Below are 96239 nucleotides of genomic sequence, written 5' to 3'. Positions count from 1 at the left end.
TCGTCTCAGGGCTCGGAAGACAGCTAATCAATACGTAATGCGAACAGCGCCACATGCTGGCAGTGCGCATGCAGATAAGCCAGGATGGCGTCGCTTTCCGCTGGGGCCAGGCCGTCGATGTGCGTCGTGTAGGTCGGGCTGATGTAGAGTGCCTTGCGGCCCGTGACCGGGTGCGTGGTGACCACCGGGTGCAGTTGGCGCTTGTTCATCTTGATGACTTCAAGACAGCGCTCGTGCGTCACAACGTTCTGGCGCAGGGCCGTCGTCATCGGGCCGTTCATGTCGTGCCAGGCCTCAAGCCCGTCGAGGTACTGTTTCATGCGGTCGGACAGCGCGTCGTAGGCGGTCGTCATGCTGATCCAGCAGGTGTCGCCGCCGCAAGGCGGCAGGATTTTGGCCTGTGTCATGGTGACGATGGGCGCGCTGGGCAGAAAGCTCTCGTCGTGGTGCCACATGTCGGCGCGGTCGCCGAGCTTGGAGTCGATCAAGGTGATTTGCTCGAAACCCGGACCCAGGTTGGGGTAGAACATGTGAACTTCGGCTTCGCCGAAATGCTTTGCAATCGCCAGATGCTGCTCTGGCGTCAGCGCTGGAACATGCAGGACAAGTGCCTCGTGCTTGACCAGCGCGGCCTCGATGGCCTGCAGCGTTTCCGGCAAAAATACGTTGGCAAGATCAAGATCAAGCACTTCGGCGCCAATAGCGGGGCCAAGCGGGCGGACAGTAAAGGGTGACGACACAACAGTCTCCTGATGGATTTGGAATCTTTAGAATCAACAGGCCAAGCGACTCAGAGATGACCCGCTGGATGTATTCACATACGGGAAAAATCAACGTCGATGCCACTTGCATTTGCCGATCGGGTTCTCATGCCCTTGATGGCGAATTGTTTACACGCCAGGCTATTTTTCGATCGACACAGCAAAGTGTATGAAGGTCGCGCACCTTGCGATAGTCGCTTTCCCGAACAGCGAATCAACAACGCAACTTGTTGATTTTATTGAATAATTCGAATAATTGGCGACTCAGGAACAACCCCACTCGCATTTCCATGGACAAGAAACGCCATCCGCCCTCTTCTGGCACCTCGCCATCGCCGGGGCAGCTTCCCACGCCACGCAAGCGTCCCAACCAGTCGCGCTCGCGCGCGTTGGTCGACGCTGTGGCACAGGCCTGCCTGCGCATCCTGGACGAAGAGGGAGACGAGGCCCTGACCGTGGCCCGCATCGCGGAGGTGTCAGGCGCCGCCGTCGGCTCCATCTATCAATACTTTCCCAACAAGGACGCCATCGTTGCCATGCTGTACGAGCGCGTTCTCGACCAGGAGTCCGAGGAGTTGCTGTTGATGCGCGAAAGGTTGGCCGGCGTGCCGCTGACCACTGCCCTGCGCGAGATCCTGGCCAACATCATTCGTGTCGAGCTGCGGCTCTTCAAATTGAACCAGGCGTTTCACTTGCGCTACCACACGGCCCTGCATCTGGGGATGTGGCGCGGCCCGTACCGGACCGCCGGCGAATTCATCGAAGGCACCTGGCTGCCGCTGCTGCAGATGTATGCGCATGAAATCAACACCCCCCATCCCGCATTGGCGGCCTATTTGCTCGGGCAGGGATTGCGCAGCGTGATCCGGTCGGTGCTTGAAGACATTCCGGCGCAACTGGAATCTCCGGCCATGCTCGACAGCCTGGTTGGAATGGCTGTGGGTTGCCTGCAGCCGACGCCACCACACCGCACGGAGGCGGACGCGTGAAATGTCCCAAAGGAGGTGAGGATGCGGGAAAGTGACGCCGCGTTTTTCCGGCACGGGCGCATTGGCGTGCATCTTGTCTGAAAGCCGTGCGGGCGCATCCGGGGAACAGCGTTGAACCGCTACGCTGCGAGGGTGCGGCGGCTTGAAATTCCAAGCCGCCACACCGGGTGGTGAATGGATTGGGGTGGTCTAGACCGTGCGTCCGGCCCGGTTGCCGTCGTGCATCGCACCCTCGATGTAGCTGACGCTGGCGCAGTCGCCAATGCGCTGCACCGGCACGCCGCAGCCAGCCAGCGCGCTGGCCACGCTGTCGTCGGCCTCGGCGCCAATGGCGAGCACCACCGAGTCGGCGGGCGTGCGCTGCGCGGCGCCGTCGGCGTCAGTCCACAGCACGGCGTCGCGGGTGATTTCCTGCACCGTCGCCTTGAGGTGCAGCGTGCCGTGCGAGGTGACGGCATCGAGCACGCGCCAGCGCCGCACGATGGACAGCTCGCGGCCAGCGCGGTTGCCAGGCTCCAGCACCGTGACCTGGCGGCCGCGCGCCAGCAGAAATTCGGCCAGCTCCAGCCCGACCAGCCCGCCACCAACGATGACGACTTTCTTGCCCAGCGGCATCCACAACTTGGAGAGCTGCTGTAGCGCCTGCGTGCTGTCGGTCACGCGCAGCATGCCACCGGCCTTGAACATGGCGCGCTCGGCCAAGCCGAGCTTGGCCTTGGCAATCTCGTCGGCGCGGTCGCCGGTCATCAGGCGGCGCAGTTCGTCGCCGCTCCAGACATGCTTTTGCTCGGCACCCTTGATGGCTGGCGCAGCGCGCCGTGCGCCGGTGGCCACGACGATGGTGTCGGGCTTGAGCTGGGCAACCAGGGCTGGAGTCGCTTGGGTTGACAGTTTCACGTCAATCGGCGACTGCTTGACCTGCTCGACCAGGTAGTCCAGCAGCTTGCCGTTTTCCGGGTAGGCCAGCGCGGCAAAAAACAAGGTGCCGCCCAATCGGTCGCTGCGCTCGACCAATGTCACGCGGTGGCCGCGCAGGGCGGCAACGCGCGCCGCCTCCATGCCGCCGGGGCCGCCGCCGACCACCAGCACATGGCCGGGATTGGCTGCAGGAAGGATGGGCGCCTCGAACTCGTGGCCGGTCTGCGCGTTGACGGCGCACTTGACGCGCTTGTTGATGAAAATCTCGCTGACGCAGGCGTAGCAGTAGATGCAGGGCCGGATGTCCTGCGGGCGGTTGCGTTCCAGCTTGATCGGAATCTCGGGGTCGGCCAGCATCTTGCGCGCCATGGCGACAAAGTCGAACTGGCCCTCGGCAATCGCTTTGGCGGCCACGTCCGGCTCGATGCGGCCGGCGGTGATGACGGGAATGGTCAAGGCCTGCTTGATGGCTGCGGCATTCGAGACATAGGCCGCAGGTTTTTGCGGAATCGGCGCATCGGTAAAGTCCGCGCCCTTGGTCATGGTGGCGTAGGCCGAGACGCTGATGGCGTCGGCCCCGGCCGCCTCGCACAGCTTGGCCGTAGCAATGGCGTCCGGCAGCGTGATGCCGCCGGGCGTGTGCATCTCTTCGCTGTCCAGCCGCACCCAGACCGGAAAGTCGGCCCCCACGCGCGCCTTGACGGCGCGCAGTGTCTCGATCAACAGGCGGGCGCGGTTTTCCAGCGGGCCGCCGTACTCGTCGTCGCGCTGGTTGGAATAGGCCGACAGGAAGCCGGCCAGGATGTAGGTGTGCGCGCCGTGCAGCTCGACGGCATCAAAACCCGCCTGCTTGGCGCGCAGCGCGGCGGCGGCAAACCATTCGACCATCTGCGCAATGTCGGCCTTGTCCATCACGCGCATGCGTATCGGGTGCGGGCCGATGCCGATGAAGGTCGCCAGCTCTTCGGGCGTGATGGCCGACATGATGTCGTTCTTGACCATCTTCGGCATCGACGGCACCCACAGCTCGCGGCCCTGCGCCCGGTCCAGCGCGGCAGTCTTGCTTGCATGCTGCAGCTGCATGGCAATCTTGGCGCCATGGCGGTGCACGCGCTCGGCCACGGCGGCCAGGCCGGGAATGAAGTCGTCGCGCGAGACACCGACCTGGAACGGCTCACCCGTGCCATGCGGATAGGCGATGGAGCACACGCCCATCGTCAACAGGCCGGCGCCGCCTTTGGCGCGCGCCTCGTAATAGGCCTGGATGCGTTCCCCGCAGGTGCCGTCGGTTTCGGCGAAGTTCGACCCCATGGGCGCCATGACGATGCGGTTGCGGATGTCCAGCGTGCCGATGCGGCCCGGCTGAAGCAGCGGAGAAAAAGGATTGCTCATGGGTGTCTTGATGCCTCGCAGTAAAAACTGTTGCCATTGTGAAAGAGCCAAGGCGGCCAACATCGTCCATTCGGACGCTGACCTGCGTTCGACGTTACGCCACAGTAGGGAAGATTGATCACTGGCCTTTTATTTTTCGCTTCAAAAGACATTCACAGGAACCCTGCCCCATGAAAATTCTGGTCCCCGTCAAGCGCGTCGTCGATTACAACGTCAAGGTGCGCGTCAAGAGCGACGGCAGCGGCGTTGACATCGCCAACGTCAAGATGAGCATGAACCCCTTTGACGAAATCGCCATCGAGGAAGCCGTTCGGCTCAAGGAAAAAGGCGTGGCCACCGAGGTCATCGCCGTTTCCTGCGGCGTACTGCAGTGCCAGGAAACGCTGCGCACGGCCATGGCCATTGGCGCCGACCGCGCCATCCTGGTTGAAACCGCCGAGGAACTGCAGCCGCTGGCCGTGGCCAAGCTGCTCAAGGCGCTGGTAGAAAAAGAGCAACCCCAACTGGTGATCCTGGGCAAGCAGGCCATCGACGACGACTGCAACCAGACCGGCCAGATGCTGGCTGCGCTGCTGGGCTGGGGCCAAGCCACCTTCGCCTCCAAGGTCGAAGTCGCTGGCAGCCAGGTCAGTGTCACGCGCGAGGTCGACGGCGGCGCCGAGACCCTGAGCTTGAGCCTGCCGGCCGTCATCACGACCGACCTGCGCCTCAACGAGCCGCGTTACGTCACGCTGCCCAACATCATGAAGGCCAAGAAAAAGCCGCTTGAAAACCTCAAGCCCGAAGAACTCGGCGTCGATGTCAAGCCGCGCATCAAGACCCTCAAGGTCAGCGAGCCGCCCAAGCGCAGCGCCGGCGTCAAAGTGGCCGACGTGGCCACGCTGGTCGACAAACTCAGAAACGAAGCGAAGGTGATCTAAATGACTGCACTTGTAATTGCCGAACACGACAACGCCAGCATCAAGCCCGCCACCCTCAACACCGTGACCGCCGCCAGCCAGATCAGCCTGTTTGCCGACGGCCAGGTCCACCTGCTGGTGATGGGCCATGGCGCGCAGCAGGCGGCCGAAGCGGCCACGCACATTGCCGGCATTGCCAAGGTCATCCATGCCGATGGCCAGGCCCTTGCCCACGGCCTGGCCGAAAACATGGCCGCGCAGGTGCTGGCCCTGGCGCTGTCGGGCGGCTACAGCCACATCCTGTTCGCCGCCACCGCCAGCGGCAAGAACGTGGCGCCCCGGGTGGCGGCACTGCTGGATGTCGCGCAGATCAGCGACATCACCCGCGTCGATGCGCAGGACACCTTCGAGCGTCCAATCTATGCCGGTAACGCGATGGCGACCGTGCAGAGCCTGGACGCGACCAAGGTCATCACCGTGCGCACGACCGGATTTGACGCGACGGCGGCCAGCGGCGGCAGCGCCTTGGTGGAAATGGCCGGCGCCACGCCCGACACGGGCAAAACCCGCTTCGTAAGCAGCGAGATCGCCAAAAATGACCGGCCGGAACTGACGGCCGCCAAAATCATCGTCTCGGGCGGCCGCGCCCTGGGTTCGAGCGAAAAGTTTGCCGAAGTGATGACACCGTTGGCCGACAAGCTCGGCGCCGCGCTGGGTGCCAGCCGCGCGGCGGTCGATGCCGGTTACGCCCCCAACGACTGGCAGGTCGGGCAGACCGGCAAGATTGTCGCGCCGCAGCTGTATGTGGCCGTTGGCATTTCAGGCGCCATTCAGCACCTGGCCGGCATGAAGGACTCCAAGGTCATCGTCGCCATCAACAAGGACGCCGATGCGCCGATTTTTGGTGTGGCCGATTACGGCCTGGAGGCCGACCTGTTCACGGCGGTGCCCGAACTGGCGGCGGCGCTGTAGCGCCTGACTGCGCAGCCGCACAGGGCCAGGACCGCATGACCCTCCACCCCACAACGCATGCTTGAATTTGCCTTGCCGTCTCTGGCCGTTCTGCTCGGCTATATTGTGCTCGGCATCACGGGCTTTGGCTCGGCCCTGATCATCGTGCCACTGCTGAGCTGGATCTGGCCGCTGCCCGAAGTGGTGGCCTTGACCTTGTTGCTTGATCTGCCCGCCTGCGTGATGCACGGCGGATTGAACCTGCGCCAGGTGCGCTGGGACGAAGTGCGCAGGATGGTGCCGGGCATGCTGTTCGGCAGCCTGCTGGGCCTGTGGCTGGTTCGCATCCTGGAGCCGCGTTGGCCGCTGTTCTTTTTGGGGCTGTACATTGCCGCAGTGGGCGTCAAGCTCCTGCGCCGCCCCGCCCTGGTGCATGCCGGCCTGCCCGACAAGGCCTCGACGGCAGCCGGTGCGGCGGCTGGAATGGTCGAAACAATGTTTGGCTGCGCCGGACCGGTGCTTGTCACCTGGTTGCGCTGGCGTCTGCCCGACGTACGGCAAATGCGCGCCACCGCACCTGCCCTGATCGCGTGCAGCGCGTCCATTGTGATCGCCGGCCTGGGCGCAACCGGTCGCCTGTCGAGCAGCGAACTCTGGTGGCGCTGGCTCCTGATGGCAGGCTTTGCGCTGGCCGGTGTGGTGCTGGGTGACCGCCTTGCGCGCCATGTGCCTGCGCCTGTCCTGATGCGCTGGGTCGCCCTCCTGCTTATCGTGAGCGGCCTGCTGCTGACCAAACATGTGCTCGTAGCCTGAACGGTGGCCATCGTCCGTTTGGGTGTGGCCTGCCAGTGATGATTGCGGTCTGATGCCTGGCATCCCGTTTGTCATTGAACTTATGAAAAGGACTGTTCCCATGCCTCTTACCCTCGTTACCGGCTCGGCCTCCGGCATTGGCGCTGCCACCGTTGCCGCCTTGCAGGCCGCCGGCCACACCGTCATTGGCGTGGACCTGCGCAATGCCGACATCACCGGCGACCTGTCCACCGCCGAAGGCCGCCAGGCCATCCTTGCGCAGGCGCTGGAGCGTTCTGGCGGCACGCTCGACGGCCTGGTGCTGTGCGCCGGCCTGGGCGCGCAAGTGCAGCCGGCATCGCTGGTTACATCGGTCAACTACTTTGGCGCGGTCGAGCTGCTCGACGCCCTGCTGCCGGCGCTGCAAAAAGGCAAAAATCCTTCGGCCGTGGTGATTTCGTCGGTCGCTTCGGCCATGCTGCCGTGGGACAAGAACCCGCTGGCCGCCGCCTGCGAGGCCGGCGACGAAGCTGCCGTCGCCGCCATCGTCATGGGCGCGGGCGCGCAGGGTGGCAACCTGGCCTACGCCGGCTCGAAAAACGCCCTTACGGTGGCCGTGCGCAAGCGCGCTGCCGCCTGGGGCCAGGCCGGCGTGCGCCTGAACACGCTGGCGCCTGGCGCGACCGAAACCCCGCTGCTGCAGGCCGGCTTGCAAGACGCGCGCTACGGCGAAGCCATCAGGAATTTTGTCGCGCCCATCGCGCGCCGCGCCGAACCGAGCGAGATGGCCTCGGTGGTGGCCTTCCTGATGAGCCCGGCCGCCAGCTTCGTGCATGGCGCGCAGTTTTATGTGGACGGCGGCATCGACGCGGTCACTCGGCCCACACAGTTCTGAGCCAGGAACAACGAAACATGCCCACGCCCGAACACATGCAGGCCACTGTCGAGGCCTATGTCCGCGCACTCAACGCCTCTGACCTGGACGCCATCGTCGCGCTGTACGCCGACGATGCGGTGGTCGAAGACCCGGTGGGTACAGCGCCAAAGCGCGGCCTTGCCGAGATTCGCGCTTTCTATGCCGGCTCGCTGAAGCTCAAGCTGCGGGTTGAACTCGAAGGCCAGATCCGCGCCGTGGCCAGCGAGGCCGCCTTTGCCTTCAGCGTCTCTTTTGAGGTGAAAGGCCAGCGCACCACCATCCGGCCCATCGACCTGTTCCGCTTTGACGACGCCGGACGCATCGTGCAGATGCGCGCCTTCTTCGGGCCGGCCAACATCAGCGCGGACTGAGCCACCCGGCCGATCCGCCTGTCAACGCCGTCGCTGAAACAGCGTCGGAATTCAAGCCTTTTCAACGGTTTGCGCAGGCAGCGCGGGCGCTTTCAGCTCCTGAATGCATAGCATTTAAAATCTGCATGGTGGCCCCGCATCCTCACTGCGAGCGCAGCGCGGCAATCGAGCTGTGCGCTTCATGCATGACAGATCGCCACGCTGCGCACCGATGACGGTGCCGAACCACCGCATTGAAATGAACATGAATCGGCCATGAAAAAACCCGGGGAAGCCCGGGTTTTTTTACAAGTTTCTGGCCGACCTCAGAACGAATATTTCATGTTCAGCGCCAGCTGGTCGCGATCGGCAAGCAGACGATTCTCTGTCGCATCCAGAGACGCACCACCGGCATAACCCAAATAGGTCACGCCGATGGAGAGGTTCCCCTGGCGGACGAAAGAGGCGCCGATGCTGTAGCGCTTGTCGCCCTTGCCGCCGACGCTGCCCAACAAGGTACGGCCACTCAGCTGCTGCGAATAGCTGATGGGAACCGTGAGGTCCCAGCCTTCGAAAATGCCGGGATAGCCCAGCACCAGGGTGCCCGAAAATGCCAGGCCAGAGTCCGTCTTGAAAGTCAGGCCGCTCTCGGGGCCGTTGTACCCACGGTATTTCACGGCCGAGATTTCGCCCAGCAGGTTGACCGACTCGGCAAACGGCGTACGACCGAAGTTGGTAAAGGTACCGAGGTTGAGCTGCATGGCCTTGGCACGCACTGGCGTGCCGAGCGCACCCATGAGCACCGGTACACCATCGCGATAAGTCAGTTCACCGTAGCCGGAGGTATTGTTCAGCACCTTGGTGCTGACGGTTCCGCCGATCAGCTTGACTTTGTCAAAGTAGCGTACCTGGTACGAACTCGTGGCTGCGTTGATGATCGGCAGCGGCGTGCGGTCGTTGTAATTGAGGTAATACAGGCCCGCCTCGGTCTGGTCAGTGACGCGGTAGCGCGTGCCAATGCCCCACTGGCCGGTTTTGCTGGGCAGGATGTCGTTCCCGCGCAGGCCAAAGGTGCACCTGTTGCCCACATAGGGTTGCAGGCACGTGCCGCCCGGCCCCACGCCATCAGAGCTGTTCAGGAATGAACCTGGCGCCGGCGCGATGGTCTCATGAAACCCGAACTGATACTGACCCAGCAAGGTCAGGCGCGGCGTCACCTCGATGGAGGCGACGAGCTGGTCCTCGGGCAGGATCACGTCCTTGGTTTCAGTGCCCGGTACCCCGGTTTTGGTGCCGTCAAACGGTCCTTGCGCCTGCGCGATGTTGGGAAAGTACACCGACTCTCCCCAGTTGACCGCCTGGCGGCCCAGACGCACCGTGGCGCGGCTGGACTCGCCCAGCTCAAACGAGGTGTAGCCATAGGCATCCAGGATGCGGCTGTAGCCGCCGTGGTAGCGCCTGGTTGCATCGGTGAACTCGTTCACCCGGCCCGGCTTGTTCACCAGGCCGGTGTTGTCGTTGGTGCGATGGTAAACGTCGTCATAAAACGTGCTGCCGGACAGCACGAAGCCGCTCTCGCCCTTGGAGACCTTGCCCTCGAACAGCCCCGAAATACGGTTGGCCGTCAGGGCGTTCTTGGCAAAGTTGTTGTCTCCGTCGTTGGCGCCGGCATTGCGGGCCAGCACCGGGTCGGCACTCTTGGTGCGCTGCGACAGCGTGTAGTTCGTTGTAAAGCGCCAGTCCAGATTCACGCCATTCTCAAAAGTAATGGTTTCACCGGCCTGTGCAATGCCAGACGCGACCAGCACCAAAATGGCCATGGCAACGGGCTTGAGTGTCTTGTTTTTTTTCATCATTAGGTCTCCTTGTTTTTCTGTGAAAGCACTTAGTTGCCAGCGTTGCGTGCTGCTTCCGGCGTGAACATGGACGGGGTCAGGTTGCCCTTGTTCAGGATTGGCCCGTTGGGGCGTTCCTGGAACAGGTTGTAGGCAATGTAGCCGCCCGAGTTCAGGTCGAAATAAAAGGCCGTGCCCGCCTGCCACGCGTTGATGTCAAAGCCGTAGTAGTAGTTCAGGAAGGCGTACTGCCACAGCGAGCCACGTGCGTCATACATGTCGGCCATCACGGCCTGGCCGGTATCCTCGTCCAAGAACAGCACGCGCTTGCCGTACAGGTGGCGATAACCCTCTTTCAACGTTCCCTCGACGGCCCAGACGCGGCGCAGCTCCCAGCGGATGAATTCGGGGTTGGGCACGCCCGGCTTGAGCAGGTCAGCATACTTGACGGTCTTGGCGTGCAGCTTGTAGGCGTTGGCGGGGACGTACATCTCGCGCTTTCCCAGCAGTTTCCAGTTGTAGCGCTCGGGCGAGCCGTTGAACAGGCGGTCGGAGTCAATCGTCATCTTGCCGCCGGAGCCGCCCAGGGGCTGGTCAAAGCCGTACTCGGGCAGCTGGCGCACGCGGCGCGTACCGGGGTCGTAGCTCCAGGCCAGGCGTTTGTCCTTGGCGAAATTGACGGGCTCGGACGAGACGCTGACGCTGCCCTTTTCGCGCTCGGGCAACAAGGTACCCGTGCTGCTGTAAGCCATCACACCTTCAAGCGGCTTGCCCACCTCGTCCGGCTTGCCGACGATACCCAAGTTGCGGTTGCGCTGCCTGCCCCAGGCAATGTTGCCATCGGACAGCACGTTGGCAAAGTCGGTGGTCTTGTCTTCGTTGAAGGCCCGGTTGGGGAACATGTTGTTCATCAACGCTTCCTGGCCGTTCTTCGGGATCGGGAACGGGATGGCACCCTTGAGCGCGCCACTGATGCCCAGGCCGCCGTCGGTGATCTCGGCATTCAGCGCATTTTTCTTGGCCACTTCGCAGGCCGAGTCGGGCAGGCGGAAATCACGGTGGCCCGGATAGACCTCCATGCGGAAGGTCTTGGGAAACTTGGCAAACAGGGCTTTTTGACCATCGGACAGCTTGGATGCGTACTGCGCCTGGTTGTCGGCGGTGATGCTCAGCACCGGCTTTTCTCCGGCATACGGGTCCACCGGGTGCTGGCCGACGTGCGGGGTGTACTCAACGCCGGGTGGTGTGCCCAGCCACTTGCCGGTGAACTCGGGAACGCCGTCCTTGGTGCCGGCTTTCTCGGCGCCGACGCAGGTCAGCTCCTTGCCCAGTTTGTCGGCCTCGGCGGCGGGCACTTTGGCCAGCGCGCTGCCGGCCATGAGCAAGCTCACGGCAACAGGTATCAGGGTCATCGTTACTTTCATCAAAGTCTCCTTTTCCCTTGTTCAAGGGAGTAGTAATCCAGGTCGCCACGCAAGCGCGTGAGGGGCAATACAGACGAGTGGGAAAATAATTTCAATGCCCAGCCATCTCGACTGGAATTGTTGGTTCAGGCCACATTCTCTCCATCGTCTAATAAGACTAGGTTATGACCCGCAGGGCCGCAACCGGCAACTGGCGGCCGTCACACGCCGGTGAACCGGTCACGTCCCGCACACATGGGTGGCCGCCAATTGCTATTTAATCAATAGCTGCAAGCGCACTACGGCTAAGCGAAACGGGCATTTTTTCCTGATTAGCGACTTACCTCAGATTCGCAACACCTTCAACGGCAGCGGCCTTGTGGTGGCCAGTGCCCGCAGCAGCCTGGGCAGCCTGGGCAGCATGGCGGGCAGGTCAAAGCGGCGGTTGAAGCGATAGCAAAACTCGGCCAGATAGCGCGCGGCATATTTGGCATGGTCAAACGAATGGTAGGTGCCCGCCATGCTGGTCTTGAGATTGCTCAGCAGGGTATTGACCCAGTGCAGCTGAGGCGTTTGCACGCCCTGGCGCCCACCGCCGGTGACATGGCGCTCGTGCGTAGCGCCCGCTTGGCACACATGGGCAAAAGCGGCCGTGCCATCGCTCACCACATGGCAGCCGGGCGCTAAGTGGCGCCCGGCCCATTGCTTGACGTCCTCGATCGTGAAATCGGCCACGGGCGTCAGGCGCATGTACAGGGGCCTGCCGTCCGAGTGGGTCTGCACCGCAGCGATAAAGGCCGTCTTGTTGGCCGCCTTGCGCCCGCCGTTGATGTGGCCCGCACGCTCGCCCCCGAGGTAGGCATCGTCGATCTCCACGCGCCCGTGCAAGCGGTAGCGCGCATCGCGCTGGCTCATGGTCTGCATCAGCTTGTGCTTGAGTAGCCATGCTGTTTTGTAGGACACGCCGAGCTGGCGCTTGAGTGCCAGGGCGCTGATAGCGTTTTTGTACTGCGTCAGCAGGTACATGGCCAAAAACCACAGATTCAAGGGCAGATGGGTGTGCTCCATCACCGTGCCCACGATGCTGGAGGACTGGTAGCCACAGACAAAGCACTCCCACAGCTGGCGGCCCGGGCCATTGCGGGTGAGAAAAAAGCGCTTGCAGCCGCAGTGCGTACATCGCCAGCCGTGGGGCCATCGTGCGGCAATGAGGGCGCGCTCGCATTGCGCCTCGCTGCCGTAAAGCGCCTGGAACTGGGGCAGCGAGAGCCCGCGCTGGAACTGGATGGCATTCATTGACATGACCTGCTCCTTGGCCGATGACTCGGCATCGCCTGTTGGACAACAGACATGCCTGAAGGTTCAACGTGTCTGAGGTAAGTCGCTAATCAGGCATTTTTTCTTGAAATTTTGAGGCATTCCCAGTGGCGGCATGAACGCCGTCCTCGTGCCGGGTTTACACATTTTTTTCTGCTGTGCCAAGGCCGCGATGGAGCACGGCCGCAAAAAGTTACGCTTTATTTATGTCTCTGGCAGGAAGCGACTGCCTGGTGAGCGTGCAGGCTGGCGTGCGCACCGAAAAAATTCCTGGCCCACCTTTCTTCGCCAGCGAATGAAGGGGCACGCCGTCATGCGACGGCAAGACGGCCTGGATCATTGAGAGAAACCGATGCGGCGGGTGTTGCACCACGCATGATTCGGCCCGCGCCGCGCCAGTGCGATACAGCGGCTGGCGCGGCCGCGTGGTCGCAGCGCGATCAGGCTGGCGCGTACTCGCGCTTGAGCGCGGTCTTGAGCATCTTGCCGGCCGGGTTGCGCGGCAGGCTGTCCTGGCGCACGTAAACCAGTTTGGGCACCTTGTACGCGGCCAGGCGGGCAGCGACATGCGCCTGTACGTCTTCGGCGCTCAAGTGGGCGCCGGGCGTGAGCACGACCACGGCGACGACGGCCTCGCCGGTCTGATCGTCGGGCTGGGCAAACACCGCCGCCTCGACCAGCAAGGGGTGCTGCAGCAGGCAGGACTCGATCTCGGCGGCAGCGATTTTCTCGCCGGCGCGGTTGATCACGTCCTTGATGCGGTCCACCACGCGCAAGAAGCCGTCGGCGTCCAGAATGCCGATATCGCCGGTGCGAAACCAGCCGCCTTCCATCGCCTTGGCGCTGGCTTCGGGCTGGCCGCAGTAGCCCTGCATCACGGTGACGCCGCGCAGCCACACCTCACCCGGCTGGCCCGTCGGCATGGGCGTGCCGTCAAAGTCGGCCACGCGCAGCTCGATGATGGGCGCGATCATTCCCGACGCCTGCGGCCGCAGCTGGAACAGCAGCCCCGAAGCGGCCGCGCCCACGCCGTTGGTCTCGGTCAGGCCAAAGCCGACCCCCGACATGGCGTCGCCGCGCCGACTCAGTACGTCGTCGATCAGCCGCTGCGGCAGGCCGGCGCCGCCAAAGCCGACGCCGCCCAGGCTACCGGTGATGGCCGGGTCGTCAAAGCCGGGCTCGGCCAGCAACTGCATCACCATCGACGGCGCGCCGTTGAACTGGGTGATTTTTTCGCTCTGGATCAATTTCAGCGCCTGCGCCGGCGCCCAGCGGTGCATGAACACCAGCCGGCGTCCGTGGCGCAGCGAGGCCAGCAGCTGCGCATGCAGGCCGCTGACGTGAAACAGCGGCACGGCGGTCAGCGTGGTCGGCTGCAGGCCGCGCGCCATCATGACCTTGACCATGTCGGGCGAGGTCATGGCGGTGATGGCGCCGATGTAGTCGATGTTGTGCAGCGCCTGGCAGACCGAGCGCTGGCAAGAGAGCACGCCCTTGGCCTGGCTGCTGGCGCCCGAGGTGAACAAAATCAGTGCGTCGTCGTCTGGTGCCGGCACGGGCGGCTGCAGCGCTTGCGCGCCGGGCGCGATCAGTGCGGCCCAGGCCACGTCGCCCTGCCCCGGCTCGCCCTCGACCACGGTCGCGCGGCAATCGAGCGCGGCCAGGTCGGCGCCCACGCGGGCAAAGCGTTCGGCGTCGCAGATCAGCCAGCGCGGCCCGAGGTCGCGCAGGTTGGCCAGCAGTTCACCCTGCAGGCCAAAGCTGTTGAGCGGCGCGGGCACGGCGCCCAGCAGCGCCACCGCGGCAAATGCCACCGCCCACTCGGGCCGGTTGCGCATGGCAATGGCAATGCGGTCGCCGGCCTTGACGCCGTGCCCGGACTGCAGGCGCCCGGCCAGCGCGTCCACCGCCTGGTAAAAGCGGTCAAACGTCCAGCGGTCGCCTTCGTAGACCATGAATTCGCGCGCGCCATGCACGCGGCCGGCGTCAATCACCGCCGGCAGCGAGGCCAAGGCGTTGCGGTAGGCGGGCAGCGTCTGGCCATTGACGCTGATCTGGGTCAGCTCGAAAGGCGCGCCGGGCGCGATGAGCTGCGCGTGGCAGCGGGCGAACTCGCTGAGTAAATCCGGCTCTGGAGGCGACGCAATGGCGGTGGTGGTTGCAGCAGAAGTCATGGCGTTCAAAACCCTTTCAGTCGTGCATAGCGCTCGCGGTGAAACACCGCGTCGCCCAGGCTGTGTTGCAGCACGCGGGCGCGCTTGACCATCAGCCCCAAATCAAATTCGTCGGTCACGCCGATGCCGCCGTGCAGCTGCACCGCCTCGTTCATCAGCTTTTCGCACAGGTCGGAGGCACGCGCCTTGGCCAGGCTGGCCAGCAGCGCCAGTTCGGCATCATTCGCGTCAATGGCCGACAAGGCGGCGCGCACGCAGCTTTCCAGCATTTCCAGCTCGACGTAGAGCCGCGCCATGCGGTGCTGCAGCGCCTGGAAGGAGCCAATCTGCACATCAAACTGCACGCGCTCCTTCAGGTAGGCGTTGGTGCGCTCGAAAGCCTCGCGCAGCAGGCCCAGCCCTTCGGCGGCCAGGCAGATGCGGGCGCGGTCCAGCACGGCGTCCAGCGCCTGCGCGCCATCATCAGCGGCGTTCAGGCGCAGCTCGTCGGCCACTTCCACGCCCGCCAGTTGCAGGCGCGCGTGGTTGCGGCTGTCGGCCAGCAGCGTCGGCTGCAGCGTGAGGCCGGCCTGCGTGGCCTCGACCATGAACAGACCCAGGCTATCGCCCGCGCCCTGCGCATCTTGCACACGCGCCACGACGATCAGCCAGGGCGCGTCTATGCCGTCGATGACAAACCATTTCTCGCCATCGAGCACCCAGCCGTTGCCCTGGGCATTGCGCCGGGCGCGCGTCATGATGCGCTTGGGGTGGTGGCGACCCTGCTCGTCCAGCGCCAGGGCCAGGCGCTGCTGGCCGTCCACCAGGCCGGGCAGCCAGCGCTGGCGCTGCGCCTCGCTGCCGGCAGCGAGCACCAGCTCGCCGCACAGCACCACCGACGATAGCAGCGGCAGCGCTGCCAGCGTGCGGCCCATGGCCTCGAACACCGCGCCCAGGCCGGCGTAGCCCACGCCCAGGCCGTCATACGCCTCGGGAAAGACGGCAGCCGGCCAGCCCAGATCAACCACCTGCTGCCACAGCGCCGGCTCAAAGCCCAGCGGTGCGCGCTCGTCGCGCAGGCGGCGCTGCAGGCTGATGGGCGACTGCGCGTTCAAAAATTCAGTGGCGCTGTCGCCCAGCTGGCGCTGTTCATCGTTCAGCAAAAAACTCATGCCTGTGTCTCCGGTTTTTTTGTCGTGTGCATCGCGGTGTTCTTTCAGCCCGGCAGGCCGAGCACGCGCTTGGCAATGATGTTGAGCTGCACCTCGCTGCTGCCGCCAGAGATGGTGTAGGTCTTGGCCAACAGCCAGAGCCGGCAGATGTCGTGCTCGTCGGCGCTGAACTCGCTCCCTTCCCAGCTCAGGCCGCGCTGGCCCATCAGCTGCGTCAAGAGCTCGTACTTGGCCACTTCCTGCTCGGTCTGCACCAGCTTCATGATGGACGACGGGCCGCTGATGTCCATCCGCGCCATGCCTTCTTCCTTGACGCGCTGGTGCGTCAGCGAAAACGCGTGCGAGTCCATCAGCAGCGCGGCCAGGCGGTCGCGCCATACCGGCTCCAGCAAGGTGCCGTCTTCGTCATACAGATAGGGCCGCGCCACGGCCAGCGCGTCGTGCGACGGCGCGGCGCCCTCGCTGAACTTGGACATGGCGGCGCGCTCGTGCTGCAGCAGCTTCTTGGCCACGGTCCAGCCGCCGTTGAGCGGGCCGATCAGCTGGCGCGCCGGCACCCGCACGTCGTCAAAAAACACCTCGCAAAAGCTCGACTTGCCGCTGATCAGCTCGATGGGCTTGACCGTGACGCCGTGGCTTTTCATGTCGATCAGCACAAAGCTGATGCCTTGCTGCTTCTTCACCGTGGTGTCGGTGCGCACCAGCGCGTACATCCAGTCGGCCGCATCGCCGTAGGACGTCCATATTTTCGAGCCGTTGACGACGAAGTCGCCGTTCTCGTCCACGCGCGCCGAGGTCTTCAGGCTGGCCAGGTCGGAGCCGGCATTGGGCTCGCTGAAACCCTGGCACCAGCGCATGCGCCCCTCCATCATGGGCGGCAAGTGCTCTCGCTTTTGCGCTTCGGTGCCCAGCTCCAGCAGCACCGGACCGAGCATCCACACGCCCAGGTTGAACTGGGGCGGGCGGCAGGCCAGGCGCAGCATTTCCTGCTCGACGATGCGCGCCTGCTTGGGGGCCAGGCCGCCGCCGCCCAGCTCGGCCGGCCAGTCGGGCGCAAACCAGCCCCGGTCGCGCATGCGCTCGAACCAGACGCGCTGGTCGTCGTTGGCAAACTTGACCGTGGAGCCGCTCCAGACGATTTGCTCTTGCGTCAGGGGCTGGCGCATGGCGGGCGGGCAGTTGGCTTCCAGCCAGGCGCGGGTTTCGGCGCGAAAATTTTCAGTGTCTTGCATGGTTTTCCTCTGCGAGTTCGGGGCTGTCGGTAGCGTCGGAAGGAGGAAGTGTCAGCGCAAACGACGGGTCGGCCAGCGCAAAACGGTAAACACCGTCTTCGTCGAGCACGCGCCGCAGCACGCCTTCAAAGCGCAGCCAGGACAGGTGGGCAATCGACTCGCCCAGCGCCAGCATGTCGTCGACCGGGCCGCGCAGGCGCGGAAACAGGCACAGCATGGCTTCAAAGGCGGTGCAGCTGGCGTTGTCGGTCAGGTAGGCGCGCAGCAGCACGAACTGGTGCTCGTGGTGCTCGCGCAGTTCTTGCGTGCGCGCATGCAGGCCGCGAAACACCCGCTCGTGCGAAGGCAGCACCAGCGTGCCGGGCGCCAGTTGCTCCAGCCGCGTCAGCGAGGCCAGCCACAGCTTGAGCGGATTGGCCTCGGGCTCAATGCCGGTGACCAGCACGTTGGAGCTGATGCGCGGCAGCAGCTGGTCGCCGGCAATCAAAATCTCGTCCTGCTCGCAGTACAGGCAGGCATGCTCGGGCGAGTGGCCTTCGCCAATCACCACACGCCAGATGCGCCCACCCAGCTCGATCTCGTCGCCGCCGCGCAGGCGCGTGAACGAATGCGGCTGCGGCGGCAGAAAGGGGTCTTTGCGCATGGCTTTCCACATGCGGTCGACGCGCTCTTGCGGCATGCCGGCGCGCTGGTAAAACTCGACCTGAGCCTGCGGCAAGGGGTCGGGCATGGGATCGGCCAGCGTGCGCATCATGTAGTACTCGCCGTGCGTCATGTACAGCGGGATGCCAAAGCGCTCGCACAGCCAGCTCGCCAGCCCCGCGTGGTCGTAGTGCATGTGGGTGCAGACCAGCCGGACGATGGGCAGGCCCTGCAGGTGGTGGGCGGCAATGTGTTCCCAGCGCTCGCGCGTGAGTTCGGTGTTCAGGCCGGTGTCTATCAGCGTCCAGCCCTCTTCTGCGCGCAGCAAATAGACGTTGATGTGGTCCAGCGCCATCGGCATGGGCATGCGCACCCACAAAATGCCGGGCGCCACCTCGACCACCGAGCCGTCGGTGGCCGGTGCGGTGAAGGGGTAGTCAAGCACCACCCGGGCGTGCAGCCGCGTCATGCCAGGGCCTTTTGCGCCGGCGCCATCGCATTGACGGGCAACAGGGGCACGTAGGTCTGTGCCTTGTCATCGCGCACGAACAACGGGTCCTGGACCAGCGCCGTGTCGTAGCCCTGGCGCTGCAGGTCAACCTTGCGCAGCTTGTAGTTGCCGGTCATGTCGGTGGTCGGCGCAATGCGCAGAAACAGCGGCGCGGCGTAGCGCGGCAGGCGCTCCAGCGCAAAGGCCCAGAACGCCGCGGGATCGAACTCCACGCCTGGATGCAGCACCAGCGCGGCCATGCCGGCGCGGCCGTCGGCGCCCTCCACCTTCACGCCGTAGACGGTGATGGCGTCAAGCCCCGCAAAGTCGCCCAGCGCATCGGCCACCTCGGTGGTCGAGACGTTCTCGCTGTTCCAGCGGAAGGTGTCGCCGATGCGGTCAACGAACCAGCAGTAGCCGTCGGCATCAATGCGCAGCAGGTCGCCCGACGACCACCAGGCGTCGCCTTCCTTGAAGACGTTGCGCAGAACCTTCTTTTCCGTTGCCTCGGCCGAGGTGTAGCCTTCGAAACGGCCGCCCACCACGTCGGGAATGTCGATGATCATGCCGATGGCCTCGCCGACCTCGCCGACCTCGCACAGCTGCAAAAAGCCGTTCTCGTCGCGCGGGTGGCTGTCGCTGTCGATGTCGTAGCGCACCAGGCGCAGGTTGGTCTTTTCCCAGAACGGCACGCGGCCGCACGAGCCGATGCGGTTGTCGACGTTGATGGTGTTGGTGTTGGACTCGGTCGAGCCCCAGCCCTCGTAAATGTCGAAATCGCCAAAACGGCGCACCCACTGGTCCCAGATTTCGGGCGCCATGCCGGCGCCGACCATCTTGCGCAGCGGGTGGTCGCGGTCGTCGGGCTGCGGCGGAACGGTCAGCAAAAAGCGGCAAATCTCGCCCACGTACTGGCAAATCGTCACCTGGTGGCGGCGCACGTCGGGCCAGAACTCGCTGCGGCTGAACTTGCGGCGCAGCAGCAGGCTGGCGCCCGAGACAAACGCCGTGGCGCCGGCCGACAGCGAGGCCGCGCCATGGTAGAGCGGCAAGAAGCAATAAAAGCAGTCGCTGGCCTGCACGTCCATCGTCGCCTGCATGACGTCGCCGGTGATGAGCCAGCGGGCGTGGCTGATCACCGCCGCCTTGGGCAGTCCGGTGGTGCCGGAGGTAAAGATGTACAAGGCCGGGTCGCCCGCCACCAGCCCGGCGCGCCACTCGGCCGGCGGGTTGGTGTCAGGCGCCTGGGCTGCCGCCTGCGCCAGATCCAGCACGCAGCGCTCGCGCAGCGCCGCTGGCGCAGGCCGCTCTGCGTCCGGCCAGAGCCAGTAGCGCATGTCGCCGGGCAGCTCGGTCGCGGCAAACAGCGCCAGGCACTCCTCGCCCACCACGATGTGCCGGGCGCCCGTGGCGTCCAGCGCATGCAGCAGCGGCTTGCCGCTGACGTTGGTGTTGAGAAACGCCACGCGCGCGCCCAGCTTGGCCAGGCCCAGCCAGGCAAACATGAACGCCGGACGGTTCTCCATGCACAGCGCCACCACGTCACCACAGCGCACGCCCTGCGCGTGCGCGGCGTGTGCCACCTGGTTGATGCGGCGGTTGGTCTGGTCGTAGTCGTAATGCTCGCTGCCATACCCAATGCAGGGCCGCGTGGCAAAGCGCACGGCGCTTTCCTCGATACGGTCGGCCATCGTGTAGGTTTGCGAGGCGCGGTGGCGCTGGCCCGCCTGGTTACGGTGGTCGAGTTTGGCCTGCGTCACTTCGCGCGGCACGATGGATGCTGTATTCACGCGGTTTCCCTTTGTGTCGTTGTGTGGGCGATGGGCCGGACGCTTCAGCGCACCGGACGCGGCATGTTCAGGCCGAACTGCGCGATCAGCTCACGCTGTATTTCGTTGGTGCCGCCGCCAAAGGTCAGCAGCGTGCTGGCGCGCACCTCGTACTCCAGCTCGCCCAGCAGCAGCGCGGCGCTGGAGCCGGAACGCACCAGCGCGCTGGCGCCGACGATATCGATGAGCTTGCGCAAAATCTCCAGCACGCTTTCCGAGCCATAGACCTTGGTGGTCGAGGCCAGCGCCACGTCCATGCCGCCCGACTCCAGGTCGGCCGCAATGCGAAAGTTGATCAGGCGCATGGCCTCCATGCGCGCATAGCACTCGGCCAGCGAGCGCCGCACCCAGGGCTGATCGACCGCGCGGCGGCCCTGCTCGTCGCGCGCCTTGGCCCACTGCAGCACCCGGGTAAACGGGCCGAACACCTTGTCCGACCAGGAGCCCAGGCCCAGGCGCTCGTGGTTGAGCTGTGCGGTGATGAGCTTCCAGCCGCCGTGCAGTTGGCCGACCAGCCGGTCGGCCGGCACCTGGACGTTGTCGTAGTAGGTGGCCGCCGTGAAGTTGCCCACGGTCTTGATCAGCGTGTGCGAGAAGCCTGGCGCATCGGTGTCCAGGATCATGATCGAGATGCCCTTGTGGCGCGCCAGATCGGGGCTGGTGCGGGCGGCCAGCCAGACATGGTCGGCCGACTCGATGCCCGAGGTCCACAGCTTGGCGCCGTTGACCACGAAATGGCCGGTCTCCAGGTCGCCTTCCAGGCGTGCCTGCGTCTTGAGCGTGGCCAGGTCGGAGCCGGCCTGCTGCTCGGAGTAGCCGATGGCAAAGATAATTTCGCCAGCGGCAATGCCGGGCAAAAAGCGCTCTTTTTGCGCCTGCGTGCCGTTTTCCATCAGTGCCGGGCCGACGGTGCTGATGGTCACGAAGGGCAGCGGCGCGCCGGCAATGTTGGCCTCTTCAAAGAAAATCAGCTGCTCGGTGGCGCTCAGGCCCTGGCCGCCGTGCGCCTTGGGCCAACCCACGGCCAGCCAGCCGTCGCGGCCCATCTGGCGGATGGTATTGCGGTAGGTGTCGCCGCCTTCGGCGCCGCGCAGCTCCTGGCGCAGCTCGGGCGTCATCAGGTCGTTGAAATAATCGCGCACCTTCAGGCGAAGGGCGTGCTGTTCGGGGGTGAGGTCAATAAACATGGTGTGTGTCTCCTTGCCCGGTTTCAGGCGTCGCCCAGAATCAGGCCGCTGGTGGGAACGCCGGTGCCGGCCGTGACCAGCACGTTGTGAACGTCGCTGACCTGGTTGACCGAGCTGCCGCGCACCTGGCGCACGCCCTCGGCCACGCCGTTCATGCCGTGGATGTAGGCCTCGCCGATCTGGCCGCCATGGGTGTTGATGGGCAGCTTGCCGCCGCGCGCGTGCTCGCCGGCGCGGATGAAGTCCTTGGCCTCACCGCGCTTGACGAAACCGAACTCTTCGAGCTGCGGCAAGACGAAAGGCGTGAAATGGTCATAAATGACCGCCGTCTGGATGTCTTCGGCCGACAGACCGCTTTGCTGCCAAAGCTGCTTGGCAACCAGCCCCATTTCGGGCAGGCCAGTGATGTCTTTGCGAAAGTACGACGTCATGATTTGCTGGCCGTCGCTCAAGCCCTGGGCCGCGCCCTTGATGATGACGGGCTTTTGCTTGAGGTCGCGCGCCCGCTCGCTGGACGTGATGACCATGGCGACGGCGCCGTCGGACTCCTGGCAGCAGTCCAGCAGATGCAGCGGCTCGCAAATCCAGCGCGAGGCCTGGTGCTCTTCGAGCGTGATCGGCTTGCCGTGGAAGAACGCTGCCGGGTTGGTGGCGGCAAAGTCACGCGCTGCCACGGCCACGCGGCCAAAGTCCTCGCTGGTGGCGCCGTAGGTGTGCATGTAGCGCTGGGCGAACATGCCCACCCATGCGGCCGGCGTGTGAAAGCCGTAAGGCATGTACCAGCCGTAGTTGACGTTCTCGACAATTGGCGACGAACCAAAGCCGTAGTTGCCGTTGCCAAAGCGGTACCAGCTGCGCTCGTTCATGGCGCGGTAGACCACCACCGTCTTGGCGATGCCCGTGGCCACGGCCATCGCGGCGTGCAGGATCGGCGCGCAGGCGGCGCCACCGCCATGCGGCACTTGCGAGAAAAACTTGATGTTTTTGGCGCCCAGCAAGCGGGCGATTTCGTACTCGGGCACCTTGTCGATGGAGTAGGACGAAAAGCCGTCGACTTCGCTGGGGTCGATGCCGGCGTCGGCCAGCGCGGCCAGCGTGGCCTCCATGGCCAGCCGTATTTCGGTGCGGCCGGAATTCTTGGAGAACTCGGTGGTGCCCAGGCCGGCAATGGCGGCGCGGCCGGAAATTGAGAGATCGTTCATAAAAATGTGTGCTCCTGGCTGTGCGGCATCAAGGCAGGGAAACGCGCACCGTGCCGGTGACGTGGTTGCCCATGGAATTGGCGCCCTTGAGCGTGACTTCGACGCTGCGGTCGGACGCGCGCTTGTCAGTGACGGCGCCGTTGATCGTCATGGCGTCGCCGGGGTAGTTGGGCGTGCCCAGCTTGATCTTCAGCTCGCGCATGCGGCCTTCAGGGCCGCTCCAGTCGTCGATGAAGCGCTGCACCAGCCCGTTGGTGGTCAGGATGTTCATGAAGATGTGCGGTGAGCCCAGTTCGCGCGCGGCCTGCAGGTCGTGGTGGCCGGGAAAGTAGTCGCGCGTGGCAATCGCCCCGCCGTTGATCAGCGCCACCGTGACCGGAACGATCAAAGAGGGCAGCTCTTCGCCCACTGCAATGTCGTCAAACCGTGGCATGGTCGGCCTCCTGGTGGGTGTTATTGGTGTTGTTGGCGTTGTTGTGGTCTTCGGCAGCGTCATATTTCCATCCCAGGGTGTCGTTGTCGGCCAGCCAGTCGCCCAGCCGGGCCAGGTGGTGCTCGGTGCCGCCCAGCGCCACGCCGAGCGCGCGGCTCCAGAAAAGAAAGCGGTGGGCCGGGTAGGTGATGTCCACACCGATGCCGCCGTGCACGTGCTGCGCCATGTGGCCGGCGCGGTGGCCGGTGTCATTGGCCAGCGCGCGCGTGGCCCAGGCCTGCGGCGCGGCGCCCAGGTTGGCGTCGAGCCGGTAGACCAGTTGCCACACCGAGGTGCGCAGGGCTTCCACGGCAATGTAGCCATCGGCCATCTGGCCGGCGACCAGCTGGAACGTGCCAATGGCGCGGCCAAACTGCTGGCGCTCGCTGACGTATTCCACGGTGCGGCGCAGTTGCTCCTGCGTCACGCCCAGCTGCAATGCAGCCAGGCAGGCAATGGCGCGCTGCTCGACCCAGCCGGTGGCCTCGACCGGCAGCACGTTGGTGGCTGCCACGGGCACGGCGTCAAACGCCAGGTCGGCCACCGACTGGTGGTGCTGGTCCATGCCTTCGGTGCGCTCAACGCCGGCCTGCGTCAAGTCCACCAGCACCAGGCGCATCTGGCCTGCGGCGTCGGCCGCCAGCAGCGCCTGGTTCGCCTGGGCGCCCAGTGGCACCGCGCTGGCCTGGCCCTTCAAGGTCCAGCCGTCACCGGCACGCACCAGCTGCAGCGACGGGCCGCGTGACTGCGACAGCGATTGCAGCGACAGCGCCACCGGCGCCTCGCCCGACAGCGCGTCGTCCAGCACCTGCGGCAAGGCGGCCGGCGCAAATTGGACCAAAGCCGCCACGGTCAGCTGCGGCTCCCACAGCGGCACCATGGCCAGGGCGCGGCCTTGCTGCTCCAGCACGGCCATCAGTTCGGTCATGCCCAGCCCCAGGCCGCCCTGCGCTTCGGGAACCATCACGGTGTTGAGGCCGGCGGTCACGCACTGCTGCCACAAATCCTGCATGAATGGCGCGCCGGAGGCGTCGTAATCACGCAGCTGGTCGTCGCCGCAGTAGTCGGCAAACAGGCCGTTGGCCATTTCGGCAAACGCGCGCTGATCTTCGCTCAGTTGGAAGTTCATGCGGTGACTCCTTCGGTCGCGGCCACGGGCCTGAATTGCGGCAGCACCAGCTCGCCGTCGTTGAAACTGTTGAACTCGACCTGCACCGCCTGGCCAATCTTCACGTCGCCCGGCTTGATGCAGACGATTTGCGAAATCAGCCGCGTGCCCTCTTCCAGCTCGACCAGAACAATCGGGTTGGGATGGTCAAACGGCGCGACCTCGGGGTAATGCATCACCACGAAGGAGTAAACCGTGCCGCGTCCCGAGGACTCGACCGTGTCCCACTCGAACGAATGGCAGCTTGGGCAGACCGGGCCGGGCGGGTGGCGCAACTCGCCGCAGCCCTTGCAGCGCTGGATGAGCAGCTTGCCGGCGCGCGCGCCTTCCCAGAAAAAGCGCGTGTCATCGCTGATGCCAGGCAGGGGGCGCTTGGTGGCGGCTGGCGCTGCGGCCTTGGCCTTGTCAGCGGCGGCATCAGGCTTCTTGACCGGGTTGGCCGGGCGAAACTTGAAGACGCGAAACAGCAACTGGCCGACTTCTTCGTCGCCCTCGGGCTTTTGCGAGAAGAACGTCATCACCAGCGTGACAAAGTGGCCGGTGCCGAGCGCGGTGGTTTTTTCCGGGCTGATGCTGTCGAGCCGGGTCGTGTAGTACAGCCGCTCGCCTTCGCGCACATCGCGCCCGAAGGTCAGCTCGGAGTTCACCGCCACCACCGATGCCAGGCCTTGCGCTTCCAGCAGCCCCAGCGCCTCGTAGGGGTTTTCGGTGGTCGAGCCAGGCGGATAGTTGTTGGGCACCAAGCCCTCCATGCACCAGACCTGCAGCATCGCTGGCGGCGCCACCACGGCGCCCTCGGCGGTGTAGCGCGCCGGGTCCACGCCCATGACTTCGCACCACTGGCGAATCATGGGGGCATTGACCTTGTCCCAGGCGTAGACCCGCCCGTATTCCTTGCCCACCAGGGCGCGGATTTCATTCATCCATTCGTGTTCAGCCAAGGCCATGCTCCTTTGTTGGTTTGATTCAGTGATTCCCGTGGGCGCCGTCGCCATCAGGAAGTGCCCGCTTGCGCCGCTGCCAGAAAGGCCGGCTTTTCGCCGCCGCCGTGCAGCAGCACATTGGTTCCGCTCAGGTAGCTGGCGCGTGGCGACGCCACGAACACACAGGCCTGGGCAATGTCGGAAGGCTCGGCCATGCGGCCGGCCGGAATCGTGGCGCCGACGGCGGCAATGCCGGCCTCGTCACCAAAATGCAGATGCGACTGCTCGGTGCGCACCAGGCCGGGACTGACCGCCACAACGCGCACCTTGGGGCCCCACTCGACCGCCAGCGACGACGCCAGGCTCAGCACCGCCGCCTTGGCCGCGCCGTAGGCAGCCGTGCCCGGCGAAGGACGCAGCGCGCTGACGCTGCCGATAAAGACAATCACGCCGCCCGTGTCCTGCGTTTGCATGGTGGCGTTGGCGGCCTGCGCCATGTGCAGCGCCGCCGTCAGGTTCAGGCGAATCACGCCCTCATGAAAGCGTGGCGAGACCGTGGCCGCATCGACCGGCGGGCTGCCGCCGGCGTTGTGCACCAGCACATCAAGCCGGCCGTGGCGCTGCACGATGGCGTCGACCAGCGCGCGCACCGCATCGGCCTCGCGCACGTCGCAGGGCAGGAATTCGGCGCTGCGTCCGGCTGCGCTCGGCAAGGCTTCGGGCGCGCTGCGGGCGCACACCACCACCGTGGCGCCTTCGGCCAGAAAGCCCTCGGCAATGCCGCGCCCTATGCCCTTGGTGCCGCCGGTGACAAGCACCACGCGTTGGTCAAAATCGTTTTTCTGGTTCATGGGTGCAAATTTACGGATTGCCCCTCAGTACAGATACGTCCAAAAGGACGATATCGACCTGAGCGGACAAGGCAGTAAGGGCTAAACCGGCCGGCGAAGCATGACCACGTTATTGAGAAAACTCACGACCACTTCACCGCGCTGGTTGAGCAACTCGAAGCGCGCCACCAAAAGACCCCGTTCAGGGCGACGGTCGTCCTGGCGCTCCAGTTGCGTGACGCGCGCGCGCAGGATGTCGCCCGCCACCGCAGGCCGGTGAAAGCGAACCTGGTCCCAGCCACGAGCGGCAATCGACGAACTTTCTTCATGCGGCACGGTGTGGCTCAGGCGAATCAGGATGGACAGCAGATGCACGCCCGCAGCGAACAACTCACCGATGGGCGAGCGCGCGGCCACAGCCTCGTCAATGTGCGGGCCAAAGGGGTCCCAGTCGAGGGCAAACGCCTTGATCGCCTGTGCCGTCAGGGAAAACGTCTGGGCCGATTCCCTGGGCTGGCCAAGCACGATGTCTTCCCAGTATTTGATGGGGGCGTCGTTTGATGGTGGGGCAGGCGGGGCAGTTTCATTTTGAAGGTTCATGCCGGCCAATTTAGGCACCGCCCTGCCCGCCAGATACGTCCAAAGGGACGATGTGACGGCGGGCGGGCAAAACGATCATCGTGAAGCTTCATCACTTGCAGGATTTGCGCATGCGTCTCGAACCTTCTTCTCTCGCTTCTTCCGCCCACGCCACCGATGCGGCCGCCAGCGAGCTGCTGATTGACTACCCCGGCGACGGCGTGGCCGTGGTGCGCATGAACCGCCCGCAGGCGACCAACGCGCTCAGCCTGAACCTGCAGGCGCTGCTGTCAAGCGCCTTCACGCAGCTGGCGGCAGACCCGCAAGTGCGCGCCATTGTGCTGACCGGGGGCGAGAAAGTGTTTGCCGCCGGCGGCGACATCAAAGGCCTGGAAGGCGCCGGCCCGATTGAAATCATGCAGCGCCACACCGAGCGCGTCTGGGCGCCCATCGAGCGCTGCCCCAAACCCATCATTGCCGCCGTGTGCGGCTATGCTTTTGGCGGCGGCGCCGAGCTGGCGATGCACTGCGACATCATCCTGGCCGGCGAAGGCGCGAGCTTTTCGCAGCCCGAAATCCGCATCGGCATCATGCCGGGCATTGGCGGCACGCAGCGCCTGGTGCGCGCCGTGGGCAAGTTCAACGCCATGCGCATGCTGCTGACCGGCAAGCCCGTCAGCGCCAGCGAAGCGCAAGCCATGGGCCTGGTCAGCCAGGTGTTTGCCGACGACCAGGTGCTGCCCGAGGCGCTGAAAATGGCCAAGTTGATTGCCGCCATGCCGCCGCTGGCGGTGATGCAGATCAAGGAAGTCGTGCTGGCCGGCGTCGATGCTTCGCTGGAAACCGCGCTGATGCTGGAGCGCAAGGCCAACCAGCTGCTGTTTGCCACGCGCGACCAGAAGGAAGGCATGCAGGCCTTCATTGAAAAGCGCAAGCCGAAGTTCGAGGGACGCTGAAAGCCCGACGCGGGGCGAGCGGCGTGCCGCGCAGCGCAGCGCACGCCCTGTGATTCACGGGCCGTTGTTTCTGTCCGCTTCGGCTTCCGGCCAAAGCTGAGGGAACAAAAAACGCAAGGCGTGCTGCGGCAGGCCAAACCGGACTTTGCCTTGGGGCGAGTCGGACTTGAGCAGTCCGCGCTTGACCAGCGCCCCCAGCGCGTCGGTGGCGCCCCGGTCGCTCATCCCCAGCATGGCCTTGAAATCACCCCGCGCCATCTCCTCGCCGCTCAGAAAAAGGTAGTGCAGCCCGCGCAGCGACTCCTGGCGCACCCCCTGCTTGACCACCGTGGCTTCAAACACCAGGCAGGCTTCGATGCGCGTTTTCAGGGTGTCAAAGTCGAGCATGCCAGTCATGAAAGTGACCTGGTCCAGGCAGGTGTCCAGCACATAGTCAATCCAGGCGATCAGCGCCTGTTCGCTCAGGTTGCCGCGCCCGTCCAGGTCACCCCGGCGCAGGCTGTCGGCGTCGGCCAGCAAGGCGTAGTAGCGCGGCGTGCTGCGCGCAAAGCCGCGCAGCGGCGACCACAGCCCTGCCGTATAGCCCAGGGCGCTGAGCAGCGTATGGGTGTGGAGGCGCATCACCCGCCCGTTGCCGTCGATGAAGGGATGAATCCAGCCTAGGCGCTGATGCGCAGCGGCCAGGGCCACCAGCGCCGCTTCACCGCGCCGCACCTGGCCGTAAAACCCGGCCCAGCGCTTAAGGAAAAGTGGCACGCTGGCATGGGCCGGTGCCACGTGCTGACCCACCTTGACTTCGCGCAGACGCCACTGGCCTGGCACGATGGCTTCGTTTTCCGGGGTGAACAGGTCTGACGCCGGCAGCCGGCCAAACAGCTCTCGATGCATGTCCTGCACCGCGTCCACCGAGTACAGGTCGAGCGCGCCTTGCGGCCCGGTGTAGCGCAGCTCCAGTGCGGCCTCGGCCTCGATGTGGGCCACGGCCAGGCGCTGTTTGGCGGCCAGCGCGGCATCGCTGGAAAAATCCTGGCGCAAGGCCTGCTCAATCTCATGCGGCCGGGTGTGTTGCCCTTCAATGCGGTTGGTGTAGTAGGAATTCATGCTGCGCAACAGGCTGCGCAGTTCCAGCGGGACGCGCGTGCCCGAAAGCAGCGTGGCCAGGCGCGAGAGGTCGTGGGCCTTGGTTAGCAGGGGAGCCATGCGCGCATCGGATGGCAGCAAGGGCTCAAACTGGTAGGGCTCTGTATACATGCCTTGTATTTTGCCAAGTTTTAATTAAGTCTAACTATTTGATTTGGTTAATTTTTTATCTCTTTTTGCCAACTTTTTTGCCAACGTTTAAAACTGACCATACTGCCACTGGCGATGATGCAGATCAAGGAAGTGGTGCTGGCTGGCGTCGATGCCTCGCTGGAAACCGCGCTGATGCTGGAGCGCAAGGCCAACCAGCTGCTGTTTGCTACGCACGAATAGAAGGAAGGCATTGAGGCCTTTATTGAAAAGCGCAAGCCGAAGTTTGAGGGGCGCTGAGGCGGGTTAATTTGCTATTGAAAAAATAGCCTCTTACGCCGGTGGGGCATGGGCGTAAGGCGTTTTTGGGTAAAAAGCAAAGATGTGCAGGCTGTCTGGCGTCCTGCGCTGCGTTATGGGCAAGCGGCGCTGAAAGGGCAAAGTCCTGCCAAAACGGGTGGCGGCAGAAATGCAGAAGAAAAATCGCCGAAGCCAGGAAAAAGCCAGAAGTTGGACGTGTTTCGGTTTCGATAGCGGCCCACGGCCAAGAAGCTAACTTTCGAATTGAAGTTTTCTAAGCCCGGGTCAGGTTGGAAGCCGTCATTCACTCAGAGCACGTCGCTAGCCACTTTCGACCCATTCAGACCTTCAGAACAAAGTTTTTATGGACAGCTAAAGTACGTGTGCGAACCCCCAACTTAGAGGTCCCACACTAAATAAAGGTCAAAATGAACGTCGCTTCTGAAACTGAAAAAAATAAGAACCCTCAATGGGACATCAGATTGACCGAGGAATTGGTCACTGCGGTATTCGGTACGGCGCAGTGGAAGAAAGCGCATCCGAGCGTAAGGTCCATGACAGACAGACCTGAGTTCTGCCGCTACCACTACCACGAAGCCTTGGACATGATGAAAGAGTACATCCAATCGAATCTGGCGGAGTTTGGCCTGTTTGGTGTCTACGAGGACTACGATGAGTTCAGTTATCTGATGCTGAAGATCAGGGCGAATATCGTTGCCTTTGTCCAAAGCCTGCATGCCGTGGCGGACACCTGCTCCCACATGCTCTATTACTCCTTGGCGCTGGACAAGCACCCCAAATCTCTCAAGGAGCGGGGCATTTATGCCAAGGAAGTCCTCAAGCTCTTAGAGCAGCTACGTAATGCAGGATATTCCGAATACGAAAAGCTCTGCAGGTTGTTCCGCGAGGTCACAACTGGCGACGATTACAAGTACCATAATGCCCTGACCAACTCGTCAAAGCACCGAAGTATCGTCCGCCCTGAACTGAACGAGGATTGCACTGGCATGCGGGAAGAAAAGTGGATTCTCTTCTTGGAGTCGTTCTGGTACGAAGGAAAATTTTTTGAAAAAACCAATGCTCGCGAGTTCATGCAAAAGGAGCACGACCGTATCCAACCTCTGACCGTAAACATTGGTGTAGAACTGAACGAGGTCTTGAAGAAGCTCCAACCTTTGAAACCCACGACCCATGCCATTGAAGAAAGTTGGTAAAGAGTCTATACCGCAGCAGTGGTGCGGCCACCACGACTGTATGACCGTAGTCAGCCTAAAACTGTCAGTTGAGCAAATGTGTCAACAGACTGTTTATGGCCGAATCCAGTAGTTCAACAAGATGAATCGAATAACGCCTTTTGATGCAAAGCCGAAGTTTGAAACAACGTCCCTAAAGACAGCATCAGGAGCGTGTCTGCATTCACTCACCATGCAACTTCTGGGTGAACCAAAGACACTCGGTCTCCCTCCCCTCTGAGAAAACTACGAATTCAATAGCAAAGAGTGGCCGTACTGATTGGGCCAGCGCCTTATTCGGCTAAAAACTCGCCTCAGACCTTCGCCTTCACCAGCCGCGCCACCGCCAGCTGCGCCAGCTCGCGCTTGAGCACCTTGTTCGAGGCGTTGACCGGAAAGCTGTCAAACCACAACACATGGCGCGGCACCTTGTAGTTGGCCATGTTGGCGCGCGACCAGGCGACCAGCGCTTCGGGCGTCAGCTCGCTGCCGGCGCGGCGCACGACGCAGGCGCAGCCGACTTCGCCCATGCGCTCGTCGGGCACGCCGACCACGGCGACCTGCGCAATCGCGGGGTGGTCGGCCAGCTGGCGCTCGATTTCGGCCGGGTAGCAGTTGAAGCCGCCGACGATGAACATGTCTTTGAGGCGGTCGGTGATGCGCAGGTAACCGCGCTCGTCGAGCACGCCCACGTCGCCGGTGTGCAGCCAGCCGTCGGCGTCAATCGCTTCGGCCGTCGCTGCCTCGTCGTCGAAATAGCCTTGCATGACGTGGTAGCCGCGCAGCAGCACCTCGCCCGGCTGGCCGGTGGGCACGGGGCGGCCTTCTTCGTCAACGCAGCGCACTTCGGTGCCCGGCAGGGCGCGGCCACAGGTGCCGGCCACGGTTTCGGCGCTGTCGCCGGGGTCGCACAGGGTGGCGCAGCCGCCGCATTCGGTCAGGCCGTAGGCGGTGGTGACGTTGGTGATGCCGAGTTCCTCGCGCATGCGGGTGATCAGCACCGGTGGCACGCTGGCTGCGCCGGTGACGGCCACGCGCAGCGTGGCAATGTCGAAATCCTTCAGGCGCGGATGCGCCAGCATGGTCAGAAACAGCGTGGGTGGGCCGGGCATGAAACTGATGCGGTCGTGTGCGATGCGCGCCAGCACCTTGTCGGCGTCAAACACCTGCTCGGGATAGACGGTGGCGCCCTGGATAAACGCCGCCACCCAGCCTGCCTTGTAGCCAAAGGAATGGAAAAACGGGTTGACGATGAGGTAGCGGTCGCCCGGCTGCAGCCCGACGACGCGGCTCCAGGTGCTGAAGGCGCGAATCGTCGGGCCATGCGCCGACATCACGCCCTTGGGCCGGCCGGTGGTGCCCGAGGTAAACATCAGGTCGGCCGTGCTGTCGGCGCTGAGCATTTGCTCACGCGCCAGCACTTGGGAAGGCGCCAGCAGGCAGCCCTGGCCCATGAAGTAGCGCCAGCCCATGTCGCCGGGCTGGTCGGGGTCGGCCTTGAAGCCGTCGCGCAGCACGACGATGTGCTTGAGCGTGACCGGGCGCTGGCCCGCCAGCAGCGCCGGGTAGTGCTGGCCCAGAAAATCGCCAATGCAAAACAGCACCTTGGTGCCACTGCGCTCCAGGATGTCGGCCGCTTCGCCGCCCTTCATGCGGGTGTTCAGTGGCACCAGCACCGCGCCGGCGGCATGCGTGCCGCAAGCGGCCAGAATCCACTCGTGCAGGTTTGGGGCCCAAACGGCCACGCGGTCGCCCGCCTGCACGCCCAGCGCAATCAGCGAGCGCGCCACCGCCTGGCTGCGCACCAGCAAGTCGGCGTAGCTGATGGTTACCGCACCATCGACGATGGCTGCTTGCTCTGCAAACTTGGTCGCCGCCTGGCGAATCAGCGCCGGCAGCGTCTCGGGCAGGTCGGGCGCCAGCGCCCAGGACGACGACTCGGGAACGGCGCTGACGGGCGCTTCGGAAAGCAGGCTCATGGGGGTTTACTCCGGAAATTTGATACGTAGCCGCTCGCTGGTCGGCACGGCCTGGCAGGCCAGCGTCCAGGCCTTGGCGAGGTCTTTTTTGTCCAGCACGTCGTTGTGGCGCAGGTGCACGCTGCCTTCGACGATCTGGCACATGCACGAGGCGCACATGCCGGCCTGGCACGAATACGGCGCGTTCAGGCCGGCCTTGAGGGCGGCTTCGAGCAGCGTTTCGTTGCCGCTGCAGTGCAGCGTGTGGGTTTCGCCGTTGAGCAGCACTTCGACGATGGCTTCGTCCACCGCGCCCGGCAGCGGCGGCGCGGCCTGCGCAACGGCGTTGGCCGCAGCCAGGGTTTCCTCGTCGGGCAGCGAGGCAAAGCGCTCGACGTGAATGCGCTCGGACGGCATTTCAATGGCCTGCAATGCCGCCACGGCGGCGTCCATGTAGGGGCCGGGGCCGCAGATAAAGGCTTGCGCGCTGCGATGGTGCCGCGCCAGCTCGGCCAGCTGCGCCACCGAGGGCACGCCCTGTACCGAATCCAGCCAGTGAATCACGCTGAATCGTGCCGGATAGGCCTCGGCCAGCGCCTTGAGTTCGTTCTTGAAGATGATCGATTTTTCGTCGCGGTTGGCGTACAGCAGCGTGATGCGGCCATGCCCCTTGGCCAGCACCGAGCGCAAGATGGAAAACACCGGCGTGATGCCGCTTCCACCGGCCAGCAGCAAAAAGTCGCCGTCCAGCGTGCGCGGATGGAACACGCCCGAAGGCGGCATCAGCTCAATCACATCGCCGGCCTTGACATGGTCGCAGACCCAGTTCGAGCCGCGCCCGTCCCTGACGCGCTTGACGGTGACGCGCGGCGCGTCGTCGACGCCGGGCGCGCTCGACATGGAGTAGCAGCGCGGCACATGACGCCCGTCAATGCTTAGCCGCAGCGTGAGGAACTGGCCCGGCTGGTAGGCAAAGGCATTGGCCAGCGCAGGCGGCACCTCGAACACCAGCGACTTGGTGTCGTGCGTCTCGTCAACTACCGCGCTGACGCGCAGCGCATGGTAGCGGCTCATGGGGGGCTCCTTTTCACCAAGCGCTCAGACACTATGAAAATAATAGCTAGATGCGCCCGTGTAGCGTGCGCAAAAGGCCTTTTTGGCATTAAAAATGAAGAAGTCATGGGCAGTTGCAGTAAACAAAGCGCCCGAGCTTAAAGCCCCGTGCCCAGAATGGCGCTGTCGGCGCGAATCTCGGCGCCGCTGATGGCCTGCGAATCGTCCGAGGCCAAAAACAACAGCACCTTGGCGATCTGCTCGGGCAGGGCGGCGCGACCCTTGGGATTCTTTTGGGCGTCGAACAGCAAAAACTTGGCCGGCACGCCGGGTGCGGAGGCCTGCATCATGGGCGTGTAGATACCGTCGGGGTGCAGCGAATTGACGCGCACCGGCAGGCTGTTGTTGCGGCAGTACAGCGCGCTGGCGCGGGTCAGCGCGCCCACGGCCGCCTTGCTGGCGCTGTAGCCGGCGTAGCCCTCGATAGGCAACCATGATGACACCGACGCCATGTTGACGATGCTACCGCCGCGCTCTTTCATGGCTTCAATGCCCTGCTGGCAACCCACAAAGCACGAGTCGGCATTGACCTGCATGAGCTGGCGAAACTGCGCCAGCGTGGCGGTCGCTATGCTGCCCGGAATCAAAATGCCGGCGTTGTTGATCAGGATATCGAGCGGGCCAAAGCGCTGCTGCACGGCAGCGATGGCAGCGCGCCAGTCGTCTTCGCTGGCCACGTCGTGGCGCACAAACAGCGCGCGCTCGCCGCACTCGGCGGCAAAGGCCTGGCCGGCCTCCACGTTGATGTCGCTGATGGCGACGAAGGCGCCCTCCTCCAGCAGCAGCTTGACCGTCTCGCGGCCGACGCCGCTGGCGCCGCCGGTAACCAGCGCCACCTTGTCTTGTACACGTCCCATCTTGATTCCTTTTTTTATGACGCCATGGTGGCGCGCCCGGCACGCCGCCCGGAAAACACACAATCGGCCAGCGACAGCCCGCTGATGTAGCGCGACGACGGCAGGCCAATCGCCGTGCGGCCGGCGGCAAACAGCCCGGCGATGCGCTGGCCGGCGCTGTCAAGCACCTGACCGTTGGATTCGTCGAGCACCAGCCCGCCCAGCGTCAGCGTGGCCAGCGGAAAAGTCGGTGCGCCTATGGAAATGTCCAGCGCGTAATACGGCCCGCGTGCCATGTCGTAGCGCATGTCGGGCGACTTGCCAAAAGCGTCATCGCGCTCGCCGCGCGCCGCCGCGCTGGCCGTGTCCAGGCTGGCGCGCAGCTTGGCCGGGTCGGCCTGGATGCGCGCCGCCAGCGCCTCGGGTGTGGCAGCTTTTTTGGCGCTGAATAGCAGCATGGCCAGCGCCGGCAATGACTGGAACGCCCAGAGTCCGCCAAACAGACACTGGCGCATCGCGTGCGCACGCAGCTTGGCGTCCAGCACCAGCCAGCCGCGCCCGCCCTGGTGATCGACCAGTTCGTGGCCCAGCGTGGCGCCGTAGACCTGTTCATTGCAAAAGCGCTCGCCTTCGGCGTTGACGACCACGCCCTTGGGCCAGACCGACGGCGGCGTGATGAAGCGCCAGGCCGACACATTGTCCAGGGCCTGCGTGGCTGCGCCCGCGCTTTGGCCCAGGCGCAGGCCGCTGCCGTCGCAGCCGGCGCCGCCAATTGGCCAGCCGCGCCGGGTGTGCGGCGCATTCGCCTTGACCAGCTCGGGGTTGTAGATAAAGCCGCCGGTAGACAGCACGACGCCGCGCACAGCGCGAATGAAGCGCGGCTTGGCCGCTTGCTGCTCGATTTTTGCGGCCTCGACCCGGCAGGCGGCGGCCTTGCCCGGCCTGAAGGTGCGCCAGCGCGCCACCTGGCGATTGAGTTCGGCATGGCGCAGCGTGGCGGGGTCGCCGGGCGGCAACTGCCAGATTTCAACGCCCAGCACGGCGCCGCTCTGGCCATCGGCACCGCGCTGGCGCACCAGCCGGCGCACGCTGGCCTGCGTGACGGGAACGGCGCCGGCACGCAGCGTGGCGTCGCGCAACGCGGCATACAGCGTGGCGCCAGACTGGCCCTTGGCCACGGCCCGGTGGCCGCGCGGCGCGGGCGCGCCGCGCTCGCCCCAGCAGGCCGGCACCATCTCGTTGCCGGAGTAATACAAAAACTTGCCCTCGGGCGGGTACGAGGTCTTGTGGTCGGGCATGGTGGCACCAAAGCGCGCACCGTGCGCCTCCAGCCACGCCAGGTTGGCGACGCTGTCGTCGCAGAATTTTTGCAGCGTGGCGTCGCTCACCACGCCATTGACCTCGTGGCGCAGGTAGTCGGCCATGGCCTCGGGCGAGTCTTTAAAGCCCGCCTGCCTTTGGTAAGGCGTGCCGCCGCCGGCATAAACCACGCCGCCCGACAGCGCGCTGGCGCCGCCGCCTTCAAAACGGTCAATCACCAGCACCGAAGCGCCAGCGGCCCGCGCCTCGATGGCCGCGCAGGCGCCGGCGGCGCCCCAGCCGACAACCACCACGTCGGCGCTGTCACTCCAGTTGACGGCGCTGGCGTCATCGACCTCCAGCGCGGGCGCAATCGGGGTGACGGTGGAGGGCCGCTTGCCTTGGCTCACGCCACGGCCTCCAGTGGCTCGGTGTGCGCCAGGAGGTCGGTTCGCTCCAGCGCCATCGGTGCGCCCTTGATGGCGGCAATGGCGCGGTAGGCAAAGGTCATGGCCGGGCCCAGCGTCGAGCCGGCGCCGGGATAGGCGGGGCCCATCACCGAAGCCGAGTTGTTGCCGATGCAGTACAGGCCGTCGATCACGTTGCCGGCGCCGTCCAGCACGCGGGCGTCGCGGTCGGTCAGCAAGCCGCCCTTGGTGCCGATGTCGCCGGGGAACAGCTTCATGGCATAGAACGGGCCCTTGGCAATCGGCGCCAGGTTGGGGTTGGGCGACACGTTCACGTCGCCGTAGTAGCGGTCAAACACGTTACCGCCCCGGTCAAACTCCAGGTCCTTGCCGGTGCGGGAAAATTCTGTCATGCGGGCGGCACTGGCAACCAGTCCGGCAGCGTCCACACCGATATTGGCCGCCAGTTCTTCCAGCGTCTCGCCTTTCCAGTACACCGTGTTCAGCCAGCTTTTTCGCATCCGGCTGTCTGGCACGGCCGAGCCGGGCATGAGCGGGCCAATCGGGTAATTGGCGCGGAAGGTGGCGTCAAACACAATCCAGGCCGGAATGCCGCCGCCGGTCTTGGCGTGGTTCGCGAACATCGCCTGCTGGAATTCGGGGTACGGCCCCGACTCGTTCAAAAAACGTTCGCCGCGCGTATTGACCACCATGCAGCCGGGCAGCGAACGCTCGACAAACAGGGGCCGGAATTTTTCTTCCTTGGGCACTTCCAGCGTCGGCACGCCCCAGGTGTGCGCCATCAGGTGCGTCTGGGCGCCCACGGCAGCGCCCGCGCGTATCGCGTCGCCGGTGTTAGCGCCCGGCGGCGTGGCGGTCCAGGCCTGGTCGGTTGGCTTGGGCAGGTGCTGCTCGCGCATTTGCTGGTTGCGCTCAAAGCCGCCGGCGCCCAGGATCACGCCCTTGCGCGCCTGCAGGCGCAGCGACTGGCCGCCCTGCTTCACCACGACGCCGGTGACGCGGCTGCCTTCGGTGATGAGCGATTCGAGTGGCGTTTCCAGCGCCAGCGTGATGTTGCGCTTGCGCAGCGCCGTCAGCAGCCCGCCGACCAGCGCCTGGCCACCGGTGAGGCGGCGGTCGCGCTTGCTCTTGCGGCGCCATGGGTAGTCGAGAAAATAGCGCGCCATGATGCCCATCAGCATCCACTTGGCCTTTTTCTCGCGGGCCAGCAGGGTGCGCGCCTGGAAGGCGTTGATGTTCATGCGGCCCAGAATCAGCTGGCCGGGGTTGGTCGGTCGCAGCAGCGCCAGGCCGTCCATGCCCAGCTTGACGGCATTGAATTCGATCGGGTCCATGGTGCGGCCACCGGGCAGCGCGCCCTGGATGGCCGGGTAATAATCCGAGTAGAGCGGTATGCAGCGATAGGGCACGCCAATTTCTGCCAGGTAGCGTGCCATGTGGCGCGCCGTCTCGACATAGGCCAGCACCCGGTCGTCGCTGGCCAGTCCCTTGGCGCAGGCCTTGACGTAGCCAAAGGCCACGTCCACGCTGTCGCGCAGGCCGGCCTTGGGCATGTCGTGGTTGTCGGGAATCCAGATGCCGCCGCCCGAGATGGCCGAGGTGCCCCCGACCAGCGCGGTTTTTTCGACCACCAGGGCTTTGAGCCCTTCGTCGCTGGCGCGGATGGCCGCCAGCAGCGCGCCGGCGCCCGAGCCGACGACGATGACGTCGAACGCCTGGTTTTCTGTCAACGTTGCTTGTGGCATGCCGCCTCCTGTTGTCATGCGTTGGGGCCGAATCAGACGAAAGCGTCGGCGTTGGGCAGGCCCAGCATCACGGCGCCGTGGCTGCGGGCGTAAGTGTCGGTGTTGTTGGCGATGTGGCCGCGCGCCACATGCAGGTCACGGAAGGTGCGCTCGATCGGGTTGGTCTTGAACACGCCGCCGGCAGCGCAGGCCCGCATGATCTCGTTGACCACCTCAGCACACAGCTTGGGCACCTGTGCGGACTGGGCGCGCTGCATCAGGCGCTCTTCGACCGGCATCTTCTCGCCGCTCTTGGCGCAATCCACGATGCGCTGGAAATTGCGGTGCAGCACCAGCTTGAGCTGGTCGGTGGTCATCATGGCTTCGCTCACGGCCAGCTGGGCGTTGACGTCCTCTGCGGTCTTGGCGCCGTGCTTGCCGACAAAGCTGGCAGCGCGGTTGCGGAAATTATTGACCGCGCCATCGGTCGCACCAATGCAGGCCGTGGACACGGCGCGCTGGAACACTTGCGTGAACGGAATGCGGTAGAGCCAGCCGGGGTTGACGGCGCGGCCCAGGCAGCCTTCGTCGCTGTGGTCGTTGGTGCGGTGGGTGCGGTGCGTGGGCACAAAGGCATCGGTCACCTGGATGTCATGGCTGCCGGTGGCGCGCAGGCCCAGCACGTCAAAGTTGTTGACGATTTCAAAGTCCGCCTTGGGCAGCAGGAAGGTGCAGTGCTCCAGCGCGCCCGAGCCGTCTTTCTTGGGCAGCAGGCCGCCCAGCAAAATCCATTCGCAGTGCTGCGAGCCGCTGCTCCAGCTCCAGCGGCCGCTGAAGCGGTAGCCGCCCTCTACCGGCTCGGCCTTGCCGGTGGGCATGTAGGTCGAGGCGGTCAGTGTGCTCGGGTCCTTGCCCCAGACGTCGATTTGCGCCTGCTCGGGGAACAGCGGAATCTGCCAGTTGTGTACGCCGACCACGCCGTAGATCCAGGCAGTCGCCATGCAGCCTTCGGCCAGCGCCATCTGCACTTCGTAAAACACGCGCGGGTCCATCTCGTAGCCGCCCCAGCGCTTGGGCTGCAGCACCTTGAAAAAACCCGCTTCCTGCATTTCGTCGATGGTCTGGCGCGGCACCAGGCCGGCGTCCTCGGCGGCGCGGGCGCGTTCGGCCAGGCGCGGGGCCATGGCGCGGGCGCGCGCTATCAACTCAAGGGCTTCAGGGGTCAGGTAGTCGTCTTTCACTGGGTTCATGGTGTCATCTCCGAAAGGCTGGGCCTGTGCGGCGCAAGAGGGTTAAAGCGCAAGGGGGATACCTTGCGATGCACAGATATTCCCACCCGCCGCATGCGCACTCATCGTCCAATCAGACTAAAAGCCTGCCGGTGCGCGAGCCGGTCAGCAGGCTGGCGCCTGACCTAGTCCGTGTGAGGGATTCGACACGGCCGGCCTGGCGGCAAGCTTGACCTACCCGGTATCAGGAGACACTTATGGACCAACTCGCCCCGCCCTTTGACCCCAAAGATTTTCGCCGCGCCCTTGGCATGTTTGCCACCGGCGTCACCATCGTGACCACGAACGCGGCCGACGGCACGCCGGTCGGCATCACGGCCAACAGCTTCAATTCGGTGTCGCTGGACCCGCCGATGGTGCTGTGGAGCCTGGCCAACAATTCCCGCAGCCTGCCCGCCTTCAGCGGCAGCGAATTCTGGAACGTGCATGTCCTGTCGAACGAGCAGGAAGCGCTGTCCAACCGATTTGCCCGCCCCAGCGAAGACAAGTTTGCCGGCCTGGCGCTTGATACGCAGGCCAGCGGCGCGCCGCTGCTGCCCGGCTGCAGCGCACGCTTTCAGTGCAAGAACGCCTTCAAATACGACGGCGGCGACCACACCATCTTTGTTGGCGAAGTCGTGCAGTACGACAGCTGCACCCTGCCCCCACTGCTGTATGTCACCGGTAGTTATGCGCTGGCCGCCCGCAAGGCGGCGCCGGTGTCCACGGAGCCGCTGGCCAACCTGGAAGGCGCCTCGTATTCGGAAAACCTGCTGGGCTACCTGTTTGGCCGCGCGCATTTCCAGTTTATCCACGGCATACGCGGCACGCTGCAGCAGCGCGAGCTGTCGGACACTGACTTTTTCGTGCTTTCGCTGCTGAGCGTGCGCCAGCCGCTGGCGGCCGAGGAAATCGCCGCGCACATCGCCTACACCGGCGTCGATCTGAGCGCGGGCGCGCTGCAGTCGCTGGTGCAGCGCGGCCTGCTGATGGAAGAGCCCGGCGCGCAGCCCGGACTGCGCCTGAGCCCGTCAGGCTCGGACGCCATCTTGCACGTGCTGGCCGCCGCCAAGGCGGTCGAGGCCGATCTGGTGGGCCGCCTGGGCGAGCTGGAATCGGCCGCGCTGCGCAACCTGCTCAAGCAAGCCATCCTGGCGACCGACCCCGGTTTGCCCAAGCTCTGGCAGGCGCCAGCTACAGCGGCCTAGGTTTCAAAACCGCCGTGGACTGGCCACGGCAACCCGCCGGGGCAGTTTCCCGCACGTCTTTTTACCCTTCTTTTTCTACCTACACCCCATGCAGACAACCCACTCCATTCCAGAAGGCCACTACCTCGACATTGGCGAGGTCGCCGGCCTGCCGCAGCGCGTTCACTACCACGACCAAGGCGAGGGCGAAGCGGTCATCTTCTTGCATGGTGCAGGCGGCGGCGCCAGCGGCTACAGCAATTTCAAGGGCAACTACCCTGAATTTGCCAAGGCCGGCTACCGCGCCATCGTGCCCGACATGATTGGCTATGGCCTGTCGAGCAAGCCCGACCTGCCGCAGTACGACCTGGACCTGTTCATTGCCGGCATCAAGGGCCTGGTCGATGGACTGGGCCTTAAAAACGTCACGCTGCTGGGAAATTCGCTTGGCGGTGCGGTGGCGCTGGGCTATGCGCTGGCCCATCCCGACGACGTGGCCCGCCTGATCCTGATGGCACCCGGCGGCGTCGAAGACCTGGACACCTACCTGGCCATGCCCGGCATTGCCAACATGTTCGCCATCTACAAGTCCGGCAAGACCGGCGCCGAGGCGATGCGCGCCGTCATGACCATGCAGCTGTTCGACCCCAGCCTGCTGACCGACGAGATCATCAACGAGCGCGCGCCGATTGCCGCCACGCAGACGCAGGCCGCCCGCTCCATCCTGAAAGTACCCAACATGACCGCCCAGCTGCACCAGCTGCGCTGCCCGGTGTTTGGCTTCTGGGGCGTGAACGACCAGTTCAACCCGGCCAGCGGCACCATGAAGCTGATGGACAACTGCCCGCAGGCGCGCATGGTGCTGGTCAACCGCTGCGGCCACTGGGTGCAGGTCGAGCACCGCGAGATGTTCAACCGCAGCTGCATTGACTTCTTGCAGAACGGCTGAACGATGGACGCTACCACCCTTGAAACCCTGGGCGATGAACTGTTCGACGCATTGCGCGAGCGCCGCACACTGACACCACTGACCAGCCGCCACACCGACATCAGCGTGGACGACGCCTACCGCATCTCGCTGCGCTTTCTGGCGCGGCGCGAGGCCGCCGGCGAGCGCGTCATCGGCAAGAAAATCGGCGTCACGTCCAAGCCGGTGCAGGACATGCTGGGCGTGTTCCAGCCCGACTTCGGTTTTTTGACCGACGCCATGCAGTTTGCCGATGGCTCCACGGTATCGCTCAAAAAATCCGGCCTGATCCAGCCGCGCGCCGAGGGCGAGATTGCCTTCATGCTCAAGTCCGACCTGCAAGGCCCGGGCGTGACGCGGGGCGACGTGCTGGCCGCCACCGAATGGGTCGCGCCGTGCTTCGAGATCGTTGATTCGCGCATCGACGACTGGAAAATCAAGATTCAGGACACCGTGGCCGACAACGCCTCGTGCGGTGTGTTTGTCGTCGGCACGCAGCATACCGATCCACGCGCGCTCGACCTGGCCGCTGCATCCATGCAGATGTGGAAGAACGACGCCCCTGCCGGCAGCGGCCTGGGTTCTGCCGTGCAGGGCCATCCTGCCGAGGCCGTGGCCTGGCTGGCGAACACGCTGGGCGCCTTTGGCATTCCGTTCAAGGCCGGCGAGCTGATCTTGTCAGGCTCTTTGGCGCCGCTGGTGCCAGCCGTCAGCGGCGACCGTTTCACGATGCAGATCGAAGGCCTGGGCGGCTGCTCGATCGCTTTTTCAGACTAAGGAAACCCTTCAATGACCTCAAAGAAAATCAAATGCGCCCTGATCGGGCCGGGCAACATCGGCACCGACCTGCTGGCCAAGCTGCAACGCAGCGCGGTGCTGGAGCCGGTCTGGATGGTCGGCATCGACCCCGAATCGGACGGCCTCAAGCGTGCCCGCGAAATGGGCATCAAGACCACCTCGGACGGCATTGACGGCCTGATTCCGCACATGTTGGCCGATGGCGTGCAAATCGTCTTTGACGCGACCAGCGCCTATGCGCATGCCGAAAACTCACGCAAGGTGAACGCGCAAGGCGCCATGATGATCGACCTCACGCCGGCGGCGATTGGGCCGTTTTGCGTGCCGCCGGTGAATTTGAAACAGCATGTCGGCCAGCGCGAGATGAACGTCAACATGGTCACCTGCGGCGGCCAGGCGACGATTCCGATGGTTGCAGCGGTGAGCCGCGTGCAGGCCGTGGCCTATGGCGAAATCGTCGCCACCGTGTCGTCTAGGTCGGTCGGGCCCGGCACGCGCAAGAACATCGACGAGTTCACCCGAACCACCGCTGGCGCTGTCGAGAAAGTGGGCGGCGCCAAAAAGGGCAAGGCCATCATCATCATCAACCCGGCCGAGCCGCCGATGATGATGCGCGACACCGTGCACTGCCTGCTGGAGGCCGAGCCCGACCAGGCCGCCATCACCCAGTCGATCCACGACATGATCAAGGAAGTGCAAAAGTACGTGCCCGGCTACCGCCTGGTCAATGGCCCGGTGTTCGACGGCAAGCGCGTCTCAGTGTTTCTGGAGGTCGAGGGCCTGGGCGACTACCTGCCCAAGTACGCCGGCAACCTGGACATCATGACCGCTGCTGCCGCCCGCACCGCCGAGATGTTTGCCGAGGAAATCCTCGCCGGCACGCTGACCCTGATTCCCACGCCCGCCAGCGCTGCGCCCGCCGCCCTGGTCACCGCTTGAACTGCCTGAACTGTCTGAACCGCCAAGGAGCCATTCCATGAATTTACAAGGCAAGAAAATCACCGTCCACGACATGACGCTGCGCGACGGCATGCACCCCAAGCGCCACCTGATGACGCTGGCTGAAATGAAAGGCATCGCCTGCGGCCTGGATGCCGCCGGCGTGCCGCTGATCGAGGTCACCCACGGCGACGGCCTGGGCGGCAGCTCGGTCAACTACGGCTTTCCGGCGCACACCGACGAGGAATACCTGAGCGCAGTGGTTCCGCTGATGAAGCGCGCCAAGGTGTCGGCGCTGCTGATTCCCGGCATCGGCACCGTGGACCACCTGCTGATGGCCCGGGACCTGGGCGTGAGCACCATTCGCGTGGCCACCCACTGCACCGAGGCCGATGTGAGCGAGCAGCACATCAGCAAGGCGCGCGCGCTGGGCATGGACACCGTGGGCTTTTTGATGATGGCGCACATGGCCAGCGCCGACAAGCTGGTGAGCCAGGCGCTGCTGATGGAAGGCTATGGCGCCAACTGCATCTATATCACCGACTCGGCCGGCCACATGCTGCCGGGCGACGTGAAGGAAAAACTCAGCGCGGTGCGCGCCGCCCTCAAGCCCGGGACCGAGCTGGGCTTTCACGCCCACCACAACCTGGCCATGGGCGTGGCCAACTCCATCACCGCCATTGAATGCGGCGCCAACCGCATCGACGCCGCCGCCGCCGGCCTGGGCGCGGGCGCGGGCAACACGCCGATGGAAGTGCTGGTGGCCGTGTGCGCGCTTATGGGCATTGAAACCGGCGTGGACGTGTTCAAGATCCAGGACGTGGCCGAAGACCTGGTGGTGCCGATGATGGACTTCCCGATCCGCATCGACCGCGATGCGCTGACGCTGGGTTACGCTGGCGTGTACGGCTCGTTTTTGCTGTTCGCCAAGCGTGCCGAGAAGAAATACGGCGTGCCGGCGCGCGACATCCTGGTCGAGATGGGCCGGCGCGGCATGGTCGGCGGCCAGGAAGACATGATTGAAGACACGGCCATGACGATGGCGCGCGAGCGCCGGGAAAGGGCAGCCGCCTGAGTCAAATGCCCTGCCCGCCTGTGGCTGCATGCCAGCCTCTGCCCCTGAACCGGGGCAAGGCGAAAACAGCGGCACGACGGCAAAAATGAAAAAAGGAGGCCTTGGCCTCCTTTTTTCATGGGTGTATTGCACTGACTAAAATACTATGCTTTTAATAGCTGAAAAACCACAACCAGCAACCGCTTAAGCCTATTTTTACCATTTATTTCCAGCAGGAACAGGGACAAGGTGGCCTGACCTGGGGCCTGCACCAAGGCCCCGGGCAGCGCGCCTTACCAGCGATTGGACGTCATCGCCACTTGCCATGAAGCACCCGCAGGTGGGGCGCCAACGCTGTATGCAGCTGGGGGTGCAATGCTCGAAAAAGCCAGCGGGGTGAGGGAAGGCAGGCTCATCAGCGAAGTGCACAGTGCAATGGCAACGGTAGCGGCAAGAATCCAGCGTGAACGGCGGCTTTTCATGGTGTGTCTCCTTGGTTCAAAGAACAGGCTTTTCAGCCACTGCGGTTCCTTCGGAACTCTTTTTTATTGTCAGAAGCCCCGTTTTTGCAGGAGCCATGGCGCAAGTATCAAATCAATGAAACCGCACAACATCACCCGTTTGAACTAAGGGTTTTCCTTCAAACCCTTTACTTTTTCAAGTTCGGTGACAGTGCTTTTCTGGTTAGCCCCTGCATTACCGGCAATACCTACAGCCAGTTGGTACAGTGCCCCGCGTGGGACTGCCTTTCACTGCTGCCTGACATACGTCACCCCGCACCAGCCAAGGTGTTTTTATTCACGACTTGGTGCCATGCGCGTCACCTGCGACCCATGCCCCCTGAGGGCGCCACAGCCAGGCGGCCAGCAGAGGCACCAGCGAAGAAGCGAGGGCAAACACCAACAAACCGCCAAAGCTGCCGCCTGCGACGATCTGGCCGGCCAAGCCCGGCCCGGCCATCGAGCTCAGGGCAAACGCGCCCGGCACCAGCGTGACCGCGCGGCCGCTTGGGTCACTGCGCGCAATAGCCGCCGTCTGGAACACGCAGCCGCAGGTAAAAGCGAATTCCCAGACCCAGGCGCCCAGCGCAAAGCCGACAAAACCGGTGGTGCTGGCGCTGGCCAGAAGCGCCAGTCCCGCGCCAATCACCACCAGCACCAGCAGCGCGGCACGCCGCGGCGCCAAGCGCTCGCCAAGAGCTGCCACACTGAACGCGGCAACGCCCCCCAGCAACTTGAGCAGTGCAAAGACAATGCCCATCTCGGTCGGGCTGACCTTGAGCGACGACCCGATGCGTTCCAGAAAAGCCCACAGGCCGATGTTGCCCACCAGAAACAGCAAAAACAGCCCCAGCGCCCGCCAGGAGGCCGCCGGCAACGGGCCACGGACTGCGGCGACCGAAGCATGGCCCTGCGGCGGGCCGTGCGGCACCCACAGCGCCGACAGCCCCAAGAGCGCCACCACGCCTGCCAGCGCCAGCGCCGCGCCGGGGTATTTGAAATGCGCAATCACCAGCGGCGGCAGCGCAAACAGCACCAGCGCCGTGACCGACAGCTCGACGCCCTGGCGCACGCCAAAGGCGCGCACCTTGTTGGGCAGGTCCGACAGGATGCGCATGCCCAGGCAGGTCATGGTCGAGGCAAAAAAGCCGATCAGCGCCCACATGGCATAGAGCACCGGCACGCTGCTGACGCCCGCGCTCAGGGCAAAGAACAGCGAAGTTCCCGCCGCGCTCACCACCGTCAGCACGCGCCAGTTGAGCCGGTTCATCCACAGCGGCGCGCCCAGCGTGCCGACCAGGTAGCCTGCAAAGCAGACCGAGCCCATCAGCCCGGCGGCGCTGGCGTCCAGCCCGAACGAGTCGGCCATGCTGCCCAGCATCACCGGCAACAGGTTGAACGGCAGGCCGCCAATGGTCGAAGCCAGGCTGGCCGACAGCATGAAGGCGATCAGCGTGCGGTCATGCAGCGTGGGAGTGTTCATAAAATTTTTCCAACCCGACTGCAGTCGGGACAGGCCGCGTGAAAAGCTTCACAGGCAGTAGCCAGCCAGGGGCGCGGGGGCGCAGGGGCGGATAAGCCTGGCGTGACGCTGGCTGCCGCACCCGGCGTGGCGTTTCACATGTAGAGCATCACCAGGTCGTTGATGACCGAAGGTCGGTCCTGGCCGACGCCGTGGATGTTGATTTCCATGGTCACCTGCACGCCGCTCTTGACCTGCTCGACCGACTTGATGCGGTAGCGGCCATGAATCCGGCAGCCCGCCGGCACCGGCGTGGCAAAACGCAAGCGGTCCGAGCCGTAGTTGACGATGTTGCGAAAGTCCGTGACCTCGAAATCCATCGGCATCTTGAGCCGGCTGACCAGCACCTGCACCAGCGCGCCGTGGGCAATCGTGGTGCCGAACGGGCTTTCGGCTTTGGCCTTGACCGGGTCGGTGTGAATCCAGTAGTCGTCGCCCGACAGCTCGGCGAACTGGTTGATCAGCTCCTGCGTCACCTCGATCTGGTTCGACCAGTCGGAGAACGCATCAGACACCAGCGAACGCATGGCATCAATGTCCTTGCTGCTAACCTGGCGCTTGGGCGTCTCAGCCGCTGCGGCAGGCGCGACTTTGGGCTCCTCTGCCGGCTTGTCTGCGGGGATGACGTTGGCCTGCGCGGACTCGACCGGCGTGAAGCGCAGCAGCGTGGCGCTGCCAGGGCGCTCGTCAAACACCGGGCGCACGCGCTGGCCGACGCGCAGGTCTTCGGGCTTTACGCCGACCATCGTGGTGTTGATGTGCACGCCCTCTTGCAACTCGACCACGGCCAGCAGCTGCGGCATCTCGTCGCTGAACTCGGGCAGCGTGGGCACGCGCGCCACGGTGTAGGTGTAGAGCGTGCCTTCGCCCGAAACGGTTTTCCACGCCAGCTGGCGCGAGCCGCAGGTCGGGCAGTGCGTGCGCGGAAAGAACAGCCAGTGGCCCTGGTCGCATTGCTGCAGGCGCACTTCGTGGGCTTTGAGGCCGTCCCAGAACGGGGCGGAAATGGCGGTCGGTCGCGGCAGGGGTTTGTTCCAGCTCATGGCTCAGGCCCCTTTCAAAATCAAGGCGCCCTGCTCGCTCATCACGCCGCCGGTGCCCGAGACATAAGCCAGGTCGTGGCGTGCCACTTGGCGCTCGCCGGCACGGCCCTGGATCTGGTGCATCGCCTCGATCACCTGCGTCATGCCGCCGGAGCTGCCGGTCTGGCCAAAGCTGAGTTGTCCGCCATGGGTATTCATTGGAAAGTCGCCCTTGAATGTGAAATCGTGTTCGCGCAAAAAGCGCATGCCCTCGCCCTTGGCGCAAAAGCCGGCGTCTTCCAGCGTCAGCAGCACGGTGATGGTGTAGCAGTCGTAGATTTGCGCCATGTGCATGTCGGCGGGCGTGAGGCCCGCCATTGCAAAGGCGCGGCGCGAGGCCGGGCCAATCGGCGTGGCCAGCATGTCGGCGGCATAGGTGGGCGACTTGGTCTGCACATGCTCGCCGCAGCCAATCACCTTCACGCCGCGGTGCTGGCCCTTACGGGCCTTTTCGTTTCGCGTGACGACCACAGCGCCGCCGCCGGCCACCGGCATGACGATCTCCAGCATGCGCAGCGGCTCGGCCACCATGCGCGATGCCAGCACGTCCTCGACGGTGATGGGCTGGCCATAAAACATGGCGTTGGGGTTGTGGCAGGCATTGAAGCGCTGGTCCACGGCGATGCGCGCCAGTGCAGCCGCGTCGTAGCCGTAAATGGCCGCGTAGCGCTGGGCAATCATGGCGTAGCCGGTGTTTTGCGCCATGTGGCCGTAGGGCAGGTCCATCTCGGCCTCGGGCGCGCCAAAGCGCGTGCTGTGGCCGCCAAAGCGCGACGCCTTCATCACCTCGGCCATGTGGTCGTCGTTCGGCGTGGTGGGTGCCATGCGCGACGGAATCACGCACACCACGGTGTCGCACATGCCCATCTCGATGGCCATGGCGGCGCGCCAGACGGCGCCCACCGAGCTGGCGCCGCCCAAGTCGACCACCTCGGCAAAGTTCAGCGGCACGCCCAGGTATTCGCCGGCCATGGCGGGCACGAACATGCCGGCTTCATGGAACTGCGGGCCAACGGTGATGAGGCCGTCCACGTCGGACAGCGACAGGCCGGCGTCGTCCAGCGCCTGCGTGGCCAGATCGGCCACCTGCTCCAGATGGAACATTTGCGGCGCGGTGGAATATTTTTCTGGCTTGTACTGCGCGGCGCCAACCAGCGACGCCTGTCCTGTGAGTCCCATGGGTTTCCTTGTTAATGTGCGCCGGCTCAAGGTGTTGGGCCGACAATCCAACGTGCATCTATAGTGCGCCAAGAGACATGCTCCGGCCATCGTCTGAGAGGACTAGAAACTCGCGGGTTGAATTTTGGCTATCAACCCCTTTGGCCGCGCATCAATGCGGGTGAAATAAAAATTTGCAGGGCAAGGCCCTATTGCTGAATGCCCCGCATGGCTTTTTCAGCACACGACATTTATCTCTCTTCGAAACCGTTTTCCCTACCCTTGTTGGACGATGCCGGCAGAGCGGATCAATGAAAATATGGTGGCACCAACGTAACGGTTTTAATCAGCCGCGCTACCGCTGCTGGAATGGCCATAGCGGCGACAGCCATGCCCAGCCGCCGGGTTCTCATCGACAGCACAGACATGCGGTGACTGTCTTATCCATGGCGCATGTGTAGTTGCGATTTCCATTGCCTTCCTGCCAATGCAGGCCACACCTACACACGACATAGGAATGCCCAGATGAAAACTGCAGTGAGTCCCAGGAAACGTTTCACCAACAAGAAAATAATCGCAGCAGCGTGCAAGGTTGTTGCCGTCGCACTGACTTTGGGCATTGGCCTGGGCGCGGCCAAGCTGCCAAGGCAGGCAACAGTGCCGCAGGCGCCTCAAATTGTTGCCGGTGACGGCGTGCATGGCCGCATAGGCATGATGTGGGTGCCGGGCGGTGAGTTCCTGATGGGAACCGACAGCAAGCTTGCGCAGCCTAACGAACGGCCTGCTCACAAGGTGCGGGTTCATGGTTTCTGGATGGACCAGCATCACGTCACCAACGCTGAATTTCGCGCATTTGTGAAGGCTACCGGCTACGTCACCACGGCCGAGAAAAAGCCCGACTGGGAAACGCTTAAAGTGCAATTGCCGCCTGGCACGCCACGCCCGCCTGCCGATGTGCTGGTGGCTGGCGCCATGGTGTTTACCGGTACGACCGGCCCAGCGTCTCTGGATGACTATGCGCAATGGTGGCGTTTCGCTCCTGGCGCCAACTGGCGCCATCCGACTGGGCCGAACAGTACCATCGACGACAAAGAAGACCACCCGGTGGTACAGGTGTCTTACGAGGACGCGCAGGCTTATGCCAAATGGACCGGCAAGCGCTTGCCTACCGAGGCCGAATGGGAATTCGCTGCGCGCGGCGGGCTGGAGCAGGCAACGTACGCCTGGGGCAACGATTTCGCGCCCGACGGCAAGCAGATGGCCAACGTGTGGCAGGGTCAGCAGCAGCAAGCGTTTCCTGTGGTCAGCCCCAAAGCCGGCGGCGCACTTGGCACCAGCCCGGCCGGCACCTTCCCGCCAAATGGCTACGGTTTGTCCGACATGACCGGCAATGCCTGGCAGTGGGTGGCCGACTGGTACCGCGCCGATGCCTTCGAGAAAGAGGCCAAGGGGGGAAGCCCGGCCAATCCGCAAGGTCCGGCCGATAGTTTCGACCCCTCCGAGCCGGGTACGCCGGTCAACGCGCCGAAGCACGTGACGCGGGGCGGATCTTTCCTGTGCAATGAGAGCTATTGCCTGAGCTACCGACCCAGTGCACGACGCGGCACCGACCCCTACACCAGCATGTCGCACCTCGGTTTTCGCCTCGTGCTGGACGCAAATGGCAGCAAGACGTAAATTTGAAGCCTTCTCTTGAGACCGCATGCTCAGGGAGGCACTTTTTGCCGGGCTTGACACCGGCGTCTGGCTTATTTCAAATCAACGGCGACCTTGGCAATCTTGCCGTTGAATACATAGTTGCGCGGATAGTTGCCGACAGGCGACTTGGTATCGGTGCCCACGTCGAAGCTCTCACTCATGGAAAAGAGATTGGGAACGGTCCTGTCGATGCGCGCTTCACCTATCGTCTTGCCATCGACCAGGAGTTTGCCGGTGCCGCCCTTGCCGCGTCCACCGCCATCGTAAGTAAATTCGAAACGCACGACCGTCTTGCCCGCCGGTAGACGCTGAGACCCGGTAATGGTCGTGCGCTTGCCGGCAAACACATAGGTGTACTCCGGCGTGCCATCCTTGTTGACATAGAGCGACCAACCGGAGGTTGCGCCGCCCTGGGCCACCAGCACACCTTGCGCGCCCGCCTCATTGATTTGCGCGTCAACGGTAATCGCATAGGAGCGATTCTTTATGTTTGGCGCATTCGCCTCGTTGATGGCCACCGCGCCCTGGTAGTAGGTGAAGTTGCTGCGGCCGGCGGTCAAGCTCGGGCGGTCAGACTGGCCGGCATCGTTTGTCAGCGACAGCCGTTCGACGAAACGATCGTCCAGCGGCAACACTTTATTTTTCTCAGCCTCTGCCCAGAACAAAGCCTGCAGTTCCTGCAATTTATCGGGATGCTGCTTCGCCAGGTCCTGCGACTGGGTGAAGTCTTTGTCGACGTGATACAGCTCCCAGTTCTCCGTGCCCAACGCGCTGGGTCCCCAGCTCAGCACTTTCCATGGCATCCGGGTCGGCGTGGTCGATGCCATCCAGCCGTCCCGGTACATGGCCCGATTGCCGAGCATCTCGAAATACTGGGTACGGTCTCGGCTGGCGCGCTTGGGCGCATTGAAACTCTCCAGCAGGCTTTGGCCATCGATGGACTGCTGCGCGGTGCCGTTCACCATGGTGAGCGCTGGAATACGGGCGGCTTCCAGAATGGTGGGCATCAGATCGCTGACATTCGAAAACTGCGACCGGAGTCCGCCAGGTTCGCGTATGTGCTTTGGCCAGGTGACCACCATCGGGTTGCGGGTGCCGCCGAAATGCGAGGCCACTTGTTTCATCCATTGGAACGGCGTGTCCATGGCCCACGCCCAACCGGCTGGATAGTGCGGATATGTGCCGGGACCGCCAATTTCATCGAGTCGCTTGACAAGCGTTGCCGTGTCTGGGCGCACACCATTGAAGCCGTCGATTTCATGAAAACTTCCTTCCAATCCGCCCTCGCCACTTGCACCGTTGTCGCCCACGACATAAATGAACAAGGTGTTGTCGAACTGTCCCATCTGTTGCAATGTTCCGACCAGCCGGCCCACTTGCGCATCGGTTTGCGCAAGAAATCCGGCGTAGGTTTCCATCAGCCGGGCCGAGATTTTCATTTGATCCGAAGACTGGCTGTTCCATGCCGGCAATTCCTTGGGCCGTGGCGTCAGCACCGAGTCTGCTGGAATAACGCCAAACTGTTTTTGGCGTGCAAAGATTTCCTCACGGACTTTGTCCCATCCTTGATCAAATTTCCCCTTGAAGCGATCTATCCAGGGTTTAGGTGCTTGTAGCGGCGAGTGGGCGCCCCCCGGTGCAAAGTAGACAAAAAAGGGCTTGTCTGGCGACACCGACTTTTGCTGCTGCATCCAGGCAATGGCATGGTCTGCCAAATCTTCGTTTAGGGTGTAGCCGGGCTTTTGGGGGGGCTGGACTGGCGTGGTGTTGTCAAAAAGCTCTGGCTCGTATTGGTCCATGGCACCGCCCAGAAAACCATAGAATTTTTCGAACCCTTCCCCGGTTGGCCAATGATCAAATGGACCGGTCGCCGATGTTTCCCAGATGCCCGTGTTATGCCATTTTCCCCAGGCCGAGGTGCCATACCCATGCTGGCGAAGAATCTCGGCGATGGTGGCCGCGCTCTTGGGGATCATGCCGGCGTAGCCGTCGTAGCTGGTGCTGAGTTCGCTGACCACGCCCCAGCCGACCGCATGCGGGTTGCGCCCGGTCAGAAGCGATGCGCGCGTGGGCGAGCACATTGCCGTGGTATGAAAACGGTTGTAGCGCAGGCCCTGCTGCGCCAGCATATCGAGTGTCGGCGTGGGAATCAGTCCGCCAAAAGTGCCGGCGGCACCGAAACCGACGTCATCGAGCAGCACCACGACCACATTGGGCGCGCCTGCCGGAGCTTTCGTCATTTGCAGCTTGGGCGGCACCGACTCCTTGAAGGTCCGCCCGATAACGGCGCTCGACTTGGGCGTTGGCATGGGCAGGACAAGACCGGCTGCGGGCGCTGGGGCATTTTCCTGCGCCAGAGCTTGCAGGGGCATGGCAAGTGCGAGCATTTGCAAGATGCCTGCCGCCAGTGCCGTCATCATCACACCATGTCTCATTTTGAATTCCTCGATGGGCGAAAACATGCGGGGTTTTGCGCTTGGGTTTTTTTGGATACCTGCATGAGGCTGGGTTGTACTGCGCGGCGCCAGCCAGCGACGTCTGCTCTTTAAGCCCCATGGGTTCCTTCGGTGAAGGCGTCGGCACGCTGCATTGTGGGTAGCCGCACCCGGCTATCCATCGTCCAACAAGACTAGCCATGCAGCGGCCTTGTGCCTGGGGTCCGGACTCAAGGGAAAACCCTTGACCAATACCCAGGGTTTATCCTCATAAAAGCGCCTTGTCGTCCTTTCGGACGATGACTTATTGTCCCGACTGCGAAGAATCGCCCCTACAGCGCGCCGGAAAATAGCGGCGACGCATCACGATTCCAAGGAGACAAATTGTGCGAACCCCAGTCGGAATAGCAATGGCAGTCCTGATGGCCCTGGGCGCGGCCCAGGCCTTCGCCCCGCGCCACACCCCACCGCTAGCAGCCACCCGGCTGGCGGTGGAGCGCATGCACCTGAACACCCTGGTGGCCTCGAAAGCCGGACTCGTCACTGGCGGCGAGCTGGGAACGCTGCTTTATTCCACCAACCAGGGCAAGGACTGGCAGCGCGCCAAGGTGTCCGCAGACCGGCAGGCACTGATCAACCAGATCAGCTTTGCGCCCGATGGCCTGCACGGCATGGCCGTTGGCCACGAAGGCTGGATTCTGCGCACCAGCGACGGCGGCCTCAGCTGGCAGGAAGTCGCCTTCGATGAAAAAAATGGCGAGCCGCTGATGAGCGTGGCACGGCTGCCCTCGGGCGTCTGGATCGCGGTGGGCGCCTTTGGACGGGCACTGCAGTCGGACGACCAGGGCGATCATTGGACGCGTCTGGCGCTGCCCGGCGCCGGCGTCGAAGACAAGCACCTGAACCGCATCGTCGGTTCGGCCGACGGCCAGCGCTGGCTGATCGTTGGCGAGCGCGGCCTGGTGCTGCACTCGGGCGATGCCGGCCAGAGCTGGAGCGTGATCGAGCCCTTCTACAACGGCTCTCTCTACAACGCCATGCCCCTGCCCAACGGCGGCTGGCTGGCCTACGGCATGCGCGGCAACATTTTTCACACTGACGGCGACCAAGGCCCCTGGAGCCGCTCCGACATCCCGGTGCAGGCGTCCTTCTTCGGCCATGCCATGACCGCCGATGGCCGGTTGATGCTGGTCGGCCAGGGCAGCGTGATAGCCACCAGCACCGATGGCGGTCGTCATTTCAGCCTCAGCCGCGCCCAGGGCCGGGCCAGCCTGACCGACTTGCTGCTGCTGCCTGACGGCCAGGGCCTGCTGGCCAGCGACGCCGGCCTGCAGGCTTTCTCGTCCGTGCCCAAGGCCGTCACAACCCCTTCTTCCGGAGTCGCCCAATGAACACGCACCAGCCCGCGTCCCGCACCCAGGCGCTGATCGCCCGCATGGCCCACGGCCTGATTGCCTGGCGCAACACGATTGCCGTGATCACCACCATCATCACGCTGGTGCTGGGCGCCTCGGCGCTGCGCACCCACCTGGATGCCGGCTTCAACAAGCTGATTCCGCTGCGCCACGCCTACATGGCGGCCTTTTTGAAGCACTCCACCACGTTTTCTGGCGCCAACCGGGTGCTGATCAATGTGCGCTGGAAGGGTGAAGGCGACATCTACAACGAGGAATTCTTCAAGACCCTGCGTGCCGTCACCGACGAGGTGTTCTTCACCCCCGGTGTGAACCGCGCGCAGGTGTTCTCGCTGTTCACGCCCAACGTGCGCTACATCGAGGTCACCGAGTTGGGTTTTGTCGGCGAAGTCATCATTCCCTCGCGCTTCACGCCCAACGAGGAAGGCTTGGCGCAGGTACGCTCGAACGTGTCCAAATCGGGCCAGATCGGCCGGTTGATCAGCTCCGACCTGAAGTCCGCCATGGTGCGCGCCGACCTGCTGGAGACCGACCCGCAGACAGGCAAACAGCTCGACTACAGCGAGGTGGCCAAGAAACTCGAAGCCATCCGCACCCAGTTCGGCAGCGACAAGATTGAAATCAACATCGTCGGCTTTGCCAAGGTGCTGGGCGACGTGATGGACGGCCTGACCACCGTCATCAGTTTCTTCGGCCTGGCCTTCCTCATCACCGCCGTGCTGCTGTGGCTGTATTCCCGCTCGGTCAACCTGACCGTGCTGGCCCTGCTGGTGGCGCTGCTGCCGGTGATCTGGCTGCTGGGTCTGCTGGCTGCGCTGGGCTTTGGCATCGACCCGATGTCCATCCTGGTGCCGTTCCTGGTGTTTTCGATCGGCGTGTCGCACGCCGTGCAGATGACCAATGCCTGGAAGCAGGACGTGCGTGCCGGCATGAGTTCAGAGCAGGCTGCCGAGAGCGCCTTTCGCAAGCTGGCCATTCCCGGCACCGTGGCGTTGCTGACCAACGCGCTGGGTTTCATGGTCATCATGCTGATCGACATTCCGATCGTGCACGAGCTGGGCCTGACCGCCTGCTTAGGCGTGCTCTTGATGATCATCACCAACAAGATGATGCTGCCGGTCATCCTGTCGCGCCTGCGCCTGGAGCCGGCTGCGCTGGGCCGCACGGACGGCGTGACGGGCCTGCACAAACGCTGGTGGGCCATTTCGGTGCTGTCCCAGCCGCGACCTGCGCTGGTGACGCTGGCGGTGTCGCTGGTGCTGCTGGTCGGCGGCACGGTCACCTCGCGCCACCTGCTGACCGGCGACATAGGTTCGGGCGCGCCCGAGCTGCGTGCCGACTCGCGTTACAACCGCGACAACGACCGCATCATCAGCACTTACGCCATCGGCATGGACGTGCTGTCTGTGTACGCCGAAGCCACCGACATCCCCGAGGCCTGCCTGAACTGGAGCGTGATGAACGCGGTGGAGCGCTTTGACCTGGCCATGCGCGGCGTCGACGGTGTGCGCTCGGTCACCACCGTGGCAGGTCTGGCCAAGCTGGCGGCTGGCGGCAACAACGAAGGCAACCCGCGCTGGGCGGCGCTGCAGCGTACCGAAGCGGCGCTGCGCACCGGCGCCAAGGCGGCCAACCCCGAGCTGGGCCTGAACACCGGCAGCTGCGACGTCATCCACCTGCAGCTGTTCCTGAAGGACCATGAAGGCGCAACCCTCACGCACGTCGTGGGCGAAGTGCAGAAGTTCATCGACGCCGACAAGACGCCCAACCTGAAGTTCCGCCTGGCCGGCGGCAATGCGGGCGTGGCTGCGGCCACCAACGATGCCGTCGAACACGCAGAAGTGCAGATGCTGGCCTCCATCTTTGGCGCCATCACGCTGCTGTGCTGGCTGACCTTTCGCAGCTGGCGCGCGGTGCTGTGCATCATCGTGCCGCTGACACTGGTGTCCATTTTGTGCAACGCACTGATGGCGCTGCTGGGCATTGGCCTGAAGGTGGCGACGCTGCCGGTGATTGCCATGGGCGTGGGCGTGGGCGTGGACTACGGCATTTACCTCTACGAGAGCCTGCAGCACGAGCTGGAGCACAACGGCAAGTCGCTGCGCGAAGCCTTTTACGAAGCGCTGCGCCAGCGCGGCACGGCCGCCGTGTTCACCGGCGTCACCATGTCGATTGGCGTGGGCACCTGGGCCTTCTCGGCATTGAAGTTCCAAGCCGACATGGGCATCTTGCTGGCCTTCATGTTCCTGGTGAACATGCTGGGCGCGGTGTTCCTGCTGCCGGCCATGGCCTGCTGGCTGGGCGTGGGCCAGAGCAAAAGCCAAATCCAAAGCCAAAATCGGCATCAGACGGCTTGACGCTTGCCCCTGATGCGTTCACTCATTCCAACCAAAAGAGAAACCGTGATGCTCAACGCCTCCACCACACCCTGGTCAGGACTCAAGTGCATCGCCGCGCTGGCAGTGGCCGCCTCGTCCGTCCTGGCTGCGGCGCAGCAGCCCGCCACGCCAGCGCCATCCGACGCATCTGCACTGGACGGACTGATTCGCGAGGCCATGCTGTATGCCTACCCCTACCAGGAATTCATGAAGTTGCGCCAGGCAGCGCTGCATGACAAAGAGGGGCCGACCTACACGACGCTGAACAACTTTCGCCATGCCCGCCACCTGGCAACGCCCAAGGACCGCTGGGCCAATGCCCCCATCAACGACACCTTCTACTCCACCAACTGGCTTGACGTAGGCGCCTCGCCCGTCATCTTGTCGGTACCTGATACCGCCGGGCGCTACTACGTCATTGCGCTGGTGGGCGCTGACCTCAACACCTTCGGCTACGTCGGCAGTCGGCTGAGTGGCACGACAGCCAGGCGCATTGCCATCGTGGCGCCTGACTGGAAGGGCAAGCTGCCGCAGGTGGATCAAATCATCCGCGCGCCAACCCGGGACATTTATTTCAACATGCGCGTGCTGGTCGATGGGCCCGATGACCTGGCGCGCGCTCACGCCGTGCAGGACGCCTTCAAGACCGTTCCATTCGATGCCAGCGCAGGCCAGAGCGAGCCCAAGATGCAACCTAAAGCCGGCGACTGGAGCCACTTTGTCGACGTGGCCAACGAATCGCTCGTGCGCAACCCGCCGCCGGCCAGCGAAACCGCCCTTCTGCAGCGGTTTGCCCAGGTGGGCATCTGCGGCCAGGGCTGCTCATGGGCCGGCCTGACGCCGCAGGTGCAGGCGCGCTGGCAGGCCTTGGCGCCTCAAATTGAAAAAGGGCTGAAAAGCGCGCTCAATGTGGATAACCGCGCTGCCATGCAAAACCGGCGCAATGGCTGGGTGCCTTACCGCCTGCCAAAAAGCTTTGGCAACCACTACGCGATGCGCGCCGGGTCTGCGGCGATGTCGGGCGGCATCCTGGGCCTGGAAGCGGCCGAGGCGATCTACTTCTTTGCCAGCGTCGATGGCAAAAACGAGGCGCTGGCCGACGGCGCGCACTACAAGCTGCACGTGCCGCAGGGCCGCTTGCCGGCCGATGCGTTCTGGTCCGTCGCGCTGTACGAGTTTGTGCCAGGCGGCCAGTACCTGGTGGACAACCCGATCAACCGCTACTCCATCGGCGACCGCACGCGCGGCCTGAAGTTCAACGCCGACGGCAGCCTTGACCTGTGGATAGGCCCCACCGACCCCGGCCCCGACAAGCGCGCCAACTGGCTGCCCAGCCCGGCGAGCAACAAGTTCTACGTGTTCGCCCGCCTCTACCAGCCCTGGCCAGAAGTGATGGACGCGTCCTGGACACCCGAGCCCGTCGAAAAAATTTCGCCTTGAAACCGACCCGGGAGGCGCTGGTGTATGCCGAACATATGGCGCGGCTGCAACTCACCCTGAACCACCTCAAGACCAAGCCATGACACCGCCGCCCGCCACGCAAGTCAAAACTTCAATCACGCTTGAGCGCCTGCTGCTGGAGCGCGAACTGCACCAGGTGTTGATTGCCTACGCGCTGCTGTGCGACGGGCGCGACTGGCCCGGCATGGGCAACATTTTCAGCGACGACGCCAGTGCCAGCTACGGTGGGCGCGCCCTGCCAGATCGCGCCGCCATCCTGGCGATGCTGCGCAACAACCTGGGCGGCTGCGGGCCGACCCAGCATTTGCTGGGCAATTTGCAGGTGTGGGTGGACGGCGAACAGGTGACGAGCCGTATCGAAGTGCGCGCCAGCCACCGGGGCACAGGCGACAAACAAGACCAGACCTACGACTGCATGGGCCACTACCAGGACCGCTGGACGCGCACCCCCGACGGCTGGCGCATCGCCCACCGCGCCATGGTGGTGGCACTGGAATTCGGCAGCCGCCGGGTGCTCGGCCCGGAGCGTTAAGCGAAAGGCGGGCAGCCTCCAGCCGAATATTAAAGAAAAAACTGCCTTTTTCGCTTATTCCACGGGCATAAGCAGCTATTAAAAAGTGAGCAAATAAAACCCCGCTTTAATGCCACGACGTCATCGCTGCCCCGTCTCATGGCCCAGCCCCTCGTCGCGCAGTTGCAGGCTGTGGCAATTCTGATCCCGCCTCGTCATCGCGAAGCGGCGCGGCAATCGCAATGACGAAGATGGTTTGACTCAACAACGGCGCCCCAGGCGCGCGTTCAGTCGCCAGCGCTCAGCCAGGCCACGCTGTTGAGGAAAATACGCACCAGCTCGGTCTGACGCCGCACGCCGGTCTTGGAGAAGATCGAGCGCAGGTGGGCGCGCGCCGTGTTGCGCTTGATGTTCAGCACCTCGGCGGCTTCTTCGAGCGACAGGCCGTTGGCCAGCTGGATCGCCAGCGCGGTTTCGGCCGGCGTCAGGTGAAACAGCTGCTGGGCCAGACGCACCGGCGGATCGACCTTGCCCTCGGTATCCCGCACGAACACCGCCACGCTGGGCCGCTGCTTGCCTTCGGTCCACTGGTCGGACGAGATGCTTTGGACGATCAGCCCCCAGCTGAGCTTGCCAGACGGCCGGCTGACCGATATCGCCTGGGTCAGCGCCAGCCGGGACGCATGGGGGTGGATCAGCGCATCGCGCACCAGACCCTGCAGCTTGCGGTTGTCGTTGGCATAGGACGCTTCGAGCTGCTTGCCGGCCACGCGCAGGCCATCCTTGAGGTCCAGGATGGCGTTGGCGGCCGGGTTGCATTCGATCACCAGGCCGTCCTGGTCCAGCACCACCACGCCGACCATCAGCTGCGCCATGGCATGGCTGTACAGCGTGCTGACCTTGCGGTCCTGGTTGATCGACAGGTGCAGGTTCAGCGCGCGCTTGATATGGGGAATCAGCAGGCTGCAAAAGTCACGATCGGCCCTGGAAAAGTCGGGCGATGTTTCGGCTCGGGTGACGCGAAAACCGTAGACCCCGCCATTGCGCGTGGCAATGTCGGCGGCCAGCACATAAAAAACGCCCTGCGGCTTGCAGTAATCACGGTAATAGGTCGAGGCACGCCAGTCTTTTTCCGACAGCACATCGCCCATCGAGACCAGCTGGTCAGGCTTCATCCCGGTGAAGGGACTCATGGCGATATAGGGGTTGCCGGGGTCCAGATTGGGCTGGTCATTGCCGGCCGAGACGATCAGGCCGATGTCGTCGGTGGTTTCGGTACGGACAATCAGCGATGCATAGTTGGCGCCCATGATCTTGCGTATCGATTCCAGGCAGGTGACCCAGCCAGCCTCGTCGAGGGCAGCGTCGTAGATCGCGCCCAGGATATGGCTTAAAAATTCCGGCGACAGGATGTCGCCGAGGGGTGGTTCAGATAAAGAGTCTTGCAAGGCAGCTGTTTCTGGACACGTTGGATTCATTGAAAAAATCGAGTATAGCCGTCGGACGGGACACTGCAAAACACCTTGTTCACCACCTATTTTCAGGCCAGTTCAAACAGTCCGGCGGCACCCATGCCGCCGCCAATGCACATGCTGACCACGGCATACTTCACGCCGCGCCGGCGTCCTTCGAGCAACGCGTGACCGACCAGGCGCGCGCCCGACATGCCGAACGGGTGGCCAATCGAGATGGCGCCGCCGTTGACGTTCAGGCGGTCATCGGGAATGCCCAGCGTGTCGCGGCAATGGATGACCTGGCAGGCAAAGGCTTCATTGATTTCCCACAGGCCGATGTCGTCCACAGTCAAGCCGTGGCGCGCCAGCAGCTTGGGAATGGCAAACACCGGGCCAATGCCCATTTCGTCGGCAGCGCAGCCGGCCACGGCCACGCCGCGGTAAGTGCCCAGCGGCGTCAGGCCCCGGCGCCTGGCTTCGGCGGCGCTCATCAGCACCGAGGCCGAGGCGCCGTCGGACAGCTGCGAGGCGTTGCCGGCGGTGATGAACTCGCCCTCGGGCACCCACTGGCCGTTTTTCCAGACCGGCTTGAGCTTGGCCAGGCTTTCCAGCGTGGTGTCGGCGCGGTTGCCTTCGTCCTGCGTGAGCATCACGTCCTGGTTGCCGGTGACATTGCCTTCCTTGTCGAACAGCTGCTTGCTGGTGGCCAGCGGCACGATTTCATCGGCATACAGGCCGGCCTGCTGGGCTGCGGCGGTGCGCTGCTGGCTGCGCAGCGAATACGCGTCTTGCGCCTCGCGTGAAATGCCGTAGCGGCGGCTGACTATTTCGGCCGTCTCGATCATCTGGATGTAGGCCGTGGGCATGGCCTGCAGCACCGATTTGGATTGCGCGCGGTAGCTGTTCTTGTGCTTGTTCTGCACCAGCGTGATGGACTCCAGGCCACCGGCCACGGCAATGTCCATCTCGTTGCACATGATGCCCTTGGCGGCGGTGGCAATCGCCATCAGGCCAGAGGCGCACATGCGGTCAATCGCCATGCCGCCCACGCTTTCGGGCAGACCGGCCGTGTAGGCGCACAGGCGGCCCAGGTTGTAGCCCTGGTTGCCCTGCTGGGCGGCAATGCCCAAGATCACGTCATCGACCTCGTGGCCAGCCACAACGGCCTTGTCGAGTGCAGCGCGAATCACATGGCCGCCCAGCGCGGGCGCTTCGGTATCGTTGAAAGCGCCGCGGTAAGCCTTGCCAATGGGCGTGCGGGCGGTGGAAACAATGACGGCGTCTTGGGTGTTCATGCAAATGCTTTCTTATTCAAAATAAAGGCGGCTGATGGTGTCAACCACGCAGCCGGGCTTGTCGGCGCCTTCGATCTCGACGCTGATGCGCACGGTGACCTGCACGCCATCGCCCTTGACTGGCTCGGCCGCCACCACTTCACCGCGTCCGCGAACGCGCGAATCCACCTTCACGGGCGCCGGAAAGCGCACCTTGTCGCAGCCGTAGTTCACGCCCATCTTCAGGCGCTGGTAGCTGACCAGTTGCGGCAAGAACAGGTTGGCCAGCGACAGGGTCAGGTAGCCATGCGCCACGCAGGCGCCAAACGGGCCGGTTTTGGCGCGTTCGGGATCGACGTGAATCCACTGATGGTCGCCCGTGGCGTCGGCAAAGGTGTTGATGCGCTCTTGCGTGACGGTGATCCAGTCGGTGCTGCCCAAGTCAGAACCGACCGCCGCCAGCACGCCGGCGACGGAGTCAAAACAGGTGGTCGGCGTTTTCAGGGTGATGTTGTGCGTCGTCATGTCAAGCGTGCTGCGAGCTGACCGACACCACCTCGCCGGTCATGTAGGACGAGTAATCGCTGGCCAGGAAAATCATCACGTTGGCGATTTCCCACGGCTCGGCGCCCCGGCCAAAGGCTTCCTTGGCCGACAACTCGTTGAGCAGCTCTTCGGAGGCCGATTTTTTCAGGAAGGCGTGGATGGCAATCGACGGCGCCACGGCATTGATGCGAATGCCGAACTCGGCCGCCTCCAGGGCGGCGCAGCGCGTCAGCGCCATCACGCCGGCCTTGGCAGCGGCATAGTGCGCCTGCTCGGTCTGGGCGCGCCAGCCCAGCACCGAGGCGTTGTTGATGATCACGCCCTTGCCGCGCGGCTGCATGACCTTGAGCGCGGCGCGCATCATGCGAAAGGTGCCGGTCAGCGTCACGTCGATGACCTTGTGCCACTCGGCGTCGTCCATGTCGACCACGCGGCGGCTGGTGCCCAGGCCAGCATTGTTGACCAGCACGTCGATGCCGCCCAGCTGCGCCTCAGCCGCGTCAACCAGCGACTGAACCTGGCTTTCCTGGCTGACATCGCACAGCTGGCTGTAGACCTCTTTCAGGCCGGTTTCGCGCTGGATGGCTTCAACGGCTTCGCTCAGCCGGCGTTCATGCACGTCGGAAATGAAGAGCGCGCGGCAGCCTTCTTCGGCGGCGCGCCTGGCAATGGCAAAGCCGATGCCGGCGCCGGCGGCGGCGGTGACCAGCACGGACTTGCCGCGCAACAGGCCATGGGCGGGAACGTAATTGGGAGCAGGTTTCATGGGTCAATATCCGTCAAGTTGATGAGCCTGATGGTGCTTGCAGCCCAGGCGCGTTACATCGTCTGCATGGACGATGAGTCGGGCGCCTTGCGGGCCGAGTGGCCTCAGCGCGGCATTTGCAGCGCGCGCTCAGCCATCAGGTTGAGCTGGATCTCGTTGCTGCCGGCGTAGATCGTGTCGGCGCGGCTGACCAGCCAGAGCCGCTGCAGCGCCTGGTGCAAGGGGTCGTCGCTGGCGATGTCGCCGCTTTCGCCCAGCACATCCACCGCCAGCTCGCCCAGCGAGCGGCGCCAGTTCGACCACAAGTATTTGCCGATGCTGACCGCGCGCGCCGGCGCGTCATCGCTTGAGGTGCGCAGCGCATGGCTGCGCAGCGTTTGCAGGCCCAGCGCGGCATGTGCAATGCGCTGGCGCAGCAGCGGGTCGCGGGCCGCGCCGTTGCGCTGCGCCACGGCCATGACCTGCTCCAGCTCGCTCTTGAAATGCGCCTGCTGGCCCAGCGTCGAGGCGCCGCGCTCGCAGCCCAGCAAGTACATGGCGACCGCCCAGCCCTGCCCGGGCGCGCCCAGGTGCAGCGCGCCTTCGGTGCGGGCGCCATCGAAAAACACCTCGTTGAATTCGGCCTCGCCGGTGATCTGGCGAATGGGCCGCAGCGTCACGCCCGGCTGGGTCAAAGGCACCAGCAGCAGCACCAGGCCCTTGTGGCGGATCGAGCCGGGCTCGCAGCGCGCCAGCACAAAAATCCAGTCTGACTCATGCGCCCACGACGTCCACACCTTCTGGCCGTCGATCACCCATTCGCCGCTGTCGGGGTCGATGCGCGCGCGGGTACGAACCGCCGCCAGGTCGGAACCTGCGCCGGGCTCGGAATAGCCCTGCGCCCAATAGGTTTCACCGGCCAAAATGCCGGGCAAAAAGCGCGCCTGCAATTCGGGCGAGCCGTGGGCCATCAGCGTCGGCGCCAGCAGCGTCTCGCCAATGTGGCCCAACCGGCCCGGACCGCCACAGCGCACGTATTCCTCATGAAAGATCACCTGCTGCGCCAGCGGCAGCTCGCGCCCGCCGTGCTGGCGCGGCCAGCCCAGGCCGGTCCAGCCACCGGCGGCCAGCTGCTGCTCCCAGCGCTTGGCCAGTGCCGGCTCGTAGCCCGGCGCGCCCAGGCCGTGGGCATGGCGCAGCGGCTCGAATTCGCCGCACAGATGTTCGCCCATCCAGTCGCGCACGCTGGCGCGAAAAGCGTTTTCAGTCTCAGTTTCCTGCAAATTCATGCGGTTTCCTTCAGCGTGTCAAGCAGTTGCGCGGCCACCTGTTCGAGCCACCAGGACGCAGGCGCCAGCCGCTGGCTGGACGCCTGCGCGCGGCGCAGGTACAGGTGCGGGTCAAACTCCCAGGTAAAACCCACGCCGCCATGCAGCTGAATGGCTTCGCGGGCGCAGAACTGCGCGGCCTCGGTGGCGGCCACGCGGGCCTGCGCGGCCTGCAGCAGCAAGGTGGCCGCATCAAGCGCGGTATCGGCCATGCAGGCCGCGCCGTAGACCGCCGAACGGGCGCTTTCCACCGCCACCAGCATCTGCGCGCAGCGGTGCTTGACGGCCTGAAAGCTGGCGATGGTGCGGTCAAACTGGCTGCGCTGCGCGGCATAGTCCAGCGTCATGTCCAGGCACTGCTGCGCCACGCCGACCTGTTCGGCCGCCAGCGCAATGGCGGCCAGTTGCTGTACGCGCGCCAGCACACCGTCCAGCGGCGCTCCCCGGCCGATACAGCTGGACGCCGGCAGCGTTACGCCACGGGCCTTCACGGCTGCCATGCGGCGGGTGGTGTCCAGCGTGGTGAGCGGCCCGACCTGCAGGCCGGTTGCATCGGCCTGCACTGCAAACAGCAGGCTTTCGCCTGAAGCCGTTTGCGCGGGCAGCAGCAGCACATCGGCCAAGGCGGCCGAGCCGACCTGCGGCCAGGCGCCCTGCAGCGTCCAGCCGTCATTGGCCGGGGTATTGGGGGTGGCGATGGCGCGGGGCGTGCCGGCTTTGTCGGCCACCAGCGCCAGCGCACCAATGGCCTCGCCTGCTGCCAGCCGCTCCAGCCATTGCTGCGCCAGCGCGCTGTCCGGCAGCTCGCGCAATGCGGTCGCCGCCAGCGCCACGCTGTCAAAAAAAGGCACGCAGGCCAGGCGCCGGCCCAGCTGCTCCTGCAGCAGCACCAGCTCAACCAGGCCCAGGCCCAGTCCGCCGGCAGACTCGGGCAGATGCACGCCGCACCAGCCCAGCTCGGCCATGCCGCGCCACAGCGCGCTGTCCAGACCGCTGCCGCTCTGGCTGGCGGCGCGCACCGCCGGCATGGCGCTGGCTTCCGTCAGGAAAATTGACGCGCTCTCAGCAATTTGCTGCTGTTCGTCGCTAAGGGAAAGATCCATCTGCCATGTCCTCCAAAAAAGGTGCGGCGCGGCAATCCATGGCGGCGATGGCTACCGCGCTACGTTGGTGCGCCCGCAGCCTGAGTGCGGGCGCATGCGTGCTCAAAGAGCGGGCCGCCGGTCTTTCCAGGGCGCGGCCTGCTCCAGCTGCGCGGCCAGTGCCAGCAAGGTGGCTTCGTCGCCAAAGGGCGCGGCAAACTGTGCGCCTATGGGCATGCCTTGGTCGTTCCAGTGCAACGGCACCGACATGGCCGGGTGGCCGCTCATGTTGAACATGGCAGTGAACGGCGATGCGGTCATCGCCACCTTCACATAGTCCTCGTAAGGCTGGTCCAGCGACATGGCGCCCAGCAGCGGCGCAGGCGCTGCCGTCACGGGCGACAGGATCATGTCGTAGTCGCCAAGGAACAGGTCCAGCGTGCGGCTCGCCTGGTCAAACACAAGGCGGGCGGTCAGGGCCTGCTCGGCACTGTAGCCGCGTGCCAGCTGCACGCTGCGCCAGTTCAGCCGCTCGAACTCGTCTTCGCGGGCCTCGCGGCCCAGCTCTTTTTCACGCGCCTTGACCGTGGTCAGCATGCCGGTGGCCGTGGCCACGCCCATGCTGGCGAACATCTCGCCAACCGCCAGCTGCGGCGCAGCCACTTCAACCCTGTGGCCCAGCGACTCGCACAGGCGCGCAGCCGCGCGCACGGCGTCCAGGCAGTCCGGATGCACCGGCGCGCCAAACGGGTTTTGCTCCATCAGCGCAATGCGCAGCCGGCGCGGCGGCCGGGCGATGGCGTCCATCACGTCGCCGGCCTGCGGGCCGGTACGGCTGCCGGCCTCGGGGCCCTGCGTGAGCTGCAGCAGCCAGGCGCTGTCGCGCACCGAGCGGCTGATGACGTGCTGCACCGACAGGCCCAGCCAGCCTTCGAGCATCTTCGGGCCCATGGGCACCAGGCCCCGGCTGGGCTTCAGGCCAAACAAGCCGCAGTTGGACGCCGGAATGCGAATCGAGCCGCCGCCGTCGCTGGCATGCGCCACCGGCAGGATACCTGCCGCCACCGCCACCGCCGCGCCGCCGGACGAGCCGCCGGCGCTGTAGTTCAGGTTCCACGGGTTGCGCGTCAGGCCGAACAGGCGCGACTCGGTCGTGGCCGTCTGACCAAATTCGGGCGTGGTGGTCTTGGCAAAGATGTTCAGTCCGGCGGCGCGGTAACGCTGCACCAGCGTTGAATCGTGGTCGGCCACCGCGTCCTTGAAAAAGGCGCAGCCCTGGGTGGTAACCGTGCCTTTCATGGCAACGCCCAGGTCTTTCAGCGCAAACGGCACGCCTAGCAGCGGCGCCTGCTCACTCAGGCGGGTGCGTTCTGCCTCGCCCAGGGCGGACAGGCGCTGCGCGGCTTCGTAGGCCAGTTCGTCATGGCGCATCGCCACCGCGTTGATGTGGCGGCGTGCGTCAAGCCGCGCAATGGCCGCCTCCAGCAGCTCCAGCGGCGTCAGCTGGCCGCTGCGCAGATGCCCGGCCAGCGCCGTGGCATCGAATTGCTCGTATTCGGGCAGCGGCAGCGCAGCCGCCTGCAAGGCATGATCCGGCCGGACGCCGGTCTGCACCGCGTCCATGTCAGCTGCCCCAGACTTTTTGCGCCGGCACCGCTTCGGCCAGCAGCTGGTCGATGACGGGGCCGAGTTCGGCCGGCTCCCAGCGTGCGCCCTTGTCGCGCGTGGCGTCGGTGCGCCAGCCGTCGCCCATCGAGATGCGCCCGCCCTGGCTTTCAAAGACCTTGCCGGTCACATGCGCCGACTCGGGGCTGCCCAGCCAGACCACCAGAGGAGCGACGTTTTCTGCCGCCCAGCTGTCAAAGCTGCCATCCTCGGGCGCCTTGACCATGTCGGGCATGCCCGCTTCGGTCATCGCGGTGCGCGCGGCCGGGGCCAGCGCATTGGCCGTCACGCCGTAGCGTCCCAGCTCGGCCGCCTGCACCAGCGTGAGCGTGGCGATGCCGCCCTTGGCCGCGGCATAGTTGGACTGGCCAATCGAGCCTTGCAGGCCGGCGCCCGAGCTGGTGTTGATGATTCGCGCATCGACCGGATTGCCGGCCTTGGCCTGGTCACGCCAGCGCTTGCCCAGCAGGTTGGCCAGGCAGAAGTGGCCTTTCAGGTGGACCCGCATCACCTGGTCCCAGTCGTCCTCGCTCAGGCTGATGAACATGCGGTCGCGCAGGATGCCGGCGTTGTTGACCAGCACATGGACCTCGCCGTACGCGGCCAGTGCCGCATCGATGATGGACTGTGCGCCGGCCATGGTAGTGATGTCGCCGTTATTGGCGATCGCCTTGCCACCGGCGGCAAGCACTTCGGCCACGACGGCCTCGGCAGCTTCGAGCCGGATGTCGTTGACGACGACGTTGGCGCCCTCGGCGGCAAAAGCCAGCGCATAGGCGCGGCCCAGGCCGCCGCCGGCGCCGGTGATGATGACGGTACGATGGTTGCAAATAGCCATGATTTCAGAGTCTTTCAATGATGGTGACGTTGGCCTGGCCGCCGCCTTCGCACATGGTTTGCAGGCCGTAGCGCCCGCCGGTGCGTTCGAGTTCGTGCAAGAGCGTGGTCATCAGCTTGGCGCCCGAGGCGCCCAGTGGGTGGCCCAGTGCGATGGCGCCGCCGTTGACGTTGGTGCGCTCGTGCGGGTAACGGGTTTCCTTCAGCCATGCCATGACGACCGAGGCAAAGGCTTCGTTGATCTCGACCAAGTCGATGTCTTCGAGCTTCATGCCGGCTTTTTTCAGCGCATAGGCCGTGGCCGCAATAGGCGCCGTCAGGTGCCAGATCGGGTCATCGGCGCGCACGCTCAGGTGATGGATGCGGGCGCGCGGCGTGAGGCCATAGCGCTTGAGCGCGGCTTCCGACACCACCAGCACGGCGGCGGCGGCGTCGCAGGTCGAGCTGGACACGGCAGCAGTGATCTTGGGATAGGCCGGGTCCACCGGCTGCAGCGTGGCGAGCTTTTCCAGCGTGCTGGCGCGTGCCGTTTCGTCCATGCGAAAGTCGCCAAACGGCACGATTTCGCGGTCAAAGCGCCCTTCGGCCATGGCGCGCAGGGCACGGTCGTGGCTTTCCTTGGAAAACACTTCCATGTCTTCGCGCGACAAATCCCAATGGTCGGCAATGCGCTGCGCAGCATAAAACTGGTTGACCGGCGCGTCGCCAAAGCGCGCCTGCCAGCCCTTGCTTTCGGCAAACGGCGTGGTAAAGCCCAGCGGCTGGCCGGCCAGCATGGCCGAGCTGATGGGGATGGCGCTCATGGTCTGCACGCCGCCTGCCAGAATCACGTCCTGCGTGCCGCTCATCACCGCCTGCGCGGCAAAATGCACCGCCTGCTGCGACGAGCCGCACTGCCGGTCAATGGTGGTGCCGGGCACGCACATCGGCATGCCAGCGGCTAGCCACGAGGTGCGGGCAATGTCGCCAGCCAGCGAGCCGATGGTGTCGACGCAACCAAAGATGACGTCGTCGTACTCGGACGCCGGAACCTCGTTGCGCTCGACCAGCGCCTTGATGACATGTGCGCCCAGATCGGCGCCATGCACCGCGGCCAGCGAACCCTTGCGCTTGCCGGTGGGCGAGCGCAGGGCATCAACAATATAAGCTTCTGCCATGGAAAAACTCCGAATCAAGAGTGGGTGTTGAAAGTGGCGCCGGGGCCGAGCAGCGTCTCGTCGGTCAGCAGCGCATCGGCCAGCCGCTGCTTGTGAAAGGCGCGGTCGCCCCAGGCGGAATCCAGCACCCAGGCGCGTTTCATGAACATCTGCAGATCGACTTCCCAGGTGTAGCCCATCGCACCATGCACCTGGATACCCTTGCGCGCCGAGAACCAGCCAGCCTCGGCGCAGGCCAGCTTGGCGTGCGAGACACGCACCGAGCGCTGCGCTTCGCCGTTGGCCAAGGCGCTCGCGGCACGGTAGAGCACCGGCTTGGCAAACTCGATCTTGGTGACCACATCGGCCAAGTGGTGCTTGACCGCCTGGAACGAGCCAATCGGCTTGCCAAACTGCTTGCGCTGCGCGGCATAGTCCACCGTCAGGTCCAGCATGCGTTGCGCCAGGCCCAGCAGCTGACCCGACACATTGAGCGCGCCCCGGTCGAGCAGGTCATCGGCCAGCGCCTGGCCAGCCGCTGCATCGACGATGCGGGTGGCGTCCGATGGCGCCCAGGCCACGGTGGCTAGTCGACGCGAGGCGTCGATGCTGGCGCAGGGCGTGAGCTGCACCTGTTCGGGCGTCACGGCGTGCCACTCGGTACCGCCGTCGGCCGGGTGCGCCAGCAACAGCAAGTCGGCCAGGTGGGCGTCGGCCACCCAGGGGTTGACCGGATGACCCAGAGCGATGCGGGCGCTGCCGTCGGAAATGCGCGGCAGCCAGGCGCTGCGCACGGCATTCGCCTCGGGCAAGGCCACGAGCAGACCGGTGGCCAGGTAGGCCGTGTCGGCGAGTGAATCCGGGATGCCAAAGTAGCCCAGCTCCTGGTTCATCAAGCTCCAGTCGATGTCGCCCATGCCCAGGCCGCCCTGTGCTTCGGGGACCGACAGCGCAGTCAGCCCCTGCTCGGCGAGCTTGCCACGCAGCTCGGAGGATCGGCCGACGTCGGTCTGCCAGATCTCGCGCAGTTTTTCCGGCGCAGCCTCGACCATCAAAAAGCGGCTGACCGAGTCGCGCAGCGCTTGCTGGTCTTCGTTAAAGGTGAAATCCATGGTCGGCCTCGTTCAGTTCTTGGGCAGGCCGAGCAAGCGCTCGGCAATAATGTTGCGCTGGATCTCGTTGCTGCCGGCGTAGATGGAGCCGGCTTGCGCAAACAAAAAGCCTTCGAGCCAGTCGTGCGTTTCGGGGTCATCGCACAGTTCGGCGCGCGGGCCCAGGATGCGCATGGCGGTCTCGTGCATGTCCAGATCCAGCTCGGACCAGAAAATCTTGTTGGTGCTAGCCTCGGCGCCAATGCGTGCGCCATGCTGCACCCGGCTAACCGTGTGATAGGACGCCAGGTTGTAGGCCTCGGCGCCCATCCAGGCGCGCAGCACGGCCTCGCGGATGGACGGGTCGCGGTCGGCGCTGGCCTGGTGCTTGCGGTACAGCTGCATCAGTTTTTGCGCGGTGCGCTGGTAGCGCGCCGGCGAGCGCAGCAGCAAGCCGCGCTCGAAGCCGGCGGTGGCCATGGCCACATTCCAGCCCTGGCCCTCGTCGCCCAGCAGGTTGTCCACCGACACGCGCACGTCGTCAAAAAAGATTTCAGCAAACGCTTCCTTGCCGTTGAGCGCCTGGATAGGCCGGATCGTGATGCCCGGCGTGTCCAGCGGCACCATCATGTAGCTCAGGCCATGGTGGCGGCTGGACGTTGGATCGCTGCGAAACAGGCCGAACATCCAGTTGGCAAACACCGCCCGGGTCGACCAGGTTTTTTGGCCATTGAGCACATAGTGGTCGCCGTCCTTGATGGCGCGGCTGCTGATGGCCGCCATGTCCGAGCCGGCATTGGGCTCGCTCCAGCCCTGTGCCCACATGTCGTCGCAGCGCGCCATGCGCGGTAAAAACCTGGCTTTTTGCTCGGCTGTGCCGAACTCCATCAGCGTGGGGCCGAGCAGCAAGATGCCGTTCTGGTTGACGCGAAACGGCGCATCGGCGGCGGCGTATTCTTCCTCGAAGATCAGCCAGTCGATCAGGTCGCAGCCGCGTCCGCCCAGCTCTTTGGGCCAAGTCACGCTGCTCCAGCCGCCCTCGGCCAGCGTGGCTTCCCAGCGGCGGTGCTGCTCGAAGCCTTCACGCGTGTCGTAGCTGCCGAACTTCTCGCTCGGCACATGGGCATGCAGCCATTCGCGCACCTCGACCCGGAAGGCCTGTTGCGCGGGGGTGTAGTTCAAGTCCATCGTGGTGTCCTCTCGTTCAGAACTTGGCGTCGCGTTTTTCGACGAAAGCGGCGCGGGTCTCGCTGGAATCGGGGCTCATGTAAGCCTGCAGCGTGAAGCCCTGCTCCCAGCGGTACTTGGCTTCCAGATCGCCGTCCTCGATGCCGGTCAGCGCTTCCTTGGCAATGCGGATCATGGCCGGGCTCTTGGCGGCAATCTTGCCGGCAATTTCAAGGGCGGTATCGCGCAGCTGATCGCGCGGCACCACGCGCTCAATGGCGCCCAGGCGCAGCGCCTCCGGGGCGCCAATCATGTCGCCGGTAAAGAACAGGTAGCGCGTCTTTTGCACGCCGAACATGCGCTGCAGGTGCGCCGCGCCGCCCATGGCGCCGCGATCCACTTCGGGCAGGCCAAAAGTGGCGTCGTCAGCGGCAATCACAATGTCGGCCGCACCGCAAATGCCGATGCCGCCGCCCAGTACAAAACCTTGCACGGCGGCAATCACCGGCACCTTGTTCAGGTGCACCGCCTTGAAGGTGGCGTAGTTGCCGGCGTTCACGTCCAGGATGAGCTTGTCGTTGGCAGCCAGTTCCTTAATGTCCACGCCAGCGCAAAAGCCCCGGCCTTCGGCGCGCACAATGATGACGCGCACTTCGGGGCGCTCGCCCAGCGCGTGAATTTCGGCGGCCAGCCCGTACCAGCCGGCCGCGTTGAGCGCGTTGACCGGCGGGCGGTTGAGCACGACCTCGGCCACGCCGTTGTCATGCACCAGGGAAGAAAATTGCTGTGTCATGGTTCCTCGTCCTCGTTCTGTTCTTTGGCTTTGTTGTTGGATTTCAGGCGACTTGCGCGCTGGGCAGTGCAGCCGGGGCCGTGGCAGCACGTTCGGTTGTCATGGCATTGAGCGCGGCCCGACGTTCGCAGGCCTGGGCCACGATGCCGGCAATCACCTGCTCGCAGGAATCGAGCTTGCCAATCAGCGCGGCGACCTGGCCGGCCGACATCACGCCTTCGTCGGGCTTGCCGTCGATCATCGAGCGCTGCAGCAGCATGGGCGCGTTGGCGGCCATGACGGTTTGTGCGGCGCTGCCGGGGTTCTCGCGCAGGCCTTTCCACAGCACGCCCATCGCATGCCGTGTGGTCATGCCGGTCTGCGCCTTCCACTGCAAGGCCAGGCTGAGGGCAATGCGCAGACGCTTGAAGGGCGAGGCTTTTTCAAGCATGGCCAGGTATTCGTTCGGAATCATGCGCTGCGGCATGCCGTCAACCAGGTAGGAAATCTGGATTTTTTCGGCGTCGCGGGTGGCCAGGTAACGCTTGAGGGTCACCTCGGGCACGCCCGAGTCGCTGGTCATCAAGAAGCGCGTGCCCATGGCAATGCCCTGCGCGCCAAAGGCCAGCGCCGCCAGCAGGCCGCGCCCGTCGTAAAAGCCGCCCGCCGCCACCACCGGCACCTGCACGGCATCGACGACTTGCGGCAACAGCACGGTGGTGGGCACCGAGCCGGTATGGCCGCCACCCTCGCCGCCCTGGATGGTGATGGCGTTGGCGCCCATCTCAATCGCCTTTTGGGCATGCTTGAGCGCGCCCACGGTCGGCATGCAGACGATGCCGGCGTCGCGCAGCCGGCCAATGACCTTTTTATCAGGCCCGCGGCCATAGCTGACAGCACGCAGCTTGTGCTTGACGGCCAGGTCCAGCAACTGCTGTGCGTTGGGCTGGAACATGTGGAAGTTCAGGCCGAAGGGCTTGTCGCCCGTCAGTTCGCGAATGCGGACAATTTCACCTTCGATCTGGTCGGCGGCAATCGTCGCGCCGGCCAGAAAGCCGAAGCCGCCGGCATTGGTGGTGGCGACCACCAGCGAGGAGCCGGCAACCCAGCCCATGGCCGTCTGGACAACCGGATAGCGGCAACCCAGAAGGTCGCACAAGGGGGTATGGATGTCAGAAGGCGCGCTCATGTGTTGCCGTCCTTTTTGTTGGCCTGCACCATCGATTTGGCGTCGTGCCCGCCCAGCTGTCCGGCACCCAGCACCTGGCTGTGGGCATGGGCAAAGTGGTGGTAGCCAAAGGCCATGTCCATCGTGGAGCGCAGTCCCTGCATTTCCTCGACGCGGTTGATGACGGTCTTGGTCAACGCCAGGCCCAGGCGTGGCTGCTTGGCAATGCGGGCAGCGATGTCATAGGTCTGCGCTTCAAGTTCGTCGCGCGGCACCACGCGGTTGACCATGCCCATCATGTAGGCGCGGTCTGCCTTCATGCGGTCCCCGAGAAATAAAAATTCCTTGGCGATGCGCGGATTGAGTTCGTGGACATGGGCAAAATACTCGACGCCCGGAATGCCCATGCGGACCACAGGGTCCTGGAAAAAAGCGTCATCGCTGGCAATGATCATGTCGCAGACCCAGGCCAGCATCAGCCCGCCGGCCACGCAGGCGCCCTGCACCATGGCAATGGTCGGCTTGGGAATGTCATGCCAGCGCCGGCACATGCCCAGGTAAACCTCCTGCTCGCGCGCGAACAGCTGCTCGGCGCCAGGCTTGTTGGTGTGGTCCCACCACAGCGTTTCACGCTCGAAAGGCTTGTTGATGTCGCGCCCCGGCGTGCCGATGTCGTGGCCGGCGCTGAAGTGCTTGCCGGCGCCGCGCAGCACGATCACCTTGACGCTGTCGTCATCGACGGCGCGGCGAAAGCAGGCGTCCAGCGCGTACGTCATCTGTGAGTTCTGCGCGTTGTTGAAGTCGGGCCGGTTCATCGTCAGGGTGGCGATGCCGTCCTTGGCCTCGTACAGCACCGGCGCATCGGTCTCGTAGACCGACGTGTCGTCGCGCTGCACGAAGCTATCGCCGGGGTCTGTATGGCTCATGGCAAGGACTCAGTTCAGCACCGAAGCGCGCAGGTTGTGGGGGTCCAGCCGTGCCAGCAGCACCAGCTGTTCATCGGTCGGCGGGGCGGTCTCGGACATGTCGGCCGGAATATGCAATTCAAAGCCGGTGGCTTCCTGCACCTGGGCGGCCGTAACGCCGGGGTGCAGCGAGCGCAGCCGCGCCTGGCGATTGGGGCCGCCAAAATCAAACACCGCCAGGTTGGTGAAAATCAACCGCACGTCGATGTCGTCCAGGCTCCAGCCGCGCGCTAGCCGCGCCGGGTTGTAGCCCACCGACGCCACCATATCAACCTCGCCGGCCACAAACACCTTGGTGCTGTGGTTGGGAACGAAAAACGAGTTGGCGTGGCTGATGGAGTTGCCCGGAAAACCGCGCACGCCCAGCATCATCGACTTGGGTTTTTGATAGTCGCTGCCAATCATCGAGATGTTGGCCTGGCCAAATCGGTCCACCTGCGTCGGGCCGACCATGGCGTGGCGCTTGCCGCTCCAGACATTGTCGAAAATGCGGGTAAAGCCCATCCAGCCTTCGCGCTTGGGCTGGTAGCCGTTGCGCGGGCCAATCGGCACCGGCTCGCTGACCAGCCAGGCCTCCGAGTCGGTCATCATCAGATCCGGGTTGCTTGACAGCATGCTCATGGAGGCTGCCAGACGCGGCACGATGCCAATGCCGGTGGCCAGCACCTCGCCATCGTCCTTCCAGGCGCTTGAGGCAGCGCAGATGATGCGATCCACCAAAGAAAATTCACTCATGACAGCTCCCGTCGTCGTCAAAATACTGGCAGCGGCAGCTTGTGCACCGCATCGAGACCACCCACCCGCTCCAAATACTCGGCGTGGGTGCAGTTCACATAGCGGTCGGCATATTTCTGCCAACCCCCTTCTTCCTTGGCGCTGGCCGTGTATTCCTTGAAGTGCTTGACGTCAAAGCCATACATCGGCGCGCACGAGCTGGGGTGCGCGCCGGCGGGCACATGCACCACGCCGCTGGTGTGGGCACGCTCCCAGAACACCTGGCGCGACTCGTCGCTGTCGTTAAAGAAGCTGCTGTCGACCAGTTCGTCGCAGCTCACGAAGCTTTGCTTGGCGGCGCGCACGAACATTTCGTCCATGTAGATGTCCGGGCCATTGATCTGGCAGACACCGCGCGCGTCGGCCCGGTCCACATGCACCAGCGCCACGTCCAGCGGCAGCGCCGGCATGGCCACCCACTGGCGGTCGTCGTAGGGCGAATCGACCAGCTTGATGCCGGGGTTGCGCAGCAGCACGTCGGTGCCCAGGCCAATGCGCGAAGGAATGAAAGGCACGCGCATGGCGGCGGCCCGCAAACCGAGCAGCATCATGCCTTCGTCGATTTCCATCACGTCCAGCTTGCCGCTCTGGCGTGCCTGGCGAAAGTAGGGCTCCAGCGGAATGAAGTCCAGCGTCACAAAGGCAAAGATCAGCTTCTTGACCTTGCCGGCAGCGCACAGCATGCCCACCTCGGCGCCGCCATAGGCGACCACCGTCAGGTCTTTCACGGGGCTGCGCAACATCTCGCGCACCAGCGCCATCGGCTTGCGCCGCGGGCCCCAGCCGCCAATGCCCACGATCATGCCGTCCTTGATGTGCGCGACCGCCTCTGCGGCGCTCATTTGTTTATTGGCCATAACTGCTTCGCTCTCCTGTTCAGGCAACTGCGTTGACAGCGCTGCGCTGTCCCACGCTGAAATCGTGGCCCCAAAGGCTCACGCGGGTGAATTCGTGGGTGATGTGCTCGCGCCAGTCCACCACCGCGCCGCCATAGCCGTACTCGATGTCGAAGTTCGACGGGCTGCGCATGTAAAAGGAAATCATCTTGTCGTTGGTGTGCTGGCCGAGCGTGGCGGTCTGTTGCACCTGGTGCGCCGCCATGCGGTCCAGGCCGCGGCCGACTTCAGGCATGTTCTCGACCTCGACCATGACATGCACGCAGCCGCTCTCTGCTGGAAAGCCTGCGAACGCCAGGCTGTGATGGCGGGCATTGTTGCAGTGGAAAAAGTGGATCGGCAGCGTCGGGCCATCCGGGCCGGCAGGCTGGAAGTTGAAGATGTCCGACAGGCCAAAACCCATCACCTGGGTGGCAAATTCGACGGTCTTTTCAAAATCGGGCGCCGGCAGCACGGTGTGGCCCATGCCGATGTTGCCAGTGACAAAGCGCGACACGCCCATGGGCGAGGCAAAGTGCGCAAAGTCCGAGCGAAAACCCCAGACCAGTTCATGGCGGTTGCCCGACGGATCCTTGAACCCGGCCACCTGCTGCACGCAGCGCAGCCGGCACTGGGCGGCGTCGCCCATGCTCACCTCGACGCCGGCACCCTGCAGCACCTGCAGCGCATGGTCAAAGTCGGCGCGGCCGGTGACTTCCCAGCCCGACACCACATAGGCATCACGCGCGCCGGGCTGCACGGCAAAGCGGTATTGCCGCTCGTCCATGCGCACATACAGGCCGCCGTCAGGCGACGGCGCTGTCATCATGCCCAGCACGCCTTCGGCGTAATTCTTCCACTTGGCCAGATCGGTGGTTTCAGCCACCACGTAAGCCAGTCCGCTGATGTTCATCATTGTTTGTTTCTCCTGGCTTTGCACCGATGAAGCCGTTGGACTTGATTCTGGTCAGCCGACCCCCTGCCAGCATCGTCCGTTGAGACTAACGAAATGGACCGGCGGATAGCGCACCGCTCCGTCATGGCGGCGGCAATCCATGACTGCGCCTTATCGGCGCGGGATGACCACGCCAGCGGCATACGTTCAGCGCCAAAAGCCAAGTTTCAGTATCAAATCAGCCTCTTGCGCATGCTGTATATGCGCTAACAGCTATTGATTCAGTAGCAAAATACAGATTTTTTGCTGGCGTGATCGGATGTGAAGCCGCCTCCGCTCTGGCGCGCAGGGACGAATTGGAGGCTAGGATTGCCACGCATTTCGGCCTCGCGATGGCGAGGCCGGACGGGCATTACGCATAGAGCGAGAGGAAAGAACAAAGGGCGCGAAAACGCCCTGTGTGCGGGCGCTGCACCCAGCGCCACCAAGGCCTTAAGCCGTGGCGGGGTCGGTGCAGTAGCTGTCGTAGCTGGTGTAGCCGGCGGCGCCCGGCGTGTACAGCGTCTTGCGGTCAAAGCGTGTTAGCGGCTGGCCGGCGCGCAGCCGCTCCACCAGATCGGGGTTGCCGATGAAATGTCGCGCAAACGACAGGGCAGCGCTGGGGTGGTCGCGCAGCGTGGCTTCGGCGTTGTCTGCACCAAAACCATCGTTCAGGATCAGCCGTTCGCCAAACTGCTCACGCGCCAAGGCAAAGGCGTCCACCTCCGGCATGGGCGCGCGCATCACGTGCAGGTAGGCCAGGCCCAGCGTGGCCGCCTGGCGCATCAGCTCGGCATGCGTGGCGCTTGAGTCCTCGTCGCTGGTGTCGTTGTAGGTGTTGCCGGGGTTCAGGCGCAAGCCGACGCGGCCGGCGCCTATCGCCGCCGCCATCTCGCGCAGGCATTCAAAGGCAAAGCGCGCGCGGTTGGTGGCCGTTCCGCCGTATTCGTCGCTGCGCTGGTTGGTGCCCGAGCTGAGGAATTGCATCGGCAAGTAGCCGCTGGTGCCGTGCAGCTCGACGCCGTCAAAACCCGCCTCGCGCGCATTGCGCGCGGCCTGGGCATGCTCCTGCACGACGGCGCGGACTTCTTCGGTGCTGAGTGCGCGCGGCGTGTCGTAGGGCTGCATGCCGGCGCTGTCGGTGACAACCTCACCGGCAGCCTGCAGCGCTGAGGGCGCCACGGTCTCGACGCCCTCGGGCTTGATGTGCCGGCTGCCGATGCGGCCGCCATGCATGACTTGCAGCACGATCAGGCCACCGCGCGCGTGCACGGCGTCGGTCACGCGCTTCCAGCCGGCGATGTGCGCTGGCGTGGCTATGCCGGGCTGGCGGCAGTAGGACTGGCCGACCGCGCTGGGCCAGGTGCCCTCGGCCACGATCAGCCCGGCGTCGCCGCGCTGGCCGTAGTGCTCGGCCATCAAGGCGTTGGGCACGCCGTCGGCGTCGGCGCGGTTGCGCGTCATCGGCGCCATCACGATGCGGTTGGCCAGGCGCAAGTCGCCCAGTTGCAAGGGTTCAAACAGCGTGTTCATATCAACGCACCTTCATTTTTGGCGCGGGAGTGCCGCGCCGCAGGGTGACCAAAAACTGCTCCAGCGGCGCGGGCTCGGCCACCTCGGGCAGCGTGTCCTTGTCGCTGCGCTCTGCCCAGAACTCCTTCCAGCTCGGAAACAGCTCGTGGAACGTGCCGTTGTAAGGCTGGCGGCCGGGCCAGCGCATTTTCATGTCGCCAATCGGCGGCTTGTTCAGGTCGGTGGCGTACCAGTAGCACGGCAGGCGGCGGCGGAAATACCAATGGCCATCGATGCGCTCGTAGTCGTCCCAGTAGAGCATCTGCATGATCACCCATTCGGCGCCGCACTCGTGCTCGTTCTTGGAGTAGACGACGCCGGTGGCGTGATCGGCATCGACTAACTCGATGATGTGCTGGCCCAGGTGGTGCGAGGTGCCGGTGAACTGCTCGCGCAGCGTGTCGGTCTGCCAGGCCTTGAAGTGCGCGCGCCCCACCTTGTCGCGGCCGACGCGGATGTCGGGCGCGAACAGGTTGACATGCGCATCCATGTCGCGCATGTCCAGCGACAACGAATACTTGCCGGCCAGCTGGCGAATCGCGTCAAGGGATTCGAGCCGGTCGACGCGTTCTTCGAGGTTGGCGGGCCAGGTCATGGGGTGCGCGCTTTTCACAGTGCGGTGACCAGCACGGCCGAGCGGCCGCCGTCCACCGGCAGCGCCGCGCCGGTGATGTAGCTGGCCTCGTCGCTGGCCAGGAACAAGATGGCGTTGGCGAGTTCTTGCGGCTGGCCGACGCGGCCCATGGGAATGAGTTTTTCGGTGTTCTGGCGTGATGCGTCGTCGGACAGCATGCCGGCGGTGGCGGGCGTCTCGACCACGGCCGGAATCACCACGTTGACGCGAATGCCTTGGGCTGCGCCTTCGGCAGCGGCCGCGCGCGAGAAGTTGATGATGGCCGCCTTGGCTGCCGAGTAACCCGACATCTGTGCCGTGCCCAGCAGGCCGCAGATGGACGACACATTGATGATGGAACCGCCTTGGGCTTTCATCAGCTTCATCGCTGCACGCGTGCCCCAGAAGGTGCCGTCCACCGAGGTGCTGAAGTTGCTGTGCCAGTCGGCCGTGCTGGTGTCTTCAATGGAGCCCCAGCTGTAGGCCATGGCGTTGTTGACCAGCACGTCGAGCCGGCCATGGCGCTGCGCGGCCGCTTCGATGGCGGCGGTGAAGCCGGCTTCGTCGCTGACGTCGGCCTGCACCGCCTCGGCTTGGCCGCCAGCTGCCTTGATTTTTGCTACCACCTCGTCCAGCGGCGCCTGGCGGCGGCCGCAAATCACCACGGTGGCGCCTTCCTGGGCGAGACGGATGGCCGTTGCCGCGCCGATTCCGGTGCCTGCGCCGGTCACGAAAGCGACCTTGCCCTGCATTCTTGCTTGCGTCATGTAGCTCTTTCAGTTAGCGGCAGAGGGGCGCCGCGCGCCGGTCTGTCCCGCAAGGTTGATGGATTAAAGGAAGGCGCTGCCGCCGTTGACCGCCAGGTTCTGGCCGGTGACAAAGCCGCTGTCGTCGCTGGCCAGGAACAGCGCGGCGCGCGCGATGTCCTCGGGCTCGGCCATGCGGCCCATGGGCACGCCCTTGATGATGGCGTCGGTCCACTCTTGCGGGATGCTTTGCATCATTGGCGTGTTGGTCGGCCCCGGCACCAGCGTGTTGACGCGGATCCCCTGCGACGCCAGCTCCTTGGCCATGCTGCGCGTCAGGCCCATCAGTGCGGCCTTGGAGGCGCAGTAATGCGCCGGACCGTCGCCGCTGGCCGCAGCCGTGCTGGCCACGTTGATGATCACGCCGCGCGTGCCGGCCTTTTGCATGGCGCGCACCGCCTGGCGGGCGCAGTAAAAAGCGCCGTTCAGGTTCACATTGATGACGCGCGCCCAGGTCTCGTCGGGAATATCGGCAAAGGCATCGACCGAGCCAATGCCAGCGTTGTTGACCAGCACATCGACCCGGCCAAACGTGGCGACGACTTCATCGACCACGGCAGCGACGGCGGCGCTGTCGGCCACGTTCAGGCTGCGTGCAATGCTTCGACCCCCCATCCCAGCCAGCGTCTCCTGTGCGGCTTCGAGGTTAAGGTCAAGCGCCACGACGATTGCGCCCTCATGGGCAAAACAGCGCGAAATGGCACGCCCCATACCCTGCCCGGCACCGGTCACCAATGCCACTTTGTCTGCGAGTCTCATCTGTTGTTCCTTTACGAATCATCCTGCACGATCTGAGCATCAAAGCGTAGACAACCCCTGGCGGACGGCCATCGTCCATTGAGACTATTGATGGGACATGATTTACTCACTGACCTTACGCAGCCGCCGATTTTGATAGCTCTACCATTCGTTGACTATTGATCCGGCCCAATGAAGTATCAACTTTATTGAATTTTCTCTATCGAAGAAAGATGGAAAAAGAAAATGCAAGAAAGCAGACGCTGGAGCAGCTTCACGAGCGGCGCAAGCAAGTCGTGAGGCTGCATAAAAGGGCAATAGGCATCATGCAAATTGTTTCCATGACGGGTCTGAGCTACCCGGCTGTGCGCAGGTGCATCGATCTCTTTGATGCGGGCGGCTGGCCGGCGATTCGACCGGCCTTGCGAGGGCGCAGCCAGGGTCTTGGGCGCACCCTGAGCCAAGCCCAGGAGGACAGCATTCAGCGCAGCATCATCGACCAACGCCCTGAGCAGCTCAAGATGGATTTCTTCCTGTGGAGCCGGGCGGCCGTGGGCCAACTCATCGAGCAGGAGTACGGGGTCAAGCTGCAGGTGCGCAGCGTTGGCAAATACCTGGCCCGCTGGGGTTTTACCCCTCAAAAGCCTATCAAGCGCGCCTACGAACAAAACCCTGAAGCTGTGCAAGCCTGGCTCGAAGGGGAGTACCCGGCGATAGAGCAACGTGCCCGTCAGGAGGGCGCTGAAATCCATTGGGGTGACGAGACGGCGCTTGTCAACACGGATGTGCGCGGCAGAAGCTTTGCGCCCGCTGGGAAAACGCCCGTGGCCAGGACCATCGGCGGCACCCGGCAAAAACTCTCGATGATTGCCACGGTGACCAACCAGGGAAAGACCCGCTGGATGATCATTGACGATGCGTTTGACGCGGACAAGCTCATCGAATTCTTGCAAGCGCTGATCAAGGATGCGGAAAAAAAGGTGTTTTTGATTCTGGACAACTTGCGGGTTCATCACAGCAAAATCGTCAAGGCGTGGGTGGCTGAACATAAGGAGGACATCGAACTGTTCTATTTGCCCAGCTACAGCCCGCAACTCAATCCGGAGGAACGCCTGAACGCGGACCTCAAGCAAGAGTTGGGAAAGCGCGTACCGGTGCGCAGCAAAGCCAAATTACGCGATGCTGCCAATGAGCACATGACGTTGCTCGAACGCACGCCTGAGCGAGTTATCGCCTATTTCCAGGATCGGCGTGTTCGCTATGCCGCTTGATACTTCATCGGGCCGGATCAATATGAAAAGGTTTGAGGCGCCATGGCGGAGATGAACTTGTTTCCCTGCGAGGCTTGAATTTGCCCGACGAGCGGTGACATAAGCCGTTTTGGAGGGTTCAGTCATGAAAAATACTGAGCTGGAGTTGTACACGGACTATTTGTTGAGCACCTTCGGTGCAGCGACGGCGACAGGGCTGTCGGCGATGGTTGAGGGCGATGTCAGCCATGACCGAATCACGAGGCTTTTATCGAAGCAGGCGTACGCGTCCAAGGACCTGTGGCTGCAAGTCAAGGCGATGGTCAGGAGCGTGCAAAGCGAGGAAGGCGTGTTGATTTTTGACGACACGATTCAGGAAAAGGCCTGGACCGACGAAAGTGAATTGATATGCTGGCATTTTGACCACTGCAGCGGCCGCAGCGTCAAGGGAATCAACCTTCTCAATGCGGTTTACCACAGCAAAGGGGCATCAATTCCGGTGGCTTTCGAGCTGGTGAAAAAGCCGATTCAATACTGCGACCTGCAGACCCGGGAGTTAAAGCGCAAAAGCGAGGTAACAAAAAACGAACTCATGCGCGAGATGATCGAGGCATGCCTTCACAACGGGTTGAAGTTTCGCTTCGTGCTGATGGACAGCTGGTTCGCATCGAAAGAGAACTTTGAGTTCATCACGGGCAAACAGCGCCACTTCATTGCCGCGCTCAAGAACAACCGGCTGGTGGCGCTGAGCGAGGAAGACAGGAAAAACAAGCGTTTCGTGCGGGTAGACGAGCTGGATTTGCCAGAGCACGCCGCCGTGCAGGGCTGGCTCAAGGACTATGCGCAAGCCGTCCGTGTGGTCCGCCAGGTCTTTACAAACAAGGACGGCAGCACGGCAATATTGCATCTGGTTTGCAGCGACCTCACTTGCGACTATGACGCCATGACCACAAGCTACAAAAAACGGTGGCAAGTGGAGGTGTTTCACAAATCCCTCAAGTCCAACGCCGGCCTGGCCCGGTCACCGACGCAAACCCTCAGAACCCAAAGCAACCACGTCTTCATGGCCATTTACGCCGTGTTCAAGCTCCAGTGCTTGAGCCTCAAGACCAGGATCAACCCGTTTGCCCTCAGGCTCAAGCTTCTCATCAACGCCTCGCGCAGTGCCTATGCGGAACTTCAACAATGGCGAGCGGCTGCGTAAGGTCAGTTACTCACCGTCAGTTCACCTTCAGTCCGTCACTTTTGAATTTTCATTTGGCACCAATCCCTTCAATGTGTCACCACATGTTTCTGTCGCGTTGCCGGCTGATGAACGTGCTTGGGGCAGGAATATTTTGCCCGGCGCACCCGCGAAGGCTTGTCAAAAAAAGGAAATCCACCGCTGCCTCAAGCGCTACATTATTCGCGAGCTGTACCCAATCATCCTGGTTGGCCGGCAAAATTGCACGCCCACCACTTGACTTAGGAGCGTCAAATCAGTCATGGAACGCTTCTTTCTCTATCTGATAATGGAGCGGGTTTGGCAGAAGGACTATGCTAATCACCTTGAGGCGACAACCGATATTGCTGACTACACCGTTGGCTTTTACAACAACTTCAGACTGCACTCAAAACTGGGTAACCTGTCGCCCAACGTTTTTGAGCGTGAATCGACATCAAAAAATCTATCAAGCTGTCCGAAATTACTTGACCACCACATGTTAATCCTTCACTCCTACTGGCTTTCTCTGGCAACCTATCGCGTGCGTATCGCTCTTAATTTGAAGGCGGTCGCGTTCGAAGAACGTCCCCATGACCTGACCAAGGGCGAGCAGCACTTACCCGACTTCCGGAAGCTCAATCCTGCTGGTGCAGTGCCAGCCTTGGAAGGTGGCACACGCCAGCCACTCACGCAAAGTCTTGCCATCCTGGAGTGGTTAGAGGAAAGCTATCCGACACCGCCGCTTCTGCCACTCGATGCGGAAGGGCGCGCCAGGGTGCGTTCCCTGTTTCTCCTGACTGCCTCAGATACCCATCCGCTGGTAGTTCCACGCGTTCAGGCCAGGTTAACCAAACAATTTGGATCGAATGAGGCAACAGGGCGGGCATGGTCTGCATATTGGTTTCGCGAAGGTCTTGCCGCCTTTGAAGCGCAGCTAGCGCCTGGTGCCACGCGCTGCCATGGCGAAGCGTTGAGCATCGCCGATCTGGCACTTGCAAGCCACTTGATTGGCGTCTCGCGTTTTGGAGTTGACCTTACAGAGTTTCCACGCACTGCCGCCGTGGGCGCAAGCCTGTTTGCGCTGCCCGAGTTCGCCTCTGCGCACCCGCGCCTTCAACTGGGTGCGCCGAGCGCTTAAATTACAAGCTATAGGCTCCGCTCAAACTTTGGCCTGGGGTCGGTGGTCGACGAGGAAGATCACTTAGCCGAAAAGCGTTTACCCAATGATATTGAAAAGATCATTGAGCTTATCAAACCCTGCCAATCAGAATTTGCAGGCGTCGTAGTCAAATCCACTTTCAATTGGTACTGGGGTTGGTCGACGGACTTAAATGGAATTACTGGTAACAGCAGCGCCACGCCATTCGGCCATGACGCTCACTGCCTTTATCGTGCTGGACGCTACCACCACGCCTTACGACACGCACTGCCTGTGGACGACGTCGCGCGACAACGCCGTGTTGGCGACGTTCGTAGCTGCAGTGTGGGACAAAAACCGCTTAGAAATCCTTGCGCAGTGACACAAACAGGTTGTGCTCACGCAGCTTGCTTCTCATCAATTCATCTTGCACGCCGACGCGGGTGACGTTGTTGAATGCGGCGGTACTGTAGTTGTTGACGCCCGACTCAACGCGCCCCATATAGGTGTAGCGGTAACCCAGGCCCAGCTTCCAGTCGCGGGCCATCGCATATTCGGCGCCGGCACCAATGCTGGCGGCAAGCTTGGTCTGGGAATTTTCTTCCAGGAAGCGGCCCGGGTTTCCCTGCCAGCCTTTGGCTTTGACAAAGGCCGCGCCCAGGCCGACCATCAGGTTGGCGGACCACTGGCTGCTCAGGGGAAATTCCTTGTAGGCGTTGAGCATCAAACGCTGCGACCGGATCTGGAACACGTTGGCATTGGCATTGAAGGGTGTCCAGAAACTGGTGTATTCGGTCGACTTGGGAAATGAGTATTCGACCTCGGCGCGGTAGTCGGACGCATACGCCTTGCCAACGCTGATAGCGCCGCTTGCAAAGTTTTGCGCACTTGAACCGCTGAGCAGGGAGTTTTGGCGCGGACTAACGCGCTGATCGTCGCCGATAGATTGCCTGCTGGCCGATATTTTTAAGCCCACGTACGTTGTCGAATTGTCGGCAGCGTGCGCCGCTGATGTCACTGCAAGCAAGGCACTGCCCAGGCAGCAGAGCGTATGTCGTTGAATCATGGCATTGCATCCTTTTTCATTAAAGTTGGGTTTACAAAGGGTATTTCTTATTATCAAAATCATTTCATGTCCTGCTGGCGTAAAACGCCTTCCTGCGTGATCTCTTCAGGAGAACCAAAAAGCTTGCAAAAAAAATTTTCAGCTTACGGTCAAGGCCGCATGAGCCAGAACCAGCAGTTTGGCAAACAATTGCTACCGACGTGGTGCCACTCACCAATTGCTGGCCGGATCAGGGCTACCACCAGGACTTAGTTGAGAAGAACCCGACCCTGAGCTACTGCATGGCCGTGGCACCTCCTCAAAGTGGTCAAGTTCCGCATGACCGGCCCTTGGCCGACGTTCGAAAATGGTTTTTGCCGCCTACATAAACCAACTTGCCAGACATGTTGATTTACTTGAGCTGGTCCTTGACCTTCTCGATGGCGCTGAGCGCACATTGCTCGTCGAGGTTGCCACTTGGAGCGCCACCGACACCGACAGCGCCAATGGTTTCATTGCCGACCTTGATCGGCACGCCGCCGCCCAGCAACAGATAGCCGGGGATGAAAACCAGATTGGCTGCAGCAGGGTTTTTCTGGCTGCCTTCCATCATGGCAAGCGTGGTGTTTTTGGCGGAAGCAGAGGTAAAAGCCTTTTGACGGCTGGCGTCCAGCGTGTGCGGACCGGCAGTGTCGCCGCGCTGCACTGCACGCACAGTGCCTGCACGGTCAACCACGGTTGCGGTCACGGCGTAGCCATTGGCAGCGCATGCAACGACGCTGGCTGAGGCAATCTGGTTGGCCAGTTCGAGCGAAATGTTCTTTTCGTTTCGAACAGATTGAGCGCTGGCTGTAATGCCAAACGAAGTCAGTGCAATCGCGATCACAGGGGCGCAAAGTACAGTCAGTTTTTTCATGGTTTTCTTGTGGTTCGGTTCAATTAACCGCAGAAAAATTGTAAAAAACTGAGGACTCATTGCCTAGTCGTAGCGCTACGCGCTCACCTCCGTAAAACTACCGAGTACGCGTTATCTCACCAGTATTGCGCAGCCGTTAAGATTCCTGCTTCTCGTCCACCAGAGCCGCGTAATGCCGGATAATTTGTGCTAGAGAATCGGCTTTTAGCTTGGCAAAAAGATTGGCACGGTGGGTCTCTACAGTGCGCGGGGAAAGTATCATCGCACGTCCGATTTCCTTATTGGTCAATCCGGCCACGATAAAACCCAGCACTTCGCGTTCGCGTTCCGTCAGTTGCTGGTAAAGCGTCCGCGCCGAACGGTCTGCGCTCAATCGCTGGCGGGATTTCACATGCTGGCGCACGGCATTTTGAAGCGCATCGATGAGGGCTTCGTCATTCACTGGCTTTTCCAGAAACTCCGCCGCGCCGCACTTAAATGCGCGCCTGCACATCTCTACCGTGCCATGGCCCGTCAGCAGGATGACGGGATGATCCACGCCTTGCGCGATCAGGGTGTCAAGCACCACTAGTCCGCTGATGCCAGGCATGCGCACATCGAGCACGATAGCGCCTATCGATTCACGGGCGAAATTTTTGACAAAGGCCTGAGGGTCGGCCCAGGGTTGAACGCGCAAGCCCACAGTGCCGATCAACAGTGCGAGACTGTCGCGTACCGCTTCATCGTCGTCAATAAGGTGGATCAATGGAGACAGCGTTGAAAAATTGGAATTCATGAGACATTCAGGCCAATCGCAGATCAAGGGTAAATACAGACCCACGCGGCATATTATTTCTTGCATAGATACTGCCGCCCATACTTGCAGACAGCGTTTCACATAGGCTCAGACCAAGACCTAGACCGCCATTGCGGGTCGTAAAAAAAGGCTCGAAGATGCGCGGCAGCACGTCGGAGGCAATGCCGGGGCCGCTATCAGCGATGGTCAGCAGGCCGCGACCGCCTTCCTGCACCAGACCGATCTTCAATTGTCGCTCCGCTTTGGGTACCTGTTCAAGCGCCTGAAGTGCATTCATCAGCAGATTGTGGATGATCTGCTCAAGCGCCACGGGCTCGGCCAATACCGCGGGCGGTGTGGAAAGAAACGCCATTGACGCTACTGCACCTCGGCGATTGAACTCGGGCTCCAGAAGATACAGCGCATTGCGCACAGCGTCCTGCAAATCCACCACCTGTTGCTGTGCCATGCAGTCTGGCCGCTCAACAGCGCGGCGCAATCGGATCACCACTTCAGATGCTCGGCGTGCCTGCTGGACAGCCTGCGCCATTGCGCGGCGGGCGACGTCCAGTTCTGGGGGGTCGTCGGCCAGCAAGCGGGTGGCAGCCTGCGTATTGGCCAGTACCGCTGTCAGCGGCTGATTCAGTTCATGCGCCAGTCCGGCCGCGAGTTCGCCCAGAGTATTCAGGCGCGCGACCTGGCCCAGCCGCAGCAACTCTTCTGCTCGGCGGCGCCCGACGCGCTGGCGCTGCAAACTCACCAGCGCAGCGAGAGCGCCGCTAACCACTGCGGTGTAGGCCAGCATCCAGCGCCAGGGCAGATCAGCGAGGCCCACTCGGCGGGTGGCGACCACCTCAAAAAGCTGACTTTCGGCTGCGAGAAGCTTGCGAAATTCAATCGGCCAGCCGCCTGCGCGCAACTGCCCCGGCTGAATGATGAAGCTTTCACTTTCATGCTCCAGCGTCACTCGCACGGGGCTGCGGTCTGTGGCCATGGGCCATTCACTCCAGGGAACGCTTGCGCGCAAGTCGATCTGCAGCGCATAACTGACAGGCTCCGAGGCCAGCACTAACTCATAACGGCCTTTGTCGAAATCGATAGCAGCCAACACAGGACGATGAAGGGTGCGCGAAAGGGTTTCAGCTGGCAGTAAGCGTTTATCGGACCATATACCGTGAGGCTCACGTCTGCTGACTCCCAATATTTGTGGGTAAACTGAAGTCAGACGTTGCTCGGGGTGCCTGCCATCGCTGGCGGGTTGAAGCAGCGCCAGCGTGGCCAGGATGGCATCGTGCTGCACGACACGTTGGCTTAGCAGGCGGTGGACTATTCGGGCACTGGTTTCAAACTCTTCGCGCAAGCGGCCGAATTCATTGCGCGCCAACAGGGTGCTACCCAAAATGACAAGAGCACACCAGGCCACGATCCACAGCCAATAACGACGAAACACTTGAGGCATGAATGTATTCTTGCATGAGGTTCAACGCTGGATGACCGTCTAAACGACTGACAACAAACAAAACCGGGGTGCCTGGGCGCTTATACCTGAGAGGCGTGTTGAGCCACGATCGTAACGGCGTTGATGACAACCAACAGGCCGCGCAGTATTTGCGCTACCGTGACGATGTCGCGCCAGGTAAAAAAAGCTTGACGATTAAGGTGAGGCAATAACACCCGTTAAAAGCAAATAACCTGGCACCCACCCTGTCAGGATACCTTCTCCAATCGCCATCCAGGCTGCAATGCGCACCACCTGCTTGCGCAGTACCAACTGAAGAAAAAATACAAACCACAAAACAGCCCATGCAGCCCACGACAAGCCAGACCAAACGTCCCAGATATGCTCAGCTGTTCGAAACGTGTTGGTAGCGACCGGCACGGCGGTAATCGCCACAAACAAGCTGAACCAGCCAATGCGCACCACCTGCTTGCGCAGTACCAACTGAAGAAAAAATACAAACCACAAAACAGCCCATGCAGCCCACGACAAGCCAGACCAAACACCCCAGATGTGCTCAGCTGTTCGAAACGTGTTGGTAGCGACCGGCACGGCGGTAATCGCCACAAACAAGCTGAACCAGCCCAGCCCGCGCCCATCGGCACCGGTAAAGCGGTTGATCGCCACCCACAGGTAGGTCAGTGAAAACAACAGCGAGAGAGCGGCCGCCTGGATCGAGGCAGCATCGGCAGCCGCGCCGAACGCCTGACTGAGCGCGACCAACAGGCTGACAGCGCCCACAAACAAGTTGATCACCCAGATTTCACTGTCACCGATGTGCCCCAACATCCACAGACCATTGAGAATGAGCACCGCACCCACATAAAACAGCACCAGACCCAGCAACATTAAACGACTCCATCAACAAAAAACCCTGCGCCGTGACCCGGCGCAGGGTTAACAGAAAAACCGTTTCGCTGAAGTCTAGGCCGCAGGAATGAAACGCTTGAATGCTGCCAGGCCGGCGTAGGAACCCGCACCGCCGAGTTCGTCTTCAATGACCAGCAGGCGGTTGTACTTAGCGACGCGATCGGAGCGGCACAGCGAACCGGTCTTGATCTGCGTAGCCGTGGTGCCCACCGCCAGGTCGGCAATGGTGGTGTCCTCGGTCTCACCCGAGCGGTGGGACACCACGGCGGCATAGCCGCTCTCAGTGGCCAGCGCAATCGCGTCCAGCGTCTCGGTGAGTGTGCCGATCTGGTTGGGTTTGATCAAGATGGCATTGGCCACGCCGCCGGCAATGCCTTTGCCAAGCGTTGCCGCGTCGGTGACGAAGAGATCGTCGCCAACCAGCTGGACCTGGTTGCCCACCTTGTCGGTCAGCAGCTTCCAGCCCACCCAGTCGTCTTCGGCCATGCCGTCTTCAATCGACAAAATCGGGTATTGGCGCACCAGGCCGGCCAGCCAGTCGACAAACTGGTCCGAGTCAAAGCGCTGGCCTTCCGAGGCCAGCACATAGCGGCCGTCCTCGAAAAACTCGGTGCTGGCCGCGTCCAGGCCGAGCCAGATATCGCGTCCGGGCCGAAAGCCTGCGGTTTCTATGGCCTGCAAGATCACGTCCAGCGCCGCCGTGTTAGACGGCAGGTTGGGGGCAAATCCGCCTTCGTCGCCGACAGACGTGGCCATGCCCGCCGCCTTGAGCTGGGACTTCAGTGCGTGGAACACCTCGGCACCCCAGCGCAGACCCTCAGCAAAGCTCGGCGCGGCTATCGGCAGGATCATGAATTCCTGGATGTCCACGTTGTTGTCGGCATGCGCGCCACCATTGATGATGTTCATCATGGGCACGGGCAACGTGAACTGTTGCTGCAGGCCCAGGTGCCGGTACAGCGGAACGCCCTTGCTCGCGGCCGCGGCCCGGGCCGTGGCCAGTGACACTGCCAGCAGCGCATTGGCACCCAGGCGGGACTTTCCGGCGGTGCCGTCGAGCTGGATCAGCCTGGCGTCCAACGCCGCCTGGTCGGTGCTGTCGGTTCCCAACAGCACGGTGCGCAGCTCGCCGTTGACATGGCCAACCGCGCGCTGTACGCCCTTGCCGCCGTAGCGTTTGGCATCGCCATCGCGCAATTCGATGGCTTCGCGTGAGCCGGTGGATGCGCCCGACGGGGCCGCTGCATAGCCGCGTGCGCCACAGGCAAGGGTGACTTCGGCGGCGACCGTGGGGTTGCCGCGTGAATCAAGAATTTCAAGGCCACGAAGGCCGGTGATTAGACTCATGAAAAAGACTCCGGAAGTGTGTAGCTTGGCCGTTAAACAGTAGCGATACGCATCAAATTAGTGGTACCCGGCGTGGCAAACGGCATTCCGGCAATCGCGACGATGGTCTGGCCGCTGTCGGCGAACTTCTCGCTGCGCGCCACCTCACAAGCGAGGTCGGTCATCTGGCTGACGTCACTGACATCGGCAATATGCACTGAATGCACACCCCAGACCAGCGCCAGCCGGCGTGCAACGCCGATGCTGGGCGTCAGGCTCAGGATCGGCGACTCGGGCCGCTCGCGAGCGGCGCGTAGGCTGGTGTGGCCGGAGCTGGTGTAGCAGACGATGGCTGCGGCCTGCACTAGCGACACGGCGCGGCGCATGGCGCAACATACGGCCTCCGCAACGTCGCCACCCGGGCGGGCCGCGGTGTGCGATGCGTCAATCAGCTGGCGGTACTGCGGGTCGCCTTCGACCTGTTCGATGATGCGGTTCATCATCTTCACCGCCTCGACCGGGAACTGGCCCGAAGCCGATTCCGCCGACAGCATGACCGCGTCGGCGCCGTCGTAAATGGCAGTGGCCACATCGGACGCTTCAGCGCGCGTGGGCACCGGGCTGTCGATCATGGACTCCAGCATCTGCGTGGCCACAATCACCGGCTTGCCAGCGTGGCGGCAACTGCGGATGATGCGCTTCTGGATCGTAGGCACACGTTCGGCGGGCATTTCCACACCGAGGTCGCCGCGCGCCACCATGACCGCGTCAGACAGCGCTACGATTTCGTCCAGGCGGTCGATGGCTGATGGCTTTTCCAGCTTCGACACAATGGCCGCGCGATCGCCAATCAACGCACGCGCCTCGGCTACATCTTCAGGCCGCTGCACGAACGACAGCGCAATCCAGTCAGCGCCTTCTTCTAGCGCCAGGGCCAAGTCGCGCCGGTCCTTAGCCGTCAAGGCCGTGATAGGGAGCACTACACCAGGCACATTGACGCCCTTGCGCTCCGACAGTTTGCCGCCTACGGCCACACGCGTTTCGGCAAAATCGGCGCCACAGCGCTCAACTACCAGGCGCAGCCGTCCATCGTCAAGCAGCAATTCGGCGCCCGGCACCAGCGCGGCGAATATTTCAGGATGCGGCATGCCGGCGCGCAATACATCGCCGGGCGTAGGGTCCAGGTCGAGTCGAAACGAAGCGCCTTCCACCAGCATGACCGGCCCATCGCTGAAAGTACCCACGCGCAGCTTGGGCCCCTGCAGGTCAGCCAGGATGCCGATAGGGCGCCCGGTTTCTTGTTCCAGCTCTCGCAGGATCGCAAAACGCGCGCGGTGATCACTAGGGCTGCCATGGCTGAAGTTCAGTCGGAAGACATCGACGCCGGCCAAGAACAGGCGGCGAACCGTATCCTTGTCGGAACTGGTGGGGCCAAGGGTGGCCACAATTTTTGCATTTCGGGTTCTACGCATGGTTTAGTTCTCGGTAGTTGGCGCATCGATCAGGATGGCGCGAAAGTCATTCACATTGGTCAGCGTGGGGCCGGTGACTACCGAGTCGCCCAGTGCTTGAAAAAAGCCATGCCCATCGTTGTTGGCCAGGCTGTCCTTGGGCCGCAGGCCCAGGGCCCAGGCGCGTTCCAGAGAATCTGGCGCCCAATAGCCTCCGGCAATCTCTTCCTGGCCGTCAACACCGTCGGTGTCACCCGCCAGCGCATGAATGCGCGGATGGCCGTGCAGGGCAATGCCTGCGGCCAGCAGCCACTCCACATTACGCCCGCCTCGGCCGTTGCCGCGCACGGTGACCGTGGTCTCGCCGCCCGACAGGAGTACGCAGGGAGCCGGTACAGGCTGGCCGCGCCCGGCCACCTGCAGCGCAATGCCAGCCAACACCTTGCCGACGTCCCGGGCCTCGCCTTCGAGCGCATCGCCCAAAATGTAGGGCGTGACACCCGACGCACGGGCCACAGCAGCAGCCGCTTCCAGCGCCATTTGCGGCGTGGCGATCATACGCACTTCGGTGCCGGCCAGGCATGGGTCGCCCGGCTTGATGGATTCGCTCCGGCCGCTTTGCAAGATAGCCATGACTTTAGCCGGCACGTCAATGTTGTAGCGGCGAATCACGGCCAGCGCATCTTCACAAGTGGTGGGGTCGGCCACGGTCGGCCCCGAGGCGATGTCCATGGGATCGTCGCCCGGGACATCGGAAATCAGGAGCGTTAGCACCTTGGCAGGATGGCAAGCAGCGGCCAGGCGGCCGCCCTTGATGGCCGAGAGGTGGCGGCGTACACAGTTCATCTCGCTGATGGTCGCACCGGACTTCAGCAGCGCGCGGCTGACGTCCTGCTTGTGTTGCAGGCTCAGGCCGGGCAACGGCAGTGGCAGCAGCGACGAGCCGCCACCGGAAATCAGGCACAGCACCAGATCGTCGGCCGTCAGTCCCTGCACCAGTTGCAGCATGCGCTGGGCGGCGACCTCACCGGCGGCGTCGGGCACCGGATGAGCGGCTTCGACGATCTCGATCCGTTCGCACGGTACGGCATAACCGTAGCGCGTGACCACCAGACCGGACAGCGGAGCCAGCCAATGGTCCTCGACGGCCCGGGCCATCGCCGCCGACGCTTTGCCAGCACCGATCACGATCAATCGGCCTTTGCCAAGGCTTTGCGGGTCCGGCAGATGGGCAGGAATGCAAAGCGCCGGCTGGGCCGAGGCAATGGCGGCGTCGAACATGCGGCGCAACAGCGCCTGCTGGGGGTCGAAAGACACGTCGGGGATTTTCATGATGGCGCGGGTTCGGTCAGTTCGCAACTCTTTTATTCAGCCTTCTGGCCAATCTCGAAGTTCGACATCTTCTCCAACGCGCGCACCATCGCCGAATGGTCCCAGGCCTTACCGCCATAGGCGACGCAGGAATTGAACAACTCTTGCGCCATCGCGGTGTTGGGCAGGGCCACGCCCAGCGCGCGGGCGCTGGACAGCGCCAGGTTCAAATCCTTTTGGTGCAGCTCAATGCGAAAGCCCGGATCAAAAGTGCGCTTGACCATGCGGTCGCCATGCACTTCCAGAATTTTGGAGGAAGCGAATCCACCCATCAGGGCCTGGCGCACGCGGGCCGGATCGGCACCGGCACGGGCCGCAAACAGCAGCGCCTCGGCCACCGCCTCGATGTTCAGCGCGACGATGATCTGGTTGGCGACCTTGGCGGTCTGGCCGTCACCGTTGCCGCCGACCAGCGTGATGTTCTTGCCCATCAGCTCGAACAAAGGCTTGATGCGCTCGAACACCGCTTCCGGGCCGCCGACCATGATCGACAGCGTGGCGTTCTTCGCACCGACTTCGCCGCCGGACACGGGCGCGTCCAGGTAGTCGCACCCCAGCGCGTTGATCTTTTGCGCAAACGTCTTGGTGGCAATTGGCGAGATCGAGCTCATGTCCACCACCACCTTACCGGCGGTCAGCCCGGCGGCAATGCCTTTTTCGGAAAACAGCGCGTCTTGCACATCGGGCGTGTCGGGCACCATCACGATGATGATGTCGGCGCGCTCAGCCACACCGCGTGCGCTGATGCATTGGGTCGCGCTGCTGCCGGCAATCGCTTCGGGCATCTTGCCAAGGGTGTAGACAAACAGCTGGTGGCCGGCATTGATGAGGTGGACGGCCATGGGCGCGCCCATGATGCCGAGGCCGACGAAACCGATTTTGAGGGGTTGTGAAGTCATGAGGTGTTCTCCTGTTTGTTGTGATTGATTAACCGGCAAACTGTTCGCGCCAGCCTAGACCGGCCTCGGTGGTGGTGGCAGGCTTGTATTCGCAGCCGATCCAGCCGTCGTAGCCGATGCGGTCCAGGTGCGCGAAGAGAAACGGGTAGTTGATCTCGCCAGTGCCCGGCTCGTTGCGGCCGGGGTTGTCGGCCAGCTGGATGTGGCCGATGCGCGGCAAATACTTCTGCATCGTCGCGGCCAGCTCGCCTTCCATGCGCTGGGCGTGGTAGATGTCGTACTGCACGAAGGCGTTGTCAGCGCCGACTTCCACCAGAATCGACACCGCCTGGGTGGTGCGATTGAGATAAAAGCCCGGAATGTCGAAGGTGTTTATCGGCTCGATCAACATGCGCAGGCCGGCCTTCTTCAGCTCGGCAGCGGCAAAGCGCAGGTTCTCGACCACCGTCTGGCGCAGCACCTCATCGGCTACGCCTTCGGGCGCTTTGCCGACCAGGCAATTGAGCTGTTTCACACCCAGCGCCTGGGCGTAAACAATCGCCTTGGCCACGCCTTCGCGGAATTCAGCCACCCGGTCAGGCAGGCAGGCAATGCCGCGTTCGCCCGCATCCCAGTCGCCAGCGGGCAGGTTGTGCAAGATCAGCGTCAAGCCGTTCGCGTCAAGCCGCTGGCGGATTTCTTCAGCCGGCCAGGCATACGGAAAAAGGAACTCCACGGCTTTGAAGCCTGCCTTCGCGGCGTGCTCGAAGCGGTCAAGAAAAGGATGCTCGGTGAAAAGCATCGTGAGGTTGGCAGCAAACTTGGGCATCAGTTTCTCCTCAGTCGAGCATCGAAATGGCGGTGGGCGCATCAACCCAATCCGTGGCGAGTTCTTCAAACTCGTTGATGTTGTCGATTTCGGTGCCCATCGAGATGTTGGTGACACGCTCCAGCATGACCTCGATCACGACAGGTACCTGAAACTCGGCCATCCAGGCTTCGGCCTGCTTGATGGCGGGTGCCAGTTCTTCCTGGCGGTACACGCGGATGCCCTTGCAGCCCAGTCCTTCGACGACCTTCATGTGATCGACGCCGTAATTTTCGAGATTGGGCGAATTGATGTTTTCAAAGCCCAACTGCACGCAGTAGTCCATCGTGAAGCCGCGCTGCGACTGGCGAATCAGTCCCAGGTAGCTGTTGTTCACCACCATGTGGATGTAGGGCAGCTTGAACTGCGCACCGACGGCCAGCTCTTCGATCATGAACTGGAAGTCGTAGTCGCCCGAGAGCGCAACGATCTTGCGTGTCGGGTCTGCGGCGCGCACACCCAGCGCGGCGGGCAGCGTCCAGCCCAGCGGGCCGGCTTGTCCACAGTTGATCCAGTGGCGCGGCTTGTAGACGTGCAGGAATTGAGCGCCGGCAATCTGCGACAGACCGATGGTCGAGATGTAGCAAACATCCTTGCCAAACGCATTGATCATGCATTGGTAGACACGCTGCGGCTTCATCGGCACGGTGTCGAAATTGGTCTTGCGCAGGTAGTCCAACGACGACTTGCGGGCTTGGCATTCATTTGCCCAGCCCGACCAGTTGCGCAGCTTGCCGGCCTGCTTCCACTCGCGGGCAATCTCGACGAGCAGCTGCAATGCGACTTTGGCGTCCGACACAATGCCGTAGTCGGGCGCGAACACGCGGCCAATCTGCGTCGGCTCAATGTCGATGTGGATGAACTTGCGGCCCTTGCAATAGACCTCGGGCGAGCCGGTGTGGCGGTTCGCCCAGCGGTTGCCGATGCCGAGCACGAAGTCGCTGGCCAGCATCGTCGCATTGCCGTAGCGGTGGCTGGTCTGCAGCCCGACCATGCCGGCCATCAGCGGGTGGTCGTCGGGAATCGTGCCCCAGCCCATCAGCGTCGGAATCACCGGCACGCCGGTCAGTTCGGCAAACTCGACCAGCAAGTCGGACGCATCGGCGTTGATGACGCCGCCGCCAGAAACGATCAGCGGGCGCTCGGCCGTCATCAGCATTTCAAGCGCTTTTTCGATCTGTTTCCGGCTCGCTGTCGGCTTGTAAACGGCCAGCGGCTCGTAGGTGTCGATGTCGAATTCGATCTCGGCCATCTGCACGTCGAAGGGCAGGTCGATCAGCACCGGGCCGGGGCGGCCCGAGCGCATCAGGTGAAAGGCCTGCTGGAAAGCGCGCGGCACCTGGGCCGGCTCCATCACGCGGGTCGACCACTTGGTGACCGGCTTGGAGATGGACTCAATGTCCACCGCCTGGAAGTCTTCCTTGTGCATGCGCGCGCGCGGCGCCTGGCCGGTGATGCACAGAATTGGAATGCTGTCGGCCTGGGCCGAATATAGCCCGGTGATCATGTCGGTGCCGGCCGGTCCCGACGTGCCGATGCACACGCCGATGTTACCGGCCTGGGCGCGGGTGTAGCCCTCGGCCATGTGCGAGGCGCCCTCGACGTGGCGCGCCAGGATGTGTGCGATCGCCGGGTGCTCGCGCATCGCTGCGTACAGCGGATTGATGGCCGCGCCCGGCACGCCGAAGGCCTGCGTCACGCCTTCTTTTTCCATCACCAGTACGGCGGCCATGGCGGCCTTCATTTTTGCCATTGATTGCTCCTTGTTTAGATGGCTCGATCATTCCTTTGGCACGTGTACTTGTGAATACCATTGCATCGATAAGACCTATTCCATGGCGGCATAAATACGCAAAACGCGATTACAGTCAGCGCCATGGATCGCGTCACCGGCATTGCCCTTTTTATTCGCGTCGTCGAGACCGGCAGCTTCAGCAAGGCGGCCGGTGAGACCGGCATTACCCAGCCCACGGCCACCAAGGCCGTGGCCGCCATGGAGCAGCGCCTGGGCGCCAGGCTGCTGCACCGCTCGACACGCGGCGTGACGCTGACCGAAGTGGGCGCGCTGTATTACGACAAATGCAAGCTGATCGCCCGCGAGATCGAGGAAGCCGACAACCTGGCCACGCTGCTGCAAAGCAAGGTGGGCGGCAACCTGCGCATCAGCACCTCGGTGGCGTTCGGGCGGCGCGTGGTGGTGCCGCTGGTGCTGCGCTACATGCAGCAGCACCCGGACATCACACTGGACTTGACCTT

84 protein-coding genes and 2 pseudogenes are annotated in these 96239 nt (G+C 63.6%); 25 read left to right on the top strand and 61 right to left on the bottom strand.

All coding sequences use genetic code 11. The annotated features are described in order from the left end of the window. Positions 1–23 precede the first annotated feature (23 nt). Positions 24–740, bottom strand: a complete 717-nt coding sequence (locus EC86_RS0120645) for a TauD/TfdA dioxygenase family protein (RefSeq protein ID WP_084181629.1) — start codon at positions 738–740, stop codon at positions 24–26. 311 nt (positions 741–1051) lie between these two features. On the opposite strand from EC86_RS0120645, the gene EC86_RS0120640 reads away from it, so the two are divergent. After that, positions 1052–1750 (top strand): TetR/AcrR family transcriptional regulator, encoded by a 699-nt coding sequence (locus EC86_RS0120640; RefSeq protein ID WP_029527781.1) that lies wholly within the window; start codon positions 1052–1054, stop codon positions 1748–1750. Between the two features lie 189 nt (positions 1751–1939). Here the strand turns inward: EC86_RS0120640 and EC86_RS0120635 are convergent, their stop codons facing one another. Beyond that, positions 1940–4060 (bottom strand): oxidoreductase, encoded by a 2121-nt coding sequence (locus tag EC86_RS0120635; RefSeq protein ID WP_029527780.1) that lies wholly within the window; start codon positions 4058–4060, stop codon positions 1940–1942. Positions 4061–4230: 170 nt separating this feature from the next. Here EC86_RS0120635 and EC86_RS0120630 point away from each other — a divergent pair, with 170 nt between their 5' ends. The 5 genes from EC86_RS0120630 (at position 4231) to EC86_RS0120610 (ending at position 7989) form a co-directional block, all read left to right on the top strand. Then, positions 4231–4980, top strand: coding sequence for an electron transfer flavoprotein subunit beta/FixA family protein (locus EC86_RS0120630; protein WP_029527779.1), 750 nt, complete (start codon positions 4231–4233; stop codon positions 4978–4980). Next, positions 4981–5931, top strand: coding sequence for an electron transfer flavoprotein subunit alpha/FixB family protein (locus tag EC86_RS0120625; RefSeq protein ID WP_029527778.1), 951 nt, complete (start codon positions 4981–4983; stop codon positions 5929–5931). Between the two features lie 57 nt (positions 5932–5988). Then, positions 5989–6723 carry a sulfite exporter TauE/SafE family protein gene (locus EC86_RS0120620; protein WP_029527777.1) on the top strand — a complete coding sequence of 245 codons (735 nt, stop codon included), beginning with the start codon at positions 5989–5991 and terminating at the stop codon, positions 6721–6723. A gap of 100 nt (positions 6724–6823) precedes the next feature. Beyond that, positions 6824–7597 (top strand): SDR family oxidoreductase, encoded by a 774-nt coding sequence (locus EC86_RS0120615; RefSeq protein ID WP_029527776.1) that lies wholly within the window; start codon positions 6824–6826, stop codon positions 7595–7597. A 17-nt stretch (positions 7598–7614) separates the two neighbouring features. After that, positions 7615–7989 carry a nuclear transport factor 2 family protein gene (locus EC86_RS0120610; protein WP_029527775.1) on the top strand — a complete coding sequence of 125 codons (375 nt, stop codon included), beginning with the start codon at positions 7615–7617 and terminating at the stop codon, positions 7987–7989. Positions 7990–8294: 305 nt separating this feature from the next. Here EC86_RS0120610 and EC86_RS0120605 read toward each other — a convergent pair whose 3' ends face one another. The 15 genes from EC86_RS0120605 to EC86_RS0120530 form a co-directional block, all read right to left on the bottom strand. Then, positions 8295–9821 carry a DUF1302 domain-containing protein gene (locus EC86_RS0120605; RefSeq protein ID WP_029527774.1) on the bottom strand — a complete coding sequence of 509 codons (1527 nt, stop codon included), beginning with the start codon at positions 9819–9821 and terminating at the stop codon, positions 8295–8297. A gap of 32 nt (positions 9822–9853) precedes the next feature. After that, the gene (locus EC86_RS0120600) at positions 9854–11215 is read right to left on the bottom strand and encodes a DUF1329 domain-containing protein (RefSeq protein ID WP_408633930.1); all 1362 of its coding nucleotides are present in this window, start codon (positions 11213–11215) and stop codon (positions 9854–9856) included. Between the two features lie 336 nt (positions 11216–11551). Continuing rightward, positions 11552–12508, bottom strand: a complete 957-nt coding sequence (locus EC86_RS0120595; RefSeq protein WP_029527772.1) for an IS1595 family transposase — start codon at positions 12506–12508, stop codon at positions 11552–11554. 455 nt (positions 12509–12963) lie between these two features. Continuing rightward, the gene (locus tag EC86_RS0120585; protein WP_051676257.1) at positions 12964–14697 is read right to left on the bottom strand and encodes a class I adenylate-forming enzyme family protein; all 1734 of its coding nucleotides are present in this window, start codon (positions 14695–14697) and stop codon (positions 12964–12966) included. A gap of 5 nt (positions 14698–14702) precedes the next feature. Beyond that, positions 14703–15848 (bottom strand): acyl-CoA dehydrogenase family protein, encoded by a 1146-nt coding sequence (locus EC86_RS0120580; protein WP_029527770.1) that lies wholly within the window; start codon positions 15846–15848, stop codon positions 14703–14705. Between the two features lie 44 nt (positions 15849–15892). After that, positions 15893–17080, bottom strand: a complete 1188-nt coding sequence (locus EC86_RS0120575) for an acyl-CoA dehydrogenase family protein (RefSeq protein ID WP_029527769.1) — start codon at positions 17078–17080, stop codon at positions 15893–15895. Next, on the bottom strand, positions 17067–18191 hold the full coding sequence (locus EC86_RS0120570; protein ID WP_084181625.1) for an MBL fold metallo-hydrolase: 1125 nt from the start codon (positions 18189–18191) through the stop codon (positions 17067–17069). Before EC86_RS0120570 ends, EC86_RS0120575 begins: the two co-directional genes overlap by 14 nt. Then, on the bottom strand, positions 18188–20002 hold the full coding sequence (locus tag EC86_RS0120565) for a long-chain-acyl-CoA synthetase (RefSeq protein WP_029527767.1): 1815 nt from the start codon (positions 20000–20002) through the stop codon (positions 18188–18190). Before EC86_RS0120565 ends, EC86_RS0120570 begins: the two co-directional genes overlap by 4 nt. Positions 20003–20046: 44 nt before the next feature. Next, on the bottom strand, positions 20047–21228 hold the full coding sequence (locus EC86_RS0120560) for an acyl-CoA dehydrogenase family protein (protein WP_029527766.1): 1182 nt from the start codon (positions 21226–21228) through the stop codon (positions 20047–20049). Positions 21229–21251: 23 nt separating this feature from the next. Beyond that, positions 21252–22430, bottom strand: coding sequence for a lipid-transfer protein (locus EC86_RS0120555; RefSeq protein ID WP_029527765.1), 1179 nt, complete (start codon positions 22428–22430; stop codon positions 21252–21254). Positions 22431–22458: 28 nt separating this feature from the next. Further along, the gene (locus tag EC86_RS0120550; RefSeq protein ID WP_029527764.1) at positions 22459–22863 is read right to left on the bottom strand and encodes a MaoC family dehydratase; all 405 of its coding nucleotides are present in this window, start codon (positions 22861–22863) and stop codon (positions 22459–22461) included. After that, the gene (locus EC86_RS0120545; protein WP_051676206.1) at positions 22850–24031 is read right to left on the bottom strand and encodes an acyl-CoA dehydrogenase family protein; all 1182 of its coding nucleotides are present in this window, start codon (positions 24029–24031) and stop codon (positions 22850–22852) included. Before EC86_RS0120545 ends, EC86_RS0120550 begins: the two co-directional genes overlap by 14 nt. Continuing rightward, a complete protein-coding gene (locus tag EC86_RS0120540; RefSeq protein ID WP_029527762.1) occupies positions 24028–25011 on the bottom strand; it encodes a Zn-ribbon domain-containing OB-fold protein in 984 nt (327 codons plus the stop codon). Before EC86_RS0120540 ends, EC86_RS0120545 begins: the two co-directional genes overlap by 4 nt. Before the next feature lie 53 nt (positions 25012–25064). Next, entirely contained in the window at positions 25065–25844 is a 780-nt protein-coding gene (locus EC86_RS0120535) for an SDR family oxidoreductase (protein ID WP_029527761.1), read from the bottom strand. An 81-nt stretch (positions 25845–25925) separates the two neighbouring features. After that, complete coding sequence (locus tag EC86_RS0120530; protein ID WP_198026858.1) at positions 25926–26423, bottom strand: MaoC/PaaZ C-terminal domain-containing protein; 498 nt, start codon at positions 26421–26423, stop codon at positions 25926–25928. A 110-nt stretch (positions 26424–26533) separates the two neighbouring features. Here EC86_RS0120530 and EC86_RS0120525 point away from each other — a divergent pair, with 110 nt between their 5' ends. Next, positions 26534–27358 (top strand): enoyl-CoA hydratase, encoded by an 825-nt coding sequence (locus tag EC86_RS0120525; protein WP_036773706.1) that lies wholly within the window; start codon positions 26534–26536, stop codon positions 27356–27358. Between the two features lie 54 nt (positions 27359–27412). Here EC86_RS0120525 and EC86_RS0120520 read toward each other — a convergent pair whose 3' ends face one another. Next, on the bottom strand, positions 27413–28609 hold the full coding sequence (locus tag EC86_RS0120520; protein ID WP_029527758.1) for a Fic family protein: 1197 nt from the start codon (positions 28607–28609) through the stop codon (positions 27413–27415). Positions 28610–29316: 707 nt separating this feature from the next. On the opposite strand from EC86_RS0120520, the gene EC86_RS0120510 reads away from it, so the two are divergent. After that, on the top strand, positions 29317–30102 hold the full coding sequence (locus EC86_RS0120510) for a hypothetical protein (protein WP_029527757.1): 786 nt from the start codon (positions 29317–29319) through the stop codon (positions 30100–30102). 332 nt (positions 30103–30434) lie between these two features. Here the strand turns inward: EC86_RS0120510 and EC86_RS0120505 are convergent, their stop codons facing one another. The 6 genes from EC86_RS0120505 to EC86_RS0120480 all read right to left on the bottom strand — a co-directional run bounded on the left by EC86_RS0120505 (position 30435) and on the right by EC86_RS0120480 (position 38728). After that, entirely contained in the window at positions 30435–32099 is a 1665-nt protein-coding gene (locus EC86_RS0120505) for a FadD3 family acyl-CoA ligase (RefSeq protein WP_084181623.1), read from the bottom strand. Between the two features lie 6 nt (positions 32100–32105). Continuing rightward, positions 32106–33152, bottom strand: a complete 1047-nt coding sequence (locus EC86_RS0120500) for a ferredoxin--NADP reductase (RefSeq protein WP_029527755.1) — start codon at positions 33150–33152, stop codon at positions 32106–32108. Between the two features lie 137 nt (positions 33153–33289). Beyond that, a complete protein-coding gene (locus EC86_RS0120495; RefSeq protein ID WP_029527754.1) occupies positions 33290–34048 on the bottom strand; it encodes an SDR family oxidoreductase in 759 nt (252 codons plus the stop codon). A gap of 14 nt (positions 34049–34062) precedes the next feature. Further along, a complete protein-coding gene (locus EC86_RS0120490; protein WP_029527753.1) occupies positions 34063–35736 on the bottom strand; it encodes an FAD-binding protein in 1674 nt (557 codons plus the stop codon). Beyond that, on the bottom strand, positions 35733–37499 hold the full coding sequence (locus EC86_RS0120485) for an FAD-binding protein (protein ID WP_029527752.1): 1767 nt from the start codon (positions 37497–37499) through the stop codon (positions 35733–35735). Before EC86_RS0120485 ends, EC86_RS0120490 begins: the two co-directional genes overlap by 4 nt. A gap of 32 nt (positions 37500–37531) precedes the next feature. Beyond that, positions 37532–38728: an acyl-CoA dehydrogenase family protein gene (locus tag EC86_RS0120480; protein ID WP_029527751.1), complete on the bottom strand. Its 1197-nt coding sequence runs from the start codon at positions 38726–38728 to the stop codon at positions 37532–37534. A gap of 236 nt (positions 38729–38964) precedes the next feature. On the opposite strand from EC86_RS0120480, the gene EC86_RS0120475 reads away from it, so the two are divergent. From EC86_RS0120475 to dmpG, 5 genes are all read left to right on the top strand, one after another. Next, entirely contained in the window at positions 38965–39954 is a 990-nt protein-coding gene (locus tag EC86_RS0120475) for a flavin reductase family protein (protein ID WP_029527750.1), read from the top strand. Between the two features lie 88 nt (positions 39955–40042). Then, positions 40043–40882, top strand: coding sequence for an alpha/beta fold hydrolase (locus tag EC86_RS0120470; protein WP_029527749.1), 840 nt, complete (start codon positions 40043–40045; stop codon positions 40880–40882). 3 nt (positions 40883–40885) lie between these two features. Next, on the top strand, positions 40886–41677 hold the full coding sequence (locus EC86_RS0120465) for a fumarylacetoacetate hydrolase family protein (protein ID WP_029527748.1): 792 nt from the start codon (positions 40886–40888) through the stop codon (positions 41675–41677). 12 nt (positions 41678–41689) lie between these two features. Continuing rightward, the gene (locus EC86_RS0120460; RefSeq protein WP_029527747.1) at positions 41690–42637 is read left to right on the top strand and encodes an acetaldehyde dehydrogenase (acetylating); all 948 of its coding nucleotides are present in this window, start codon (positions 41690–41692) and stop codon (positions 42635–42637) included. A gap of 37 nt (positions 42638–42674) precedes the next feature. Further along, complete coding sequence (dmpG, locus tag EC86_RS0120455; protein ID WP_029527746.1) at positions 42675–43712, top strand: 4-hydroxy-2-oxovalerate aldolase; 1038 nt, start codon at positions 42675–42677, stop codon at positions 43710–43712. A gap of 272 nt (positions 43713–43984) precedes the next feature. Here the strand turns inward: dmpG and EC86_RS29025 are convergent, their stop codons facing one another. The 4 genes from EC86_RS29025 to EC86_RS0120440 form a co-directional block, all read right to left on the bottom strand. Further along, positions 43985–44173, bottom strand: coding sequence for a hypothetical protein (locus EC86_RS29025; protein ID WP_156955419.1), 189 nt, complete (start codon positions 44171–44173; stop codon positions 43985–43987). Positions 44174–44489: 316 nt separating this feature from the next. Further along, complete coding sequence (locus EC86_RS0120450; RefSeq protein WP_036773703.1) at positions 44490–45674, bottom strand: MFS transporter; 1185 nt, start codon at positions 45672–45674, stop codon at positions 44490–44492. A gap of 134 nt (positions 45675–45808) precedes the next feature. Then, complete coding sequence (locus EC86_RS0120445) at positions 45809–46756, bottom strand: bifunctional OB-fold nucleic acid binding domain-containing protein/MaoC family dehydratase (RefSeq protein ID WP_029527744.1); 948 nt, start codon at positions 46754–46756, stop codon at positions 45809–45811. 3 nt (positions 46757–46759) lie between these two features. Continuing rightward, positions 46760–47974 carry a thiolase family protein gene (locus EC86_RS0120440; protein WP_029527743.1) on the bottom strand — a complete coding sequence of 405 codons (1215 nt, stop codon included), beginning with the start codon at positions 47972–47974 and terminating at the stop codon, positions 46760–46762. Between the two features lie 504 nt (positions 47975–48478). Here EC86_RS0120440 and EC86_RS0120435 point away from each other — a divergent pair. Next, entirely contained in the window at positions 48479–49630 is a 1152-nt protein-coding gene (locus tag EC86_RS0120435) for a formylglycine-generating enzyme family protein (RefSeq protein ID WP_084181619.1), read from the top strand. A gap of 71 nt (positions 49631–49701) precedes the next feature. Here EC86_RS0120435 and EC86_RS0120430 read toward each other — a convergent pair whose 3' ends face one another. Continuing rightward, complete coding sequence (locus EC86_RS0120430) at positions 49702–52113, bottom strand: arylsulfatase (RefSeq protein WP_198026857.1); 2412 nt, start codon at positions 52111–52113, stop codon at positions 49702–49704. Positions 52114–52496: 383 nt separating this feature from the next. Here EC86_RS0120430 and EC86_RS0120425 point away from each other — a divergent pair, with 383 nt between their 5' ends. From EC86_RS0120425 to EC86_RS0120405, 4 genes are all read left to right on the top strand, one after another. Beyond that, on the top strand, positions 52497–53477 hold the full coding sequence (locus tag EC86_RS0120425) for a WD40/YVTN/BNR-like repeat-containing protein (RefSeq protein ID WP_029527740.1): 981 nt from the start codon (positions 52497–52499) through the stop codon (positions 53475–53477). Further along, on the top strand, positions 53474–55858 hold the full coding sequence (locus EC86_RS0120420; RefSeq protein ID WP_029527739.1) for an efflux RND transporter permease subunit: 2385 nt from the start codon (positions 53474–53476) through the stop codon (positions 55856–55858). The genes EC86_RS0120425 and EC86_RS0120420 overlap by 4 nt, the downstream gene beginning before the upstream one ends. Positions 55859–55906: 48 nt before the next feature. After that, positions 55907–57319 carry a DUF1254 domain-containing protein gene (locus EC86_RS0120415; RefSeq protein WP_029527738.1) on the top strand — a complete coding sequence of 471 codons (1413 nt, stop codon included), beginning with the start codon at positions 55907–55909 and terminating at the stop codon, positions 57317–57319. Positions 57320–57398: 79 nt separating this feature from the next. Further along, entirely contained in the window at positions 57399–57872 is a 474-nt protein-coding gene (locus EC86_RS0120405; protein ID WP_051676204.1) for a nuclear transport factor 2 family protein, read from the top strand. A 266-nt stretch (positions 57873–58138) separates the two neighbouring features. Here EC86_RS0120405 and EC86_RS0120400 read toward each other — a convergent pair whose 3' ends face one another. The 21 genes from EC86_RS0120400 to EC86_RS0120300 all read right to left on the bottom strand — a co-directional run bounded on the left by EC86_RS0120400 (position 58139) and on the right by EC86_RS0120300 (position 79414). Beyond that, positions 58139–59299: a helix-turn-helix transcriptional regulator gene (locus EC86_RS0120400; protein ID WP_232229984.1), complete on the bottom strand. Its 1161-nt coding sequence runs from the start codon at positions 59297–59299 to the stop codon at positions 58139–58141. Positions 59300–59391: 92 nt separating this feature from the next. Further along, positions 59392–60600: an acetyl-CoA C-acyltransferase gene (locus EC86_RS0120395; protein ID WP_029527735.1), complete on the bottom strand. Its 1209-nt coding sequence runs from the start codon at positions 60598–60600 to the stop codon at positions 59392–59394. 12 nt (positions 60601–60612) lie between these two features. After that, on the bottom strand, positions 60613–61104 hold the full coding sequence (locus EC86_RS0120390) for a MaoC family dehydratase (protein ID WP_051676203.1): 492 nt from the start codon (positions 61102–61104) through the stop codon (positions 60613–60615). Position 61105: 1 nt separating this feature from the next. Then, a complete protein-coding gene (locus EC86_RS0120385) occupies positions 61106–61891 on the bottom strand; it encodes an SDR family oxidoreductase (protein WP_029527733.1) in 786 nt (261 codons plus the stop codon). A 104-nt stretch (positions 61892–61995) separates the two neighbouring features. Then, complete coding sequence (locus EC86_RS0120380; RefSeq protein ID WP_029527732.1) at positions 61996–63159, bottom strand: acyl-CoA dehydrogenase family protein; 1164 nt, start codon at positions 63157–63159, stop codon at positions 61996–61998. Next, positions 63156–64301, bottom strand: coding sequence for an acyl-CoA dehydrogenase family protein (locus EC86_RS0120375; protein WP_029527731.1), 1146 nt, complete (start codon positions 64299–64301; stop codon positions 63156–63158). Before EC86_RS0120375 ends, EC86_RS0120380 begins: the two co-directional genes overlap by 4 nt. Positions 64302–64403: 102 nt before the next feature. Further along, positions 64404–65903, bottom strand: a complete 1500-nt coding sequence (locus EC86_RS0120370; RefSeq protein WP_029527730.1) for an amidase — start codon at positions 65901–65903, stop codon at positions 64404–64406. Between the two features lies 1 nt (position 65904). Further along, a complete protein-coding gene (locus EC86_RS0120365) occupies positions 65905–66783 on the bottom strand; it encodes an SDR family oxidoreductase (protein ID WP_029527729.1) in 879 nt (292 codons plus the stop codon). Between the two features lie 4 nt (positions 66784–66787). After that, complete coding sequence (locus tag EC86_RS0120360) at positions 66788–67939, bottom strand: acetyl-CoA C-acetyltransferase (protein ID WP_029527728.1); 1152 nt, start codon at positions 67937–67939, stop codon at positions 66788–66790. 14 nt (positions 67940–67953) lie between these two features. Then, positions 67954–69030 (bottom strand): acyl-CoA dehydrogenase family protein, encoded by a 1077-nt coding sequence (locus tag EC86_RS0120355; protein ID WP_029527727.1) that lies wholly within the window; start codon positions 69028–69030, stop codon positions 67954–67956. A gap of 12 nt (positions 69031–69042) precedes the next feature. Further along, positions 69043–70197: an acyl-CoA dehydrogenase family protein gene (locus EC86_RS0120350; RefSeq protein WP_029527726.1), complete on the bottom strand. Its 1155-nt coding sequence runs from the start codon at positions 70195–70197 to the stop codon at positions 69043–69045. Between the two features lie 16 nt (positions 70198–70213). Continuing rightward, entirely contained in the window at positions 70214–70969 is a 756-nt protein-coding gene (locus EC86_RS0120345; protein ID WP_029527725.1) for an enoyl-CoA hydratase family protein, read from the bottom strand. A gap of 43 nt (positions 70970–71012) precedes the next feature. Continuing rightward, entirely contained in the window at positions 71013–72137 is a 1125-nt protein-coding gene (locus EC86_RS0120340) for an NAD(P)H-dependent flavin oxidoreductase (protein ID WP_036773696.1), read from the bottom strand. Next, positions 72134–73042 carry an enoyl-CoA hydratase gene (locus EC86_RS0120335; protein ID WP_029527723.1) on the bottom strand — a complete coding sequence of 303 codons (909 nt, stop codon included), beginning with the start codon at positions 73040–73042 and terminating at the stop codon, positions 72134–72136. Before EC86_RS0120335 ends, EC86_RS0120340 begins: the two co-directional genes overlap by 4 nt. A 9-nt stretch (positions 73043–73051) precedes the next feature. After that, complete coding sequence (locus EC86_RS0120330) at positions 73052–73816, bottom strand: CoA-transferase subunit beta (protein WP_029527722.1); 765 nt, start codon at positions 73814–73816, stop codon at positions 73052–73054. 17 nt (positions 73817–73833) lie between these two features. Beyond that, positions 73834–74712, bottom strand: coding sequence for a CoA transferase subunit A (locus EC86_RS0120325; protein WP_029527721.1), 879 nt, complete (start codon positions 74710–74712; stop codon positions 73834–73836). Positions 74713–74731: 19 nt separating this feature from the next. Beyond that, a complete protein-coding gene (locus tag EC86_RS0120320; protein WP_029527720.1) occupies positions 74732–75646 on the bottom strand; it encodes a VOC family protein in 915 nt (304 codons plus the stop codon). Between the two features lie 471 nt (positions 75647–76117). Beyond that, positions 76118–77197 carry an alkene reductase gene (locus tag EC86_RS0120315; RefSeq protein ID WP_029527719.1) on the bottom strand — a complete coding sequence of 360 codons (1080 nt, stop codon included), beginning with the start codon at positions 77195–77197 and terminating at the stop codon, positions 76118–76120. 1 nt (position 77198) lies between these two features. Continuing rightward, on the bottom strand, positions 77199–77831 hold the full coding sequence (locus EC86_RS0120310) for a nuclear transport factor 2 family protein (protein ID WP_029527718.1): 633 nt from the start codon (positions 77829–77831) through the stop codon (positions 77199–77201). Between the two features lie 14 nt (positions 77832–77845). Further along, positions 77846–78616 (bottom strand): SDR family NAD(P)-dependent oxidoreductase, encoded by a 771-nt coding sequence (locus tag EC86_RS0120305; RefSeq protein ID WP_036773692.1) that lies wholly within the window; start codon positions 78614–78616, stop codon positions 77846–77848. A gap of 63 nt (positions 78617–78679) precedes the next feature. Next, positions 78680–79414 carry an SDR family NAD(P)-dependent oxidoreductase gene (locus tag EC86_RS0120300; protein WP_029527716.1) on the bottom strand — a complete coding sequence of 245 codons (735 nt, stop codon included), beginning with the start codon at positions 79412–79414 and terminating at the stop codon, positions 78680–78682. A 212-nt stretch (positions 79415–79626) separates the two neighbouring features. Between EC86_RS0120300 and EC86_RS0120295 the strand changes: the two genes are divergently transcribed. The 6 genes and pseudogenes from EC86_RS0120295 to EC86_RS0120280 all read left to right on the top strand — a co-directional run bounded on the left by EC86_RS0120295 (position 79627) and on the right by EC86_RS0120280 (position 83367). Beyond that, positions 79627–80664, top strand: a complete 1038-nt coding sequence (locus tag EC86_RS0120295; RefSeq protein WP_029525640.1) for an IS630 family transposase — start codon at positions 79627–79629, stop codon at positions 80662–80664. Positions 80665–80788: 124 nt separating this feature from the next. Next, entirely contained in the window at positions 80789–81847 is a 1059-nt protein-coding gene (locus tag EC86_RS0120290) for an IS701 family transposase (RefSeq protein WP_029527715.1), read from the top strand. A 129-nt stretch (positions 81848–81976) separates the two neighbouring features. Further along, positions 81977–82106, top strand: a pseudogene (locus EC86_RS30695) (IS110 family transposase); the annotation flags it as partial. A 15-nt stretch (positions 82107–82121) separates the two neighbouring features. Beyond that, positions 82122–82322 (top strand): annotated as a pseudogene (locus tag EC86_RS29015) (IS3 family transposase); the annotation flags it as partial. Between the two features lie 21 nt (positions 82323–82343). After that, positions 82344–82985 carry a maleylacetoacetate isomerase gene (maiA, locus tag EC86_RS30030; RefSeq protein ID WP_029527714.1) on the top strand — a complete coding sequence of 214 codons (642 nt, stop codon included), beginning with the start codon at positions 82344–82346 and terminating at the stop codon, positions 82983–82985. 193 nt (positions 82986–83178) lie between these two features. Continuing rightward, on the top strand, positions 83179–83367 hold the full coding sequence (locus EC86_RS0120280) for a type 2 periplasmic-binding domain-containing protein (protein ID WP_029527713.1): 189 nt from the start codon (positions 83179–83181) through the stop codon (positions 83365–83367). Here EC86_RS0120280 and EC86_RS0120275 read toward each other — a convergent pair. The 11 genes from EC86_RS0120275 to gcl form a co-directional block, all read right to left on the bottom strand. Continuing rightward, complete coding sequence (locus EC86_RS0120275) at positions 83347–84114, bottom strand: outer membrane protein (RefSeq protein ID WP_084181617.1); 768 nt, start codon at positions 84112–84114, stop codon at positions 83347–83349. The two genes, EC86_RS0120280 and EC86_RS0120275, sit on opposite strands and share 21 nt — an antisense overlap. 328 nt (positions 84115–84442) lie before the next feature. Then, entirely contained in the window at positions 84443–85006 is a 564-nt protein-coding gene (locus tag EC86_RS0120270) for a GlcG/HbpS family heme-binding protein (RefSeq protein WP_156955417.1), read from the bottom strand. A 76-nt stretch (positions 85007–85082) separates the two neighbouring features. After that, positions 85083–85721 carry a response regulator transcription factor gene (locus tag EC86_RS0120265; RefSeq protein WP_029527710.1) on the bottom strand — a complete coding sequence of 213 codons (639 nt, stop codon included), beginning with the start codon at positions 85719–85721 and terminating at the stop codon, positions 85083–85085. Between the two features lie 7 nt (positions 85722–85728). Continuing rightward, positions 85729–87180, bottom strand: a complete 1452-nt coding sequence (locus tag EC86_RS0120260; protein ID WP_029527709.1) for a sensor histidine kinase — start codon at positions 87178–87180, stop codon at positions 85729–85731. A 195-nt stretch (positions 87181–87375) separates the two neighbouring features. Then, entirely contained in the window at positions 87376–88068 is a 693-nt protein-coding gene (locus EC86_RS30590) for an AmiS/UreI family transporter (protein ID WP_036773688.1), read from the bottom strand. A 75-nt stretch (positions 88069–88143) separates the two neighbouring features. Continuing rightward, positions 88144–89436: a phosphopyruvate hydratase gene (gene eno, locus EC86_RS0120250; protein ID WP_029527707.1), complete on the bottom strand. Its 1293-nt coding sequence runs from the start codon at positions 89434–89436 to the stop codon at positions 88144–88146. A gap of 32 nt (positions 89437–89468) precedes the next feature. Beyond that, positions 89469–90887 (bottom strand): pyruvate kinase, encoded by a 1419-nt coding sequence (pyk, locus tag EC86_RS0120245; protein ID WP_029527706.1) that lies wholly within the window; start codon positions 90885–90887, stop codon positions 89469–89471. 3 nt (positions 90888–90890) lie between these two features. After that, entirely contained in the window at positions 90891–92198 is a 1308-nt protein-coding gene (locus EC86_RS0120240) for a glycerate kinase type-2 family protein (RefSeq protein WP_029527705.1), read from the bottom strand. A 32-nt stretch (positions 92199–92230) separates the two neighbouring features. Then, a complete protein-coding gene (glxR, locus tag EC86_RS0120235; protein WP_029527704.1) occupies positions 92231–93136 on the bottom strand; it encodes a 2-hydroxy-3-oxopropionate reductase in 906 nt (301 codons plus the stop codon). Positions 93137–93164: 28 nt separating this feature from the next. Further along, entirely contained in the window at positions 93165–93944 is a 780-nt protein-coding gene (hyi, locus tag EC86_RS0120230) for a hydroxypyruvate isomerase (protein ID WP_029527703.1), read from the bottom strand. A gap of 10 nt (positions 93945–93954) precedes the next feature. Then, positions 93955–95736 (bottom strand): glyoxylate carboligase, encoded by a 1782-nt coding sequence (gene gcl / locus EC86_RS0120225; RefSeq protein ID WP_029527702.1) that lies wholly within the window; start codon positions 95734–95736, stop codon positions 93955–93957. 123 nt (positions 95737–95859) lie between these two features. On the opposite strand from gcl, the gene EC86_RS0120220 reads away from it, so the two are divergent. After that, positions 95860–96239, top strand: a 380-nt coding sequence (locus EC86_RS0120220) for a LysR family transcriptional regulator (protein ID WP_029527701.1), incomplete at its 3' end; no start/stop codon positions are given.

Source organism: Polaromonas glacialis, from assembly GCF_000709345.1.
GTDB classification, from domain to species: domain Bacteria; phylum Pseudomonadota; class Gammaproteobacteria; order Burkholderiales; family Burkholderiaceae_C; genus Polaromonas; species Polaromonas glacialis.
Note: the sequence above shows the minus strand (reverse complement) of the source record. Positions and strands in the feature narration are given on the sequence as shown.

Coding starts and splice junctions, on each gene's coding strand:
- EC86_RS0120265 (WP_029527710.1), bottom strand. CDS start 85,721: ATGAATTCCAATTTTTCAACGCTGTCTCCATTGATCCACCTTATTGAC.
- EC86_RS0120435 (WP_084181619.1), top strand. CDS start 48,479: ATGAAAACTGCAGTGAGTCCCAGGAAACGTTTCACCAACAAGAAAATA.
- EC86_RS0120390 (WP_051676203.1), bottom strand. CDS start 61,104: ATGACGACGCACAACATCACCCTGAAAACGCCGACCACCTGTTTTGAC.
- EC86_RS0120440 (WP_029527743.1), bottom strand. CDS start 47,974: ATGGGACTCACAGGACAGGCGTCGCTGGTTGGCGCCGCGCAGTACAAG.
- glxR (WP_029527704.1), bottom strand. CDS start 93,136: ATGACTTCACAACCCCTCAAAATCGGTTTCGTCGGCCTCGGCATCATG.
- EC86_RS0120275 (WP_084181617.1), bottom strand. CDS start 84,114: ATGATTTTGATAATAAGAAATACCCTTTGTAAACCCAACTTTAATGAA.
- EC86_RS0120415 (WP_029527738.1), top strand. CDS start 55,907: ATGCTCAACGCCTCCACCACACCCTGGTCAGGACTCAAGTGCATCGCC.
- EC86_RS0120625 (WP_029527778.1), top strand. CDS start 4,981: ATGACTGCACTTGTAATTGCCGAACACGACAACGCCAGCATCAAGCCC.
- EC86_RS0120450 (WP_036773703.1), bottom strand. CDS start 45,674: ATGAACACTCCCACGCTGCATGACCGCACGCTGATCGCCTTCATGCTG.
- EC86_RS0120530 (WP_198026858.1), bottom strand. CDS start 26,423: ATGAACCTTCAAAATGAAACTGCCCCGCCTGCCCCACCATCAAACGAC.
- hyi (WP_029527703.1), bottom strand. CDS start 93,944: ATGCCCAAGTTTGCTGCCAACCTCACGATGCTTTTCACCGAGCATCCT.
- EC86_RS0120520 (WP_029527758.1), bottom strand. CDS start 28,609: ATGTATACAGAGCCCTACCAGTTTGAGCCCTTGCTGCCATCCGATGCG.
- EC86_RS0120535 (WP_029527761.1), bottom strand. CDS start 25,844: ATGAACCAGAAAAACGATTTTGACCAACGCGTGGTGCTTGTCACCGGC.
- EC86_RS0120600 (WP_408633930.1), bottom strand. CDS start 11,215: ATGACCCTGATACCTGTTGCCGTGAGCTTGCTCATGGCCGGCAGCGCG.
- EC86_RS0120470 (WP_029527749.1), top strand. CDS start 40,043: ATGCAGACAACCCACTCCATTCCAGAAGGCCACTACCTCGACATTGGC.
- EC86_RS0120330 (WP_029527722.1), bottom strand. CDS start 73,816: ATGAGTGAATTTTCTTTGGTGGATCGCATCATCTGCGCTGCCTCAAGC.
- EC86_RS0120620 (WP_029527777.1), top strand. CDS start 5,989: ATGCTTGAATTTGCCTTGCCGTCTCTGGCCGTTCTGCTCGGCTATATT.
- EC86_RS0120475 (WP_029527750.1), top strand. CDS start 38,965: ATGGACCAACTCGCCCCGCCCTTTGACCCCAAAGATTTTCGCCGCGCC.
- dmpG (WP_029527746.1), top strand. CDS start 42,675: ATGAATTTACAAGGCAAGAAAATCACCGTCCACGACATGACGCTGCGC.
- EC86_RS0120560 (WP_029527766.1), bottom strand. CDS start 21,228: ATGTTTATTGACCTCACCCCCGAACAGCACGCCCTTCGCCTGAAGGTG.
- EC86_RS0120240 (WP_029527705.1), bottom strand. CDS start 92,198: ATGAAAATCCCCGACGTGTCTTTCGACCCCCAGCAGGCGCTGTTGCGC.
- EC86_RS0120575 (WP_029527769.1), bottom strand. CDS start 17,080: ATGCAAGACACTGAAAATTTTCGCGCCGAAACCCGCGCCTGGCTGGAA.
- EC86_RS0120385 (WP_029527733.1), bottom strand. CDS start 61,891: ATGAAACCTGCTCCCAATTACGTTCCCGCCCATGGCCTGTTGCGCGGC.
- EC86_RS0120310 (WP_029527718.1), bottom strand. CDS start 77,831: ATGACCTGGCCCGCCAACCTCGAAGAACGCGTCGACCGGCTCGAATCC.
- EC86_RS0120420 (WP_029527739.1), top strand. CDS start 53,474: ATGAACACGCACCAGCCCGCGTCCCGCACCCAGGCGCTGATCGCCCGC.
- EC86_RS0120305 (WP_036773692.1), bottom strand. CDS start 78,616: ATGACGCAAGCAAGAATGCAGGGCAAGGTCGCTTTCGTGACCGGCGCA.
- EC86_RS0120315 (WP_029527719.1), bottom strand. CDS start 77,197: ATGAACACGCTGTTTGAACCCTTGCAACTGGGCGACTTGCGCCTGGCC.
- eno (WP_029527707.1), bottom strand. CDS start 89,436: ATGAGTCTAATCACCGGCCTTCGTGGCCTTGAAATTCTTGATTCACGC.
- EC86_RS0120605 (WP_029527774.1), bottom strand. CDS start 9,821: ATGAAAAAAAACAAGACACTCAAGCCCGTTGCCATGGCCATTTTGGTG.
- EC86_RS0120325 (WP_029527721.1), bottom strand. CDS start 74,712: ATGGCCAATAAACAAATGAGCGCCGCAGAGGCGGTCGCGCACATCAAG.
- EC86_RS0120500 (WP_029527755.1), bottom strand. CDS start 33,152: ATGAGCCGCTACCATGCGCTGCGCGTCAGCGCGGTAGTTGACGAGACG.
- EC86_RS0120610 (WP_029527775.1), top strand. CDS start 7,615: ATGCCCACGCCCGAACACATGCAGGCCACTGTCGAGGCCTATGTCCGC.
- EC86_RS0120260 (WP_029527709.1), bottom strand. CDS start 87,180: ATGCCTCAAGTGTTTCGTCGTTATTGGCTGTGGATCGTGGCCTGGTGT.
- EC86_RS0120505 (WP_084181623.1), bottom strand. CDS start 32,099: ATGAGCCTGCTTTCCGAAGCGCCCGTCAGCGCCGTTCCCGAGTCGTCG.
- EC86_RS0120360 (WP_029527728.1), bottom strand. CDS start 67,939: ATGGCAGAAGCTTATATTGTTGATGCCCTGCGCTCGCCCACCGGCAAG.
- EC86_RS0120355 (WP_029527727.1), bottom strand. CDS start 69,030: ATGGATTTCACCTTTAACGAAGACCAGCAAGCGCTGCGCGACTCGGTC.
- EC86_RS0120615 (WP_029527776.1), top strand. CDS start 6,824: ATGCCTCTTACCCTCGTTACCGGCTCGGCCTCCGGCATTGGCGCTGCC.
- EC86_RS29025 (WP_156955419.1), bottom strand. CDS start 44,173: ATGAAAAGCCGCCGTTCACGCTGGATTCTTGCCGCTACCGTTGCCATT.
- EC86_RS0120630 (WP_029527779.1), top strand. CDS start 4,231: ATGAAAATTCTGGTCCCCGTCAAGCGCGTCGTCGATTACAACGTCAAG.
- EC86_RS0120595 (WP_029527772.1), bottom strand. CDS start 12,508: ATGTCAATGAATGCCATCCAGTTCCAGCGCGGGCTCTCGCTGCCCCAG.
- EC86_RS0120350 (WP_029527726.1), bottom strand. CDS start 70,197: ATGGACTTGAACTACACCCCCGCGCAACAGGCCTTCCGGGTCGAGGTG.
- EC86_RS0120270 (WP_156955417.1), bottom strand. CDS start 85,006: ATGAGTCCTCAGTTTTTTACAATTTTTCTGCGGTTAATTGAACCGAAC.
- EC86_RS0120380 (WP_029527732.1), bottom strand. CDS start 63,159: ATGAATTTGCAGGAAACTGAGACTGAAAACGCTTTTCGCGCCAGCGTG.
- EC86_RS0120460 (WP_029527747.1), top strand. CDS start 41,690: ATGACCTCAAAGAAAATCAAATGCGCCCTGATCGGGCCGGGCAACATC.
- EC86_RS0120300 (WP_029527716.1), bottom strand. CDS start 79,414: ATGAGACTCGCAGACAAAGTGGCATTGGTGACCGGTGCCGGGCAGGGT.
- EC86_RS0120580 (WP_029527770.1), bottom strand. CDS start 15,848: ATGAGTTTTTTGCTGAACGATGAACAGCGCCAGCTGGGCGACAGCGCC.
- gcl (WP_029527702.1), bottom strand. CDS start 95,736: ATGGCAAAAATGAAGGCCGCCATGGCCGCCGTACTGGTGATGGAAAAA.
- EC86_RS0120485 (WP_029527752.1), bottom strand. CDS start 37,499: ATGCCACAAGCAACGTTGACAGAAAACCAGGCGTTCGACGTCATCGTC.
- EC86_RS0120295 (WP_029525640.1), top strand. CDS start 79,627: ATGGAAAAAGAAAATGCAAGAAAGCAGACGCTGGAGCAGCTTCACGAG.
- EC86_RS0120550 (WP_029527764.1), bottom strand. CDS start 22,863: ATGCCACGGTTTGACGACATTGCAGTGGGCGAAGAGCTGCCCTCTTTG.
- EC86_RS0120465 (WP_029527748.1), top strand. CDS start 40,886: ATGGACGCTACCACCCTTGAAACCCTGGGCGATGAACTGTTCGACGCA.
- EC86_RS0120480 (WP_029527751.1), bottom strand. CDS start 38,728: ATGAACCCAGTGAAAGACGACTACCTGACCCCTGAAGCCCTTGAGTTG.
- EC86_RS0120510 (WP_029527757.1), top strand. CDS start 29,317: ATGAACGTCGCTTCTGAAACTGAAAAAAATAAGAACCCTCAATGGGAC.
- maiA (WP_029527714.1), top strand. CDS start 82,344: ATGTTAATCCTTCACTCCTACTGGCTTTCTCTGGCAACCTATCGCGTG.
- EC86_RS0120340 (WP_036773696.1), bottom strand. CDS start 72,137: ATGAGCGCGCCTTCTGACATCCATACCCCCTTGTGCGACCTTCTGGGT.
- EC86_RS0120525 (WP_036773706.1), top strand. CDS start 26,534: ATGCGTCTCGAACCTTCTTCTCTCGCTTCTTCCGCCCACGCCACCGAT.
- EC86_RS0120585 (WP_051676257.1), bottom strand. CDS start 14,697: ATGACTTCTGCTGCAACCACCACCGCCATTGCGTCGCCTCCAGAGCCG.
- EC86_RS0120445 (WP_029527744.1), bottom strand. CDS start 46,756: ATGAGCTGGAACAAACCCCTGCCGCGACCGACCGCCATTTCCGCCCCG.
- EC86_RS0120545 (WP_051676206.1), bottom strand. CDS start 24,031: ATGAACTTCCAACTGAGCGAAGATCAGCGCGCGTTTGCCGAAATGGCC.
- EC86_RS0120425 (WP_029527740.1), top strand. CDS start 52,497: ATGGCAGTCCTGATGGCCCTGGGCGCGGCCCAGGCCTTCGCCCCGCGC.
- EC86_RS0120280 (WP_029527713.1), top strand. CDS start 83,179: ATGGAATTACTGGTAACAGCAGCGCCACGCCATTCGGCCATGACGCTC.
- EC86_RS30590 (WP_036773688.1), bottom strand. CDS start 88,068: ATGTTGCTGGGTCTGGTGCTGTTTTATGTGGGTGCGGTGCTCATTCTC.
- EC86_RS0120375 (WP_029527731.1), bottom strand. CDS start 64,301: ATGGATCTTTCCCTTAGCGACGAACAGCAGCAAATTGCTGAGAGCGCG.
- EC86_RS0120405 (WP_051676204.1), top strand. CDS start 57,399: ATGACACCGCCGCCCGCCACGCAAGTCAAAACTTCAATCACGCTTGAG.
- EC86_RS0120370 (WP_029527730.1), bottom strand. CDS start 65,903: ATGGACGCGGTGCAGACCGGCGTCCGGCCGGATCATGCCTTGCAGGCG.
- pyk (WP_029527706.1), bottom strand. CDS start 90,887: ATGCGTAGAACCCGAAATGCAAAAATTGTGGCCACCCTTGGCCCCACC.
- EC86_RS0120395 (WP_029527735.1), bottom strand. CDS start 60,600: ATGAACACCCAAGACGCCGTCATTGTTTCCACCGCCCGCACGCCCATT.
- EC86_RS0120365 (WP_029527729.1), bottom strand. CDS start 66,783: ATGGCTATTTGCAACCATCGTACCGTCATCATCACCGGCGCCGGCGGC.
- EC86_RS0120495 (WP_029527754.1), bottom strand. CDS start 34,048: ATGGGACGTGTACAAGACAAGGTGGCGCTGGTTACCGGCGGCGCCAGC.
- EC86_RS0120430 (WP_198026857.1), bottom strand. CDS start 52,113: ATGTTTTCGCCCATCGAGGAATTCAAAATGAGACATGGTGTGATGATG.
- EC86_RS0120570 (WP_084181625.1), bottom strand. CDS start 18,191: ATGACGCGGCTGCACGCCCGGGTGGTGCTTGACTACCCCTTCACCGCA.
- EC86_RS0120640 (WP_029527781.1), top strand. CDS start 1,052: ATGGACAAGAAACGCCATCCGCCCTCTTCTGGCACCTCGCCATCGCCG.
- EC86_RS0120290 (WP_029527715.1), top strand. CDS start 80,789: ATGAAAAATACTGAGCTGGAGTTGTACACGGACTATTTGTTGAGCACC.
- EC86_RS0120555 (WP_029527765.1), bottom strand. CDS start 22,430: ATGAACGATCTCTCAATTTCCGGCCGCGCCGCCATTGCCGGCCTGGGC.
- EC86_RS0120345 (WP_029527725.1), bottom strand. CDS start 70,969: ATGACACAGCAATTTTCTTCCCTGGTGCATGACAACGGCGTGGCCGAG.
- EC86_RS0120635 (WP_029527780.1), bottom strand. CDS start 4,060: ATGAGCAATCCTTTTTCTCCGCTGCTTCAGCCGGGCCGCATCGGCACG.
- EC86_RS0120335 (WP_029527723.1), bottom strand. CDS start 73,042: ATGAGCCATACAGACCCCGGCGATAGCTTCGTGCAGCGCGACGACACG.
- EC86_RS0120320 (WP_029527720.1), bottom strand. CDS start 75,646: ATGATGAACATCAGCGGACTGGCTTACGTGGTGGCTGAAACCACCGAT.